Below are 114,505 nucleotides of genomic sequence, written 5' to 3'. Positions count from 1 at the left end.
GCGCCCGCAGCCGTGTCGGGCCTGGTCTTGATGCTGATCCGGCCGGCCAGCCCGTGGGCCAGGGCGCGCGCCTCGTCGGCCGAATCGCCCCGGACCATGAGCAGCCCCGACCGGTCGTACGACCAGGCGATGGGGGCCACCGTGTCGCCGGGCGCGACGGAGAGCTGCAGGGCCACCACCCGTGGATCGGCGCGCACTTCGTCGGCCCCGGTGACGGACTCGACGATGCCGGGCTCGGCGGTCAGGAAGCGGATGGCGCCGCCGCCCCTTGCCGGTCCCGGTGTGATGGGCCCGGTACGGCCCGCGTACCAGAGGAAGGCCAGCGCGTCGATGTCGGTGCCGTACACCTCGGTGGCCAGGTCGGCGATCCGGTCGCCGCCGCGCCGGTTGTGGGACTCCACCAGTCGGGGGCCGTCGGAAGTGACGATCACCTCGGAGTGCGAGGGGCCGTCCTCGACCCCCACGGCGTCCAGCATCCTGGCGACGAGCGACGCGATGCGGGCCGTGGTGTCCTCGTCGATGCCCGCCGGCTGTATGTGGCCGACCTCGACGAACGAGTCCAGCTTCTCCTTGGCCGTGTACGCGACGACCACATGCTCGCCCGCGAAGCTGAAGGCCTCCACGCTGAACTCGGGGCCCTGCAGGTACTGCTCCATGATGAACGTGTGCAGCCCGAACTCCGCTGCCCAGGCCGCGACTTCGGGGACCGCGTCGGGGCCGTGCACCAGGCGCACGCCCAGGCTGCCGGAGCCGTACCTGGGCTTGATCACCGCGGGCCCGAACGCGTCGACGAAGGCGCGGATGTCGGCCTCGTCGTGCCCCAGGCGCGCGGCGACCCCCTCGATGCCCCGGTCGGCGAGCAGTTCACGGAAGGCCAGCTTGTCCTGCAGCACGCGGACGGTGTCGAGCCCTGTGCCCGGCAGGCCGAGCGCCGTCGTCGCGGCCGCCGCCGACTCCAGGCCGTCCTCGATCATCGAGATGACCCGGGCGAGCGGCCGGTGCCGGTGCACGGCGGCGAGAAGGTCCGCGACGGCCTGCGGGTCGCGGTAGTCCGTGAGGTGGGCCTCGGCGACCAACTCCAAGCCCGCCGGGTCGAGTTCGTGCGGGCCGTACACCCAGACGATGTCGAATCCCGCCTGCCGCGCCTTCTTCAGGGTGGCGACCTGGCCGCCGATCACCGCGATCCGCGGCGCGTTCTCGTGCTCGTTCTCGTACTCGTACTCGTACTTATGCTCGTTCTCGTGCTTGTGCGTCATGCGCGCAGCTCCCGTCCCGATGCGTTCTCCGGCCAGCGCACGACCTCGACGTTGTCGACGCCTGCCGGCAGTTCGTCGTGTGCCTTCTCCCGGATGCTCACCGGCCGCCGCGGCGACGCCCGCGTCGGCGTCGTACGCGACGTCGTCGAACCCGCGCTCCGCGAGGCGACGGCACATCCCGCCGCCCATGGACCCCAGTCCCGCGAAACCCACCCGCGATGTTCCGCTCCTCTCTCGGTACTTGTTGCTCGCACTCACGCTCATCCCGCGAAGATCGCGACCAGCCCCCGGACGATCAGGACGAGCGCCGCGACGACCGCGAGCACCGCGCCGCGCATCCGGCCGCTGCCGTCCACCTGCCGCCGGACCGGGCCCGACAGCGCGAACCCGACCACCACGGCGGGCAACAGCAGGGTCCCGAAGGCCAGTTGCTCGCGCGGCAGCCGGCCGACGACGGTGAGGGAGGCGAGCGAGAGCAGCGTCCCCGCCGTGTAGAAGACATTGAGGGTGCCGCGCACCGTGGGCCCGGACTCCCGGTGGTAGACGAGCGCGATGAACGGCCCGCCGATGGACGACGTCGTCCCGGTCAGCCCCGCCACGGCGCCGGAGGCGATCAGGGTGCCCCGGTTCTTGGGCAGCCTGGCCGGGTCGAAGGCGAGGAGGGACACGACGCCCAGGGTGATGCCCGCCGAGAGCAGGTCGAGCGTCGGCACCGAGACCACCAGGACCACGGACGAGGCCGCCGCCGTGCCCACGACCCGCCCGGCCATCGCCCAGGAGACGCCGTACCAGTCGGTGTGCGAGATCTCCCTGACCGCCCCGAGCGCGGCCAGGACGGCGGCGACGAGGAGCAGCGACCCCGGCATGAGGTCCGGCGCGGCGATCTGCACCACCGGCGCCGACACCAGGGCGAGGCCCACGCCCAGGCTGCCCTGGACGAGTGCGCCGAAGAACACCGCGACGGACGCGAAGGCCCAGACGGACAGTTCAGGCATCGACGGGCACCCCCGTACGCATCCGCCGCCCGGCCGCGCGGGCCACCCGCTCGGCCGCGCCGCCCGCTACCACGAGCACCGCGGCGGCCACCACCCAGCCGAGCGCCCCGGAGCCGAGCAGCAGTCCGGTGACGATCACCGGCCCGAGGACCCGCTGTCCGGCCACGCTCAGGTTGAAGACGGACAGATAGTGCCCGCGCTGCTCCTCGGGGGCCAGGGCGATGGACAGGTCCCACACCGCGGAGTTGGCGATCACCTCGGCCAGGGACAGCGTCACCACGGCGGCGGCCAGCCACGCCACCGCCGGCCCGCCCCCGACGGAGCCGGACGCGGCGAAGCACAGGCTGCTCACCGCGAGCACGGCCCCCGTCCACGTCAGCATCCGTGTGGTGCGCCGCTGGCCCGTGGCCAGCCTGCTGACCGGGATCTGCAGCACCACGACGAGCACGGTGTTCAGGACGAACAGCACGGACACGGTGGCCCGCGGGGCGTCCGTGTGCTCCAGGATCCACACGGGCATCGCGACGAGCAGCATCGTGTCGAAGAAGAACAGCAGGAAGTTGAGCCCGGTCAGCGTCAGATAGCGCGCGTCGGGCACCACCCGGCTCCTGACCGGCTGCCGCCCGGCCGCCTGCGGGGTGGCTTCGGCCGCGGGCGCGGCCAGTTCGGGCACCCGGAGCACGAGCACGGCGCCGCCCAGGAAGGCGAGCCCGATGGCGAACAGCGTGACCCGGTAGGCGGCCTGGGTGTCGCCGACGAGCGCGACGCCCGCCGCCATCGCGCCGACCCCGAGGCCGCAGTTGCGGACGACGTTGACCACCGCGAGCAGCCGCGTGCGCTCCTGGCGCTCCGGCACGGCCACGGCGACCAGGGCCTGGAGCACCGGAGGCCCCGCCCTGTCGCACGCCACCGCGCACAGCGTCACGGCCATGAACTGCCAGAAGTCCGTGACGAAGACGTACGCCGCGCAGCACACCCCACGCCCCAGGTAGACGGCGGCGAGCACCCGTCGCGCCCCGTACCGGTCGGCGAGGACCCCGCCGAGCAGCGAGATCCCCAGGGCCACCACACCGGCGACGGCGAGCCCGGAGGCCACCTGGTTCGCCGAGAGGTCGACCTGCCGGGTGAAGTACGCCATGGAGCTCGCCATGAACAGGCCGATGCCGAGCGACTGGACGAGGGCTGCGGCGGCGAGTCTGCGACCGCCCGCGGTGAGCTTCACGTCACTCGGCCCCGAAGTCGAACGCGACCTGGTCCTCGAACTCCATCTCGCGGGCGGAGTTGACCTCGGCCACGTTCGCGAGATTCCGTCGGTCCTTCAACTTCCCCCCATAGATGGCCAGTACACGCGCAAGAACAAGATCTTGAGTTCCTTGCCCTTCCTACAGGGTCGGAATGAGCAGAACAATCTTTCCGAGGTAAAGCCGAGGTATGTCCGAGGACCGCCCTGACCTGGGCTCACGCCTCTCCCCTTGGTCCCGCACGCGCCCGGGTGCGTGCTTTCCGGGTGCGTGCTCTCCGAGCGCGTGCTTTTCAGGAGCCCTGGGAGGCGCTGGTGAAATCGGGAGCAGAACGGCGTGTTCCGGCTTTTGTGGACAGCGACTACGCGGACACTCCGTACGACAAGTGGGGGGCCGGTACGGGCGTACGACCGCACCTCCTCGACCTGCGCGTCCGGCTCGACGCGGTGATCGCCCGCATGGAGAGCGACCCGCTGCGCGCCGCAACGGCATCGAGGTACCGGAGTTCGCCCCGAGACGCGTGGTCCTCGGCCTCCTCGGCTTCGTCCGCGAGCACGGCTACCCCGTGGTGGTGAAACCGGCACTGGGCTCCGGCTCCACCGGCACCCAGGTCCTGCGCGGCCCCGAGGACCTGACCCGCTCGGCCCAGCCGAGCGGCGACCGTCCCCTGACGGACCGTCTGATCACCCACACGCGCGAGGTCCTCGACGCGTTGCCCACCCCCGGGTGCACCACCTTCCACCTGGAGGTCTGGCACACGCCCGACGACCGCCTCGTGCTGTGCGAGGCGGGATTCCACACGGCCGCGTGTTCGACTGAGGCGAAGGCGGCAGGGCCGAGCCGAGGCGACCGCACGCACCTGGCCTTCGCGACTCCGCGTTCCTGCGGCTCGCCCTCTCGGCAGGGGGCGAGCCGTTCGTTCAGCGTCGGCCCTTGAGCCGCTCCACACCGGCGACCCCGACGGCGGCCAGGCCGATCTGGACGGCGAGTTCGATCCAGTCGATGCCCTTGGTGTCGGCGACGTCGAACGCACCGGCGATTGCCGTACCGACGAGGGCGGCGGCGATGCCGACGAGGATCGTCCACAGAATGCCGATGTGCTGGCGGCCCGGGAGGACCAGACGGCCCAGGATTCCGATGACGACGCCGATCACGATCGCGGTGAGAATGCCCGAGATCTCCATTCCTGTCCGCCTCTCCTCGTTGCTGAAGCGTGTCGTGCTCCGAGTCCCCCGGCAGCACGGATCCACCCCTCTCCCGGATCCGGCGACCCCGTCGGCATGCCGGGCGAGCCACCCGGCATGCGGTTCCCTTCACACGCCGCCCGCTTCCCGTGGGTACCGGTCCCTCATGGGCGACATCCTCGTGGGCACGTGCTCGTGGACCGATCCGGCACTGGTGCGCAGCGGCTGGTATCCGGCCGGGCAGCGCGATGCCGAGGGACGACTGCGGTACTACGCCGGGCAGTTCCCGGTCGTCGAGGCCGACGCGTCGTACTACGCCCTGCCTCAGGAACGGGTCAGCCGGATGTGGGTGGAGCGCACGCCGGGCGGATTCACCTTTGACGTAAAGGCGTTCTCGTTGCTGACCGGGCACCCCACACGCGAGGCGATGATGCCGGGCGGGCTGCCGGCCGACGCGCGGGACGGCGGCGTACTCGACGAGGTGTGGTCGCGGTTCGCCGAGGGAGTGGGGCCGTTGCGGCGGGCCGGACGGCTCGGCAGCGTGCTGTTCCAGTTCCCTCCCTGGCTGCGGCCCGGAGCCCGGGCCGAGCGGATCCTGGCGCAGACCGCGCGACGTACGGCCGGCTGGCCGGTCGCTGTGGAATTCCGGCATCCCGGCTGGTGGCGTGAGGAGCAGGCCGAGTCGACGTGCGCTCTGCTCGCGGACCACGGCATGACCGCCGTCGCCGTCGACATGGCCCAGGGGCTCCCCTCCTCCCTGCCGCCCGTCGCGCCCGTGACCACGTCACGGCTGGCCGTCGTGCGGTTCCACGGACGCAGCGCCTCCTGGGGGCGGGGGAGCAAGGAGGACCGCTTCCGGTACGCGTACTCCGAGGACGAACTCGCTTCGTGGGCGCCCCGGTTGCGCGAACTGGCCGGACAGGCGGAGCTGGTCCACGTGCTGTTCAACAACTGTTGCGGAGACGCCTCGGTGCGGGCCGCCGAGCACATGAACCGCCTGCTGCGCGCGGGGCACTCGGGCGCGTGACCGGCGACGGTCCCGGAGAGGAACCGCTTCGGCGCCGGTCACCGAGGACGGAGCCCCCATGCCGGTCCACACCGCCAGGCGACGACTGCGCCTGGCCCAACTCGTCGAGTCCGACAGCACCGTCGGGCCCGACGCCGTGGCCCGGCTGGTGGACGCCGTGACCGCCGCGCGGGAAGAAGCCCTGCAACAGGGTTCGGGCGAGCCGCCGGCCTTCGCCACGTCGGTCGTGCGTGACGCCCCGAACGTTGCGGAGGTCCTCGACAAAGTGCGGCAGAAGTCTGGCGTACACCTGCGCCTGCGCCTGCGCCTGTTGCCGGGCGAGGTCGAGGCTGCCCCGCACCCACCTCCGCGGCCAGGACCCGCCCGGCCCCACAGCTCTCACGTCTCTGCGGCGCGGCCCCCGGACATCAAGGACCCTTCGTGCGGCGCGAGTTGCTCCGCACGGATCTCGGTCGGGCGGTGCGCCTCCTGGCGGAGGCACCCGCCGAGGAGCGCGCCCGGCTGCCGGGCATCACCGGACCCCGCGCCGAGCAGCCGCTCGCGGGGGCGCTCGCGGGGGCGCTCGCGGGAGCGCTCGCGGGGCACATCGCCCTGAAGCGGACGGGTGCCGGTCGGCTGACCATCTGCCCCTGGGCCGTGCGCGAGGGCATCCTCCTGCGTCGCATGGAAGAGGGCGACGACTGGTGGGACGCCCTGGCGCCCGCGACGAACCCTGCGTGCCCCCTCTCACCAGCCCGGCGCCCGCCCGCGAAGGCGACGACCCGGGCCGCCGCGATTCAGCGGTCGTCATCTGGGCACTCCTCCTCGTCGACGCACTCCCGCCGCCGTACGTGCACGGTGCGTCAGGCCGCGCTCCACGTGGCCGATGGTGGCGCCGCGACGCAAGGTGAGAGGACGGTCCGGTTCTGATCTCCGTGATCCCCGGTGTGGTGAGCACCGCATGACGACACAGCCCAGGGCGGGGGACGCAGCACAGTCGCCCCGCCGACGCCGTCTGCTGGCACCTCGGGGCGTGTACAAGCCCGACGACGACACCGCACTCCTGCTGCGGTCCCTCGGCCACGAACCCGTCGACCCGCACACCGCCGTGCTGGACCTGGGCACGGGATCGGGTGCGCTGGCCCTCGCCGCGGCCCGGTACGGGGCGCGGGTGACCGCGGTCGACATCTCCTGGCGTGCGGTGTGGACGACGCGCCTGAACGCCCTGCTCAACGGCGCCGCCGTCACTGTCCGGCACGGCGACCTCGGCGCGGCACCGGGTCTCGGCACGTTCGACCTGGTCCTGAGCAATCCGCCCTATGTTCCCTCCCCGGCGTCACTGCCGCCGCGCGGCGCCGCGGTGGCATGGGAGGGCGGGGGCGCGGGGCGCACCGTCGTGGACCGGGTCTGCACCGCCGCGGCACGGACCCTGCGCCTCGGTGGCACGCTGCTGATGGTCCACTCCGCGCTGTGCGGCGAAGGCGAGAGCCTGGAGCGCCTCGACGGACTCGGCATGAAGGCGGCGGTGCTCGACCGGGCCTTCGTGCCTTTCGGGCCGGTGATGCGCGCACGCCGGAACTGGCTCTGCGCCCAGGGTCTGCTCGACAGGGAAGCGACGACGGAAGAGCTGGTGGTCATCCGTGCCGAACTCCTCTGAGCGCCCGCGTCGCGTCAAGATCGACCGCGAGGGCCCCCTGCTCGTGGAGGGCCCGGTCGAGGTGACCGACGGCGACGGCGTGGTGCACGAGTCCAGCCGTTTCCAGGTCGCGATCTGCACGTGCCGACGCAGCCGGACCTTCCCCTGGTGCGACACGAGCCACCGCCGCAAAGCCCCGCAGGGACCCGCCGCGCCCCGGCGGCCGGATCGCGCCGAAGCCGAAGGAGAGGAGACATGACCCTCGTACGGAGGAAGCCCCCGACGCGTCCGCCGGAATCACGCGCTCAAGAGCCCGAACTCCCCGTTCCACGGGGGACGTTGTCCGGTCAGGTGATCGCCGCGCTGCGCGAGGGCGCCCCGGGCGGCCTCCCGGTGCGACAGCGCGGAACCATCGCGGCGGAGCCGTACGGCGAAGACCTCCAACTCGCCCTGTACGTGCTCTACGAGCTCCACTACCAGGGGTTTCAGGGCGTCGATCCCGAACTGGAGTGGGATCCGGTCCTGCTGGCGCTGCGACGCCGGCTCGAGGATCGCTTCCTCACCTCACTGCGCGCCGACGCGGCGCCGCGAACGGACGCCGCCCGGGCGCTGGCCGACCTGCAGATCGAACCCGTCGGCCACCAGGCCGCCAGCGTGAGCCACCATCTCCGACGCGACGGCACCACAGAGCAGTTCAGGGAGTACGCCGCCCTGCGCTCGCTCTACCACCTCAAGGAAGCCGACCCCCATGCCTGGGTCGTTCCTCGCCTGCACGGCCGGGCCAAGGCCGCGATGGTGGCCGTCGAGTACGACGAGTTCGGGGCCGGCCGGGCCGAGGACATTCATGCCGGGCTGTTCGCGGACCTGATGAGGGACCTCGGCCTGGAGACCGCCTACGGCCACTACCTCGACGTCGCCCCGGCAGCCGCCCTCGCCACGGTCAACGTCATGTCCCTGTTCGGTCTGCACCGCAGCCTGCGCGGCGCCCTGGTGGGCCATTTCGCGACGGTCGAGATCACATCGTCGCCCGGCTCGCGCCGACTGGCCGACGCCCTGCGGCGACTGGGCGCAGGCCCGGCGGCCCAGCGGTTCTACGACGAGCACGTGGAAGCCGACGCGGTGCACGAACAGGTGGTGCGCCACGAGGTCGTCGACGGCCTGCTGCACGCCGAGCCCTCCCTCGACGGTGACGTCGCCTTCGGCGTGAGCGCCACCGGTTTCCTCGAAGACCGCCTCGGAGAACACCTGTTGACCCGATGGCGCCAGGGCAGGAGCGCGCTGCCGCACCCCCTGCCGGGAACGAGCAGAACGCCGCAAGGAGATACACCGTGAGTCGGACGGTCCGGGCGGCGGCCACCGCAGAGGGGGCCGCCAGGGCTGCCCGCACCGGACTCCCGGTCGCGCCCCGGGCCCCGTCCGACGTGGCCGTTCACATCCCACGCCCGGCCCCTCGACGCCCGCTCACAGGAGGTCGCGCGGGACGGACTCGTTCCACGTCCGGGAGAAGACCCGGCGCCGTCCCTCGAACGCGTCCAGGGTCGCCGACACGTGGAAATCCCGCTCGTCGCAGGAGAGTTCGGTGTGGGTGACGATCTCCGTGTCCCAGTCGCGCCGGTGGAAACGCATGGTCCAGGTGGACTCGCCGGTCGCGGTGGCGAAGTCGTCGGCCACGACCCCGTACCGCTCGACGGCCCGGCGCCCCACCTCGAGGTCGATGTCGTCGAAGCGGACCGTCCCGGCGTCCTTGACGATCTCCAGGACGGAGCCGTACGTGACCAGTTCGCGGCGCACCTCCCACCGCTGCTCCGGCGGGGTGACCTGGGTGGTGCGCAGCGGAGGGGCCCCCTCGGGCGGGCCGAACGGGTCCGCGTCGGACGGCGCGGCGTCATCGTCCCGCGCCGGGCGAACCGGCAGGGCCAGCGTGCTGGTGCCTTCATGGACGCCGAGCAGGACCGGTCGTGGCGGCGGCCAGGCGAGCGGCCAGTAGGAGGTCGACAGGGACAGGCGGACCCGGTGGCCGGCGGGGAACGCCTGGGCGACGCTGTTGAGGTGCACACTGGCGCGGTACCGGCGGCCCGGCCGCAGCGCCTCGGGTTCGTCGCCGCCGTCACGTCGCGTCAGGTTGAGCAGGCCGTACGTGACGCGTGTCGCGCGCCCGTCAGGGGCCACGTCGGAGAGGCGGGCCGCGACCATGGCGACCGGTTCGCCGGCCGTCACCTCCAGGTCCACCCGGGGCGAGCCGAGGATCTCCAGCGTCTCGGGCAGTGGCTCCGTCTCGAAGACGAGGGATCCGCCGTCCTCCTCTCGCTGGTCGTAGGGCAGGTCGGGCGGTGCGTTGTAGGAGGCCCACTTGCCGGCGAACTGACCCACGGACAGCGGCGATTGCACCGTCAGCACGCCGCTGTTGGCACCGTCGTCGGACTCCGGCGCCCCGATGCGGTGCCGGGTGAGCGGGTGGACGCGCTCGTGCACGTGGGGCGAGGGCCACGTCGGTTCGGCGACCCAGCGTCCCGGCCGCTCGGCGTAGGAGGTGGAGGGGGGCACGCTCTCCTGCATCCAGGTGCGCAGCATGGGCCCGTCCATCACGCCGTTGTCGGCGCCCTTGAGCCAGTGGTCCCACCAGCGTACGAGCTCCTGGAGGTATCCGATGGCGGGCCCGGGTTCGCCCAGGTGCGGGAACTTGTGCGACCACGGGCCGATCAGCCCCTTGCGGGGGACGTCGAGGTGCGCGAGGAGACGGGTGACCGCGTTGGAGTAGCCGTCGGCCCATCCGCTGGAGGCCAGCACCGGGCACTGGACGGCCGCGTAGTCCTCGCAGACCGAGGCGTGCCGCCAGTAGTCGTCGCGGCGCTGGTGCCGCAGCCATTCCAGTACCCAGGGGCGGGTGTGTTCCAGGCGTTCGTGCCACATGTCGCGCCACCGGTCGCCGACCACCTCCGGGTCGGGCGGGCAGGTGCCGTAGGCGAACATGGTGCCGGCTTCGGCCAGGCTGTCGGAGAGGAGCGCCCCGCCCATGTAGTGCATGTCGTCGGCGTAGCGGTCGTCGGTGAAGGAGGCGATGGCGATCGCCTTGAGCGACGGCGGGCGGCGTGCGGCGACCTGGAGCGCGGCGAACGCTCCCCAGGAGATGCCCATCATGCCCGTGCCGCCGTCGCACCAGGGGCGCTGGGCGAGCCAGGCGAGGACCTCTTCGGCGTCCTGCTGTTCCCGTTCCAGGTACTCGTCGGTCAGGACGCCCTCGGAGTCGCCTGTGCCACGCAGGTCGACGCGGACGGACGCGTATCCGTGTCCGGCGAGATAGGGATGGTGGATCGAGTCGCGCACCGACGACAGGTCGCGCTTCCGGTAGGGGATGTACTCCAGGACCGCCGGTACAGGATTCCCGTCGCCGGAGGCGGGGCGCCAGATGTGGGCGGACAGGAGCACGCCGTCGGACATCGGGATACGGACGTGGGCTTCCTCGCGGACCGTGTGCGGGAGGTCGTTCATGGTGCGCATGGAGGGGGTCCGGCTCCTTCCTCGCTTCGAGGGCAGGGGGCGTGGGTGCTCAGGCCGGGTCGGGCTGCGGGTCGCCGGCCGGGGCGGTGTCCTCGAACGAGAGGCCGAGGGCGGCCACGCAGCGGTCGTACTTCTCGCGCAGCTCCTCCTCGCTGTCACCGGCGGTGAAGATGTGCGCCAACTCGTAGCTGTAGCTGTCCTGCTGCGGCAGGTCGGACAGGCGCTGGCGTTCCCTGGGCGCCACGTCGACGCGGACACCGGGCAGGTCGCGTTCGATCTGGTCCAGCCGCTCGCGGCTGGGCACGTCGCGCACCACACCGTCGGCGAACCAGCGGTGGTACCACTTGGCGGCCATCGCGTGGCGGCCTTCCCTGTGCGGCATGCGCGGGTCCTCGCCGCGGGCCAGGGCGAGCATGCAGTGATGGTTGGGCACGCCGTCCACGAAGTCGAACAGCTCGGCGTGCGACTGGGAGTGGCGCGGATTGATCTCCAGGATGCGCACGGCCTCCGTCCCCGGGTCGTAGAAGAACTCGATCGAGAAGGTCGCGCCGTCCATGCCGATCCGGCGCATCACCCGCTCGGACACGTCGTGCAGACGCGCGATCACCGGCTGCGGCAGCGCGGAGGGGTACTGGTGGCGCAGGAAGGAGGAACTGCCCGGGTAGTTGATGGAGTCGAGGACTCCGTAGACGGTCACCTCGCCCTGGTGCACGTAGCCCTCCACCGCGACCTGGATACCGGTGAGGCACTCCTCGGCGAGGCAGACCAGGCTTCCGACGTCCGCCATGTCGGGCGGCAGTTCCAGTCGCTCCATGACGGACTCGAAGGGGCGGCCGATGCGGCCGATGCCCGCACGGATCTCCCGCACGGCGGCGCGGAAGCCGTCCTCGTCCCGCACGCCGAAGGCCAACTCGGAGGAGTAGGAGAGGGCGGGCTTCAACCACAGGGGGTAGGAGACGCCCTCGGGCAGTCGCGGCTCGTCCGCGTCGAGGTCCACCCGGCCGAACGCGGGAACGGCCTCCGGGGCGCCCGCGCGCTGCTCCAGGCGGCTCCAGTACTTGTGCTCGCACTTGACGACCGAGGCCAGATCGGTGGCGCGGGTGCCGTACTCGCGGGCGAGGATCGGCACCATGGTGGAGACGGGGAAGTCCCAGTAACCCGTGATCGCGTCGATGGTGCCGTCGAAGGCATCGAGCACGCGGCGGGCCCGGTCGAGCACGTGTGGCACGGAGACCTCTCCGCCCTGCAGCTCCTCGATGCTCAGCAGGCCGTGGAACCGGCAGCCGCGCCCGGCGCCGGCCGCACGCAGCGTCGGCAGATTCGCTTCGTCCATACCGATGACGAAGATGTCCTCGCTCACAGGTGCTCCTTCAGGGCCGGTGGGAACCACGATCCGGTCCGGCGCCGGGTGCCCACGACGAGTTGTGCGTATGCGTGGCAGCCGCAGAGCCGCCCGAAGCAGCCGCAGCATGCGCGTGCGCAGAAGCTCATGCCCGAAGACCGACGCCCCGAGGACACCGTTCGTCGGGTGACCCTCGTGGCCGCTCAACGGCTGTCGGTCATCCCGCCGGTCACCGCGATGGTCTCGCCGATCGTGTAGCTGGAATCGGCTTCGGAGGCGAGGTAGACGTAGGCCGGGGCGAGTTCCTCCGGCTGGGCCGCGCGGCCCAACGGGTCCGCGGCAGCGAGGTTCTCCTTCAGGTAGTCGTCGGGGAAGCGCTGGCCGGCGAGGTTCAGGACGGTCCAGGTCGGGCCGGGAGCCACGACGTTCGCGCGGATCCCGCGTTTGGCCAGGTGAGAGGCGATCGACTTGGTGAAGATGATCTGCGCGGCCTTCGATGCCGCGTAGTCCATCATCATGTCGCTGCCCTTGAGGCCCTCCTCCGACGCCGTCGCGATGATCGCGTCCCCCCGCTCCAGGTGGGGCAGGGAAGCTTGTACGAGGTGGAAGTAGGCGTAAACGTTCGTCTTGAACGCGAGGTCGAAGTCCTCGAAGTTCAGGTCCTCGAGCGCGTTCTGGCTGTTGAGGCGAGCCGCGTTGCTCACCAGGACGTTCAGCGCGCCCAGGGTGTCCACCGTCGACTCGACGGCGTGCCGGCAGAAGTCCGGATCACACAGGTCACCCGGTATCAGCAGACACCGCCGCCCCTCGGCTTCGACCGCCTTGCGGGTCTCCTCGGCGTCTTCCTGCTCCTCGGGCAGATACACGATCGCCACGTCGGCGCCCTCACGGGCGTACAGCACCGCCACGGACCTGCCGATGCCCGAGTCGCCACCGGTGATCAGCGCGACCTTGTCCCGCAGTTTGTCCGACCCGCGACAGCGCGGCGCCATGTAGCGGGGCGGCGTCGACATCTTCGACTCCAGGCCGGGTCGCGGCTGGCGCTCGAACCGATACGGCGGCGCCGGCTCACCGGCCCCGTCCGGCCGGGCGGAAGGAACATCACGCGCGTCAGTCATCAGCCTGATCTCCAGATCACACGTATAAAGGCGCCCTCCGCGTAACCCAGGCGCGCCCACCGAAACACACCCGCCTTCGACGACGCGCCCGGGGCCTCCGTACCGAAGGCCCATACGAGCCAGGCGGACCAGCTCTTCGAAGAACCGGCCGTGAACGACGGCTGCTTCACCAGGCCCCTCGAACCCGTCCAGGGCCGGTTGTTGTTCCAGCCACCCGGCGGGGGTCGACCCGACGATCGCCGGATGGTCGGCGGGATGCCCACGATCCCAGGCTGGTGGCACACCACCGTGCGCGTCAGACCACGTAGGAAAGGAACCCTGTGAACACCGCATCCGGCCCGGAGGAGACGGGTGCCGAGTCCCCGCGCACGCGCGAGACGCTCAGGGTGCTGTACGGGCACATCCGTCCGCACCGGTGGCCTGTCGTGCTCGGGCTGCTGTTGGCGCTGGTCGGGTCCGCCGGTGGGCTGGTGCAGCCGCTGGCCACGAAGACACTGGTCGACCGCCTCTCGTCCGGTGGCACGATCGGCACCGTCCTGCTGGCCATGACGGTGCTGGTCCTGCTGAGCATGGTGGCCGAGGCGTTCGGCGCCTACGTGCTGGAGAGGACCGCCGAGTCGGTGGTGCTCGCCGCCCGCCGGAGCCTCATCGGGCGGATGCTGCGGCTGCGCCTCGCGGAGGTGGACCGGATGCAGCCGGGCGATCTGATGTCGCGGGTGACCTCCGACACCACGCTGTTGCGGGCGGTCAGCACCCAGGCGGTGGTCCATGCCGCGACCGGCACGGTCACCCTGGTGGCGGCGGTCGTGGTGATGGCGTTCCTCGATGCCGTGCTGCTCGCCGTCACGCTCGGCGTGGTCGCCCTCGTCGGTGTGGCTGCCGCCCTGGTGATGCCGAGGATCGGGCAGGCCGCCGAGCGTGCGCAGGCGGCGGTCGGCGAGATGTCCACCGGCCTGGAACGGGTCTTCGGCGCGTTCCGTACGGTGAAGGCGTCGGGCGCGCAGGAAAGGGAGACCGCGCGCGTCGACGCGGCGGCGCGCAGGGCGTGGCGTCATGGCGTGCGCGGCGCGAAGTGGGAGGCCCTGCTGGGCACGGCGGACAACCTCGCCGTCGAGCTGGCGTTCCTCGCGGTGCTCGCCGTGGGCGGTGCGCGGGTGGCGTCCGGCGATATGCCGGTGTCCACGCTGATCGCGTTCCTGCTGTACCTCTTCTTCCTGATGGAGCCGGTGTACAAGCTGGTCGACGCCGCCACCCACTACCAGGAGGGCGCAGCCGCGATTGCCCGGATCGCGCAGGTGGACGGCCTGGCGACGGAGCCGAGGGAGCGGCGCGTGGCGACCGAGGACGTACGGCCCGGTCCGGCGTCGGTCCGCTTCGAGGGGGTGTCCTTCCGTTACGGGTCCGGCCTTCCGGAGATCCACCGGCGGGTGGACTTCGAGGTGCCCGGCGGCGGGATGACGGCCTTCGTCGGCCCCTCGGGCGCGGGCAAGTCGACGCTCTTCGCGCTCGTCGAGCGGTTCTACGAGGCGACGGGCGGCCGGGTCCTTGTCGACGGCCGGGACGTGACCGAGTGGCCGCTGTCCGAGCTGCGGTCCGTCATCGGGTACGTCGAGCAGGACGCGCCGGTGCTGGCCGGCACGCTGCGCGAGAACCTGGTCTTCGCCGCGCCGGGCGCGCGCGACGACGAGATCCGCGAGGTGGTGGCCCGGACCCGGCTCGACGCCCTCGTCGAACGGCTGCCGCACGGCCTGGACACCCTGGTCGGGCACCGGGGCTCGAAGCTGTCCGGCGGTGAGCGTCAGCGCGTCGCCATCGCCCGCGCGCTGCTGCGCAGGCCCCGCCTGCTGCTCCTGGACGAGGCGACCTCGCAGCTCGACGCCGTCAACGAGTCGGCGTTGCGGGACGTCATCGCCGAGGCGGCACGGGAGACCACCGTCCTGGTGGTGGCCCACCGGCTGTCGACGGTGACGGACGCCGACCGGATCGTCGTCATGGAGGCGGGCCGGGTTCGCGCGGTCGGCACCCACGAGGAGCTGGTGGAGAGCGACGAGCTGTACGCGCGGCTCGCGGGGACCCGGCTCCTGACCTCGACAGGACGTCCCCGCGGGTGAACGGGTCCGGCCCCCGCCGTGCGGCGGGGGCGGACCCGCCGCACGGCGGGGTGGCCCCGGACAGCCGCCGGATACCGGGCAGTCGCGCACCTGGTGAGGCTGAGGACAGCGCTCCTGCCGCCAGGCGGCGCGCTCCCCTCACCCGGTCAGCCACCCCGCACTGGAGTTCCCGTGCCCGTACTCATGGCCAAGGGCCAGCAGGTCCCACTCAACGGGCCGGACGGCCGCCCGCTCAACCTGATCAGCATGGGCATCGGCTGGCAGCCGGCTCCCCGCCCCGGGCTGCTCGGCGCCCTCGGGCTGCGTCGCCGCGGCCGCCTCGGCACCTTCGCCGTCCTCCACAGCCGCGGCAGGTTCCTCGACGCGCTGTTCGCCGAGAACCCCGGCAACCCGGACGAGTCCATCGAGCACAGCACCTGTCTGACGGCGCAGGACGCTGCCGGTGAGGCGGACACGGAGGCGTTCTTCGTCCGTCTGTCCCGGCTGCCGCCCCACGCGGACCGCATCGTCTTCGCCGTCGGCTCCTTCGACGGCAGCACCTTCGACGGCAGCACCTTCGAGACGGTCCGCACCGCGCACTGCCGACTCGTCGACGAGAGCCGGGGGCTCGAACCGGCCCGGTACACCCTCCCCGCCCAGGGCCCCCACACGGCGCTGATCCTGGCGGACCTGGCCCGCACGGCAGGAGCCGAGTGGACCATGACGGCCCTCGGTGAACCGGCGACCTGCACCACCTTCGCGGACCTCCTCCAGGCCATCGAGCGCCGGCGCCACGGCTGAGCGCCTTGCCACCTCCCGACGGTTCGCGGCGCGGGAGGACTTTCAGGAGCACGCTCCACCGGACCCTGGAGACGCTCCGTCAGGAACTGACGACCGCACGGGCAGCGGCCTGGTCACGGACGGGACTGTCACCTCGGTCGGCCCGTCAGAAGACGGGCGATGGGCACCGATCCGATGCCGTGGAGCAGCACGCTGCCGAGCACGGTGATGGTCATGGCGTACAGGGCGGTGTCCGCGTCGACGCCCTCGGGCAGGGCGTTGAAGGCGAGCAGGCCGAACACGATCGAGGTGGTGCCGCGCGGTCCGAGGGCCCCGACCATGAGGCGTTCGCGCCAGGTGAAGTCCGAGCCGAGGAAGGCGAACAGGACCGGAACGATCCGCAGGACGGTCAGCGCGGCGAGACACAGCAGCAGGGTCGGGGCGTGGATGCCGTCGCTCAGAGCGAGTACCACGGCGTTGCCGAAGAAGAACCACATGCACATGGTCATGATCGAGGCGGTGTCCTCGACGAGGAGGAAGTCCGAGGCGTCGGGGGCGTGGGCACCTCGTCGGCGGGCCGGCGCCTGACGGACGTACCGGAAGGCGATGCCGCAGACGAACGAGGCGACGAAGCCGTTGCCGCCGGCCGCCACCGTCACGGTGTACGCGAGCAGGGGCGCGACCAGGACGAGGATGCGGCGGGACTGACCGGTCGTCCAGTGCCTGCGGTCGGCCGCGTTCATCAGCCACGCGAGCAGGGAGCCCAGGATCACGCCGACGACCAGTGCCTTCACGGCGAACGGGACGGCCGTGCCCAGCGCCTGCGCGGGCGTGCGGGCCTGCGAGTTCGCGCCCGCCAGGATGAGGGCGAACAGGAAGAGGGGCGAGACGATGCCGTCGTTGTAGCCGCTCTCCACGTTGAGGACGTCGCGGACACGTGCCGCGATGCGCGTGTCCCGTACCAGGGTCTCGGCCGGTGCGAAGTCGGTCGGCACGATGATGCAGGCGATGAGCAGCAGGATCACCGCGGGCGCCGCGGGCAGCAGCAGCGCGCCGAGGCCGACCGTCGCGGCCAGGCTCAGCGGCAGCGCCACCAGCAGGGTGCGGGCGGTCGCGCCGGGGTTGTTGCCGAACAGGCGGCCGCCCGGCAGTTCGGTGGCGTCGACGAACAACAGGACGGCCAGGATGACCTCGGCCACGTGCTGGGCGGTCTCGGAGTTGAGGGTGGCCGCGATCTGGCTGTGTGTGAACAGGCCGGTGACCACTCCCGCGAGGACCAGGACCAGCGGGGCCCTGACATGCCCGCGCTCCAGCCACCGGGCGACGAGCGACCACCCGGCGGCCACGGCAGTGATCACGATCAGGACGAAGGACATGTGCATTCCGGTTCAGGGGGTTTCAGGTTCCCTCATCAGGGGCCGGTCCGCACGGGCGGACCGGCCCCTGACGACCTCACCGGATGTACGCGGCGGGCTTGGTGGCGGCGTTGAGCAGATACTCCAGCGGGCCACGGCGGAAGAAGCGGGACCAGGCCGAGGCGAACACGATCGCCCCCAGGATGTACAGGAGCACGGGCACCCAGGACTTCGTGGTGCCGGCTCCGGAAGCGGGCCACGCGGACTGCGCGAGGAAGTGGCCGACGTAGGCCGTCAGGGACATAGCGCCCACGGCGATGACCGGCTTCGCCAGACGGCGCAACCGCGGCAGGCAGTCCATGAGCGCGGTCGCGCCCACGATCACGAGGATCGCGACACCCACGCTGCCGATGATGTCGAACGTCGTGCCGCTGTGCGGCCCGGCGGTCAGGAGGTGGTCCGAGGAGAACAGTTGGGACCCGAGTTCCTCGCCGCCCTTGGGCGGCGCCCCGGAGCCGCTGGACGAAGACCCGTCCTCCGCCGTGCTGCGCAGCGCGTTCTTGCCCGCAAGCAGCAGGGACAGTCCGTACGCGGTCACCGTGAGGGAGGCGCCGAGCGCGGCCACGCGCCACCGCACGACAGTGGCGGACAGGTCGAGGCGGGCCAGCGCCATACCGGCGACCACGAACGGCATCCACGTGAGCGCCGGGTAGAAGCCGGTGAGCAGCAGATCGAGCACGCCCACCTCGCTCAGCCGGTGCAGCGGGTCGTGGGCGTTGACGCTCTGCCGGAGAGAGTCGCTCAGCTGGGCGGTCAGGACGGACGCCAGCTGGGGCATCACGAGCGCGAGCCCCGCCGCGATCAGCGCCAGCGCCTTGGCCGACAGCCGCACCAGCGGCAAGGCGCAGAGGAAGTAGACACCGTAGAAGCCGAGAATGATCACGCCGCCGTACTCCATCGCCATCACCGTGCCCAGCACCAGCAGGACCACGGCACGGATCGCGATCCGGACCTTCGCCTGCCGCCCGGCCAGGCCGGTCTTCGGCTCACGACGCCCGGCGATCAGCGTCAACGAGAACCCGGCAAGGGTCGCGAACAGCACCGACGAATGCCCGTCGGCCAGGAAGCGGACCCAGGTGCCGAGGCCGGTCGTGTTCCCCGGCATCGGCCCGATGTGGACGACGTACATGCCGAACACCGCCAGGGCGCGGGCCAGGTCCACCCCGACCAGACGTCCCATGGAGGGACCGCCGGGAGCTCGCCCGGCGGACTCCTGCGAGGTCGCGGGGCGTGGCGACGCCTTGTCCGGGAGGGCGGGTGTCTCCTGCGGTGGGGGTATCCGTGTCATACGTCGAATCTCCCGGTGCGATACGCGGGCGGACCATCCGGCAGGCTTCGGTGAGGCCCCCGCCGACGGGCCGGAGCGCTCCCCCCGAACGGCTGGAACGGGTCTGCCGGGTGGCTGGTGTCCGCAGCGGTGGCGCCGCCTTGCGCGCCAGTGCACGTACGGTCGACAGCAAGCGATCACCGTACGGGCGTACGAGTCGCCGTACAGCGGGACAGGACGGACGAGGGTGAGGCGGAACGCCGGTGATCCGGGTAGTGGTGGTGGACGACGAGGCGCTGGTGCGCTCCGGATTCGAGCTGATCCTGAACGCCGCCGACGGCATCCAGGTCGTGGCGACGGCTGAGGGGGCGCAGGCCGCCGACGTGATTCGCCGCGAGCAGCCGGACGTCGTGCTCCTCGACATCCGCATGCCGGACGTCGACGGCCTGACCGTCCTGCGGCACGTCCAGGAACTTCCCGCACCACCCCAGGTGGCGATGCTGACCACCTTCGACACCGACGAGTACATCCTGACCGCGCTGCGCTCGGGAGCCTCCGGCTTCCTCCTCAAGGACACCGAACCCGAACAACTCGCCCAGCTGGTACGTACGTTGGCCGCGGGCGGCGTGGTGATGTCCCCGAAAGCCTCACGCGCCCTGCTGCGCAGCCACCCCGGCGCAGGCGGGCCCAAGGACGCGGACGTGGCGCGGGTGGACCTGCTCAGCGACCGCGAACGCGACGTCCTCGTCCTGATCGCCGAAGGGCTCTCCAACGCCGACATCGGCACCCGCATCCACCTCAGCGCGGGCACCGTCAAGGACCACGTCAGCTCGATCCTGACCAAGCTGCGGGTCTCCAGCCGCGTCCAGGCGGCGCTCCTCGCCGAGCGTGCCGGGCTGCTCGGCGGCAGCGACGACGGCGACCCCACGGCCCGGGACAGCGGGCGATGAGCACCGGCCCGGCACTGTGGCGGCGCGTGCCGCCCTGGGCCGTCGACACGGTCCTCGTCGCACTCGCCGCATTCGACGCATGGATCAACCTCTTCGCCGAGGACACCACCTCGTTCATGTGGGCCTGGGCCGCCCTGAGCTGCGCCGCACTGTTCCTGCGCAGGCGGCTGCCGCTGATCGCCTTCCTGCTGAGCCTGCCCCTGCTCGTGTTCATGGACGTGGCCGTTGCGCCGTTCGCCGCCCTGTACACACTGGCCACGGTCACCCGCAACCGCCCGCTCCTGGCCGGCTGCGCCCTGCTCAGCGCGGCAGTGAGCACCCTCGCTTGGCCGCTGTCCGACACGTTCTCCGGCGACCGGACCTGGACGCTCGTGCAGTTCGCCTACACGCTGGCCACCGCCGCCGCCCCGGTCCTGATCGGCCAGCTCGTCCAGGCCAGGCACGACGTGGCCCGCCAGCTCGCCGAGGTCGAGGAGGCCCGCGAACACGAACGCGCCCTGTACGCCCAGACCGTCCTCGCCCGCGAACGCGCCCAACTGGCCCGCGAGATGCACGACGTCGTCTCCCACCAGGTCAGCCTCATCGCCGTACAGGCCGGAGCCCTCCAGGTCGCCGCCGAGGACCCGCAGGCCCGCGACGGCGCCCGCGCCATCCGGACCCTGAGCGTGAACACCCTCGACGAACTGCGCCACATGGTCACCCTGCTGCGCGCCTCCGGCGGCAGGGAGACCGAACTCACCCCCCAGCCCACCCTCGCCGACCTCCAGCAGCTGATCGCCAACAGCGGCATCGAGACCACCTTGACGGGCGAACTCCCGCCCCACACCAGCACCACGGCCCAACGCACCATCTACCGCACGGTCCAAGAGGCCCTCACCAACGTGCGCAAACACGCCCCCGGAGCCCGCGCCGAGGTCCGCCTGTGGCACGACGCCCACCACTTCGGCGTCACGGTCACCAACACGGCCCCCACCCGCCCGTCGGTCCCCCTGCCCAGCGCCCGCCACGGCCTCATCGGCCTACGAGAACGCGCCGAACTCCTCGACGGCACCCTCACCGCCGCCCCCACCCCACAGGGCGGATTCAAAGTCGCCCTACGGGCCCCCTCGCGCCCCACCTGAGCACACCCCGTCAGAACGAGCGTCAGGCACCCTTGGCGACCGGCTCAAGGATCGCGACGCACTCCACATGATGCGTCATAGGAAACAGATCAAACGCCCGCAGCGTCCGCACCCGGTACCCGCCCTCCCGGAAGTACCCCAGGTCCCGCGCCAGCGCCGCCGGATCGCAGGCCACGTACGCGATGCGCCGCGCACCCAGCCCCGACAGATGACGCACCGTCTGCTTGCCCGCGCCCGCGCGGGGCGGGTCCAGGACGATGAGGTCGACCTCGGTGATGCCCGTGCGCGGCAGGACCGCTTCGACCTTGCCCTGCTCGATGCGGACGCGGTCGAACGCCGCGAGGTTGTGGCGGGCGTCCTCCACCGCGCGCTTGCCGGACTCGATGCCGAGCACCGCGCCCTTGTCCCCGACGCGGTCGGCAAGGGCGCCCGCGAAGAGGCCGACGCCGCAGTAGAGGTCGAGGGCCGTCTCGCCCTTGCGCGGGGTCAGGCCCTGCATGACGGCGAGCATCAGCGTCTCCGCCGCCTTCGGGTGGACCTGCCAGAAGCCGCCGCTGCCGACGCGGTACGTGCGGCCGTCGGCGCGCTCGCGGACGAAGGGCCGGCCGTGGACGCGGTGGACCCCGCCGTCCTTCTCGCCGACGCGCATCACCGAGACCGGCTTGTCCAGTTCCACGATGGGCAGGCGCGCGCCGGGCTTCGGGGCCAGGATCACCTGGCGGTCCTGGGAGCCGCTCGCCGCGATCGCCTCGATCGAGGCCATGCCCGACCAGTCCCGCTCCTCGATGCCGAGCTCGGAGACCCCGGGCGCCGCGATCATGCAGTGCTCGATCGGCTCGACCTCGTGCGAGCGGTGGCGGCGCAGACCGGCGTTGCCGTCGGCGTCCACCGCGTACTGCACGCGCGTACGCCAGGCGGGGACCTCGCCCGCCGGCACCTTGTCGCCCTCCGCCGGCATGACCGTGCCGTCCCAGCCCGCCTCCTCCGGGGTCAGGCCCGCCAGGCGCTTGAGCTGCTCGGCGACGACCTCGCCCTTGAGGCGGCGCTGCGCGCCCGGCTTGGCGTGCTGCCAGTCGCAGCCGCCGCAGCGGCCGGGGCCCGCGTACGGGCAGGGGGCCTCGACGCGGTCCTTGGACGCCTCCACCACCGTGACGGCGTCCGCGCGCAGGAAGCGCGCGCCCTCCTCGCCCTCGGTCACGCGTGCGACGACCTTCTCGCCGGGCAGCGCGTGCCGTACGAAGAGGACCTGGCCCTCGGCCGTACGGGCGATGCAGTGGCCGCCGTGCGCGACGGGGCCGACCTCGACCTCGTACTCCTGGCCGACCAGCGAGACGGCCGCCTCGGAGGCGCCCGCCCGCGCGTTCCCCGCCCGCGAAACCTGCGAATTCTTCGGTTCTGCCTGCATGGCGGGGTGACTCCACAACGTAAAAGGGGAACGGCCGGACAACAGCCCACCAGTCTACGTGGGTGTCGTCCGGCCGCTCACCACAGAGCCGTCCCCGGCACAGTCAGCCCTTCTTGCTCGGCTCCTTGGTCCGCCTCGGCTTCTCCACCGGCCCCCGCCGCACCGCGCCCGGCGCGTTCCACTCCGACCGCCTGCGGGCCCGCTTCTTCGCGGCCTCGGAGGAGTCCAGCTGGTAGGGGACGGACGTCACCATCACGCCCGGTGTGAAGAGCAGGCGGCCCTTGAGGCGCAGCGCGCTCTGGTTGTGGAGCAGGTGCTCGTACCAGTGGCCCACCACGTACTCGGGGATGATCACGCTGACCACGTCGCGCGGGCTCTCGCGGCGCAGGTTCTTCACGTACTCGATGATCGGGCGCGTGATCTCGCGGTAGGGAGAGTCGAGGACCTTCAGGGGGACCGTGATGCCGCGGCGCTCCCACTCCTCCTTCAGGGCCTTGGTCTCCGCCGGGTCGACGTTGATGCTGAGCGCCTCCAGGGTGTGGGAGCGCATCAGCTTCGCGTACGAGAGGGCGCGCAGCGTCGGGCGGTGGATCTTGGAGACCAGGACGATCGAGTGGACCCGGGAGGGGCGCACGCTCTCGTCGGAGGGGGTCTCGGGGGCGGCGATCTCCTCGGCCACGCGGTCGTAGTGGCGGCGGATCGCCGTCATCGTCGCGTAGAAGATCACCATGCCGAGCAGCGCGACCCAGGCGCCGTGCGTGAACTTGGTGACGAGTACGACGACGAGCACCAGGCCGGTGAAGAAGGCGCCGAAGGTGTTGATCGCGCGGGAGCGGACCATGCGGCGCCGCTTGTTCTGGTCCTTCTCGGTGGCCAGGTGGCGGTTCCAGTGCCGGACCATGCCGATCTGGCTGAGCGTGAAGGAGACGAAGACGCCGACGATGTAGAGCTGGATCAGGCGGGTCGAGTCGGCGCCGTAGATGAAGACCAGGAGCGCGGCCGCGCCCGCGAGCAGCACGATGCCGTTGGAGAACGCGAGGCGGTCGCCGCGGGTGTGCAGCTGGCGCGGCAGGTAGCGGTCCTGGGCCAGGATCGAGCCGAGCAGCGGGAAGCCGTTGTACGCCGTGTTGGCCGCGAGGAACAGGACGAGGGCCGTGGCCGCGGCGAGCACGATGAACAGGAAGCTGCCGTTGCCGAAGACCGCCTCGGCGACCTGGGAGATCACAGGGTTCTGGACGTAGTCCGAGCCGACCGGCGCGCCGTTGTGGACGAGGTCCTTGGCCGGGTTCTCGGCCATGCGGACGTTGGTCGCCATGGCGAGGCCGATGATGCCGCAGAACATCGTGACGGCGAGGCCGCCCATCAGCGCGAGCGTCGTCGCGGCGTTCTTGGACTTCGGCTTGCGGAAGGCCGGGACGCCGTTGCTGATCGCCTCGACGCCGGTGAGGGCGGCACAGCCGGAGGAGAACGCGCGCAGCAGCAGGAAGACGAGCGCGAAGCCCGCGAGTCCCTGGTGCTCGGGCTTGATCTCGTAGTCGGCGGTGGGCGCCTTCATGGTGTCGTCCAGGACGATGCCCCGGAAGGCACCCCACGCGATCATGATGAAGACGCCGGCGACGAAGACGTACGTCGGGATGGCGAAGAGCTTGCCCGACTCCTTCACGCCGCGCAGGTTCATCAGCGTGAGGAGCACGATCACGCCGACCGCGCAGAGCACCTTGTGCTCGACCACGAACGGGACGGCCGAGCCGAGGTTCTCGATGCCCGAGGAGATCGACACGGCCACGGTCAGGACGTAGTCGACGAGCAGGGCGCTCGCGACGGTCAGCCCGGCCTTGGGTCCGAGGTTGGTGGTGGCGACCTCGTAGTCGCCACCGCCGCTCGGGTACGCGTGCACGTTCTGTCTGTACGACGCCACCACCGTGAACATCAGTACGACGACCGCGACGGCGATCCACGGGCTGAAGTGGTACGCCGACACACCCGCGATGGAGAGGACGAGAAGGACCTCTCCCGGCGCGTACGCCACGGAGGAGAGCGGGTCGGATGCGAAGACGGGGAGTGCGATGCGCTTCGGCAGGAGCGTTTCTCCGAGCCGATCACTGCGCAGTGCGCGCCCGATGAGGATCCGTTTGGGCACGTCGGTCAGTTTGGACACGCAGAGGATCGTAAGCGTTCGAATGGGTGCCCGCCCACCCACCACCCCCAACTGCTCCGGTTATCCGCCCTGTGCGACCCTGCGCCCCTCCGGGTGACCGGAATCCGGACGTACGTCCACGCCTTCCGCGACCCTGGCCCCGGCCATGTCCCTGGCCTTGTCCCCGGCCTTGTCCCCGGTCCGGCGGATCGCCCCTGAGGGCCACCAGGTGGCGCGGCCGAGCAGGAGCAGCGCCGCGGGCAGGATCATGACGCGGATCACGAACGCGTCGAGCAGGACGGCCGCCGCGAGGACGAAGCCCATCTGCTTCATCTCCAGGATGTGCAGCATCACGAAGCTCGCGAAGACGGTGACCATGACGACCGCCGCGCTGGTGACGACCTTGGCGGAGGACGCGATGCCGTCGAGGACCGCCTGGCGCGTGGGCACGCCGTTCAGGGCGGCCTCACGGATCCGGCTGACCACGAAGACCTGGTAATCCATCGAGAGCCCGAAGAGGATCACGAGGAGGAAGAGCGGTACGCGCGAGGAGATCCCGCCGAGCGAGACGAAGGAGAGCAGGCCCTCGGCCCAGTCGCCCTGGAAGACGAGGACGAGCAGGCCGAGCGCGGAGGCGGCGGAGAGCAGGTTGAGGACGACGCCGAGCAGTCCGAGGACGACGGAGCGGAACGCGTAGACCGTCATGGCGAAGGTCATCAGGAGCAGGAAGCCGAGGACGAGCGGCAGCTTCTCGTTCTGGTGCTCGACGTAGTCGGTGCCGCGGGCCACCTCGCCGGTGACGGCCGTCTCGACGCCGGGCAGCCTGCCGACGGTCGCGGGGAGGAAGTCGTCGCGGAGGTGGTCGAGGGTGGCGACGGCCTCCTTCGAGTACGTCGCGTGCGCGGCGTTCAGCTCCAGGGTGGTGGTCCTCAGGTCCTCGGAGGAGCGCAGGACCGGACGTCCGTGCTGCGCGAAGAGCGGGTCGGCCGCCGCCCTGCGGTGCGCCTCGCGCAGCGCCTCCTTCACCTCGTCGGCCCGCGCGGCCTCGGCGCGCACCACGACCAGGTGGCGGACGCGCTGCTCCGGGAAGGCGTCGAGCAGCCTGTCGTACCCCTGCATCGCCGGTATCTCACGCGAGAAGCTGTCGCGCGCGGGGTCCTTGAGCTTCATGTCGAGCGCGGGCACGGCGAGGCCGAGCAGCGCGAGGACCGAGAGGCACAGGGTGAGCGCGGGGCGCTTGCGGGCCGGCGCGAGCAGCAGGTTCCAGACCCGGCCCGGCTTCCCGTCCTCGTCGCCGCGCACCGGCTTGCCCTGCGCCAGGCGCTTGGCCGCGCGGCGCTCGCTCCGCCGGCCGAGCCTGACCAGGAGCGCGGGCAGCACCGTCACCGAGCTGACCACGGCGACGGCGACGACCAGGATGGTGCCGGTGGCGAGCGAGTCGAAGATGACGTCACCGGCCAGGAAGAGCGTGGCGGTCGAGACGATCACGGCGAGCCCGGACACCACGATCGCCCGGCCCGCCGTCGCGGCGGCGGCCTCGACGAGCGCCTCCGAGGTGAGGCGGCCGCCCGCGCGGGCCCGCTCCTCGCGCTCGCGCTTGAGGTAGAAGAGCGTGTAATCGACGCCGACGGCCATGCCGATGAGCAGGATCATGTTCATCCCGACACCGGTGTCCGGCAGCAGGTGCGAGGCCAGCATCGCCAGGCCCATGGTCGCCATGATCGAGGTGACGGCGAGCAGCAGCGGTACGCCGACCATGACGACCGAGCCGAAGACCACCGCGAGCGTGATGAGGGTGATGGGCAGCGTGATCACCTCGGAGAAGGCGAGGTCCTTGCCGCGCTGGTCGTTGACGCCCTTGCTGACGGAGGCGCCGCCGGTCTCCTCGATCACGAGGTCCGGGTGGGCCTTCACGACCTTCTCGGTCTCGGCGCGGAGCGGGACGACGTTGTTCTTGGCGTCCTGGTCGGGGCCGGCCAGCTCCACCTGGACGCGCAGGACACGGCCGTCGGCCGAGCGCACCGGCGCGGCCACCGAGGCGACCTCGGGCAGGGCCTTCATCCGTGCGGTGACGTCCTCGACGGCGGCGTCGGCGGCCTTCCGGTCCAGCGGGCCTGACTCGGCGCGGATCAGCACCTGCTCCGTGGGCCTGAGCTGGACGCCGCCCTCGGTCGCCAGCGCCTCGGCCCGGCCCGCCTCGCCCACGCGGTAGTCCGCGGAGGCGGCGCTGTTCATGCCGGCGGCGATCCCGCCCCCGAGGCACAGCACCACGAAGACCAGCCACCCGACGACCGCCCGCCATGGGTGCAGCGCGCTCCAACGGGCCACGCGCACCGTGACCGATCGCTCTCTCATGTCCGTCCCACCCTCTGCGTCCGTGCGCCACCCCGCCATGGAGGGCATGTAAGTTGAGACTGACAGGTGACCGATCAAGCCGTCAACTGTCATTCGTGACGGGCGGGGATGCGAGGCGGGCGGAGAGCGGATTGACAGTGGAGCCCGTCATGCTGAAGCCTTGACCGACAACTTTCGGGACCAGCGCAAAGGCACTACATGGACAGCGAGGAGCTGCTGGCTTTTCTCGCCGCGGTCGGCCATGCGCAGCGCATCCGGATCATCACCGAGCTCTCGTCGGGCGAGCTGTACGTCAGCGAACTGGCCCGCAGGCTCGGGGTGTCCCGCCCTCTGCTCTACATGCACCTCGAACGCATGGAGAAGGCCGGCATCGTCTCCGGCCGCCTGGAGCTCTCCGACGACGGCAAGGCGCTCAAGTACTTCCAACTGGCGCCGTTCGACGTGCGGTTGAACGTGGATACGATCATCGCGGCCGCCCGCCAGGACCAGACGGGCGAAGACGGACAGCACTCACCGAAGGGGACGTCCTAGTGGACGACGTGATCATCCCAATCGCTTTTTTCGTGGTGCTCGCCGCCGCGATCGTCGCCGTCGCGTACTTCCAGTCGCAGCGCAACCGCGAGCGCGACCAGCAGTACGCGGAGGCCATGCACAGCTACCGCGAGGCCGTCGAGCGCGCCCGGTCCGAGCAGGAGGCGACCCGCCTGCAGCTCGTCGAGCTCGGTCACCGGCTGCAGAACGTGGAGGGTCTGCTGCGCAGCGTGGACTGACCACGGCCCCGCCCGGCCCGCGGACCCCCGCGACCGGCACCGGCCGGTGCACGGGGGTGCCCTCCGCCGACCGCGCGTGTGTAGCTTGGGCTCCGGTCTGAGACGCTTTTACCGTTCAGTCTGAGCACAAAGTATTGACACAGCCGGAAGGACGGTCGTGCACATCGTCATCATGGGCTGCGGGAGAGTCGGTTCAGCTCTCGCGCAGACCCTGGAACAACAGGGGCACACGGTCGCGGTCGTCGACCAGGACCCCACGGCCTTCCGCCGCCTCGGCTCCGGGTTCGGCGGCCGCCGCGTCACCGGCATCGGCTTCGACCAGGACACCCTGCGCGAGGCCGGCATCGAGGAGGCGGGCGCCTTCGCCGCCGTCAGCAGCGGCGACAACTCCAACATCATCGCCGCGCGCGTCGCCCGCGAGATGTTCGGCATCGAGAACGTCGCCGCCCGTATCTACGACCCGCGCCGTGCCGAGGTCTACCAGCGCCTGGGCATCCCGACGGTCGCCACCGTCCGCTGGACCGCGGACCAGATGCTGCGCCGTCTGCTCCCGTCGGGGGCCGAGCCGCTGTGGCGCGACCCCACCGGCGGCGTACAGCTCGCCGAGGTGCACGCGTCGTCGTCGTGGATCGGCCACAAGATCAGCCGCCTCCAGGAGGAGACCGGCGTCCGCGTGGCGTTCCTCACCCGGCTGGGCGAGGCGGTCCTGCCGACCTCGCAGACGGTGCTGCAGGAGGGCGACCTGGTGCACGTGATGATGCGCACCAACGAGGTCGAGAAGGTCGAAGCGGCGTTCGCCGAAGGCCCCGAGGAGGGCGGTCACTGATGAGGGTCGCCATTGCCGGAGCCGGCGCGGTGGGCCGCTCCATCGCCGGTGAGCTCCTGGAGAACGGCCACGAGGTCCTTCTCGTCGACAAGGCGCCGACGGCCATCTCCGTCGAGCGCGTGCCGCAGGCCGAGTGGCTGCTCGCCGACGCCTGCGAGATCACGTCCCTGGACGAGGCGGCGCTGCAGCGCTGCAACGTGGTCATCGCGGCCACCGGCGACGACAAGGTCAACCTCGTCGTCTCCCTCCTCGCCAAGACCGAGTACGGCGTCCCGCGGGTCGTCGCCCGCGTGAACAACCCCAAGAACGAGTGGCTCTTCAACGAGTCCTGGGGCGTCGACGTCGCGGTCTCCACGCCGCGCCTGATGTCCGCGCTCGTCGAGGAGGCGGTGAGCGTCGGCGACCTGGTGCGCCTGCTGCGCTTCAGCCACGGCGACGCGAACCTCGTCGAGCTGACGCTGCCGCCCGAGTCGGCCCTCGCGGGCACCCGGGTCGGCGACGTGGAGTGGCCCGAGGACACCTCGCTGGTCACGATCATCCGCGGTACGCGCGTCCTCGCGCCGACCCCGGACGACTCCCTGGAAGCGGGTGACGAGCTCCTCTTCGTGGCGGCTCAGGCCCGTGAGGAGCAGCTGGAGGACCTTCTCTCCGTACGCCGCGAGGACACGGTGGGCTGAGGCCCCGTAAGGGGCGCGAGGAGCTGCGCGAGCGACCACGAAGAAGCCGCAGTCGCGTCTGCCGGGATCTCGGCAGACGCGACTGCGGCTTTTCGTGGCTTTTCGTGCGCTGAGCGCGCAGCTCCTCGCGCCCCTTACGGGCGCTGCGCCGCCTTGCGCTCCTCCTCCGCCTTCTCCGCCGCTTCCATCTCCGCGAAGACGTCGATCGGCGGCGGGGCCTTCGCCAGGAAGACCCAGGTCAGGTAGACGGCGAGGAGGAAGGGCGGGATCTTCAGGGCGACCAGGACCCAGCCGAACTGCGTGGTGTCCGCCCACCAGTACAGCGGGAAGAGGATCGCGCACTTGGCCAGGAGGATCAGGCCCCAGGCCCAGCTCGCCTTGGCGTACGCCTTCTTGCGGCCGGGGTTGCGGGTGCGCCAGGAGAGGTTCTCCTTGAAGACCGGGCCGAGGATGAGGCCGATCAGCGGGACGCCCGCGAGGGTCGTGATGATGTAGGCGAGGGCGAGGCCGAGGGTGTAGAGCATGCCCGGCAGGTAGAAGTCCTTGGCGTTGCCGGTCATCATCGCGAAGACCACGCCGAAGGCGACACCGAAGACGCCGCTGAAGGCGTGCTTGACGGTGTCCTTCATGACCAGGCGGACCACGACGAGCACCAGGGACACCGCGAGGGCCGCGATGGCCGACATGTGCAGGTCCTTGTTGATCGTGAAGATGGTCACGAAGAGCAGGCCTGGGACGACCGTCTCCACCATGCCCCGCACGCCGCCGAAGGCTTCGAAGAGCGCTGCCTCGGTCACGGTCCTGGAATCGGCGTCCTGATCCGCGTTCCCTTGGTCCGTCGGCTTGTCGAGGGACGTCACCGGTTACTCCCGTCCGAGGGGTCTGAGTTCGTACTTGGGGTTGAAGAGCACCCGGCGGCCCCGGCTCATCGAGATCCGGCCCGACGCGATCAGCTTGCGCCCCGGCTCGATGCCCACGATGGAGCGCCTGCCGAGCCACACCACGTCGAGCGCCGCGGAGCCGTCGAACAGCTCGGCCTCCAGGGCGGGGACCCCGGCGCGTGGTCGCAGGGTGACCGTGCGCAAGGTACCAGTAACGGTGACTATCTGGCGGTCGCGGCAGTCGCCGATGCGAACACAGCCCGCTGTCTCGGCGTCCTCGCGCAGCTCCTCCGACTCCAGGTCCTCCTGGGAGGAGGACAGCCGGTCGAGCATGCGCCGGAAGCGGCCCGCCGGCCTTTCGGAACCAGGAACAGCACTCATACAAGAAGCGTACCGGGGGGCGCCGACACAGCGGAAAGGGGTGCGCTCATCTGTGCCTGTGCCTGCTCAGTACCCGCTCCGCCGCCGCTGAAGCGGGCCTGAAGCACGGAATCCGGTCACTTCTCGAAGCGGTAGCCCATCCCCGGCTCCGTAATGAAGTGCCGCGGGTGTGCCGGGTCCGCCTCCAGCTTGCGGCGCAGTTGTGCCATGTAGACGCGGAGGTAGTTCGTCTCCGTGCCGTAGGAGGGGCCCCAGACCTCCTGGAGCAGCTGCTTCTGGCTGACCAGGCGGCCGGTGTTGCGGACCAGGACCTCCAGGAGGTGCCACTCCGTGGGCGTCAGGCGCACGTCGCGGCCGCCGCGGTTGACCTTCTTGGCGGCCAGGTCGACGGAGAAGTCCCCGGTGTCGACCATCACGTCGTCCTCGCCCGCCCCGGTGGGCTCCGCCCTGCGCACGGCGGCGCGCAGCCGGGCGAGGAGTTCGTCCATGCCGAAGGGCTTGGTCACGTAGTCGTCGGCGCCGGCGTCCAGGGCCTCCACCTTCTCGTCCGAGCTGTGCCGGGCGGAGAGGACCAGGATCGGGACGCGCGTCCAGCCGCGCAGGCCCCTGATGACCTCCACACCGTCCATGTCGGGCAGACCGAGGTCGAGCACGATCACGTCGGGGTGGCGGGCGGCGGCGACCTGCAGCGCGGTGGCGCCGTCGGGGGCCGCGTCCACCTCGTACTTGCGCGCCTTCAGGTTGATCACGAGGGCGCGTACGATCTGCGGCTCGTCGTCGACCACGAGCACCCGGGTCATGCTTACCTGCCTTTCCGGCTTCTGGATCTGGGTCCGGGTCACGAGGTGACCTGGGCCGTGAGGTCGGGGCGGACCGGCGGCCGTCCGGCCGCCGCCCGCAGGGTGAGGACCATGGTGAGGCCGCCGCCGGGGGTGTCCTCGGCGGCGAGGGTGCCCCCCATGGCCTCGACGAAGCCGCGGGCGACGGCGAGGCCGAGGCCCACCCCGGCACCCCGCGGAGCGTCACCGTAACGCTGGAAGGGCGCGAAGATGCGGTCCTTGGCCGTATCGGGGACGCCGGGGCCGCGGTCCACCACGCGGACCTCGACGCGCTCGCCCAGCGCGCTGGCGGAGACTTTGACGGGCTCGCCCTCGGGGGCGTACTTCACGGCGTTCTCGACGATGTTGGCGACCGCCCGCTCCAGGAGCCCCTTGTCGACGGCGACCATCGGCAGCGTCTCGGGGATGTCCAGCTCCGCGCTGCCGTCGGGCACGCCGCCGAGGGCCATGGGGACGACCTCGTCGAGGTCGATCTCGCGGATCAGCGGGGTGACGGTGCCGGTCTGCAGGCGGGACATGTCCAGGAGGTTGCCGACCAGGTGCTCCAGACGGTCGGCGCCCGCCTCGATGCCTTCGAGGAGCTCGGCCTCGTCCTCGCGCGACCACTCCACGTCCTCGGACCGCAGCGAGGTGACCGACGCCTTGATGCCCGCGAGCGGCGTCCGCAGGTCGTGGCTGACGGCGGCGAGCAGGGCGGTGCGGATGCGGTTGCCCTCGGCGAGCGCCCGGGCCTGGTCGGCCTCGGACTGCAGGCGCTGGCGGTCCAGGACCACGGCGGCCTGCGCGGCGAACGCGGCCAGCACGCGGCGGTCCTCGGCGGGCAGGACGCGGCCGGACAGGGCCAGCGCCATGTGGTCGCCGACCGGCATGTCGACCTCGGCGTCCTCGGGGCGCAGGAGCGGCCTGCCGTCGCCGACGCTGCCCGCGCAGGTCCACGGATCGGTGTCGCTCTCCCGCTCGAGCAGCGCCACGGACTCCATGGCGAAGGTCTCGCGGACGCGTTCCAGCAGGGCGTCCAAGCTGGTCTCGCCGCGCAGGACGCTGCCCGCGAGGAAGGAGAGTATCTCCGACTCGGCGCGCAGCCTGGCGGCCTGGTGGGTGCGACGTGCCGCCAGGTCGACGACCGAGGCCACCGACACCGCGACGCCCACGAAGACGGCGATCGCGACGATGTTCTTGTTGTTGGAGATCGTCCACAGGTGCAGCGGCGGCGTGAAGTAGTAGTTGAGGAGCAGCGAGCCGACCGCCGCCGACGCGAGGGCCGGCAGCAGTCCGCCGAGCAGCGCGGCGGCCACCGTCAGCGTCAGGAAGAGCAGCATGTCGTTGGCGAGGCCGAGGTCGGCGTCGACATGGGTCAGCAGCAGTGTCAGGAGCGTGGGCCCCGCGACGCCGACCAGCCAGCCCCAGATGACCCGGGAGCGGCCCAGGCGCGCCCCGCGGGCGACGGGCAGGCCGCGCCCCTTGGCGACCTCGCCGTGCGTGACGATGTGCACGTCCAGGTCGGGCCCCGACTCACGGGCGACGGTCGCGCCGACGCCGGGCCCGAAGACGTACTGCCAGGTCTTGCGGCGCGAGGAGCCGAGGACGATCTGGGTGGCGTTCACGCCGCGCGCGAAGTCGAGCAGCGCGGCCGGTATGTCGTCGCCTATGACGTGGTGGAAGGTGCCGCCGAGGTCCTCGACGAGGGTGCGCTGGACGGCGAGTTCCTTGGGGGACGCGCCGGTCAGGCCGTCGCTGCGGGCTATGTAGACGGCGAGGATCTCGCTGCCGGAGCCCTTGGCCGCCATGCGGGCGGCGCGCCGGATCAGCGTGCGGCCCTCGGGGCCGCCGGTCAGGCCGACGACGATGCGTTCGCGGGCCTGCCAGGTGGAGCGGATGTTGTGCTCGCCGCGGTACTGCTGGAGGTACTCGTCGACCCGGTCGGCGACCCACAGCAGCGCGAGCTCGCGCAGGGCGGTGAGGTTGCCGGGTCTGAAGTAGTTCGAGAGGGAGGCGTCGATGCGGTCCGGCTTGTAGATGTTGCCGTGCGCCATGCGGCGGCGCAGCGCCTGGGGCGACATGTCGACCAGCTCGATCTGGTCGGCGCGGCGCACCACTTCGTCCGGCACGGTCTCGCGCTGCCGTACGCCGGTGATGGACTCGACGACGTCCCCGAGGGACTCCAGGTGCTGGATGTTGACCGTCGAGACGACGTCGATGCCGGCCGCGAGGAGCTCCTCGACGTCCTGCCAGCGCTTGGCGTTGCGCGAGCCGGGGACGTTCGTGTGGGCCAGCTCGTCGACCAGGGCGACGGCGGGGGCGCGCTCCAGGACCGCGTCGACGTCCATCTCGGTGAACGCGGAGCCGCGGTACTCCAGGTCCTTGCGGGTCACCTGTTCCAGGCCGTGCAGCATCACCTCGGTGCGCGGCCGGTCGTGGTGCTCCACGAAGGCGACCACGCAGTCGGTGCCGCGCTCGACGCGACGGTGTGCCTCGGAGAGCATGGCGTACGTCTTGCCGACGCCCGGTGCCGCACCGAGATAGATCCGAAGCTTGCCGCGTGCCATGGCCCCATTGTCTTCCTGAAACTGCTGTGTACGCAGCGTCGACCTTACGGCCAACAATTCCGGCATTGGGGACGAGGGGGTGCGGGGGTGCGGTCCTTGACACAACCCTGATGCGTACGCGACGAGGGGCTCGGTACCGGGATCAGTGCTCGACGATCTCGCCGTCGCGCAGCTCCAGGACCCGGTCGGCGAGGTCGAGCAGCGTCGCGTCGTGCGTGGCGACCAGGGCGGTGACGCCCTCGCTGCGGACGACGGCGCGCAGCAGCTCCATCACGGCGAGCCCGGTCTCCGCGTCGAGCTGTCCCGTGGGTTCGTCGGCGATCAGCAGGGACGGCCTGTTGGCGAGCGCACGGGCGATGGCCACCCGCTGCTGCTGTCCTCCGGAGAGCTCGCCGGGCCGCTGCCGGGCGTGGTCGGCGAGACCGACGAGGGCCAGGAGGAGGGCGACGCGTTCCTCCCGCGCGCGGGGGTCGGTCTTCCTGAGCCGCAGCGGGACGCCCACGTTCTCCGCGGCGGTGAGGATCGGGATGAGGCCGAAGGACTGGAAGATGAAGCCGAGGCGGTCGCGGCGCAGCTCCAGGAGGCCGCTCTCGCCGAGGCCCGCGAGCTCCACGCCGTCCACGGCGATCTTGCCGCTGTCGGGGGTGTCGAGGCCGCCGACGAGGTTGAGCAGGGTCGTCTTGCCGGATCCGGAGCGGCCCTTCAGGGCGACGAGCTCACCGCGCGGGACGCTGAAGGAGACGCCGCGCAGGGCGTGCACGGCGGCGGCGCCCGTGCCGTACGTCCGGTGGAGGTCCTCGACGACGACCATGGCCTCTGGCACCGGACACTCCCCCCGTACGCCCCTGGGTCCGCAGGGGCCGGGCGCCAGTATCGTCACCCGGCGCCCGGCCCGACAAGGCGTGGATCAGCCCGGGTTGCCCGCGCGCGTGCGGGTCTCCCGGGCGACGAGGAGGTTGTCGGAGCCCGCGGGACGGTTCCGCTCGGTCGGCTTCCGGGTGTGGGGCATGGACGTAAGCGGCCGTACGCGTGTGGCTCGTATGTGAACGTCAAGTGCCGCCCTGAACACGCGCGTTGGCCCGCGCCCCAAGGGTACGGGCCAGCCCTCCGTCAAGGCGGGACGTCAGAGATCCCGCTCGGGCGGCCCTGCCGCGGGCCCCGGCCCATCGGGCCACACCCCCACATGGTCCGCCTCCGCCGTCAGCCGCACGCGCCCCCGAAGCCCGTACCGTTCGACGTACTCCCCCGGCAGCTGCAGCCGCCCCGCCTTGTCCAGAACCGTGAACTCCTCTCCCGTGCCGCCCTGTTCGCGGAGCGTCTCCGTAGAGGTGCGCCCGTCACGGATGCGCACCGTGCGCCGGACCTGCTCCGAGACGAGCGGGTCGTGCGTGACGACCAGGACCGTCGCCCCGAGCTCCTCGTTGGCGCGGCGCAGGGCCCCGAAGACGTCCTCGCCGCTCGCCGTGTCCAGCTCCCCCGTGGGCTCGTCGGCGAGCAGCACCCGCGGGGAGTTGGCGGTGGCGACCGCGACCGCCACGCGCTGCTGCTCGCCGCCGGAGAGCTCGGCGGGCCGCCGGTCGCGGCAGTGCGCGACGCCGAGCACGCCGAGCAGTTCGGCGGCCTTCTCCCGGCGCGAACGGCGGGGCACGCGCGTGTACTTCATCGGCAGCGCCACGTTCTCCAGGGCGGTCAGATAGGGCAGCAGGTTGCGGCCGGTCTGCTGCCAGACGAAGCCGACGGTGCTCCTGCGGTAGCCGAGCCGCTCGCGGCGCCCCATGGAGAGCAGGTCGTGGCCCGCGACCTTCGCGCGCCCGGCGGTGGGCAGGTCCAGCCCGGAGAGGATCGACAGGAGCGTGGACTTGCCGGACCCCGACGCGCCGACCAGGGCCACGCACTCGCCGTCCGCGACGACCAGGTCGAGGCCCTGGAGCGCCTGCACCTCGACCTCCTCGGTGCGGTAGACGCGGACGAGGTTGTCGCAGACGACCAGGCCCTCGTCGGCCGCGGGGCGCCCCGCGGCGCGGGCCCGCGCCTCCAGTTCGGCCAGTTCAGTCATCGGCTCTCCCGAGTCGCAGGGCGGCGCCGAGCCCCCGGCGCCGCCCGAGCCAGGTCTCCACGCCCACCGCCGCGGCGACCAGGACACAGAGTCCCGCACCCAGGGCCGCGGTGAACAGCGCGTCGACGTGCCGGTCGGGCGCGGTGGGCCCGCCGGTGAACTCCCGCAGTTCCAGGGCGGGTCCGAGCAGCGAGGGCAGCGCGAGGCCGAGCGCGACGCCGCCCGCGACCGCCGCGAGCACCAGGGGCAGGAGCTGCAGCAGCTGCAGCGCGGAGGTGGCGCGCCCGCCGAGGCCGAGGGTGCGCAGATAGGCGGTGGTGCGCCCGCGCGCGGGCGCGGACAGGAGCAGTTCGAGGACCAGGGCGAGCAGCGCGAGGAGCACGGCGAGCGCGGTGCAGGCGGTGTGCGCGGTGGTCACGGCGGCGATCATGCCGTCGTCCTCGGCCTCGGCCTGCTCCTCGGCACGGATGCGGAGGTCTCCGGTGGCGGCTCCGGGGGCGGTGCGCGGCACGAGGGAGCGCAGGGCCTCTGCGTCCAGGTGGTCGCCGTACAGCATGAGGGCGGACGCCTCGAAGTCCGCGGCGGCCACGGCCCTGAGGTCCCGGTCGTCGGCGAGGAGCAGCTGCTCGCGGTCCTGGGTGGCGCCGCGCAGGGGGCCGAGCGCGGGATCGCGCTCCACGGCGTCGGGCAGCGGCCCCACCACCTTCAGCCGCGTCTTCTTGCCGTGCAGGGTGAAGGTGAGCAGGTCTCCGGCGTGCCCCTCGGATGCGAGCACCCGGATGTCCCCGCCTCCGCCGCCCCCGGTGAGCCCGGCGTCCTCCAGCGCACGCGCGGCGGCCGAACCGCCCGCCGCCTTCCGCAGCTTCGCCCCGTCCACCCCGATCAGGCTGGAGATCCCGTACCGTCCCCCGTCCGTCCCGCTCACGGGGTCGACCCGCATCTGCCGCACCGTCACCGTCTCCCGCACTCCACGCACGCGTGCGAGGCGCTCCGCCATGTCCGGGTCGCGCGCCGCCCCCAGGAAGGAGGCGTCGGCGCCCACCTGCCAGGCGGCCGCGGCACGCCGCCCCTCCACCAGCGTCCCGGAGACGAGGCCTCCGAAGACGGCGCCCGCGAGCGTCACGACGAGGACGAGCAGCGCGAGCCCGCGCGCGGGGGCCTCCTTGGCGGCGCGGGACAGCGCGACGAGGGCGACGGCACCGCGCCCGCGGGCCGACCACCGCGCCACGGCGCGCACCGGCCAGGGGTAGCACCGCACCAGCACCGCGACCGTCGCGAGGCCGAGCAGTACGGGCACGGCGGCGAGCAGCGGATCGGGCCCCGCAGTCCCCTCGGTCCCGCGCGCCCGCAGCGCGAACACACCGCCCGCGGCGAGCAGCAGCACCAGCGCCTCGGCGACGACGCGGCGCCCGGCACCGCGCGGCTCGCGGTCCCGCAGCACGGCCCGGTCCCGTACGGCGAACCAGGTCAGCACGGGCAGCAGCAGCCAGGCGAGCACCGCGACGGCGAGCCCTTTGCCGTACGCCGGTGAACTCCCCGGCACCGCCGCGGCGACCGCGCAGCCGCCGGCGAACCCGAGCACCAGGGCGGGCGCACTCCACAGGGCGCGCCCCAGGGCGATCCCGGAGGCCGAGGCACCGCGCGCCCGCAGCAGCCGGTCCGCGTCGAGCCCGCGGCGCACCACGAGGAGCGAGGCCACGACGACGGCCGCGAGCCCCACACCGAGCAGCGAGGCCAGGGCGAAGGAGATCACGACGCCCGCCTGCCGCCACTGTCGCAGGAACTCCTCGAAGGCGTCGGGCAGTTCGGTGGCGGTCTCCAGCTCCGTCGAGGGATGGGTGCCGATCATGCACCACTTCCCGCCGTACCCCCCGACGGTGCAGAAGGACTCCCCCGCGGAGGTCGGATAGCGGGCCATGGCGCGCCGGAACGCCCGCTCGCCCCGCTCGCCCACGAACCGCCCCGCCACGGCGTCCCCGGGAGCGAACCGCATGTTCCAGTCGATGGAGAGCTCGGCGTTCGCCTGGCTCTGCAGCACCTCGACACCGCGCGGCGCGATCAGGGCGCCCGCCTCCGGGGCCGCCCCGCGCACCCCGGGCAACGGCCGCGCCAGGAGCGGCTGTTCCCTCCACAGCCGCCGCCCGCCCTCGGCCCGGAAGACGCCGACGACACGCGCCTGTGCGTCGACGTACCCCAGGGCTCCCTTCCCGAGCCGTATCCGCTGCCCGACGCGCAGGCCGAGCGCGTCGCGCGTCCGCACCGAGACGGCAAGCTCGACGACCTGTCCCCGCGCGCGGGGCGCCCGCCCGGCGACGTACGCGTGCGACCTCGGCGCATCGGAGGCGTACACGAGCGACAGCGAGGCGCCCCGCCCCTCCACCGTGGGCAGCCGGATGCGCGTGGAGTCGTGTACGAGCCCGCCCCGCAGCGCCTTCGGAGCGGCGTCCACCATCAGGTCCGCGTACCGGTCGAGGTCGGCCCCGAGGTCGCTCTCCTCCCCGGCCCGCGGCTCCTCCGGGTCGATCCGCGCGCTGTGCACGAGCCCGGGAACGGCCCGCTGCACCCGCTCGAACCGATCGGCGAGCGCCGCCCCTTCCAGCCGCTCGAGCACCCCGGGCCCGGCCCCGGCAACGGCCACGAGCACGGCGATCAACAGCCCGAGCCCTCCGAGGAGAGGCACACGCCGCCACACGTCACGCCACACGACGCCCCCTCCGACGAGCCGACGCACACCCGCACCCGACGTCCGGCGCGCCCACGCCAGGACGGCGAGGAGGGACACACAGGGGCGGCCCCGCGCCGACCGACGGCAGCGGACGCGCCCACGCGGAGTCCCGCGCCGGGCGCACCGGAACACCCGCGCCAGCCCTCCTCACCGGTCCTCCCCCGCCCGCAGCACCCGCGCCAGGTCAACCCGCCCCAGAACCCGCGCGGCCACCGTCACGACCCCGCAGATCACCCCCGCGGTCACCCCGGCGGTCACCAGCACCCGCACCCAGGGCACCTGCGCGACGAGCCCGGGGAAGACCGGATCCCCCTCCGCGTCGACCGTCACCACCGGCATGATCAGCAGGGCGAGCGCGGTTCCGAGGACCGTGCCGAGCACCGCCGCCACCCCGGCCAGCGCCAACTGCTCCGTCCACAGGTACGCGGCCAGCTGCCCCTTCCGCACCCCGAGCGCCCGCAGCAGCGCGAACTCCCGTTCCCTGGCCCGCGCGGACAGCACCGTGTGCAGGGCGAACGCGATCACGGCGAAGGCGGGCGCGAGCACCAGACAGAGCACGAGGGCCCCTCGCGCCCCACGCCGCAGCGGATCGGCCGCCAACAGGGCCCGGACGTGCGGCACATCCACGGCCGTGCCCAGCCGGGGATCCTTGCGCACCGCGTCCAGCGCGGCCCCCGCGCCCTGCTCCCCGGCGCCCACCCACCACGCGCTCTCCGCACCCGGCAGCGCCCCGCTCAGCGCCCACTGGGCCGCCATGGCACGGGAGTCGGCGAGCAGCCGCGCCCGGTCGCGCGGCACCCCCGGCACCGCGGCGATCCGTCCGACGATCTCGATCCGCGCGCTCCCGCCCGTGCTGCCCCGCACCGTCACGGTGTCCCCGACCCGCACCGCGCCGGACGCGAGCAGCGCGTCGGAGGCGAGCGCGGGCGCGGCGGGACGCCCCTTGGCCCGGTCCGTGCCGAGCCGCACGCCCCACGTCGGGTACTTGAGCCCTCCGTCGGGACCGCGCAGCACCGCGTCGACGAGCGTGCCGCGCGCGGGCCGGTCGGAGCAGAGCACGGGCCCCGGCGCCTCTCCGGAGGGCGGCCGCCCCCGCGGCGGCTCCGGTTCCCGCTCGGCCCCGGGACACCCGGCCGCATGCCGGTCCGGCCGGTCCACCCGCAGATCGCGCCACCGCGCCTCCCGGGTGAGCCCCGGCACCTGATCGACGGTCAGGCGGTACGTGCGCCGCGTCCGCTCGCCGACCATGCTCAGGTCGATCTGCAGAATGCGCACGTCGCCACCGCGCACCCCCACGCGGAGCGGCACGGTCCTGGCGCCGCCCTCCTTGATCACCACCGAGCTGGAGTGGCTCAGTCCGTCGCCGTCCTCGAAGTAGACGGTGAGCCGCACCGGCACGACGGCCCCGCTCCCGCTCGCGGACAGCCGTACCCGCAACGGCAGTTCGTCCCCCCGGCCGCGCCCCTCCCGCGCCACCGGAAGCCCGTGCTCGGGAACCCCCTTGCCGAGCGGCGCCACGAGCTCGCGCAGGGGCCGCTCGGCGAGGTCGCCCCGCAGCCGGGGCACGGGCCCTCGCACCGTGTCGACCGCGGTGACCGCCACCGCGTCCTGCCCGACGTACCCCTCCGAAGTGATCACGGGCGTGACGGCCTCGACGCCCGGCAGCGCCTCGTAGGTGGCGCGGCGCTCCCCGGGCGGCACCCCGTCCCCCGGCTCGATCCGCAGGTCGGAGCCGACCTGGAAAGCGGCCTGGTCCCGGTCGCCCCGGTCGAGCACGGCCAGCGCCGTACTGCTGAGCGCGGCGACCGCGAGGGCGAGCGTCACGACCAGGGCGGGCCCCGCGTGCCGTGCCGCGCGCCGGCCGATCTGCCAGCCGCCGAGCGGCAGGACGAGGCCGCGGCCGCGCCGCGCCAGCGGGTCGACACCGCGGGCGAGCAGCGGCAGGAACCGCAGGACGAGCAGCGCGGCCGCCACGGTCATCGCGACGGGCGCGAGCACCAGGACGGGGTCGACGCCGCTGCCGCCGGTCACCGGCGAGCGGTACTGCCGCAGCTGCAGCCAGCCGAGGACGGCGACGGCGGCGAGCGCCAGGTCAGCCCCGACGCGCTGGGCGCCGGCGAACCTCGCGACGCGCAGCCGCAGCCGCGCCACCGCCCGCCGGTCCCGCACGGCCCGCACCGTCGGCAGGAGCACCGCAAAGCCGTGCGCGAGGAGGGCGAGCAGGGCGGCCGTCCACCCCACGGCGGTCGCCGCCGACGCGGGGACGTCGCCCTCGATGAGCCCGGCCCCTTCGAGCCCGCGCAGCAGCGGTCCCGCGAGGAAGGGCGCGGCAACCCCCGCGGGCACGGCGACGCAGGCCCACTGCGCGGCCGTCGACAGGGCGATCCGACGGGTGCCCGCCCCTCGCGCGGCCAGCAACGCCAGCTCCGGACGCCGGTGTTCGGCGAGCTGACGCGCGGTGAGCACGAGGGCGGCCACGGCGAGCGCGGCCAGGAGCGTCGCGGGGACGTAGAGCCCGGCGCGGGCCACGGCGATCGGCGTGGTGAGCCGGTCGAGCGCCCTGCGCAGCCCGGCCGAGAGGGCCAGGTCCTCCGCGTCGATCCCGCCGTACGTGCCGCGCAGCACGGAGAGCGAGGCGTCACTGCCCGCGAACCGCTCGGCCCGGTCCTGGAGCGCCTCGATGTCCCCGAGCCGCAGCCCTTCCGCGTCCGGCACCCCGAGCCACAGCGCCCTGGCGTCCCCGGCGAGCGCCCGGCTCCTCGCGAAGTCCCGGCGCGGCACCACCGCGATGGTCTCGGCCGTCCCGAACGTACTGCCCAGCGAGGCCCACACGGCCGGCGCGCGCTCCTTGGCCGCGTACAGCCCGACGACCTTCATGCGTACGAGTCGTTCGCCCGCGCCCCGCACCTCGATCCCGTCCCCGGGCCGCACGGCGAGCCGCGAGGCGACGGCCTCGGTCAGCGCGACCTCGACGGTCGGTCCGTCACCGGCGCGCGGCCACCGCCCGGACATCAGTGCGGCGTGCCGCTCCGCGCCCTCCAGGGCGACGACGGAGACGGTGGCGTCCTGGCGCGGGTGGCCCGCGGCCTCGGTGACGGCGAGTTCGCCGTTGCGGGCCGCGGGAGCGCGCAGCGCCGACCAGGTGTGATGGGGCACGTCGCCGTAGGTGCGGCCGAGCGCGGCCCGGACGTCACGGTCCAACTCCCCTGTGCCGTCGGCACGGTGGGGCCCCGCGACCTCGACGACGGCGTCGCGGTCCGCGGCGAGCCGCCGCTGTACCCCGCCCTCGACGGCCTTCTCGGACAGCGCCGCGAGCGCGGCGAGCACGGTCGCGGCAAGCAGCACGGCGAGAGCGGCGGCCCCCAGGACAAGCCCGTGATGCCGACTCCCCCGCACCGCAGCGGGCGCACGTCGTCCCCTCACCGCACCGGTCTCCCCCCGAGTGACCGGCACAGTATGGGCGTACGCAAATGTGGCCCGCAATGGTCCGGACGAACCGGAACCACCACGGGCCACAAGGCAGTTGAGAAACCGTCAGCCCTGGGGGCGAGGCCTCGTACGGGTCAGCGGACCTCGGTGATCTCGGGACCGCGCTGGAGCTGTCCCATGCCACCGGAGAAGCGCGAGCCCTCCTGCTGCTCCTCCTTGACGCCCTCGGCGACCATCTGCGCGTCGTCCGGCAGCTTCAGGACGATCGGGTCGCGCGGCGCCATCGGGCCCTCGCCGCGCACGACGACGGTGTCCCGGAAGATCTGCTCCAGCAGGCCCGCGGCCTGCGGCTGCACCGCGCCCTGCCCGGAGATCACGCCCCGCAGGAACCAGCGGGGTCCGTCGACGCCGATGAAGCGCACGACCTGCACACCGCTGGTGCCGTCCGGCAGCTGCACCGGAACCTGGGCGCGCAGCTCCCAGCCGAGGGGGCCCTCGACCTCGTCGATGACGCCGCCCTGCTGGGTGATGCCCGAGGCGATCTCCTCGCGGACCTCGCCCCAGATGCCCTCCTTCTTGGGGGCGGCGAAGCCCTGCAGCTGGATGGCGCTGTCCTGGAGCACGACGGTGGCCGCGACGATCGCGTCACCCGCGACCTCCACCCGCAGCTCCATGCCCTCGACCCCGGGTACGAAGAGTCCGCCGAGGTCCACGCGGCCCTCGCCGGGCTCACGGACCTCGGAGATGTCCCAGGGACCGTCGGGGCGGGGCTCGGGCTCGAGCCTCACGCGCGAGCGCGCGACGTCGTCAGCGGAGTCATCGCTGTCCACGCCGTCGACGACCTGCTCGTCCGCGCCCGCCGCGTCCTCGGCGGCACTGTCCTTCTTGCGACGTCCGAACACGTCACTGTCCTTCCCGGTCGGATACGACCGATGCGTATCGATTCCCACCCGTTTGTTCGCCCGAGCCGACGCCCACGGCGGCATGACCGCCGGTGGACCCGAAGCCCCCCTCGGCCCGCGCCGATGCGGGAAGCTCCGCCACCTCCTGGAAGCGGACCTTCTCGACCTGCTGGACGACCAGTTGGGCAATCCGGTCGAAGCGCTCGAACCGCACGGCCTCGCGCGGGTCGAGATTCACCACGATCACCTTGATCTCCCCACGGTACCCGGCATCCACCGTCCCCGGGGCATTCACCAGAGCGACACCGCACCGGGCCGCGAGCCCCGAACGGGGGTGCACGAAGGCCGCGTACCCCTCGGGGAGCGCGATGGACACCCCGGTCGGCAGCACCACCCGCTCGCCGGGGGCGAGTTCACAGGATTCGGTGGTCCGCAGATCGGCGCCCGCGTCACCGGGCCGCGCGTACTCCGGCAGCGGCACTTCGGGGTCGACGCGCCTGATCAGTACGTTCAGAGGGGTACGGGACGTCACGGGTTCACCTCGAAGGCTCGGGCACGCCGGATCTGGTCCGGGTCGTTCATGGCCGCCTGGATCTCCTCCTGGCGGCCGTTGTCGATGAAGTGGTCGACCTTGACCTCGATGAAGAGGGCGTCGGCGCGGACCGCGACGGGCCCGTCGGGGCCGCCGATCCGCCCGGTGGCGGTCGAGTAGATCTTCCGTCCGGCAACGGCGGTGACCTCGGCTTCCAGGAACAGCACGGTCCCCAGCGGCACGGGCCGCACGAAGTCGGTCTCCAGGCGGCCGGTCACGGCGATCACCCGCAGCAGCCAGTTCAGCGAGCCGAGCGTCTCGTCGAGCGCGGTCGCGAGCACCCCGCCGTGCGCGAGCCCCGGCGCGCCCTGGTGCGCCTCCCGCACGGTGAACTCGGCGGTGATGCAGACGCCGTCTCCGGCGCGCGCCGCGAGGTGCAGTCCGTGCGCCTGTCCCTCGCCGCAGCCGAAACAGTGCTCGTAGTGGGCTCCGATGAGCTCACCGGGGGCGGGCGCGTCGGGGTGGCGGACGGGCGCTATCGCGTCGGCCGGGGGCGTCAGAGCTGCAGATGTACCACTCACAGGCGCAGACCTTACCTCCGCGTCAGCGCGGCAACCGCACCGTGCCAAGCTTGGTTCCATGCAGCCTTACGAAGAACGCCTCACCGCGCCCCGTTCGTGGTGGCTCGCCTCGCTCCTGGTGGGTGCGGCGATGGCCCTGATCATGCTGCCGTTCGGCACGCTCCCGCTCCTCGGCGGCCTGGTCGGCGGCACGGCCGTGGCAGCGGTCGTCACCAGCGCGTACGGCTCCGTGCGGATCCGCGTGGTGGCCGGCTCCCTGGTCGCGGGCGACGCGAGGATCCCGGTGTCCGCCCTGGGCGAGGCGGAGGTCCTGACGGGCGAGGAGGCCCGCGCCTGGCGCTCGTACAAGGCCGACCCGCGCGCCTACATGCTGCTGCGCGCCTACGTCCCCTCGGCCCTGCGCATCCCGATCACGGACCCGACGGATCCCACGCCGTACGCGTACATCTCGACGAGGAACCCCGAGGCTCTGGCAGAGGCCCTGAAGTCAGTGCGACAGGACGCCGCGTAAGGAGCGGGGCGCGGGGGCGCCCCGTAAGGGGCGCGGGGAACTGCGCGCCAAGCCACGACGGACCCGCAGACGGCACCCGGGCTCAGCGCCCCAACTCCCGAGGAATCTCCCCCACCCGCAGAGGATCTGCGGGCGATTCCAGAGGCGGCAGCGCCACCAGCGCATCCCACGGCACCTGATGCGCCCGTAGGTCCGCCCGGACCTTCGCGGCGAGCTTCTTCGTGTCCCGGCGGTTCATGACCGCCCCGACCGCCGCCCCCACCATGAACGGCATCAGGTTCGGCAGGTTCCGGACCATCCGCTTCATGATCTGCTGGCGCAGCTCCCGCTTCATCTGGCCGCCCAGCGCCGCGTTGAGACTCGACGGCTTGGTGACCTCGACGCCGCGCTCCTCCGTCCAGGAGGTCAGATACGCCGTGCTGCGCTGCTTGAGATTGCCGTCGGGCCGCAGGCCGTAGACCTCGTGCAGCTCGGCGATGAGCTTCAGCTCGATGGCGGCGACGCCGGTGATCTCCGCCGCGAGTTCGGCGGGCATCGCGGGCGGCACCGGCAGCATCGCGGCGGCTCCCACGCCCGCGCCCACGGTGGACGTGGCGTTGGCGGCGCCCGCGATGAGTTTGTCCGCGAGCTGCTCGGGGCCAAGGCCCGGAAACTGCTCGCGGAGGGTCGCGAGATCGCGGACCGGAATCCGCGGGGCGTTCTCGATGAGCCGGTCGGCGAGGTAGCCGATGCCGGCCCTGGCGCCGCGCCCGCCCTTGCGCACGCCTTCCTTCAGACCGTCCGCGACGGCGGCAACGCGGCTTCCCCTGGACCCGGCCTTCCCGGCTGTCCGAGCGGTCCTGGGGGCCTTGTCGACCGCCGTCCCGTCCGGCGCCGCCTCAAGGGCGCGCGCCGGTTCGAGCGAGGCTGCTCCTTGACGGGAAGAGCCCCGCTCGTCGTCGCGTGCACCGGCGCCCGGGGCGCCGGCTTCGTCCGCTCCGCGCATGCGGAAGCGGCGCTTCCTGGACGGGGTCGAGCCAGTCACGGCCGACCCCGCCTCAGTCGCAGTCGCGGCAGATCGGCTGGCCGTTCTTCTCGCGGGCCAGCTGGCTGCGGTGGTGGACCAGGAAGCAGCTCATGCACGTGAACTCGTCCTGCTGCTTCGGGAGCACGCGCACGGCGAGCTCCTCGTTCGACAGGTCGGCGCCGGGCAGCTCCAGGCCCTCGGCGGCCTCGAACTCGTCGACGTCGACCGACGAGGTCGACTTGTCGTTCCGCCTGGCCTTGAGCTCCTCGATGCTGTCCTCGTTGACGTCATCGTCGGTCTTGCGTGGGGTGTCGTAGTCCGTTGCCATGTCGCTCTCCCCCTCTGGGTGTCTGCGGTGTCTCCAGCGCACGTAACGCGTGAGAGGCCGGACTTGTGCCCGACCCGAGGCGGAGATTTTGCCTCACATCAAGGTCTGTTACTCAATCGACACCCAACCGCACCCCTGAAGAGGTGATCGGGTTGGATGGCGATCGGGACCGTACACGGTCCGAATGTCGCACTTCACGGGCGCCACCCCGTGTACTTCCCGTGATCAAGACCCCCGAAAACCCGGATTTTCCCGGCTTTCCGACGACTTTCGCGATCACGGAGAGTAGATGGCCGAAAAATCGCGCCTGTGATCGATCGCACACGGCTTCTCCGGGGATGGGACCCGAAAATTCCGCGCAAAGCGAACACGTCGGCGCGTTCGCGGCAGCATCTCAGATGGGCAGGGTGACTCGCATCACGAGCCCACCCCCCTCGCGCGGCTCCGCGATGATACGGCCCCCGTGGGCCCGCGCCACCGACCGGGCGATCGACAGACCGAGCCCGACGCCCTTGTCGCTGCCGGTCCGCTCGGTCCGCAGCCGCCGGAAGGGCTCGAAGAGGTTGTCGATCTCGTACGCGGGCACCACCGGGCCCGTGTTCGACACCACCAGGACCGCCTGGCCGTGCTGGGCCTCCGTGGTGACCTCGACCCAGCCGCCCTCCCGTCGCCCACCGCCCTTGTCCTGAAGGGCTTCGCCCTGGCCCTCTTGATTCGGCACGTTGTACCTGACGGCGTTCTGGACGAGGTTCAGGGCGATGCGCTCCAGGAGGACGCCGTTGCCCTGCACGACGGCCAGACCGCGCTCCCCGCGGATCTCCACGCCCTTGGCCTCCGCCTCGGCGTGCACCTGGTCCACCGCGCGGTTGGCGACCTCGGCGAGGTCGACCGGTTTGCGCTCCACGATCTGGTTGTCGCTGCGGGCGAGCAGCAGCAGGCCCTCCACGAGCTGCTCGCTGCGCTCGTTGGTGGCGAGCAGCGTCTTGCCGAGCTGGTGGAGCTCGGGGGGCGCCCCGGGGTCGGAGAGCTGCACCTCCAGGAGCGTGCGGTTGATCGCCAGCGGCGTGCGCAGCTCGTGCGAGGCGTTGCCGACGAACCGCTGCTGGGCCGTGAAGGCCCGCTCCAGGCGGTCCAGCATCTCGTCGAAGGTGTCCGAGAGCTCCTTCAACTCGTCGTCCGGGCCGTCGAGTTCGATACGGCGGGTCAGGTCGGTGCCGGCCACCCTGCGGGCGGTGCGCGTGATCCTGCCGAGCGGCGAGAGCACACGGCCCGCCATCGCGTACCCGAAGGCGAAGGCGATCACGGCGAGGCCGAGCAGGGCGAGCAGCGAACGGCTGAGGAGGTTGTCGAGGGCGCTCTGGCGCACCTGGTTGACGCACTCGTTCAGCGCGGCGTTGAGCTGCGACTCCGTCGGGTGCTCGGGGAGCCCGCGGAAGTTGGTGCAGACGCTGCTGCTGACCGAGGAATTGCCCGTGACCCTGAACGGCAGGTCACTGCCGACGTTCAGGGCCTGCGCGGCGAGCAGGTAGATGATCGAGAGCAACAGGATGCCCGCGATCAGGAACATGCCGCCGTACAGCAGGGTGAGCCGTATGCGGATGGTCGGACGCAGCCACGGGAACGGCGGCTCGGCCTTCCTCGGGTCCCACGTCGGCTTCGGAGGCGCCGCGGGTGGCGCCGGGGTCGCGGCCACCGGGGATCAGATCCGGTAGCCGGAGCCCGGCACCGTCACGATGACGGCGGGCTCGCCGAGCTTGCGGCGCAGGGTCATGACGGTCACCCGGACGACGTTCGTGAACGGGTCCGTGTTCTCGTCCCAGGCCTTCTCCAGGAGCTGCTCCGCGGAGACGACCGCACCCTCGCTGCGCAGCAGCACCTCCAGGACGGCGAACTCCTTGGGGGCGAGCTGGATCTCCTTGCCGTCGCGGAAGACCTCGCGGCGGTTGGGGTCGAGCTTGATGCCCGCGCGCTCCAGGACGGGCGGCAGCGGCACGCTGGTGCGCCGCCCCAGGGCACGCACGCGTGCCGTGAGCTCGCTGAACGCGAAGGGCTTGGGGAGATAGTCGTCGGCGCCGATCTCCAGGCCCTCGACGCGGTCGCTGACGTCGCCCGATGCCGTGAGCATCAGGACGCGGGTCGGCATGCCGAGCTCGACGATCTTGCGGCAGACGTCGTCGCCGTGGACGAGCGGGAGGTCCCGGTCGAGCACCACCACGTCGTAGTCGTTGACGCCGATGCGCTCCAGGGCGGCCGCTCCGTCGTACACGACGTCGACGGCCATGGCCTCCCGGCGCAGTCCGGTGGCCACCGCATCGGCGAGCAGCTGCTCGTCCTCGACGACGAGTACGCGCACGTCGCTGTCCTTCCTCTGTGCCCTGAGGGCAGGTTTGTCTTGGGGTAGACCTCCATCCTGCCCCTTTCGGCCGTAAACCGGCTGTAAGGCGGCCTGCGACCGGCTCCGAGCCCCGGGAATGCGGGATTTTCTCCTGCGGTTGAGGTTTCTTCGGAAGGGAGCCAGGGGAGGACGGCCTTACACCCGCGATCACGCTTTGTATGTGGCACGCCACGAACCGCTTTCCGCAGAGCGGCTTGGACGTGATCGCCCCTTCTTGAGGGCACACCCCCGTGCCATCGACCCACGACCCAGCCGAGGGGGCGCAACCATGGACGCATTCACCGCAGGTCTCCTGCAGCGCATAAAGGCCACGGAGTCCGACCTCACGATGGCCCGTGAGACGGGAGACGACTTCCTTGCCGAGGTCGAGCAGGCGGAGCTGGAAGATCTCCACCGCCTGGCCGCCGAGCACGGAGTCGAGGTAGGCGCGCTGCACGCCTGAGCGGCGCCTGAGCCAGACGCGGAAGGGCCCCGGCACCTGTTGGACGAGGTGCCGGGGCCGTTCTGTGTGCGCGGGGACGCGAACGCGGGGCTCGCCCCGGGTAGGCGTGCCAGGCGGGTCAGTCGTGCCAGGCGCCGAGGTCCTCCAGGAGGCCCTGGAGCGTCTCGAAGAGGCCGGGCGGGGCGGCGATGGTCAGCTCCCCCGACAGGGCCTCTCCGGGGCGGCCACCGGTCAGCGCGCCCGCTTCCCGCGCGACGAGGTCGCCCGCCGCGAAGTCCCAGGGGTTGAGGCCGCGCTCGTAGTACGCGTCGAGCCGGCCCACCGCGACGTCGCACAGGTCGATCGCGGCCGACCCGCCGCGCCGGATGTCCCGCACCTCGGGGATCAGATGCCGGGCGACCTCGGCCTGCTGGGCGCGGCGCTCGGCCACGTACCCGAAGCCGGTGCCGATCAGGGCCTGGTCGAACGGCGGGGCCGGGCGGACACGCGCGGGCCTGTCGTTGACGTGGGCGCCCTCGCCGAGGACCGCGCGGTACGTCTCGCCGCGCATCGGGGCGTGCACGACACCGACGAGCGTCTCGCCGTCCTTGCGGGCGGCGATGGACACCGACCAGTCCGGGCGCCCGTACAGGTAGTTCACGGTGCCGTCGATCGGGTCGATCACCCACTGCACACCGCTGCTGCCCTCGGAACTCGCGCCCTCCTCGCCGAGCACGCCGTCGTCCGGCCTGCGTTCGGCGAGGAAGTCGGTGATCAGCTTCTCGGAGGCGATGTCCATCTCGGTGACCACGTCGACCGCGCTGGACTTGGTGGCGGCCACGCCCAGGTCGGCGGGGCGGCCTTCGCGCAGGAAGGTACCGGCGCGGTGGGCGGCCTCCAGGGCGACGTCGAGGAGTTCCGCCTTGAGGTCGGTCAGGTCAGTCGGGTCAGTGGGGTCGGTCACGTGGAGGTCCTTACGCGTACGGGCTGTCGGCGCCCGCGGCCGCGGGCTTGGGGGCGCGGGCGGGGCAACAGCCCACCGGGCACAGGTCGTGGCTCGCGCCGAGGGAGCCCAGGGCGCAGGGGGTGACGGCCGTGCCGCTCTCGACGGCCGCCCGCTCCATGACCAGTTCCCTGATCGCCGCGGCGAACCGCGGGTCGGCGCCGACGGTCGCCGAGCGGCGCACCGGAAGGCCCAGCTCCTTCGCCTTGGCCTCGGCCTCGGTGTCGAGGTCGTACAGGACCTCCATGTGGTCCGAGACGAAGCCGATGGGGACCATGACCACCGCGGGCGCGCCCGACGCGTGCCGCTCCTCCAGGTGGTCGCAGATGTCGGGCTCCAGCCACGGGATGTGCGGGGCGCCGCTGCGCGACTGGTAGACGAGCTGCCAGGGGTGCTCGACGCCGGTCTCCTCGCGCACCGCGTCGGCGATGAGCCGGGCCACGTCCAGGTGCTCCTTGACGTACGCACCGCCGTCACCGTGGTCCTCGGTGGGGCCCGAGGTGTCCGCCGCGGAGTTCGGGATGGAGTGCGTCGTGAACGCCAGGTGCGCGCCCGCGCGGACGTCCTCGGGGAGGTCGGCGAGGGACTCCAGGACGCCGTCGATCATGGGGCGCACGAAGCCGGGGTGGTTGAAGTAGTGCCGAAGCTTGTCGATCCTGGGCAGCTCCAGGCCCTCGGCCGCCAGGGCGGCGAGGGAGTCCGCGAGGTTCTCGCGGTACTGGCGGCAGCCCGAGTACGAGGCGTACGCGCTCGTGGCGAGGACCAGGATGCGGCGGTGGCCGTCGGCGACCATCTCGCGCAGGGTGTCGGTCAGGTACGGCGACCAGTTGCGGTTGCCCCAGTAGACCGGCAGGGCGAGGCCGTGCTCCGCGAAGTCCTTGCGCAGGGCGTCGAGCAGGGCGCGGTTCTGGTCGTTGATCGGGCTGACCCCGCCGAACAGGAAGTAATGCTGCCCCACCTCCTTGAGCCGCTCCTTGGGGATGCCGCGCCCGCGCGTCACGTTCTCCAGGAACGGGACGACGTCGTCCGGGCCTTCGGGGCCGCCGAAGGAGAGCAGCAGCAGGGCATCGTACGGAGTGGGATCGAGCGCATCGGACATGTCTCCGATCCTGCCACCCGCCACTGACAGCCGGAAAACGGCCTCCGCCGTCCGGAAAAACTCGGTGCGGCAGGGGCCTGTGGGGCCGTAAGCTGTATCGGCCACCTTTACGCCTTACCGGAGCCCCTCCTGCCCGGAGCCGCCCCGGCGCCTCAGCGGAGTCCCACGTGCCCAGCCCCTACCGCGCCATATTCGCCGCCCCCGGCACCAAGGCTTTCTCCACCGCCGGGTTCCTCGGCCGCATGCCGCTGTCGATGATGGGCATCGGCATCGTGACGATGGTGTCCCAGCTGACCGGACGGTACGGCCTCGCGGGCGCCCTGTCGGCGACCGTCGCGCTGTCCGCCGCCGCGATCGGCCCGCAGATCTCCCGCCTCGTGGACCGGCACGGCCAGCGCCGTGTCCTGCGGCCCGCGACGCTGGTGTCGCTCGTCGCGGTCGCCGGGCTGCTGCTCTGCGCGAAGTTCGAGGCGCCCGACTGGACGCTGTTCCTGTTCGCCGCGCTGGTCGGCTGCGTGCCGAGCGTGGGCTCGATGATCCGGGCGCGCTGGGCCGTCCTGTACCGCGACACCCCGCAGCTCCACACCGCGTACTCCTTCGAGTCCGTGGTGGACGAGGTCTGCTTCATCTTCGGGCCGATCATCTCGATCGGCCTCTCCACGGTGTGGTTCCCCGAGGCGGGGCCGCTGCTCGCCGGCGCCTTCCTCGCCGTGGGCGTCTTCTGGCTGACGGCCCAGCGGGCCACCGAGCCGGTGCCGCACCCGCGCGAACACCACACCGGGGGCTCGGCGTTGCGCTCCGGGGGCCTGCAGGTGCTCGTCGCCACCTTCGTCGCGACCGGCGCGATCTTCGGGTCGATCGACGTGGTGACGGTCGCGTACGCGGAGGACCAGGGCCACAAGTCGGCGGCGAGCCTGGTGCTCGCGGTCTACGCCCTTGGCTCATGCCTTGCGGGAGCGGTCTTCGGGCTGCTGCACTTCAAGGGAGCACCGGCACCCCGGTGGCTGCTGGGTGTCTGCGCGATGGCCGTGAGTATGATCCCGCTTCAACTGGTCGGGAACCTTCCGTTTCTGGCCGTGGCGTTGTTCGTCGCGGGCCTCTCCATCGCACCGACAATGATCACGACGATGGCCCTCGTCGAGCAGCACGTACCACGCGCGAAACTGACCGAGGGCATGACCTGGGTGAGCACCGGGCTCGCGGTCGGCGTCGCGCTCGGCTCCTCCGCGGCCGGCTGGGTCATCGACGCCGCGGGTTCCGACGCCGGGTACGGGGTTCCCGGGATCTCCGGAGCCGTCGCGGTCGCGGTCGGGTTCCTTGGGTATCGCCGGCTGAAGCGGCCGGTTCCGCAACGGGGAGGGACCCATGAGCACGGGAACGGGCACGGGCAGCGGGAAGAGCACAGCGGCGTGGCGTAACTGGGCGGGCAACGTCACGGCGCGGCCGGTCAGGGAGGCCACTCCCGCGTCCGTCGAGGAGCTGTCCGCCGCCCTGCGCCGCGCCAGGGAGGACGGCCTCAGGGCGAAGCCCGTCGGCACGGGCCACTCCTTCACGGCGGCCGCCGCGACCGACGGCGTCCTCATACGCCCCGATCTCCTCACCGGCATCCGCAGGGTCGACCGGGCCGCGGGCACGGTCACCGTGGAGGCCGGCACTCCGCTCAAGCGCCTGAACGCGGCGCTCGCCCGTGAGGGCCTGTCGCTCACGAACATGGGCGACATCATGGAGCAGACCGTCTCCGGAGCCGTCAGCACCGGCACGCACGGCACGGGCCGCGACTCGGCCTCGATCGCCGCCCAGATCAAGGGACTTGAGCTGGTCACCGCGGACGGCACGGTCCTGACCTGCTCCGCCGACGAGAACCCCGAGGTCTTCGCCGCCGCCCGCATCGGGCTCGGCGCGCTCGGCGTCATCACCGCGATCACCTTCGCCGTGGAGCCGGTCTTCTACCTCACGGCCCGCGAGGAACCGATGACCTTCGACCGGGTCACCGACGAGTTCGACGCGCTCTTCACCGAGAACGAGCACTTCGAGTTCTACTGGTTCCCGCACACCGGCAACTGCAACACCAAGCGCAACAACCGCAGCGCCGGTCCCGCGGCCCCGCCCGGCAGGATCTCCGCCTTCGTCGAGGACGAGCTGCTCTCCAACGGCCTCTTCCAGGTGGTCAATTCCCTGGGCCGCGCCGTTCCCGCGGCCATCCCCGGCATCGCCAAGATCTCCAGCAAGGCGCTCTCGGCCCGCACGTACACGGACATCCCTTACAAGGTCTTCACCAGCCCGCGCCGCGTGCGGTTCATGGAGATGGAGTACGCCGTTCCGCGCGAGGCCCTCGTGGAGACCCTGCGCGAACTCAAGGCGATGGTGGAGCGCTCGGGGCTGCGGATCAGCTTCCCCGTGGAGGTCCGCACGGCGCCCGCGGACGACATCGCGCTCTCCACGGCATCGGGCCGGGAGAGCGCGTACATCGCCGTCCACATGTACCGGGGCACGCCCTACCAGGCGTACTTCACGGCCGCCGAGCGGATCTTCACCGCGCACGAGGGGCGGCCGCACTGGGGCAAGGTGCACACGCGCGACGCGGAGTACTTCTCCAAGGCGTACCCCCGCTTCGGCGAGTTCACGGCCCTGCGCGACCGCCTCGACCCGGACCGCCTGTTCGGCAACGACTACCTGCGGCGCGTCCTCGGCGACTGACCGCGCACCGGCGTGGCCCCGCTCTACGGAGCGGGCGTCTCGCCCTGCTGGTCGTCGCCGCCCGTGCCGGTCCCCGTCCCGCTCCCGCTGCCGCTGCCGCTCGACGGGGTGGGCGTCGGGGTCGGCGTGGGCGTCGGGGTCGGCGTGGAACCGTCGTCTCCGGAGCCGGTGCCCTTGTCCTTGTCGGGGTCCGTGCCGGTGCCGTTGTCGGGGTCCTCCTTGGAACCGGAGTCGGTGCCGGTGCCCTTGTCGGGGGTCTGGCCGCCGGTGCCGTTCGGGTCCTGAGTGGCCCCGCCGCCCGTCCCCGAACCGTCGCCGGTCCCGGAAGTGCCGTTGTCCGACGGCTGGTCGGAGTGCTCTTCGGAGGGAGTGGACTGCTTCTCCGGAGAGGTGTTCTTCCCCGTCAGGCCGTTGCCGATCGTCGTGCCCTTGCCGCCGCTGAAGCTCTTGTCGGTGACGAGTTCGTACGTGGTGATCCCCGCCATGGTGACGCCGAACACCACGGCCGCGGCGATCAACGGCCGCTTCCAGCTGCGCATCTGCGTACGGTGCGTGGTGCCCTCGGTGAAATCCTCCGACGGGAACGGGGGGTCGGCCGGCGGCACCGCGCCGGGCCCCGTGGCGCGCAGCACGCGCGTGGCGTCGTCGCGCGGCACCAGCTGCGTGGCGTCCACCGACCCGAGGAGCTGGGTCCTCTCGGCGTCGGGGTCCGCGACGGGCAGCACGGCCGTGGGATCCGCCGCTCCCGCGGTGGGCAGCACCGTGGTCTCGTCGGCGTCGGCGGCCTGCGGCCTCCCCCATGTCGTGGTCACGGGACCGGTGGTGGGCACCGCTCCTGTGTAGGCGGCGGTTCTGAACGTCTCGGGCACCGGTGTCGCGGCGGTCACCGGGACTTGCCGCGCCTTCGGCTTGGCCTGGACCGTCACGTCACGTATCTGCTCGCCCGTGCGCTTGAAGAAGTGCTGGAAGATCGTGCCGCCGCAGGTCGCGATCGCGCTGACGACGCCGGCGCCGAGGATCGTCCCGTAGACACCGAGGTTCGACGCGAGCTTCGCCGCGATGACCGCGGCGATGGCGCTCCCCGCCACCTGCGGCACGCTGAGATCGAGGCGCCGCTTCTCCTCCGGCTCCCCCTGGTCCTTCGACTCCTTGCCGGAATCCGGCTTTTCACGCATCTCCGACCCTTGCCTGCCTTTCTCGACCGACTACACGAGAAAGGGACGTACGGGCGAAGTGATTAGTTCCGTTTCTGGTGTTTCCGTGAAGTGCGCCACCCGCGCGCGGGGCGAACGGCGCGAGGAGGGGTGCCAACTCCCTTCCCCCGTGAGAAGTTCGGCGGCGCGGCGGTCCACCCGCATGGCCCGAATGGAGTACTGTTGCGAGCCCTGGGTCCGGTCTCCCGCCAGGGTGCCCGGGGCCTTCCAGGACCGCCGGGTGGGAGGCTCGCTGCACAGGGTGACGAACGTCGTCACTTAGAGTTGCGAAAAGGTAACCGTGCCATAACGGCGCTCCAGGGCCCATGCCCGACACGCCGGGCAACTCGGCAAGGTTGTGGCAGGCTGCACCCGGGCAGGCCACACTCGACTAGCGGAAGCAGCGACGCACGTGACGTCGGCAGGCACCACCCGGGAGGTCCCCATGCCCGAACTGCGTGTCGTGGCCGTCAGCAACGACGGCACACGGCTGGTGCTGAAGGCTGCGGACAGCACGGAGTACACGCTTCCGATCGACGAACGGCTGCGTGCGGCCGTCCGCGGCGACCGGCCCCGACTCGGACAGATCGAGATCGAGGTGGAGAGCCACCTCCGCCCACGCGACATCCAGGCACGGATACGTGCCGGTGCCAGCGCGGAAGAAGTGGCCCAGCTCGCCGGCATCCCCGTCGATCGCGTCCGCCGCTTCGAAGGACCCGTGCTCGCCGAGCGCGCCTTCATGGCGGAGCGGGCCAGGAAGACCCCCGTGCGCCGTCCCGGCGAGAACACCGGACCCCAGCTCGGCGAGGCCGTCCAGGAGCGCCTGCTGCTGCGCGGCGCCGACAAGGACACCGTCCAGTGGGACTCCTGGCGCCGTGACGACGGCACCTGGGAAGTCCTGCTCGTCTACCGCGTCGCAACCGAGCCGCACTCCGCGAGCTGGACGTACGACCCGCCCCGGCGGCTCGTCCAGGCCGTGGACGACGAGGCGCGTTCGCTGATCGGCGAGACGGACGACATCGCCGCGCCCGAACCCAGCTTCCCGTTCGTGCCGCGCATCGCCCGGCTGCCCCGTGACCGCCCGCTGGACCGGCCGCTCGACCGCGCCCTGGACCGTCAGCTGGACCGCCCGAGCATCCCCGCGCCGCCCGCCGACGCTCCGGAGGAGGGCACCGGCGCCGCCGCCGCGGTCGCCGAACAGGAGCGCGACTCGCTGACCAGCCTCCTGGAGGCGGTGCCCAGCTTCCGCGGCGACATGGTCGTGCCCGAGCGCCCCTCGGCCGCCCCGACCACCGAGCTGCCGCAGCCCGTGGTCGAGGAGCCCGAGCAGGAGCCGGAGGCCGAGGAGCCCCCGGCGGCATCGGCAGGCGCCGGCGCGGCCTACGCGGACGTGCTCATGCCGCGCTCGGTGGCCAGCCACCGCGACCGCCTCGTCGGCTCCACGGACCGCCAAGCCGAGGCCGACGGCGTGCGCCCCGGGCGCCGCGCCGCGGTGCCCAGCTGGGACGAGATCGTCTTCGGCACGCGCCGCAAGAAGCAGGAGTGACCGGATAACCGGTCGTACGTGAACGGGCCCCGCACCTCCTGGGTGCGGGGCCCGTTCACGTACTGCCGCGGGGGGGCTACCGCCCCCTTCACGTGCTGCCGCGGGGGCTACTGCGGGTCGGGGCCCGTGGCCACCGGTCGCGACGGATCCGCCGACCACTCCGACCACGAGCCGACGTACAGCGCGGCCGGGATCCCCGCCACCGCCAGGGCGAGCACCTCATGGGCGCCCGAGACGCCCGACCCGCAGTACACGCCGACCTCCGAAGTGCTCGACGTGCCCAGCGCCTTGAAGCGGTCAGCCAGCTCGGCCGCGGGCTTGAAGCGGCCGTCCGCCGCGACGTTCTCCGTGGTCGGCGCCGAGACCGCGCCCGGGATGTGCCCGGCCACGCTGTCGATCGGCTCGACCTCGCCGCGGTAGCGCTCGGCGGCGCGGGCGTCCAGGAGCAGGCCGGAGCGGGCCAGGGCCGCCGCGGAGTCCGCGTCCAGGAGGTCCGTGCTGTTCGGGGTCGGCTCGAAGGAGCCCTCGGCCGGCGCCGTGCCCGCGCCCCGCTCCAGCGGCCCCGCCCACAGGGCGATGCCGCCGTCGAGGACGCGTACGGAGGTGTGCCCCGTCCAGCGCAGCATCCACCACAGGCGAGCCGCCGCCCAGTTCTGGCCACCGTCGTACACGACGACGTCCCGGTCCCCCGAGACCCCCGCCGCCCGCATCACGGCACCGAAACGGTCGAGATCGGGCAGCGGATGCCGACCGCCCGCGCCCGCGGGACCTGCCAGGTCGGCGTCCAGATCGACGAAGACAGCCGACGGAATGTGCCCTTCCTCGTACGCGGAGCGCATCGAGCCCTGGTGCTCCCAGCGGACGTCGAGCACTACCGGCGGGTTCGCGCCCGCCAGGTCGCTCGCGAGATCGGATGCGGAGATGATGGCATTCATGGAGCCCATCCTTGCGTACGGGGTGGCCGCGTCGCCAAGGTCCGGCTAGCCTGCTCCGCCGGACGACGCCCGAACACAGGGTGTACGGAATCGTGCACGCCCCGTACGTCAGACGGACACCGCCCCGCAATGGCGCGTTCACGGGTGAGAAGCCGGAAATCGGGCATCTTCCGCGGGAAGCCGGACAGTGCGGCGCGGCCGGGACGCGCGGCACCACAGGTGGTGCGAGCATCTGCACGGGCGCGCGTTCGCGCGGCGAGGGTACGCGCGTGCGAAGCGGAAGCTGAGCGGCCGGCACACAGGCCGAGGAGAGGGTGACGATGACCGAGGCGCGGGCGGATGGGGTCTCCCCTGGACGGAGCTCGTCGGAGTCCTTGGGCGAGGGTCTGCGAGACGGCAGGCACACGCCGGGCACGCCCTGCTGGGTGAGCCTGATGGCACATGACCTGACCGCGACGCAGGAGTTCTACGGCGCGCTCTTCGGCTGGGAGTTCCGGCCGGGACCCGAGCAGCTCGGCCCCTATGTGCGGGCGCTGCTGGAGGGCCACGAGGTGGCGGGCATCGGGCAGCTGCCGCCCGACCGGCACCTGCCCATCGCGTGGACGCCCTATCTGGCGACGGACGACGCGGACGCGACGGCCGAGGCGGTGCGGCACTGCGGCGGCACGGTCGGCGTCGGCCCGATCGACGCGGGCCAGGCGGGGCGGATGGCCATCGCGTCGGACCCGGCGGGCGCCGTGTTCGGCATCTGGCAGGCCGCGGCCCACCTGGGCGCCGCGGTGGTCGGCAGGCCCGGAACGCCGACCTGGAACGAGCTGGTGACGCGGGAGACCGCGAGCGTCGTCAAGTTCTACCAAGCCGTGTTCGGCTACACCGAAGAGGCCGTCGTCTCGGCCGACTTCGACTATCTGACGCTGCACGTCGACGGCCGCCCCGTGGCGTCCGTGCACGGCGTGGGCCAGGCGCTGCCGCGCGACAGGGGCGCGCACTGGATGACGTACTTCGAAGTCGCCGACGTGGACGAGATGGTGGACCGGGTCGTCGATCTCGGCGGCCATGTCGTCAAGCCGGCCAGGGCCGGGACGCACGGCAGGCTGGCGACGGTCGCCGACCCCGAGGGCGCGGTCTTCACCGTCGTACGCTCACACGCCGACGCCTGAGTCAGCGGCGGGCGGCCGCCGTGTCGACCGGCAGGACGTCGGGCGACAGGGCGCCCGCCCGCGCACGCGCCGCCGTCGCCCTGCGCCGGTGATGGCGGCGGCACAGCACCTCGTAACCCACCTCGTCCGGCGACTGGTTGACGTCGCCGACGACGACCTGGGCGCCCTCGACGACCATCTCGCCCCCTATGGTGCGGGCGTTGTGCGTGGCGCGGGCCCCGCACCAGCACAGGGCCTCGACCTGGAGCACCTCGACGCGGTCGGCGAGCTCGACCAGGCGCTGCGAGCCGGGGAAGAGCTTGGAGCGGAAGTCCGTGGTGATGCCGAAGGCGAAGACGTCGAGGCCGAGGTCGTCGACGACCCGGGCGAGCTGGTCGATCTGGTCCGGGGCCAGGAACTGCGCCTCGTCCGCGATGACGTAGTCCGCGCGGCCGCCCTGGGAGAGGTGGTCGACGAGGTGGGCGTAGAAGTCGAAGTCGTCCGCGGCCTCGATCGCGTCGGTGACCAGGCCGAGCCGCGAGGAGAGCTTGCCCTCGCCCGCGCGGTCGTCCCGCGTGAAGATCATCCCCTGGAGTCCGCGGGCCGAGCGGTTGTGCTCGATCTGCAGAGCCAGCGTGCTCTTTCCGCAGTCCATCGTTCCGGAGAAGAACACCAGCTCGGGCATGGGGAGTTGAGGACCTTTCGAGGCGTACGGGACGGGTGGGGCTCGGCCGGAAGACCGTCGTGACGACGGTCGAGGGCTCGGTCGAGGGCTCGGTCAGGAGCGTACTTCGAGGAGGGGGACGAGCTGTTCGACGGGGGTCATGGAGCCGTGCATGCCGACCAGGGCGGACTCCTTGGGCTCGCGCTCCGTGGCGATGATCGCCACGTCGTCGTGGGCCGCCGCGACGACGTCGCCGATGCGCTCGTACACACGTTGATCAATGTGTGGACCGAACCAGCCCGCGGCTATGGCCTCGTCACGGCCCGCAACCCAGAACTGCTCGCCGAGCACCTCGCGCCACACCGTCAGGACGTCGTTCGCGGCGCCCGGCACCGCGTAGACGTGGCGGGCACGGCCCTCGCCGCCGAGGAGGGCGACGCCGGCGCGCAGCTCCCAGTCCTCGTCGAAGTCGATGCGGGCGGTGTCGTCGAAGGGGATGTCGAGCATGCCGTGGTCGGCGGTGACGTACAGGGCGCTGCGCGGGGGCAGCTGCTCGGCGAGGCGCTGGACGAGCCGGTCGACGTACATGAGCTGGCCGCGCCAGGCGTCGGAGTCGACACCGAAACGGTGACCCTTGCCGTCCACTTCCGCGTAGTACGTATAGACCAACGAACGGTCCCCCGCGGCCAGTTGCTCGGCGGCGAGGTCCATGCGGTCCTCTCCGGAGAGCCTGCCCCGGAAGGAACCGCCGCTGAGGGCGATCTTGGTGAGCGGGGTGTGCTCGAAGGTCGGCGACGACACCTGCGCGGTGTGCACGCCCGCGGCGTGCGCCTGCTGGAAGACCGTGGGGTACGGCTGCCAGGCGTGCGGGTCGGTCCACGGGTTCCAGCGGAGCTGGTTCATCAGCTCGTCGGTGGCCGGATTGCGGACGGTGTAGCCGGGCAGGCCGTGCGTGCCGGGCGGCAGGCCGGTGCCGACCGAGGCGAGGGAGGTCGCGGTGGTCGCGGGGAAGCCCGCGGTGATGGGCCTGCCGGTGCCGCCCCGCGAACTGTGCAGCAGCGAGGTCAGGAAGGGCGCCTCGCCCGGGTGGGCCTTGAGCTGCTCCCAGCCCAGGCCGTCGATCAGGAACACGCAGTTGCGGTCGGCGGGGGCGAGTTCGGGGATGCCCGGCGTCTCGTAGCCGGGCACGCCCTGGTGGGAGACGAGTGTGGGGAGCAGGTCGGCGAGCGATCCCGCGCCGTACTCGGGCACGGGTGCGGTGTCGAGGGCGAGCGGTTGCACGTCGTCCCAGGAAGGCAGGGCCATATCAGCGAGCGGTGTCCGCGGTCGCCTCGGACAGCGCCTGGGCGAAGGCGAGGGTCTGCCGCACGGCGTCGGGGCCGTCGCCCGCCTCGCTGACGCGCAGGCTCAGGTCGTCGGCGGTCGAGCTGCCGGTGTAGCCGTGGTCGGCCTCGCAGTTGGGGTCGCCGCAGGCCGCGGGCTCCAGGTCGATGCGGGAGACGGCTCCCCAGCCGATGGTCAGGACGACCTCGCGGGGCAGCGTCCCGGGAACGTACTTCTCGGGGTTGGCGACGACGCGGCTGACCACGACCGAGGAGATGCGGCCGATCTCGACCGACTCGGTGGAGGTCGTCGCGTACGGCGTCGGGGAGGTGCTGTCCGCCGCCTGCTCGTCGGTGTGGCTGACGATGAAGCGCGTGCCGGTCAGGACGAGGACCGTGACGTGCCGGCGCACTTCGTTCGCGTCGAAGGTGGTCTCCTGGTGGACCAGGTACGACCCGATGGCCTCGCCGCCGATCGCGGCCTCCACCGCCTCGGCCACGAGGGCCGGGTAGTAGCCGCTGCGCTCGATCGCCGCGCGCAGCCCCTGGGTCGTCGTACCGGTCTTTGCCATGCCGTCCATCCTACGGCCCGGTGCGGGGCGCACGGTGCCCTGTGGCCGCCTCGGCCCCTGTCAGTACCCGGGAAGCGTGCGCGGGCCGAGGTCGTCGCGGGCCGGCGGGGGCGCGAGCCGCAGGGAGGCGCCGAGCACGGACAGGCCCCGCTGGGCGACGACCACCGGCTCCAGGGAGACCGCGACCACCTCGGGGTGGTCGTCCACGAGCCGGGAGACCCGCTGGAGCAGCTCTTCGAGCGCGGGGGTGTCCACGGGGGCCGAGCCGCGCCAGCCGAACAGGAGCGGTGCGGTCCGGATGGATCTGACCAGGGAGGACGCCTCGCGGTCCGTGACCGGGATGAGGCGGTGCGCGGTGTCGCCGAGCAGCTCGGACGCGGCGCCGGCGAGCCCGAAGGAGAGCACCGCTCCGGCCGCGGGGTCGATGACCGCGCGCACGACGGTGTCGACGCCGCGGGGCACCATGCCCTGCACGACGGGACGCAGCTCGGCGGGGCTGCCGAAGACGTCCGTCAACTCCTGGTAGGCCCGGCGCAGTTGGTCCTCGTCGGCGAGGTCGAGGCGCACCCCGCCGAGGTCGGCCCGGTGCCGCAGGTGCGGGGCGGTGGTCTTCAGGGCCACGGGGTAGCCGAGCGTGCGGGCGGCTTCCACCGCCGCGTCGGGATCGGGCGCGGGCAGGGCCTGTCGTACGTGGATGCCGTACCGCCCGAGGAGCTCGTGGGCGTCGTCCGGGGCGAGGGTGGCGCCGCGCGGGTCCCCGTCGTCCTTGGCGAGCAGCTCCGTGATGCGCTCCGCGGCGCCGTTCTCGTCGATGTCGTCGTACTCGTGCACTCTCCCCGGCTCGGCGGCCTCGCGCCGCCACTGGGCGTACTTGACGGCCTCGGCGAGGGCCCGGACGGCGCGCTCGGCGGCGGGGTAGGCGGGGATGCGGTACTGCTCGGCAGGGGGCGCGGCCGTCTCTGCCGTGGGCGCCGCCGTCTCGTCCGCAGCCGTGGTGGGCGGGCGTTCCGCGCGGCGGAGCGAGACAGTGGCGTCAGGCCGTGTGCTGGCGGCCGCCGACAAGGCCTCGGCGAGGCCGCCGAGCTCGACATGGACCACGGCGACGGGCTTCGCGGGGCATCCCGCGGCCGCCAGGCGCAGCTCCGTGGCCAGCGTCTCCGGATCCGCGGTGGTCCCGTCCTCGCCCACCCAGGGGATCGCGTTGACGATCACCGCGTCGCACGACTCGTCCGACAGCGCCTCGGCGAGCGCGACCCGGAAGTCGGCCGGGGTCGCCCCGGTCGTCAGGTCGCGCGGCGGCAGCGGGCGCAGCCCGTCGGCCACGCACGCGTCGTACGTGAGGAGACCGAGGGACTCGGAGTTGCCGAGGATGCCGACGCGGGGCCCGGACGGCAGCGGCTGCCCCGCGAGCAGCAGTCCCGCGTCGACCATCTCGGTGACGGTGTCGACGCGGATGACTCCCGCCTGGCGCAGCAGCGCGGACACCGTGGCGTGCGGGAGGCGGGTCGCCTGTACCGCGTGCCCGGTGGGCGCGATGCCGCTGTGCCGGGCGCCCTGCACCACGACGAGCGGCTTGGCGGTCGCCGAACGCCTGGCGAGGCGGGTGAACTTGCGTGGGTTGCCGATGGTCTCCAGGTACATCAGCGTGACGTCGGTGTCCGGGTCCTCGTACCAGTACTGGAGTACGTCGTTGCCGGACACGTCCGCGCGGTTGCCCGAGCCGACGAACGTGGAAAGCCCCGCGCCCCTGCGGTGCAGGCCGGACAGGAGCGCGATGCCGATCGCGCCGGACTGGGTGAACAGACCGATGCGCCCGCGCGCGGGCGACTGCGGCGCGAGCGAGGCGTTGAGCCGTGTCTGCGGAGAGGTGTTGATGACGCCGAAGGCGTTCGGGCCGATCAGGCGCATGCCGTACGACCGTGCCTGGCGGACCAGTTCGCGCTGCCGCTCGCGCCCCTCGGCGCCGCTCTCCGCGTACCCGGCGGAGAGCACGACGAGGCCTTGCACGCCCCGCTCGCCGCACTCGGCGACGACCTGCGGCACCCGGTCGGCGGGCACGGCGACCACGGCGAGGTCGACAGGCTCGTCGATGGCCGCGACGGAGCGGTGCGCGGGCACTCCGTCGATCTCGGCCCCCTCGTCGAACGCGCCGTTGACCGCGTACAGGCTTCCGGTGAAGCCGGAGTCCCGGAGGTTGCGCAGCACGCTGCGGCCCACGCCGCCGGCGATCCGGCCGACGCCGATCACGGCCACCGACCCGGGGGTGAGCAGCCGCTGCACCGACCTGGCCTCGGCTCGGTGTTCGCGGGCGCGCTGCACGGCGAGCGAGCGGTCGGTCGGCTCCAGGTCGAACTCCAGGCGGACGACGCCGTCCTCGAAGCTGCGCTTCTGCTGATAGCCGGCGTCCGTGAAGACCTTGATCATCTTGGTGTTGGCGGGCAGCACCTCGGCCGCGAAACGGCGGATGCCGCGCTCCCTGGCGACGGCCGCGATGTGTTCGAGGAGCGTGGAGGCCACTCCCCTGCCCTGGTGGGCGTCCTGCACGAGGAAGGCGACCTCCGCCTCGTCGGCGGGCGCACTCGCCGCCATGCCGCGTTCGTCGATGCGGTCGTAGCGCACGGTGGCGATGAACTCGCCGCCCACGGTGGCCGCGAGCCCCACCCGGTCCACCTGGTCGTGGTGGGTGAAACGGTGCACGTCCTTGGCGGACAGACGCGGATAGGGCGCAAAGAAGCGGTAGTACTTCGACTCGTCCGAGACCTGCTCGTAGAAGCTCACGAGGCGGTCCGCGTCCTCGGCCGTGATGGGCCTGATCCGGGCGGTCCCCCCGTCGCGCAGCACCACGTCGGCTTCCCAGTGGGAGGGGTAGTCGTGCCGATCCTGCTGATCCGACGGGAGCTGCATGGGGCCCAGGGTACGGGTCGCGCGGCCGCCGGGCCCGGGGCAGGCTAGGACAGGTCGAAAGGCGACCGGGAGCGGGACGTACGTCCGGCAGAGCACCCGCGACGGCATGAGACACTGGTCTAGACAAGTGTGAGACACCTGGAAGGGCAGCAACACATGGCTGAGCGCCGCGTCAACGTCGGCTGGGCCGAGGGCCTTCACGCCCGACCCGCCTCCATCTTCGTCCGTGCGGCCACGGCCGCCGGCGTCCCCGTGACGATCGCCAAGGCCGACGGCAACCCGGTCAACGCGGCCTCGATGCTCGCGGTGCTCGGCCTGGGTGCCCAGGGCGGCGAGGAGATCGTGCTCGCCTCCGACGCCGAGGGTGCGGACGCCGCCCTCGACCGTCTGGCGAAGCTGGTCGCCGAGGGGCTCGAGGAGCTTCCGGAGACGGTCTAGGACACGTTCCTTCTGGGACACGTTCTTCAGCAATACGTCGATGGGGTCACCCGGAATTCCGGGTGACCCCATCGACGTATGTGCGCAAAGAGAAATGCGCGCGCACCAAAGAGACGCGCACCGAAAAGGCGCGCTCCGCAGAAGCGCGTACGGAATTACCTCTCTTTGTATACGGCGCCTCCGTTAATTCCGGAGGCCCGCCGTGTTTACGGGGTGTTGCGAATCCCTCACACGCGCCAGGCCGTCCGGCCGCGCATACGCCTGCGCCCGTGCCTGCACCTGCGTATGGCGCCACCGGTGCGCGGCCGTCGTCCGCTCGGTGTGCGCGGCGGTGAGCGCCCTGGCCCGGTCCGCGTCCCCGCGGGCCACCGCGTCGACGATCGCGGCGTACTCGGACCACGACTCGGCCGGCGCCGTCGGCTGCCGCACGGCGTACAGCCAGGCGATCTTGTGCCGGAGCTGGGTGAGCAGCGCGCTGAGCCCGGGGCTGCCGGACGCCTGGGCGAGCGTGTCGTGGAACCAGCCGCCCAGTGCGCGCAGGTCCTCGCCGTGGCCGCTCCTGCAGCGCTCCCGGCCCAGCCTGACGAGGCCGCGCAGGACCTTGAGGTGCGCGTCGGTGCGGCGCTGCGCGGCGCGGGCCGCGGCGAGCGGTTCGAGCAGCGCCCGTATCTCCAGGAGGTCGGCGGCCTCCTGCTCCGTGGGCTCGGCGACGCACGCGCCCGCGTGCCTGCGCGTGACGACGAACCCCTCGGCTTCCAGGGTGCGCAGGGCCTCGCGCACGGGGACGCGGGAGACGCCGTAGCGGCGCGCGAGGAGCTCCTCGGTGAGCCGGCTGCCCCTTTCATGGACGCCGGAGACAATGTCGTCCCGGATGGCCGTGCATACCGAGTGCGCGGGAATGCGCATGACCGGACCTCCGCCTTAATCCCCGCGAAACGCGGTCGACCGACGCTCTTTCTCGCTTGTTCCGTGACTCTATTGCAGGGCGCCGGAATTTCCGACGGCGGGCCGGAATCCATGGATATCTTTTGGCCAAGGACGGCCGGTCGGGAACAGTGCTCGGGGACACGAAAGCCCCGGCTCTGGGGAGAGCCGGGGCTTTCGGAGGCGTACGGGAGCCGTACGGGAGTCGTCAGACGTTGACGCCGTGCGAGCGCAGGTACGAGACCGGGTCGATGTCCGAGCCGTAGTCCTCGCCGGTGCGGGCCTCGAAGTGGAGGTGGGGGCCACTGGAGTTGCCGGTGGAGCCCGAGAGGCCTATCTGCTGGCCCGGGGTGACCGTCTGGCCGACGGTGACGCTGAGGGACGACATGTGGCCGTACTGGGTGTACGTGCCGTCGTTCATCTTGATGACCACGTTGTTGCCGTAGGCACCGCCCCAGCCGGCCTCGACGACGGTGCCGGAGCCGACCGCGTGGACCGTGGTGCCGGACGCGGCGTGGAAGTCGACGCCGGTGTGGCTGCCGGAGGACCACATGGCGCCGCCGGTCTTGTAGCCCGTGGAGACGTACGAGCCGCTGATCGGCGCGACGTAGGTGTTCAGGCGCTTGCGCTCGGCCTCGCGGGCGGCGCGCTCCTTGGCCTCGCGCTCCTTCTTGGCCTTCGCCTTCGCCTCGGCCTCGGCCTTGCGCTTCTCCTCGGCCGCCTTCTTCTTGGCGGCCTCTTCGGCCTTCTTGGCGGCAGCGGCGTCGTCGGCGGCCTGCTGCTGCGCGGCGGCCTGCGCGTCGATGCTCGCGGCGAGCGAGTCGCCCACGGAGATCGCCTGAGTGAGGCCGGTGTGCTCGATGGCCGCGTCGTCGGCCGCGGCGAACGCCGGACCCGCGAGGCCTCCGATGACGCCGGTGGTGGTGAGCGCGGCGACGCCCGCGGCGTTCGCGGTCGTGCGCGTCAGGCGGCTCGGACGACGGTGCTTCCCGGTGGCACGGGTGAACGCCATGAAGCGGCTGATCCTTTCCTTCCCTCTCGCCTACCGGGTTAGCTGACGGGTTCGGAGCAGGAAGGTCTCCTACGGGTCCCTCGCCTCTCGGCAAGGTGCCCGATTCACCCCAGGGGACATGTGGGTCCCCGGCTCCCCTGGCTCGCGCCGTACGGGGACTCGGCGATGACTGTCCGGTGCCGCGGATGCGGCGTACTGCGTGACGGACAGCCGGACCGACGCTAAGCGGGACATCTGTCAATCGACAAACAGAACTCGGCTTTTGTAGCGCACGCCACACGCCAGACAGGCAACCTCCATATGAATTCGGACATATGGGGACCCCGGCGGCCGAAACGGTCGCCGGGGTCCCTATATGTCCTGACTGTCACTCAGCCCGTGACCACACTCACGTCGCCGATTCCGAGGGCCCTGACGGGCTCCTCGATCTGCGCGGCGTCCCCGACGAGGATCGTCACCAGGTGGTCCTCCGGGAAGGCGCTCACGACTGCCGCGGTGGCCTCCACGGTGCCGGTGGCGGCCAACTGCCGGTACAGCTGCGCCTGGAAGTCGTCCGGGAGGTTCTGCTCGACCTGATCGGCGAGGGTGGCCGCCACGGAGGCCGCCATCTCGTACTTGAGCGGGGCGACGCCCACCAGGTTCTGCACGGCCACGTCGCGCTCGGCGTCCGTGAGGCCCTCGGCGGCGAGGGTGCGCAGGACCTTCCAGAGGTCGTCGAGCGCGGGCCCCGTGGACGCGGTGTCGACCGAGCCGCTGATGGCGAGCATCGCGGCGCCCGTGCCCTCCGGAGTGGAGCGCAGGACCTGGCTGAACGCCCGTACGCCGTAGGTGTATCCCTTCTCCTCGCGCAGGACACGGTCCAGGCGCGAGGTGAGGGTGCCGCCCAGGCAGTACGTGCCGAGGACCTGGGCGGGCCAGACGCGGTCGTGCCGGTCCGCGCCGACGCGGCCGATCAGGAGCTGCGTCTGGACGGCGCCGGGGCGGTCCACGATGACGACGCGGCCGGTGTCGTCGGCGGTCACCGTCGGCACCGGGAGCGGCTCGGCCGTGCCGCCCGTCCAGGTGCCGACGGTGTCCGCGAGGACGGCGTCCAGGTCGGTGCCCGCCAGGTCGCCGACCACGACGAGGGTGGCCGTGGCGGGACGCACGTGCTTCTCGTAGAAGGCCCGCACCGCCGCCGAGTCGATGGCGGCGACCGTCTCCTCGGTGCCCTGGCGCGGGCGCGACATGCGCGAGGTGGCCGGGAACAGCTGCCTGGAGAGCTCCTTGGCCGCGCGGCGCGCCGGGTTGGCGGCCTCGTGCGGGATCTCGTCCAGGCGGTTGCGTACGAGACGCTCGATCTCGCTGTCCGCGAAGGCGGGGGCGCGCAGGGCGTCGGCGAGCAGGCCGAGCGCCTTCGGGAGGCGGGAGACCGGCACTTCGAGGGAGACGCGGACGCCGGGGTGGTCGGCGTGCGCGTCGAGCGTCGCGCCGCAGCGGTCGAGCTCGGCGGCGAACTCCTCGGCGGAGTGCTTGTCCGTGCCCTCGTTGAAGGCCCTCGCCATGATCGTGGCGACGCCGTCGAGGCCCTCGGGTTCGGCGTCCAGGGGCGCTTCGAGGTGGATCTCCACGGCGACGACCTGCTGGCCGGGGCGGTGGCAGCGCAGCACGGTGAGGCCGTTGGGGAGCGCGCCCCGCTCGGGCGCGGGGAAGGCCCACGGCTTGGCCGTGCCCGCCTGTGGCTGGGGATGGAACTGCATCGTCGCGGCCTCGGTCACTTCGCCGCCTCCTCTTCCTCGGCGTCACCGGTGTTCTCGTCGGCGGTCTCGTCGGCGGCGGACACGGGCTCGTACACGAGCACCGCGCGGTTGTCCGGGCGCAGCCGGGCCTTGGCGACCTCCTGGACCTCTTCCGCGGTGACGGCGAGGACGCGCTGGACGGCGGTGAGGGCGAGCTGCGGGTCACCGAACAGGACGGCGTACCGGCACAGTTCGTCGGCGCGGCCCGCGACCGTGCCGAGCCGGTCGAGCCACTCGCGCTCCAACTGTGCCTGGGCGCGCTCCATCTCCTCCGGAGTGGGGCCCTCCGCGGCGAAGCGGGCGAGTTCCTCGTCGACGGCGGCCTCGATGACGGGCACCTCGACGTCGCCGGAGGTCTTCACGTCCAGCCAGCCGAGCGAGGGCGCTCCGGCGAGGCGCAGCAGGCCGAACCCGGCGGCGACGGCGGTGCGGTCGCGGCGCACGAGCCGGTTGTAGAGCCGCGACGACTCGCCGCTGCCGAGGACGGTGAGGGCGAGGTCGGCCGCGTCGCACGCGCGCGTGCCGTCCTCCGGGAGGCGGTAGGCGGCCATCAGGGCGCGGGCCGGGACCTCCTCCTCGACGACCTCGCGCAGCTCCTGCCCGATGCGCTCGGGCAGGGAGCCGTCGCGCGGCGGCTGCTTGCCGTCGTGCGAGGGGATCGAGCCGAAGTACTTCTCGACCCAGGCGAGCGTCTGCTCCGGGTCGATGTCGCCGACCACGGAGAGGACGGCGTTGTTGGGCGCGTAGTACGTACGGAAGAAGTTGCGCGCGTCTTCCAGGGTGGCCGCGTCCAGGTCGGCCATGGAGCCGATCGGCGTGTGGTGGTAGGGGTGGCCCTCGGGGTACGAGAGGGCGGTCAGCTTCTCGAAGGCCGTGCCGTACGGGACGTTGTCGTAGCGCTGGCGGCGCTCGTTCTTGACGACGTCGCGCTGGTTTTCCATCGACTCCTCGTCGAGCGCGGAGAGCAGCGAGCCCATCCGGTCGGCCTCGAGCCACAGGGCCAGCTCCAACTGGTGGGCGGGCATGGTCTCGAAGTAGTTGGTGCGCTCGAAGCTCGTCGTGCCGTTGAGCGAACCGCCCGCTCCCTGGACCAGCTCGAAGTGGCCGTTGCCGTGCACCTGCTTCGAGCCCTGGAACATCAGGTGCTCGAAGAGGTGCGCGAGGCCGGTTCGCCCCTTGACCTCGTGGCGCGAGCCGACGTCGTACCAGAGGCAGACCGCGGCGACCGGGGTCAGGTGGTCCTCGGAGAGCACCACGCGCAGGCCGTTGGCCAGCCGGTGCTCGGTCGCTGTCAGGCCGCCGGAGCCGGCCTCGGCTGTGGCCGTGTGACCCATGGGCATGTACGTCCCTTCGATCGCTGAATCATCGCTGGATCATCGCTGGAATAAGAACACTGGATCAGAACAGTCGCTGTCAGTCCTGCCACTGTATGCAAGCGTGCTGACACCTGACGAAGTTCCCGGTCCGCCCTCGGCGTAGTCGCGGCCGACACCACCACGGCACGGGTCGTGGTCGGCGTTGTCAGTGGGACAGTCCACAATGGTCGGCGTCAGATCCCGCACTTGCTTGGTGAAGGAGCCGCAGCAGCGATGGCCCGCCGCAGCACGAAGACCCCGCCGCCCGACGATTCGTTCGAGGAGAAGATCCTCGACATCGACGTCGTCGACGAGATGCAGGGCTCCTTCCTCGAGTACGCGTATTCGGTCATCTACTCCCGCGCGCTGCCGGACGCCCGCGACGGCATGAAGCCCGTCCAGCGCCGCATCGTGTACCAGATGAACGAGATGGGCCTGCGCCCCGACCGCGGCTATGTGAAGTGTGCCCGCGTCGTCGGCGAGGTCATGGGTAAGTTGCACCCCCACGGCGACGCGTCGATCTACGACGCCCTGGTGCGCATGGCCCAGCCCTTCTCGATGCGCCTGCCGATGGTCGACGGCCACGGCAACTTCGGCTCCCTGGGCAACGACGACCCGCCGGCCGCCATGCGGTACACCGAGTGCCGCATGGCCGACGCCACCTCCCTGATGACGGAGTCGATCGACGAGGACACAGTCGACTTCACGCCGAACTACGACGGCCAGGAGATGGAACCCTCCGCCCTCCCGGCGGCCTACCCGAACCTCCTGGTCAACGGCTCGTCGGGCATCGCGGTCGGCATGGCGACGAACATGCCGCCGCACAACCTCAGCGAGGTCATCGCCGCCGCCCGGCACCTGATCAAGCACCCGGGGGCCGACCTCGAGACGCTGATGAAGTTCGTGCCGGGCCCCGACCTGCCCACGGGCGGCCGGATCGTCGGCCTGAACGGCATCAAGGACGCGTACGAAACGGGCCGCGGCACCTTCAAGACCCGCGCCACGGTCTCCGTGGAGAACGTGACGGCGCGCCGCAAGGGCCTCGTCGTCACCGAACTGCCCTTCACCGTCGGCCCCGAGAAGGTCATCTCCAAGATCAAGGACCTGGTCGGCTCGAAGAAGCTGCAGGGCATCGCCGACGTCAAGGACCTCACCGACCGCGCGCACGGCCTGCGCCTGGTCATCGAGATCAAGAACGGCTTCGTCCCCGAGGCCGTCCTGGAGCAGCTCTACAAACTGACGCCGATGGAGGAGTCCTTCGGCATCAACAACGTGGCGCTGGTGGACGGTCAGCCCCTCACGCTCGGCCTCAAGGAACTGCTGGAGGTCTACCTCGACCACCGGTTCGACGTGGTGCGCCGCCGCAGCGAGTTCCGCCGCGGCAAGAAGCGTGACCGTCTGCACCTGGTCGAGGGCCTGCTCGTCGCCCTCCTGGACATCGACGAAGTCATCCGCCTCATCCGGTCCAGCGAGAACTCCGCGCAGGCCAAGGAGCGCCTGATGGAGCGCTTCTCGCTGAGCGACATCCAGACGCAGTACATCCTGGACACCCCGCTGCGCCGACTGACCAAGTACGACCGCATCGAGCTGGAGTCGGAGCGCGACAAGCTCAACGGCGAGATCGACGAGCTGACCGGCATCCTGGATTCGGACGCGGAGCTTCGCAAGCTGGTCTCCTCCGAACTGGCCGCGGTGTCCAAGAAGTTCGGCACCGACCGGCGCACAGTGCTCCTGGAGTCCTCCGGCACCCCCGCCCCCGCGGTCTCGCTGCAGGTGGCCGACGACCCGTGCCGGGTGCTCCTGTCCTCGACGGGTCTCCTGGCGCGTACGGCGAACGGCGAACCCTTCGGCGAGGGCGACACCAAGCGCGTCAAGCACGACGTGATCGTCTCCGCGGTGCCGGCGACGGCGCGCGGCGAGGTGGGCGCGGTCACCTCCGAGGGACGGTTGTTGCGCCTCTCCGTAGTGGACCTCCCCCAGCTTCCGGAGACGGCGGGCTCACCCAACCTCTCCGGAGGGGCACCCGTCTCGGAGCTGCTCTCCCTGGAGAAGGACGAGAAGCTGATCTGCCTGATGACGCTCGACGAGTCCTCGCCGGGCCTCGCGCTCGGCACCGAGCAGGGCGTCGTCAAGCGCGTGGTCCCCGACTATCCGTCCAACAAGGACGAGTTGGAGGTCATCACGCTCAAGGACGGCGACCGGATCGTCGGCGCGGCCGAGCTGCGCACGGGCGAGGAGGACCTCGTCTTCATCACGGACGACGCCCAGCTCCTGCGCTACCAGGCCTCGCAGGTGCGCCCCCAGGGCCGCCCGGCGGGCGGCATGGCGGGCGTCAAGCTCACCGACGGCGCGAAGGTCATCTCCTTCACGGCGGTGGACCCGGCGGCGGACGGCGTCGTCTTCACGGTGGCGGGCTCGCGCGGCACGCTCGACGACTCGGTGCAGACGACGGCCAAGCTCACGCCGTTCGACCAGTACCCGCGCAAGGGGCGCGCCACGGGCGGTGTGCGTGTCCAGCGGTTCCTGAAGGGCGAGGACTGCCTGAGCTTCGCCTGGGCGGGCGCGACACCGCCGCGCGCGGCCCAGCGCAACGGCACGCCGGCCGAGCTGCCGGAGATCGACCCGCGCCGTGACGGGTCGGGCGTCTCCCTGGCCAAGCCGGTGGCGGCGGTGGCGGGCCCGGTGTAGCGACCCTCAGTCGACGGACTCGGGGTCGTCCGGTTCCTGGACGTACCGCAGTACGCCCCACATGCCGTGCTCATCGGCCTGTGGGGCGTCCTCGCGACAGGCCTCGAGCTCCTTCTCCAGGGCGGGTACGTCGACACCCGACCCGATGAGCACGAGCTGGGTCAGACGCGGCTCGGCCGGAGCCCACGGCTCCGGGTAGAAGCGCAGGAACCGCCCCACGGCATGCACCTCGTAGCGGTTGCGCGGGTCGGCGGCGCCGAAGTCGACGTACCCCTTGATGCGGTAGAGCCCTTCGGGCCTGCTGTCGAGCAGGGCCATCAAGGGCCGCGGCCCCATGGGCACTTCGGAGGTGAAGGAGAGGCTCTCGTAGGCGGAGTGCAGGTGGTCGTGGTGACCGCAGCGGCCGTCCGCGCAAGGCCCGTCGCCCTCCGCGTCGGCGGCATCGTCCCGCAGGTCGTCGAAAGAGAGCTGGCCGACCCGCTCCCCCACGGGCGCGCGGTCGAAGAACAGCTCCACGTCGACCCGCCCGTACGAGGACGCGACGACGGCGGCGCGCCCCGCGAGCCCGCGCACGACATCGAGGACGCGCTCGCGCTCCGCTTCGGGCACCCGGTCGGTCTTGTTGACCACGACGAGATCGGCGATGCCCAGATGCCGGTCCACCTCGGGGTGCCGCTCCCTGGTGGCGTCGAACTCGGCGGCGTCGACGACCTCGACGAGCCCTCCGTAGACGATGTGCGGGTTCTCGCTGGCGAGCAGCATCTTCACGAGTTCCTGCGGCTCGGCGAGCCCGCTCGCCTCGATGACGATGACGTCGATCCGCGCGGAGGGCCGGGCGAGGCGCTCCAGGTACTCGTCGAGTTCACTCGCGTCCACGGCACAGCACAGACACCCGTTGCCGAGCGAGACGGTCGAGTCGCCGAGCTGTCCCGCGACCGACATGGCGTCGATCTCGATCGACCCGAAGTCGTTGACGATCGCACCGATCCGGCTGCCGCCGCTGCGGTGCAGCAGATGGTTGAGCAGGGTCGTCTTGCCGGAGCCCAGGAATCCGGCGAGGACGACGACCGGGATCTGCTGCTTGTTCACGTGGACCTCTCGTGTCGACGCTCGTACGGACCCCGGCGGATCCCGTACGACGAATGAAGACGGCCCCAGGATATGTGCGCGTAGTCGAGCCGCGAAGTGAACGATTGTTAGCGGCGCTCGCGGGGCACACATTGGGCACGGCGCCGGGATGTGCGACCACTGCTTCCTTCCGTGCGCCTCCTCTCCGCCTCCCCGCCGATCAGAGCCGCTCGGCACCCTGGGAGACGGCAAGCGCACCGCCCACCGCTCGCCGGTCCGCTCCCTGTCGACCCGCATCCGACGACCGGCGGATGGTCGCCGATTCGGGGGTTGACATGGCCACACAGAACTGTTGGATACGGGGGGTGGGTCCTGCCGCCGCAGCGGGCCTGGCCTTGACCGTCGGCACCTTCGGTGCCCTCATCAACCAGCAACACCAGCTCAAGAAGTTGCGGCTGCGGCTCGAACGATGCGAGCAGACGGACCGGAGCGAACAGCAGCGGCACGTCGACCTCGCCAACCAGCAGCGGCTCCAGTGGGAACTGCTGAGCAAGGCGCTGGAAGATCCCGCGCTGGCCGCCGTGCTCGACACCTACGACGGCGCGGTTCCGCCCGCGAAACACCGCCAGTTCCTCTTCGCCAACGCCCTGTACACCAACGCCCTGCTCGCCTATCGCATCGGCAACGTCAACCGGGTGGAGCTCTTCGGTCATCTGCGAGGCACCCTGCAGAACCCCATTTTCCGCGAGTACTGGGAGGCGACCCGGGCCGCCAGGGCAAGCCTCGAAGAAGACTCCGTGGAGGCCCAGATCGGCCGCATGGTGGACGAGTTGGTCCACGACCTCGACGAGGCGGACACCGAGGAGTGGTGGGTCGTGGGCAGGCCGCCGGAATGAACGGCAAGGTCATCGCCGCCCTGACGGGGCAGCCACCCGGCCCGGCAGGCGGATCCCCTACGTCACAAGTGGATCTCGCTCTCCTGTGAATCTCACCTTTGTCGCCGTATCAGCGGAATAGCCCATCACATCGCCGTACTCTTCCGCCGACTCATCCGCTGCATCCACAGGACCGGGATCCCTTTGAAGATTGTGCGCCGCATTGGTGCGTCTCCTCGTCAACGAGGCAGCCTCACCGGCCAGAACTGCCCCGACATGTTCGAGCTCACCGACGGCAACTTCGCTGTCATCGGCACGGATCAGACCGAGGCGCTGGATCCGGAACTGCCGCCCGACGCCGGACGAGCCGACTACGAACGCATCGTCGTCATCAGCCGGGAAACGTTGATCCGGGCCAAGGCGGACATCCCTGACAAATAGTGACGCAGTGACCGTTCCGCGGTACGGGCGACGCCTGCGCCGCGGGGCGGCCTCCCGCGACGAACACGGTGGCCACGCCCATCGGGCATGGCCGGAGGAGGCGCCATCGTGACACCACCCAGCGGCAGGTCCCACGGCGCGGCGATATGGGGCGGTGCGGCTCTGGCCTCACTCGCCGCCATCTCCGCGACCCCCTTCGTCCTCCGCGGCCTCGCGCCGCACGGGATGGACTGGAACCACCTCAGCGACATCAGCCAGACGTACGGCGCGCTGTCCGCGCTCTTCTCGGCCGCCGCCCTGGTGGGCGTCGCCCTCTCCATCGCACACCAGGCGCGACAGACCCGCATCCAGCACGAGGAGGCCCATCGCTCCGCACACCGTGAGCTCACTCAGCTCACCTTGGGCGATCCGGACTACCTGGTGTGCTGGGAGCCGCCCAACACACCCGTCACACAACAGCGTTGGCGTCAGCTCCTCGTGAGCAACCTGATCGTCAGCATGTGGAGCAGCGACTTCAAGCTGAACCTGTACGACGAGGCCACGATTCGGGCCACGCTGGAGGACTACTTCCGCGGCGAGGTCGGCCGCGCCTACTGGGCGAACAGCGGGCCGTCGTGGCAGCGCCTCACCGAGTCGAGCCCCGATCGCCGGCTGCGCCGTTTCGTGCGTATCGCCGACGAGGCTTACGCCGCCGCCGTGGCCGCGGGGCCGCCCGTGCTGTCCGCCGCGTACTTCGTGCCGCCTCCCCCGCCCCCACCGTCCGCCCCGCACGGCTCCTCCTGAAGAGCGGCGGTCGCCGACGACAGGCGCCCCCACCCCTGATGGGCGGCACGCGCTCTCACACCTGACAGGCGGCACGCGCCCTCACCTCTGACAAGAGGGAGCATCAGAGCGCAGGTTGGCTCATTCTCGCCTGTCCTGGTTGGGTGAAAGTGGCGCAATCACGCCCCTGGCGAATGGGAACCTACCGCTCGTGACCACACCAGACATCACCCGCCGCATCGGCGCCTCCCCTCGTCAGCGCGGCAGCCTCGACGGCAACACGTGCCCCGACATCTTTGAGCTGAGCGACGGCTCCTTCGCCGTCATCGGCACCGACAGGACTGCGGCACTCGACAGCAAACTCCCGTCCGACGCGGGGCGTTCGAATGACGAACGGATCGTGGTCATCACCCGCGAGACACTAATTCGCGCCAAGATCGACATCCCTGATGTCTGACCTCTGAGCCACGCTCCGGCGCACGTCGCCGCACGGGCCGTCCGGAGCCACCTGTCCACAACCACCTGGGCCTGGCCACGTCAAGAGCGGCCAGGCCCCCTCACCGTTCAGACCTCCCGCGACGCCGGCCCCGGAGGAACCGGAACCGGCGGGGCCTCCCCCACATACCGCGCCGCCGGCCGAATGATCTTCGAATCGCGCGCCTGTTCAAGGATGTTGGCGCTCCAGCCCACCACCCGCGCGGACGCGAAGGTCGGCGTGAACATCTCGCGCGGGAGGCCGCAGAGTTCCATGACCACTCCGGCGTAGAACTCCACGTTCGTGTGCAGCTCCCGCCCCGGCTTCAGCTCCGCGAGGATCGCCTCGACGCGCCGCTCGACCTCGACCGCGAACTCCACCATCTCGCCGCCGAACTGCTCGGCGATGCCCCGCAGCATCCGCGAGCGCGGGTCCTCGGTGCGGTAGACGGGGTGCCCGAAGCCCATGATGCGGTCCCCCGCGAGAACGCGCTCGCGGATCCAGCCGTCGATACGCTCGGGTGTGCCGATCGCGTCAAGGGTGTCCAGGGCCCGGCTCGGCGCCCCACCGTGCAGAGGCCCCGACAGCGCACCGACGGCGCCCACCAGACAGGCCGCCACATCAGCGCCGGTCGAGGTGATGACCCGCGCGGTGAACGTTGACGCGTTGAACCCGTGATCAATGGTCGAGATCAAGTACTGCTCGATCGCCCGCGCACGCGCGGCGTCCGGCTCCGAACCAGTCAGCATGTACAGGTAGTTGGCGGCGTACGACAGGTCGTCGCGCGGCTCGACGGGGTCGAGACCCTGGCCGAGCCGGTACAGCGCGGTGAGCAGCGTCGGCACCACGGCGGACGCGGCCAGGGCGTCCGCGCGGCGCCGGTCGTCGTCGATGTCGTACACCGGACGGAAGCCCTTCGAGGCCCCGAGGAGCGACAGGGCCGTGCGCAGCCCGGAGAGCGGTCCCGACAGCACGCTGGCGCGGGCGATGGCGGGCAGCGCGTCACGCACCTCGTCGGGCAGGTGGCGCAGGAGCGCGGTCTGCGCGGCGAAGGCGGCGCTCTGCCCGGCGTCCGGCAGCTCGCCGTGGAACATCAGGTGCCAGACGTCCTCGAAGCCGCGGCTCTGCGCGAGCTCGACGGCCGAGTACTGGCGGTAGTGGTAGAAGCCCTCATATCCCCTGACGTCGCCGAGTTCGGTCTCGGTGACGACGACACCCGCGAGTCCTCGTGGGACCTCGACGGGCTCGGCGGGGGTGGCGGCGGAGCCATTGATCGGCATGTTCTTCCTCGACTTCCTCCCTGGACTTGATTTGACTGTCCATGCTTGACTGAAGCTCTGTCAATATTGATTCAATCAATATCAAGATGCAGGCATCGGGATGCGGATACGGTGACGCCCATGACGGATCAAGGAGCCGCGCACGACGGTCGGCGGCGGCTGAGCACCAAGGAAGCCGCCGAGTTGCTCGGCGTGAAGCCCGAGACCGTGTACGCGTACGTGAGTCGCGGCCAGCTGAGCAGCCGGCGCGGACCGGGGGCACGGGGCAGCACGTTCGACCCCAAGGAGGTCGAGGCGCTGGCCCGCAAGAACAGGCGCGAACCCGCGGCGCAGACCACGGCCAACGAACTCTCCGTACGCACCCGCATCACGCTCATCGACAAGGACCGCTACTACTTCCGCGGTGTCGACGCCGCGGAACTCGCCCTGGCGTACTCCTACGAAGAGGTCGCCGAGTGGCTGTGGACCGGCGTCCTGCGCCCCGGCATCGGCTTCACCGCCCCGAAGGAGACCGTCGCCGCGGCCCGTCGCGCCGTCGGCGCCCTGCCCGAGCACAGCGGACCGACCGACCGGCTGCGCGTCGCCGCCATCTCCGCCGCGGCGGCCGACCCGCTCCGCTTCGACCTCTCCGAAGAGGCCGTCATCGGCACCGCGCGCACGCTGATCCCCACGCTCGTCGCCGCGCTCCCGCCCGTCAGGCGCGACTACCGGGACGAAGGCCCGCTGGCCCGCCGCCTGTGGGCCCGGCTCACCGGCGCCAAACCCGACGAGGCCTCGCTGCACGCGCTGGACACGGCCCTCGCGCTGTTGGTCGACCACGACCTCGCCGCGTCGACGCTCGCCGTGCGGGTCGCCGCGTCGGCGCGCGCCCACCCCTACGCGGCGGTGTCCGCCGGCCTCGGCGTCCTGGAGGGCCCGCTGCACGGAGCGGCCAGCGGTCTCGCCCACCGCATGCTCCTCGACGTGCTCGACCGCGGCAGCGCCACCCCCGTAGTGGCCGACGAACTGCGCGCGGGCCGCCGTGTCCCCGGACTCGGCCACCGCCTCTACCCCGGTGAAGACCCGCGCGCACAGGCCCTGTTCGGCCTCCTGGAAGTGATGCCGAAGGCCGGCCCCGCCCTCGCCGCGGCCCGCGACGTGGTCGCCACCACCGCCCGCCACACGGACCTGCGGGCCAATGTCGACCTCGCCCTGGCCGTCCTCACCACCTCATCCGGAATGCCGGCGGAAGCGGGCGAGACCATCTTCGCGGTGGCCCGCACGGCGGGGTGGATCGCGCACGCCCTGGAGGAGTACGAGGAACGGCCGCTGCGCATGCGCCCCAGCGGCCAGTACGTCGGCGTGCGCCCGCCCCAGCCGCTGCCCTCTCCGGAGACCTCGCCCCGTGAGGCGTGAACGACCCGCGTGGGAACGCGGGTTAGGCTCACCTGCGTGAGTACGTGCGCGACCGCCTCGCGGGACATGAACGAGCCTCTCGCGGGGACCGCGGCCACCGCCAGGACATGGCTCCTGCTGGAACAGCCGGGCCCTTGGGGCGCCAAGGCGCTGACGTCCAGCCACCTCGATCCGGAGGTCGGCAGGGCCCTGGAGGCGGCCGCCGAGGGCACCGGCGTCCGCGTCGCGCTCATCCGCCGCCCCGGACGCCACGCTGACTGCCACACCCCGACCCGGCACCAGGTGTACGTGGGGCACACCTCGCCCGGCCGCACCTGGCTGCGCGGCGCGGTGACCGCCGACCCGGGCGAGCTGCTGAACCTCGACTTCGCGGCCCTCGGCGCGGGCGACCACGGCGGCTTCGGCACTCCGCACACGGGCGCCCCGCTCGCGCTCGTCTGCACCAACGGCAAGCGCGACCGCTGCTGTGCCCTGCTCGGCAGGCCCCTTGCCGCCGAGCTCGCCGACGCGGGTGAGGAGGGCGTCTGGGAAATCACACATCTGGGTGGTCATCGCTTCTCGCCCACGCTGCTCGTGCTGCCGTACGGATACGCGTACGGCCGGACGGACGCCCACGCGGTCAAGGGGATCCTCGGCGCCGTACGCACGGGTCGTGTCGTCACCGAGGGCTGCCGGGGCAACTCCGCCTGGGAGCGCCCCGGACAGGCCGCCGAGCTCGCGGTGCGCAGGTCGACGGGCGAGGGCGCCGCGGGGGCCCTGAGCGTGGTGCGCACGGACGGCACGGCCCCGCGCTGGGAGGTGACCGTCGCGCACCGCGACGGCCGCCGGTGGCGGGTGACCGTCGCGCAGGGAGCTTCGCTGCCACCCCGCCCGGAGAGCTGCGGCGCGGCGCTCGGCTCCCCCGCGCGGATGGACGTGGTGGCGGTGCGCGCGCTTGCGGGCGAGGTCGAGGGGCCCGCCCACCGGCCGGCCCGCGAGAGCTCCGCGTACGAGATCCCCGCCACACTGACTTCGGAGTAGCCCGCTCGCGCCCGTACCGTTCGTACACATGAGCCCGACCTCCCCTGCGCGACGCCTCCGCCTCGGTCTGCCCAGGCGCGTGTTCTCGCAGGTGCTGCTGATGCAGCTGGCCATCGCCGCCGGAGTCGCGGTGCTCGCCACGGGACTCTTCCTCGCACCGCTGAGTGATCAGCTCGACGACCAGGCCATGCGCCGCGCGCTCGCCATCGCGCAGACGACGGCCGCCCAGCCGCAGGTCGCCGAGGACCTGGAGTCCTCGCGGCCCACGCCCGGCGGGCCCGTGCAGGCCGCGGCCGAGCGGATCCGACGGGCCAGCGGCGCCGAGTACGTCGTGATCATGAACAAGGAAGGCGTGCGCTGGTCCCACACCGACCGCGACCAGATCGGCAGGGTCGTCTCGACGGACCCCAGCGACGCCCTCGCGGGCCGCGAGGTCATGGAGATCGACAACGGCACGCTGGGCCGCTCGGCGCGCGGCAAGGTGGCGCTGAGGAACGCGCAGGGCGACATCGTGGGCGCCGTCTCCGTAGGCATCGAGTACGACAGCGTGCGGGCCCGCCTGGTGCATGCGATCCCGGGGCTGCTCGCCTACGCGGGCGGCGCGCTCGCGGTCGGTGCGCTCGCCGCGTATCTGATCTCGCGCAGGGTGCAGCGACAGACCCGCGACCTGGCCTTCTCCGACATCTCCGCCCTGCTCGCGGAGCGCGAGGCGATGCTGCACGGCATCCGTGAAGGAGTCGTCGCCCTGGACCGCGGCGGTCGGATCCGGCTGCTCAACGACGAGGCGCAGCGCCTTCTCGGCCTCGGCACGGAGGTCATCGGACAGCCGCTCGACGACGCGCTCGGCCCGGGACGTACGACCGATGTGCTCGCGGGCCGGGTCACCGGCACCGACCTGCTGACCGTCCGCGGGCAGCGCGTCCTGGTCGCCAACCGCATGCCCACCGACGACGGAGGTGCCGTCGCCACCCTGCGCGACCGCACCGAGCTGGAGCAGCTCGGCCGCGAACTCGACTCCACGCGCGGCCTCATCGACGCCCTGCGCGCCCAGGACCACGAACACGCCAACCGCATGCACACGCTCCTGGGCCTGCTGGAGCTGGAGATGTACGAGGAGGCGGCGGAGTTCGTCGGCGAGGTGGCGGGCGCGCACCGGGTGACCGCCGAGCAGATCACCGAGAAGATCCGCGATCCGCTGCTCGCGGCCCTGCTGGTCGGCAAGGCCACGGTGGCCGCGGAGCGTGGTGTCGCCCTCTCCGTGCCGCGCGAGACGGCGCTGCCCGACCGGCTCGTCGACCCGGGCGGCCTGGTCACGATCGTCGGCAACCTCGTCGACAACGCGCTCGACGCCGCCGCGGGCACCCGCCACGCGCGCGTGGAGGTCGCCGTGCGCGCCGAGGGGCGGGCCGTGGTCCTCCGAGTGCGCGACACCGGCCCCGGAGTGCCCGCCGAACAGCGCGAGACGATCTTCACCGAGGGGTGGACCACCAAGGAGCCGCCGGCCCACGGCAAGCGCGGCATCGGCCTCGCCCTGGTCCGCAGGCTCGCCGAGCGGCAGGGCGGAAGCGCCGCGGTCGACGAAGCGCCCGACGGGGGCGCGGAGTTCACGGTCGTCCTGCCCGAGGCGCTCAGGGAGCCGGAGCTCGCCACTACGGAGGACGCGCGATGACCGCCGCCCTGGAGGAGGACACGTTGATCGACGTCCTGGTCGTGGACGACGACGTCCGGGTCGCGGACGTCAACGCCGCCTACGTGGCGAAGATCCCCGGCTTCCGGGTGGCGGCCAAGGCGCACAACGCCGCCGAAGCGCTGCGTCTCGTCGCCGACGTCCCCGTCGACCTGGTGCTGCTGGATCACTACCTGCCGGACGAGACCGGGCTTTCGGTCGTCCGTACGTTGCGTGAGCGCGGCCATCAGACCGACGTGATCATGGTGACCGCGGCACGCGATGTCGCCACCGTGCAGGCGGCGATGCGCCATGGCGCGCTCCAGTACCTGGTCAAGCCGTTCTCGTACGCGGGCCTTCGCGCCAAGCTCGATGCGTACGCGACGCTGCGCCGCACGCTGGACGGCGGGGGCGAGGCCGAGCAGGCCGAGGTCGACCGGATCTTCGGCGCGCTCTCCTCGACCCCGGCGCCCGAGCTGCCCAAGGGGCACTCCCCCACGACGGCGGAACTGGTGCGCCGGGCCCTGATGGCCGCTGACGGGCCGCTCTCCGCCCAGGAGTTGGCGGACCGCACACGGCTGAGCCGACAGACGGCACAGCGCTATCTGAAGCTCCTGGAGCGCACGGGGCGGGTCCGGCTGAGCCTCAAGTACGGCGACACGGGCCGCCCCGAGCACCGCTACGAGTGGGCGGCGAGCGTCTAGCGTTCCCGCGCGGCTCCCTTGCAGGGCGGCCGCCAGGAATCCGCTCAGGGCAGCCGCGGGGAATCGTTACGCCGCACCGGCGCCGGTGAGCGAACGCACCTCCGTCTCCGCGTGCTTGGCCTCGTCCGCCTCCTCGCGCGAGGTCACCGTGCCGAGCCATCCCGCGAGGAAGCCCAGCGGGATGGAGACGAGGCCAGGGTTCTCCAGGGGGAAGTACTGGAAGTCCACCCCGGGGAAAAGGGAGTTGGGCCCTCCGGAGACCACGGGCGACAGGATCACCAGCGCGAGCGCGGGCAGCAGTCCGCCGTACACCGACCACACCGCCCCCCGCGTGGTGAAGCTCCGCCAGAACAGGGAGTACAGCAGCACCGGCAGATTGGCGGACGCGGCGACCGCGAAGGCGAGGCCCACCAGGAACGCCACATTGAGATCGCGGGCCAGCAGACCGAGGCCGATCGCGACCACCCCGATCCCGGCCGCGGCCACGCGCGCCACGGCCACTTCACTGCGCGGCTTCGCCGTCCGGCGCTTCAAGGACGCGTACAGGTCGTGGGCCACGGATGCGGAGGAGGCGAGCGTGATACCGGCGACCACGGCGAGGATCGTGGCGAAGGCGACGGCGGCGACGATCGCGAAGAGAACCGTTCCGCCTGTGGAGTCCGCGCCGCCTCCCAGATCGAGCGCCAGGAGCGGAACTGCCGTGTTCCCCGCGGCATTCGAACCGCGCACCGCTTCGGAGCCCACGATCGCGGCCGCGCCGAAGCCGAGCACGATCGTCATCAGATAGAAGCTGCCGATCAGACCGATGGACCAGACGACCGAGCGACGAGCGGCTCGCGCGGTCGGCACGGTGTAGAAGCGGGAGAGGATGTGCGGCAGCCCCGCGGTGCCGAGCACGAGCGCGAGTCCGAGGCTGATGAAGTCGAGCCGCGCGGTCCAGTCGCCGCCGTACTTCAGGCCGGGCGCCAGGAACCCGGCGCCGTGCCCGCTGCGGTCGGCGGCGGTCCGCAGCAGATGGTCGAAGTCCCCGTGGAAGCGCACCAGGACGAGCACGGTCAGCGCGATCGCGCCGCCCATCAGCAGGACCGCCTTGACGATCTGGATCCAGGTGGTGGCCCGCATCCCTCCCAACGACACATAGATCACCATGAGCGCGCCGACGCCGATCACCGTCCAGGTCTGCGCCGCGCCGCTCGTCCCGCCCAGCAGCAGCGCCACCAGTGAGCCCGCCCCCACCATCTGCGCCACCAGATAGAGAACGGACACGGTCACCGACGACGTTCCCGCGGCGATCCGCACGGGCCGCTCCCGCATCCGCGCGGCGACGACGTCGGCGAGCGTGAACCGGCCGCAGTTGCGCACGAGTTCGGCCACGAGGAACAACACGACGAGCCAGGCCACGAGAAAGCCCACGGAGTAGAGCAGCCCGTCGTACCCGAAGAGTGCGATCAGCCCGGAGATGCCGAGGAAGGAGGCCGCCGACATGTAGTCACCGGCGATGGCAAAACCATTCTCCATGGGCGAGAAGAGCCGTCCGCCCGCGTAGAACTCCTCGGCGGAACCGTGCCGGTTGCGGCTCGCCCATGAAGTGATCGCGAGCGTGACGGCCACGAACACGCCGAACAGCACGAGGGCGAGGGTCTGGTGGTCTCCCGTCATCGCCCCGCCCCCGTCCCCCGTGCCACGCCCTGCCCATGCCGCTGGGCCTGTTCCCGCTTCTGCTCGAACACGGCCCAGCGCAGATCGAGCGCCGCCCTGTCCCGCCGCAGCCGCGCATGCCGCGCGTACGCCCAGGTCAGCAGGAACGTCGAGAGGAACTGCCCGAGCCCCGCCAGCATCGCCACGTTCACGGCGCCCGCCACGGGGCGTGCCATGAGCCCCGGCGCCGCCGTCGCGGTCACGACGTACGCCACGTACCAGGTGAAGAAGAGGGCGACGGCCGGAATCACGAACCGCCGGTACCTGCTGCGCACTTCCTGGAAGGCGTCGCTCCGCTGCACCTCCAGGTAGATGTCCGCCGGGCTCGGGGTCCGCGGCCGGGCGTCGGCCCGGGACGGCGCCACGGAGGCCGGCGCGCCCGTGCCGTCCAGCTCTCCCCAGCCGGAGGCGAGCGCGTCGTACCAGGGGTCCCTCAGGTCACCGGACCGGCTCCGACCGGCCTCGGCCCGGCCCGGCGCCCCATGGGAGCCGTCGTGCTTCTCCACCGAACTCTCCTTAGTCCGCAGCCCTGTTCGGCCGCGTGCCCAAGGATGGACAGAACGGAAAGATCCCCAACTCTTCTCCCCACGCTCTTCACCCCATCAGGTGAAGTCACGTCAGGTACGAGCACCCCCTTCAGGCTTGGCGAGACCGTGCCGGTACGCGTAACGGACCGCCTGCGCGCGGTCCTTGAGGCCCGCCTTCGCGAAGAGATTGTTGATATGGGTCTTCACCGTCGCGGTGGAGACGTGCAGCGCGCGGGCGATCTCGTGGTTGCTCATCCCCTCGGCGATCAGGACGACCACCTCGGTCTCGCGCGCGGTGAGCCCGTCGGGCGGCTCCACCACGGGAACGGAATCCGGCTCCGACAGCCTTTCGAGAAGCCGTCGTTGGATGCCCGGAGAGAGTCCCGCGTCGCCCGAGAGCACGTCCTCGACGGCCCGCACGATCTCGTCCCCGCCCGCGTCCTTGGTCAGATAGCCGCGCGCCCCCGCCTTGAGCGCCGGGAACAGCGAATCGTCGTCCGCGTAGGTGGTGAGCACGACGACCTGTGTCCGCGGATACTCGGCACGGATGCGCCGCGTGGCCTCCGCGCCGTCGCAGCGGGGCATGCGCAAGTCCATCAGGACCACGTCCGGCGAGAGTTCGGCGACGAGGCGCACGGCCTCCTCGCCGTCGCCGCCGGAGCCCACGACCTCGATCCCGGGCAACAGCCCCAGCAGCATCACGATGCCCTCGCGCACCACGGTCTGATCGTCGACCACAATCACCCGCGCGGGTGGCCTGCCGCCTCTCCCGACGGGCTTGTTCCGCTTGTCCCCCACAGCGCCACCGGTGTGGTCCGGCCGGTCACCGGCAGCTCCATCCGGCCTGCCGCCCACTGCCCTGGCGGTGCCGTCGTCCGTCGTCATCCCGGCACCCTCAGCGTCACCACGAAGCCCTCCTCGCCCGGTCCTGCCTCCAGGGACCCGCCCAGGAGCTCGGCCCGCTCACGCATCCCGAGCAGACCGTACCCGGCCCCGGAGGAGGCGAGCTCCCCCGGCGATCTCGCTCCCGAATCCCTTACGTCCAGCCTCACTTCACCCTCCCCGTAGGCCAGGCACACCTGGACCTTCGCGCCCGGCGCGTGCTTGCGCACGTTCGTCAGGGCCTCCTGCGCCACTCTGCGCACCGCCTGGGAGGCCTCGGCGGGCAGGGCCCGCCGCTCCCCCGTCACGGTGACCGACGCCCGGTCCGCGGTGACCAGCTCCCGCAGGAAGTCCTCCACCGGCGTCATCTCGCCGCGCAGGGCCGACAGCGCCTGCCTGGTCTCGGCGAGCCCCTCCCTCGCCATGGACCGCGCCGCCACGACCCGGTCCAGGATCTGCTCCCTGGTCGCGTCCCCCTCGATCAGCAGGCGGGCCGCCTCCAGGTGGACGAGCTGCGCGGAGAGGCTGTGCGCGAGCACGTCGTGGATCTCGCGGGCGATGCGGGCCCGCTCGGCGAGCGCGGCCGACTCGGCCTCCGCGGCCCGCGCTGCCCGCTCCTGGGCGAGCAGCCGGATGGAGCTGCCCCGCGCCTCGGCGTCCAGTCTCAGGGTGTACCCGGCGAGCACGAGACCGACGACGGTGAGCGCCGTGACGAGCCAGCTGTCGTCGGTGTACGCGGCGTACCCGGCCATGGCGACGACGACGCACGGCACGCACGCGATGAGCGGCAGCCTCTCCAGGGCCGAGACGGCCGAGCCGCACCACAGCACCAGCGCGAGCATCCGCCAGTCGCCGAACTGCGCGGCGAGAGCGGCTCCCATCAGCAGGGCCACCAGCGCCAGGGACGGCCGCAACCGATGGGCGAACGAGACGCGGAAGAACGCCCACCCCGCCCAGGTGACGGCGGCGACCATCGCCAATCCGGCCACCAGGCGCCAACCGCGGTCCTCATGGAACGCGTTCCACAGCAGCGCGCCGAGGACCACCGCACGCACAACGCCGACGAACCACAGCCGGGCCAGACTGAGCCCAGCCCACGCGAGCGCCTCCTGGGAGGGCCATCTCGTCCACCGGTCCCACCTCACACGGGGTCCTTCCGCATCGGCTCGTACGCCGCGTCGCCCACACCGTACGTCGGGCGTCCGGGGCCGGGCGCGGCACCGGTGCGCAGGACGAGCAGGCCGCTGCGGACCAGCAGGGTGGCCGCGAGAGCCAGCATCAGCGCGGCGCTGCCCTGACGCACGTGCAGCAGCGTGCCGATCCCGAACAGGCCGGCCCGCAGGCCTATCCCGGCGGCCCAGACCACCGCGGTGGCCTTGGTGCCCTTGCTCCACACGGTGCCGTCCTGCTCGGCCCACACATGCGAGGTCCGCGCCCAGCCGGCCCCCATGGCCAGGCCGACGAGCAGCTCGGCGGCGAGCAGTGTCACGGACGCCGCCTGGTGCCGGGAGTCGATCAGATCGGGCTCGCGCACGGCCATGACGACCAGCACCGCCGGTATCACCCACCAACGCCGGTCCGCGTCGATCCGCTGCGCCTTGAACTGGCGGACGACCACCAGCGCCACGACGGCGCAGATCACCAGTGCGTTGGTGAGCCCGGACATGTCAGCCTCCGTACGACGCGCGAGGGCGAGGCCGATCCGAGGAGGATCGACGCCTTCGACGCTACGGAAATCGCCTGGTCACGGGATCGGAGCAGGGGTTGAAAACGGGTGGAGCCGGGTCCTCCACCCGTGGGTGGAGGACCCGGCTCCCGCAGCGCGTCACGAACTCCCGCGGCCGGTCACGCGTCGATGCGCGAGCGGTCCAGCGTCGCCGCGGAGCTCGTGATGAACTCCTTGCGCGGCGCGACGTCATTGCCCATCAGCAGATCGAAGACCTGCTCGGCCGAGTCCAGGTCGGAGATGTTGATCCGGCGAAGGGTCCGGTAGCGCGGGTCCATCGTCGTCTCGGCCAGCTGGTCGGCGTCCATCTCGCCCAGACCCTTGTACCGCTGGATCGAGTCCTTGTAGCGCACGTTCTTGCGCTGCAGTTCGAGGAGCGTCTCGCGCAGCTCACGGTCCGAGTACGTGTAGACGTACTTGTCCTGGCCCTTCTTCGGCTGGCTGAGTTCGATGCGGTGCAGCGGCGGCACCGCCGCGAACACCCGCCCGGCCTCGACCATGGGCCGCATGTAGCGCTGGAACAGCGTCAGCAGCAAGATCCGGATGTGGGCGCCGTCGACGTCGGCGTCGACGAGCAGGATGATCTTTCCGTAGCGCGCCGCGTCGATGTCGAAGGTCCGGCCCGACCCGGCTCCTATGACCTGGATGATCGCGCCGCACTCGGCGTTCTTCAGCATGTCCGACACGGACGCCTTCTGAACGTTGAGGATCTTGCCGCGGATCGGCAGGAGCGCCTGGAACTCGGAGTTCCGGGCCAGCTTGGCGGTGCCGAGCGCGGAGTCTCCCTCGACGATGAACAGCTCGCTGCGCTCCACGTCGTCGCTGCGGCAGTCGGCCAGCTTGGCCGGCAGCGACGAGGACTCCAGTGCCGTCTTCCGACGCTGGGCGTCCTTGTGCTGACGCGCCGCGATCCGTGTGCGGGCGGCGGCCACGGCCTTCTCCATGACCGCGCGCGCCTGTGCCTTCGCGTCCCGCTTCGTGGACGTCAGGAACGCCTTGAGCTCCTTGGCGATCACGTTGGCGACGATGCGGTTGGCGGCGGAGGTGCCGAGCACCTCCTTGGTCTGCCCCTCGAACTGGGGCTCCGCGAGGCGCACGGTGACGACCGCGGTGAGGCCTTCCAGGGCGTCGTCCTTGACGATGTCGTCCTCGGCCACGCGCAGCACCTTCTGGGTGCGCAGCGCCTCGTTCATCGTCTTGGTGAGGGAGCGCTCGAAGCCGGTGACGTGGGTACCGCCCTTGGGGGTGGCGATGATGTTGACGAAGGACTTGATCGTCGTGTCGTACCCGGTGCCCCACCGCAGCGCGACGTCCACGCCGAGCTCCCGGGTGACCTCGGTCGGCGTCATCTGGCCGTGGTCGTCGAGTACCGGCACCGTCTCCTTGAAGGTGCCCTGCCCGGAGAATCGGAGGACGTCGCAGACCGCCTTGTCCTGGGCCAGGTACTCGCAGAACTCGCTGATGCCGCCGTCGAAGCGGAAGGATTCCTCACCCTTCGTGCCACCCTCGCCGAGGCCGAACTCGTCGCGCACGACGATGGTGAGGCCCGGCACCAGGAACGCGGTCTGGCGGGCGCGCTGGTGGAGGTTCTCCAGCGAGAGCTTGGCGTCCTTGAGGAAGATCTGGCGGTCGGCCCAGTAGCGCACGCGCGTGCCGCTGCGGGTCTTGGGGATCTTCTTGACCTTGCTCAGCCTGGCCGACGGGTCGAAGGCCGCGTCGGGTCCCTGCTTGGCGAAGGCACCGGGGACGCCACGCCGGAAGCTGATCGCGTGGGTGTGCCCGGCGCGGTCCACCTCGACGTCGAGGCGCGCGGAGAGGGCGTTCACCACGGAGGCGCCCACTCCGTGCAGACCGCCGGAGGCGGCGTACGAACCGCCACCGAACTTGCCGCCCGCGTGCAGCTTCGTCATGACGACCTCGACTCCGGAGAGGCCGGTCTTGGGCTCGACGTCGACCGGAATGCCTCGGCCGTTGTCCCGGACCTCTACGGAGGCGTCGTCGTGGAGGATGACCTCGATGTGGTCGCAGTAACCGCCCAGGGCCTCGTCGACGGAGTTGTCGATGATCTCCCAGAGGCAGTGCATCAGGCCGCGACTGTCTGTCGACCCGATGTACATGCCCGGACGCTTGCGGACGGCCTCGAGCCCCTCCAGGACGAGCAGGTGCCGCGCGGTGTAGTTGGAACCGTCCCGGTCTGCTCCGGTCAGCAACGCTGTGGACGGCACGGACGTCTCGGCGGTCACGCGGTTCGCTCCTCGCTGAATTTCAAGGGGAGTCCTTTGGGGTAAGGACGCGGCTTGGGTTGCCGGTCAGAGGGTACCGAGGCCTGGTAGAGCGGTTGTAACGCCACCCTCGTCTCAACTCAGACTAGTCCAGACTCGCATACGTGTTCGATCCCTCGTTGGAGTGAAGCGCACGTCACGTTCCCTTCCAGGCATGAACCATTTAGGCTCCGGGCACGTCCTCATGAACAACCGGCAAGCCAGCCGGGGACGACCTGACCTGACAGACAGCGCGAAACCGTAAGACACGTAAGAGACGCAATACGGCACATTCGCCGCCAACCGGCAACGGACAACCTCCTCGAAAAGAAACTTCGAGGAAAAGCCACGAGCGGGAACGTTTTCGGCCTGGTTGGATGTTGACCCTGGTACGACAGCTCGTCGAGCTAGAGAAGAGGCGACGTGACTACTGTTCTGACCCCCGCGAGCCCCCTGACGGCCGCTGATCGCTGCGACCGCTGCGGCGCCCAGGCATACCTGCGCGTCGTCCTGTTGAGCGGCGGTGAACTGCTCTTCTGCGCCCATCACGGCCGCAAGTTCGAGCCGGAACTCAAGAAGATCGCCGCTGAGATACAGGACGAGACGGAGCGGCTGACGGCCGTCCCCGAGAGCGCCACCGATGAGGAACGCTGACACCTCGCATCCACGACGAGCCAGCTCCGGCGCACCAGGCCGGTGAACGGGCGGCGGCCCCTGCCAACAGCAGGGGCCGCCGCCCGCTCTCGTCACAGGGGCCTCTGAGGCCCTTCTGAGGCGTCCTGGGCCTGACGCCCGGCCGCCCCCGGGCGAGCGCCCACCTCAGCTGTGGACACGCATCACTCTGGAGACATCCGAGATCCGCGTGTAGACGCCGGGGCTCCCTGCGCGTCCGCAGCCGCTCCCCCAGGACACGAGCCCGATGAGCCGCCCGTGCGCGACCAGCGGTCCACCGCTGTCCCCCTGGCAGGCGTCCCGCCGGCCGTCCATCTCCCCGGCACAGACCATGGTCTCGGCCGTGTACCTCCCGTCGGCACTGCCCGGATACGCCTCCTCACAGATGGCGTCGGACAGCACCCGCACGCGCGCCGAGCGCAGTGTGCGCGCGTAGTCGCCCGCTCCCGTGGTGTCCCCCCAGCCGTACACGGCAGCGCCCGTCCCCGCCTCGTACGCGGGATCGCCCGGCCCCGCCATGGGGATCGCGTACCCCTCGGGGAGCGGCTCGGCCAGCGTCAGGGCCGCCACGTCGCCGGAGTTCGTGTAGCTGTCGTACTCCGGGTTGATCCAGACCCCGCTGACCGGGATCTCGCCGCCGTCCGCCGTCCGCAGGTCTCCGCGGCCCGCGATGACCTTCAGGTCCGTCACCTCGCTCAACGGCACCCCGAGCACGTCCTCGCTCATGCAGTGGGCCGCCGTCAGGACCGTCGAGGGCCCGACCACCACGCCGCCGCAGAACTGCCCCGCGCGGGTACCTCCGAACCGGTCACGGCTCGAGAGGGCCACCGCCCATGGGCTGTCCGACGCCTGCGCCGGGCTGCCCCCGATGACGACGCTGTCGGCCGCCGCGGGTGCCGGGGAAGCCAGCGGCAGGGCGGCGGCCGCGGCCGCCAGAGCCAGTGCCCCCGTCCACGCTCGGGCGAAGGGACGACGCATGCGATCTCCTCACTCTGGGTTGCCAAGGCATACCCAGAGTCATTCAGTGCCGCACACCGCGCACCCGCGCACGCGAAAGGCCCGAAGCCGCGTACTGCGGACTTCGGGCCTTCCGAGATGTGCTCCGCGGAGCGTCGACGCCTAGTCGAGGTAGTCGCGCAGGACCTGCGAGCGCGACGGGTGACGCAGCTTCGACATCGTCTTCGACTCGATCTGGCGGATGCGCTCACGCGTCACCCCGTAGACCTTGCCGATCTCGTCGAGGGTCTTGGGCTGGCCGTCCGTGAGACCGAAGCGCATGGAGACCACGCCCGCCTCGCGCTCGGACAGGGTGTCCAGGACCGAGTGCAGCTGCTCCTGCAGGAGCGTGAAGCTGACCGCGTCGGCCGGCACGACCGCCTCGGAGTCCTCGATGAGGTCACCGAACTCGCTGTCGCCGTCCTCACCCAGGGGGGTGTGGAGGGAGATCGGCTCACGGCCGTACTTCTGGACCTCGATGACCTTCTCCGGGGTCATGTCGAGTTCCTTGGCCAGCTCCTCCGGAGTGGGCTCGCGGCCCAGGTCCTGGAGCATCTGGCGCTGGACACGGGCCAGCTTGTTGATGACCTCGACCATGTGCACCGGGATACGGATGGTGCGGGCCTGGTCGGCCATGGCGCGGGTGATCGCCTGACGGATCCACCAGGTGGCGTACGTGGAGAACTTGTAGCCCTTGGTGTAGTCGAACTTCTCGACCGCGCGGATCAGACCGAGGTTGCCCTCCTGGATGAGGTCCAGGAAGAGCATGCCGCGGCCGGTGTAGCGCTTGGCCAGGGAGACCACCAGACGGAGGTTGGCCTCCAGGAGGTGGTTCTTGGCGCGGCGGCCGTCCTCGGCGATGATCTCCAGCTCGCGCTTGAGCTTCGGCGCGAGCTTGTCGGCGTTGGCCAGCTTGTCCTCGGCGAACAGACCGGCCTCGATGCGCTTGGCGAGCTCGACCTCCTGCTCGGCGTTGAGCAGGGGGACCTTGCCGATCTGCTTGAGGTAGTCCTTGACCGGGTCGGCGGTGGCACCGGCGGCGGCGACCTGCTGGGCCGGCGCGTCGTCCTCGTCCTCGTCGGAGAGCACGAAGCCCTGGGCGCCCTCCTCGGCCGGCTCGCCCTCGCCGGGCTTGCCGGTGGCGGGTGCCTCGTCGGTGGCCTCGTCGTCGAGGAGCTCGTCGGCGTCCTTCTTGGAGGTGGCCTTCTTGGCCGCCGTCTTCTTGGCGGCGGTCTTCTTCGCGACGGCCTTCTTGGCCGTCGCCTTCTTGGCAGCGACCTTCTTCGCGGGCGCGTCCTCGGCGGAGCCGTCCGCGGTCGGCGCCTCAGTGGCGGCGGTGGCGGTGGGCTTCGCCGTGACGGTCTTGGCCGCGACCGTCCTGGTCGCGGTGCGCTTGGCCGGGCTCTTCGCTGCGACGCTCTTGCGGGGGCGCTTTGGCTCCGCGGCACTGACCATCAGCGTCACACCCTCTTCCTCGAGGATCTGGTTGAGGCTGCGCAGAACGTTCTTCCACTGAGTGGCCGGAATCTGGTCAGCTTCGAAGGCACGACGCACGTCATCGCCGGCGATCTGCCCATCAGCCTTTCCCCGCTCGATGAGCGCCATGACAGAGACGGATTCGGCGATCTCCGGCGGGAGCGTACGGGATGTGCTGGCCGACACGAACAACCTCTCGGAACGTTGGAAAACGGCTTCCGGCCCCGTCCACTGTGGACCGGAGCCGACGACCGGCGGCTGGGGATTGGGCCGACGGCGCGGGCGGGGCCGGGGAGCTGTACAGCGCCGCGAACGACGGCTGTATTCCTTCCTCGGCTATCACCTCTTAGGTCATCGCGCTGTTCCTTGGAGCGTTACGCCCAATCTACGTGGCCCGAGTCACACCCCGTAAGTGCTCAAAAGCAACCAGATACGGTCACAAGCGACCTATACACATGCACGAATGATCCCCAGATGCCTGGCGAAGCAACCCTCACCCTGCGTCGCCGGCCCCCGCCGGACTCCCGAGGAGCCCGCGGCGACCGGCGACACAGGGTGACGAGGTGCGATGGCCGAGCGCACACCGACGACGTCGGCGCGGCCGCGGTCAGTGCTCGCGCGGGGCAGGCACGACGCGCTCCACCTCCGGGTGGACGGTGAGCAGCTGCCGCATGGCGGCCTCCGCGCCGGCGCCGTCGCCCGCCGCGAGGGCGTCGACGATGCGGGAGTGGTGGACGAGGGAGGCCTCGCTGGGGCGGTCGCAGCCGGTGATCGGCCCGCCCGAGACCTGCAGGGCGGCCGAGACGATGCCGGACAGGTGCTCGAGCATGCGGTTGCCCGCGACCTGGATGAGCAGCGAGTGGAACTCCGCGTCGGCACGGGAGAAGGTGATCGAGTCACCCTGCCCCAGCGCGTGGCCCATGATCTCGACCATGTCGGCGAGGCGCTGCTGCACCTCCTCGCGGCCGTGTCCCGCGGCGAGCCGGGCGGCGAGCGGCTCGATCATCCAGCGCAGCTCGCCGAGTTCGCGCCGCTGGTCGTCGCGCTGCGGCCCGAAGGCCCGCCACTCGATGATGTCCGGGTCGAGCAGGTTCCAGTCGCTGACGGGGCGCACGCGCGTGCCGACGTTCGGCCGGGCGCTGACGAGGCCCTTGGCCTCGAGCACGCGCAGGGACTCACGGACGACGGTGCGGGAGACCTCGAAGCGCTGCCCGATCTCCTCGGGGACCAGCGGGCGGTCGGCACCCAGGTCGCCGGAGACGATCATCTGGCCCAGCTGCTGGACGAGTTGGCCGTGCAGCCCGCGGCCGCGACTTCCGGCGGCGCGCCGGCCCACACGCCCCAGGTCCTGGTCGGCGCCGTCCCACACGGGCGCGACGACGCGCTCGCCGCCGGAGGGCTCGGCGTAGGGGTATCGGTCGAGGTCGCCCGGGCCTGCGAGACCGGAGTCGGTGGAGCGGGCGGTGGTCATCATGGTGTGCGCAAGGGTACTCACGGATCAGTTGTCGGCGTTGCCTCCAACTCCCTTGAGGTCTTTGGTGAAAAGCACACGAAAGGGTGATCGCTCACCCCGCCGCAATTGACGCCTTATCGGAAAGAAATGGGCGTTGTCCGGGGAGTTGCGCACAGCCCCGCGCCGGAAGGCGCCGGACGGTCATCAACGGACTCTGCTACGCACGGCTGTGAGCAAATATGCGCAGAGCAGAGCGGTCAGCGACAACATCATTGCACCGCCCACGGGTTGAGCGATCATGCGCACTCCCGCGGCCAGATACCGCTCGGCCCCGAACGGCCACTGCACCATCGCCAGGTCCCTCAGCCGCGCCGGGAGTCCGGCCGCGGATCGCACAGACGGTCCCTCGACGGCCTTCTGTACGAGGGGTACGACGACGATCGGCACCGCGAGAACCGCGGCGAGCCCCGCGGTCGTGGACCGGAAGACGCCCGCGGCCAGCACCCCCGCCCAGGCGCATCCCACCCCCAGGGCCACCCAACTCGCGCTCAGCGAAAGCCAGTCGGCGGGAACTCTCGTGAGCTCTTCTCCGTATACGAGGTGGAGCAGCGCGGCGTCGGAGGCCACCGCGAGGACGCTCAGGAGCAGCGCCGTGGCGGCGGCGACGAGCAGCTTGGCGCCCAGCAGTCCCAGGCGCCGAGGCACGGTGCCCCGGTCCGCGGCGAGGGCGGGGTGGCGGAACTCGTCCCCGAACGCGAGGGCGCCGAGCAGCCCGGCGCCCAGAGCGGCGGGCGGCAGAGGCAGTTCGTGGGGCCAGGCAGCGAGGACGCGGGGCTGTGGCGTGTGCCCGGCCCTGGCAAGGAAGAGGCAGATCAGGGCGGAGGTGGCGAGGACGGCGGCCAGGGTGAGGTAGCCGGTGCCGACACCCAGCAGTCGGCGCAGCTCGTAGCGCAGCGGGCGAAGAGGGCTGCGGCCGGGGCGGACGGTGATGGGGGGCGGCAGCGAGGACGCCGAGTCCTGCGCAGCGGAGGGCACCGAAGCGGCCGCAGCGGGGCGCGAGGTCTCGTGCGGGGCCCCGTCTTCAAGCGGAACGGTGTCATCGGCCTCCAGCGGTACCAGTGGTACCAGGGGAATCAGCGAGGACGGAGCGGCCTCGGCCCGGACTTCCGCTTCGCCGTCCGCCCCAGGTTGAGCTTCGGCCCGGTCCTCGGCCGGACGCGCCTGGACGGGGGCTTCGGAGGTGGTCGACTCCGTCGTCGCCTCTGCCGCACTCGCCCTCCGCGACGGCCCCGCATCGCCGATCTCATCGGCGAGTTGGTGCACGAGGATGCCGTGCCGGTACGCGGTCTCCCCCACGTCGGCGCAGTTGCTGCCGTACACGGAGAGCCTGTTGCCGTCCTCCTTGACCACCTCGATGGAGCGCTGCCCCGCGCGCGCCTCCTTGGTGAGGAACGCGCCGAGGCGGGCGGCGTGCGGGCTCCGGACGGCGACGCGGGGGCGGAGCCTGGTCCGCGCGAAGTCCGCCACTTCCTGGTCGGCGACGAGCCGTCCGGCCGCCAGGGTGACGACGCGATCAGCGGTTCGGGCGGCTTCCTTGGGATCGTCGGTGGTGAACAGGACCGTGCCCCCCTGGCTCGCGTGGGCGCGCAGGATCCCGTGCAGCCACGCGCCCTCACGGGCCGAGAGTCCGTCGGCCGGTCCGTCCAGGACGAGCGTGTGCGGGTCGGCGAGCAACGCGCAGGCAAGGCCCAGACGGCGGTCCATGCCGCGCGAGAGGGTGCCGAGACGCTGGTCACGGAGGCTGACGAGGCCGACGACCTCAAGGACGTCGTCGGCGCGCCGACCGGGCACTCCGGCGGCCGCGCACAGCATGCGCATATGGCCGCGGACCGAGCGCGCGGGGTGTCCCGGGACATCTCCCAGGAGGACGCCCACCTCACGCGACGGGTGGGCGATGCGGTGCAGTGGGCGGCCTCTGAAGTACGTGATTCCACGGCCCTGTTGGAGTTCGAGCATCAGCCGCAGCGCCGTGGTCTTGCCGGCTGCCTCGGCGCCGAGCAGCGCCGTGACACGGCCGGTGCGCGCCTCGAAGGACACGTCGTCGACGGCGGGCGGGAGCTCCTGACGGGGATTGCTGGTCAGTCCGATGGCCTGGATCATCGCTTCTCTCGCAGGATGTGCGACCGCTCGGCGGCCGGGATCCGTCCGCCGGATCGGGGACGGACGAACCCCGTGGGTACTGCAGCAAGATAACGCGACATTTCTGCCTTTTCGGGCAGGGTGTGGGCTGCTGGTGTCCGCCGGGCGGCACAGACCGGCCGGAGAGGCAGGTGACAGCGACCGCGGGCGTCAGACCTCGGGACGCAGCATCGGCGGGTTGAGGAGGGTCGCCCCACCCGCGCGGAAGAGCTGGGCCGGGCGTCCGCCCTGGCGGGTGGTCGTCCCTCCGGTGGGCACGAGGAAGCCGGGCGTGCCCGTCACCTTGCGGTGGAAGTTGCGCGGGTCGAGGACGACGCCCCAGACCGCCTCGTACACCCGTCGCAGCTCGCCGACGGTGAACTCCGGCGGGCAGAAGGCCGTGGCCAGGGAGGAGTATTCGATCTTGGAGCGGGCACGTTCCACGCCGTCCGCGAGGATCTGCGCGTGGTCGAAGGCGAGCGGCGCCGCCTGCTCGCCCTCGCGGCCGTACCCCCCTTGCTTGAGCAGGGCCTCGACCGGGGCCCAGCGCGCGCTGTGCGCGTCGCCGCCGGCCCGCGGCGCGGGCAGGTCGGGAGCCAGCGCGAGGTGGGCGACGCTGACCACGCGCATGCGCGGATCGCGCTTGGGGTCGCCGTACGTGGCGAGCTGTTCGAGGTGCGCCCCGTTGGCCTGGGCCGGAGCGTCCGGGTCATGGGCGCACAGACCCGTCTCCTCGATCAGTTCGCGCGCCGCCGCTGCCGACAGGTCCTCGTCAGGCCGTACGAATCCTCCGGGGAGCGCCCAACGCCCCTGGAACGGCTGCTCACCCCGCCGCACGGCCAGCGCGCAGAGCGCGTGGCGGCGTACGGTCAGCACGACCAGGTCGACAGTGACAGCGAAGGGCGGGAAGGCCGACGGGTCGTAGGGCGACATGCCGCGATCATAGTCGTCTGCCTGACGATAAACACCTCCTTCGCCCATTGCCGCCCGGTCCGGTTCACCGGGCACACGCAGCCGCTCCACGGCGCGCCTGCGATCCAGGTCCAGCGGAATCACACTCCCAACTGCAGCCCGTCGGCCGCCTCCTCGACCATGGCGAGGCCGAGGCGGCTCACGCGCACGGAGAACGGGGCGCCCGCGACGCTGAGCGCGGTCAGGCCCAGCTCCCCGAGCGGAGCGCTGCGGACCGGCCTCAGCGTCACCGTGCCGGCCGGTGCGTCCGGCCTGATCCCGGCGAGCGCCGCGAGGACGTGCACCCCCGCGGCAGCGGCGGTGGCCGCCGGGCGGCAGGCCGCCGGGTGCGGCAGGGGTGCCCCGCCCTCCGTGCGCTGCTCCCCCGCGTACATCTCGGGGAGCCGGTGGCCGAAGGACTCGGCCGCCGAGAGGACGCCTCGCAGCAGTGAGCTCGCCTCCTTCTCGTACCCGGCCGCGGCCAGCCCGGCGACGGCGACCGCCGTCTCGTGCACCCGGACCGCACCGCCCCGGTGCCCGAACGGGTTGTACGCCGCCTCCTTCGCGCCCAGGCTGCGCAGCCCCCAGCCGGAGTCCATGGCGGGCCCGCCGAGCAGCCGGGCGAGCTGTTCGGTCCTGACCTTGTCGAGCAGGCCGGGGGCGAGCGCGCCCGCCCCGAGCAGGCCGGTGTCCAGCAGGTGGGCCGCGCCGCCCGTCAGGTGCGGAACGGGCCGGCCGTCGGCCAGCAGGGCAGCGGCCGGTCTGCCACCCGCCCGGTCCTCCACCCAGAACGCCTCCTGGAACGCGGACCGCATCCGCTGCGCCCACTGCCGCAGGCCGACGGAGCCCGAGCGGCCATGGGCGTCGAGCAGATCGGCGCCGAGCAGCGCGGCCCGGTGCGCATACGCCTGGATCTCGGAGCGCGCAGGTCCGCCCGGGTGGGCGTCCGTCAGGAACACGCCCTCGTCGACCGCGGTGCGCAGCCACCGCAGGCACCGCTCCGCCGCGGGCAGCAGTTCCTCCACCTCCTGTGCGGAGAGCCCCCAACGCCATGCCTCCGCAAGGAGCACGGGGAAGAGCAGGGTCGCCTCGGTGCCCGTGCAGCCGGGCGGCAGGTGCGGCCCCGCGTCCCGCAGCGGGCCCGGGATCATGCCCGACCTCGGCCCCGGACCCGCCAGCTGGCCGCGGGCGAGGGTGCGCAACGTCCCTGCGGCGAGGCGCGTGCCGAGAGGCAGGGCCATGCGGGCGGCGGCCAGCGCCTCCGCCGGCGCGAGTCCGCAGCGCCACGGGGCCCCGGCGGCCGGGTACATGTCGGTCGGCTGCTCGGCGTCACGGAGCAGCAGCGCCTGCAGATCCTCGACGGACCGGTCCAGGAGCGGCTGGACCCTGGGGTCGTCGCCGACGGCCCGCGCCTGGGCGACGGAGCGCAGCGCGCCGTGCCCCGCCGCGCGGACGGGCCCACCGCCTTCGGGACGCACCCGCAGCTCCACGCTGCGCGAGGCCCCCGGCGGCAGGTCCACCTCCCAGCGCAGCAAGCCCGCGGAGGCCAGGGCGTCCTCGGGTGCGGGGTCGGCGGTGACCACGCAGTGCGCCGTGGCGGAGGACCAGCGCATGCCCGAGTCGTGCACGCTGGCGGGCAGTTCGGGCCCGGCCCTGCCGGACGCGACCACGCCCACCTCGGCCAGGTCCGTGCCGAGCGAGACCTCGACGGGCAGCCGCAGGGGGCGCCCGGCCGCGCTGTGCAGGGTGATCCGCTCCGTACCGTCCGCGTACCGGATCCGCTCGACGACGACCTCCGGGTCGGGCCCGCCGTCCGTGGACAACCGGAGCGTCGCCACGAACCGGGCGCTGTCCGCGGACAGCATGCGGGCCTGCACGGCGACCGGCTCGCGCCCCGCCACCCGCACCTGGCAGCGGGACAGGATCCGGCGCCCCGCGCGGTAGAAGCCCTCCAGGCCCCGGCCGGTCAACTGCCCCTGGTCCGTGGAGATCGCGAGGGCGGGCAGCGCGACGCACATCAGCACGGTGTGCGCGGGCGGGAGCTCCACCGGGCGGCGTGACACCGGACTCGGCGCCGGTACCGGGCCACCGGGCCGGCTCGCGGGGGCCGGCACGGTCCGCCGGGGCCCCTCTTTGTCGGAGACGGGAGACGGAGCAGGAAGGGTCATGAGGCGGCTTCTTCTGCGTTGTCTGCGCTACGGAAGGTCGGAGGCGGTGCAACGGCGCGACCCGGCTGCGGGTACCGCCACTCAGGTGAACGGAACGGCCCGGCTCCAAGTCACGCCCCCACGGCAGGAAGACGACCATGCGGAGCCGACTCCCCGGGTGCGCCACGCCGGACCACAGCCGTGCCGCCCGTCCGGCCCAGCGCCGGAGCAACGCGCTCATCGGCCGTTCCTCGCGCCGCGCCGAAGGGTGCGGGGGCGGTTCCGCGGCCCCGTAACCCGACCGCCGGAGGGGTGGGCGCTGCCGGAAGACCGCGTGCTGCCCAAGGTCCGAGAGCCTCCGGGACCGCGGGACCCTCCTCCCGCCGAGCGCGACAGGCGGCGACGCAGCCGCCGGGCAGTACCTTCCGGAACCTCTCCCGGGGCCACCCTCAACTGCTCGTCGGAATCGTGGTGTTCGTCGCGCCTGGTGCGCAGGCAGTGGCGAATCGACTCCGGGTCCACGCCTTCGTTGCACGCGTGGTTCAGGAGGCGGGCGAAGGTGTAGCCGGGGTCGGCGTGGAGCGCCATGTCCAGGGCTTCCTGGCCTTCCGTGATGTCGCCGAGAGACCAGGCGACCCAGCCGGCGAGGGACAGGGGCGCCGCCGCGTGTTCGGTGTAGGCGCCGACGCAGCGGCGGGCCAGGGCCCTCCAGAGGCGCAGCGCGGCAGGGGCGTCGGCGCCCTCCATCCACTCCGCCGCGCGGTCACGCGTCGTCCGGACCTGGAGGCCGAGGATCAGTGCGGCCGCCTCGTCGTGCGCGATCAGTTCGTCGTCCCTGTTGTCCGCCTCGAGGGTGCCGGAGACGGGAGGTGCGGCTTCGAGGCGCGCCATGAGCCGACGGGCCAGGTCGAGCGTCTCCGCGGCGACGCCCCGGCCTTCGTCGTCCAGCATTCTGGGCACGAGCGCGAGACCTGCCGCGTCGAGCGCCCGCTCCTGCTCCGTCGCCGCGGCGGTCTCCCACGGCGTGAGTCGCGCCCTGATCTCGCTCTGTGTGGCGCCCGCGTGGACGCCCATGTAGGTCGCGGCCGCCGCCAGGACCGAGGTGCCCGGCCTGAGCAGGGGGATGCCTTCCGGTGGGCAGCATCGGGTGTCCGGACAGCAGTAGGTCCAAAAGCGCCCGTCCGAGATGCACACGACTTCGAACACCGGGACGTCGAGACGGCCGCATGCCGTGCGCAGCACCTGCGCCAGCGGCCGCAGGCGCTCCACGACCTGCCGTCCGGACTCCGCGCCGACGGGCTCCTGGCAGAGGAAGGCGACGACGCCCTCGGGCCGGGCTCCCCGCCTCTCGCAACCGCCCACCAGACACTGGGCCAGCTGTTCCGCGACGCACGGCCAGTCCTCGGCGCGGTCGGGGATGCCGAGGCGCACCCGGCCGCCGAATCGGCCTCGCTCGCCGTGCATGGCGATGAGCACGACGCTCTCCTCGGGCTTGAATCCGAGCAAGTACGGCAAGGCGTCCGCCAGTTCGGCCGGGGTGCGCAGAGTGACCACGGGCTCGTCGGTCGGCATACCGGAACCGGGCCCGCGGGCCGCGCCGTCCCTGCCGCTCGCGCCGCCCCGGCCGCCCGCTCCGGCTGAGGTGCCGGGGCAGGCGGCGCCATCGGCGCGGGTCGGGTCGTCGGGGTCGATCGGGCCTGCTGCTTCGCTGTGATTCGTCATGCGCCGACTCTGCCGCGGATCGCACGGTTCCGGTTGCCCCTGTGGATAACCCTGATCAGGGGCACGCCAAGAGTTGTCCACAGCCTCGCGGACTCGTTCGCCTAATGTCCGACCCATCGGGTTGCATGGGGGCATGAGCAACGAAGACCTGCGCACGGCGGCCGATGCCGTACTCGCCCGCCTCGTCGGCGGCCCCTCCCCCGCGTCCGGCGAGACGCCCTCGTCGGGCGGCGTCCGGCTCCGCGAGGACCAGTGGCGTGCGATCGAGGCGCTGGTCGCCGACAAGCGCCGGGCCCTCGTCGTGCAGAGAACCGGCTGGGGCAAGTCCGCCGTGTACTTCGTCGCGACCGCGCTCCTGCGCGAGCGGGGCAGCGGACCGACCGTGATCGTCTCCCCGCTGCTCGCGCTCATGCGCAACCAGGTCGAGTCGGCCGCGCGGGCCGGCATCCGCGCCCGCACGATCAACTCCTCCAACACCGAGGAGTGGGAGACGGTCCAGGCCGAGGTGGCCGCGGGTGACGTGGACGTGCTGCTGGTCAGCCCGGACGGGCTGAAGTTCCTGAGAGGCTTTCAGACTCCAGCAGCGCCTGAGGCTCGATTAGGCATCGCAGCCTGATCTTTGGCGGCGGCGGAGCCGGGAGGGGAGTGCTGCTCTGATCGACCAAGGCCCTCATCGCCTTCTCCCAGAAGCCTGACTTCCTCCACCGAGTCCAGTAGGTCTGAAGCGTCGCCGGACCGCCGAAGACCGAAGGCACACTCTTCCACGGCGTGTCGGTCCGCACCTTGTAGAGGACACCAGCCAGCACCGTGCGAGGAGCAAGGCTGCGCGCTTTCCAGTCGACGAGCGGGGCAACCCTCTCCCATCCCTCGTCTGTGAGAAGGGGAACTTCAAGCCCCCGCTCGGAGAACCAAGCAGCGAGAGCGCAGGGTTGCCCTATTCGACCTTGCGGAGCGTCTCCAATAACCGTCACTTCCGCTTCAATGAGGTCCATGAACTCTTGCTGCTTTCCCAGGGGCATCTTATGGAGCCTCCGGTTCGCCATCTCGGCGAGTTTAATGAGCTGAGTTACACGCTCTTCGGCAGCGTCTGCCTCCCGTTGCCACGAGGCAACATCAGAGCGATCCTTCTGGAGTTTGAGCAGCTCTTGCTGAAGTGGGGTGACCACTTCAGCAACGCGCCTTTCAATTTCCTCCTCCGAGAGCTCTGCATCCTCCGCCACGACTTGCTTAGCAGTCACACTAATGGCGATATTGACGACCTTCTTCTGGCTGGCGATCCGCTTGTCCAGTTCCGCAATCCTCTCGGAAAAGTTTATGCGCCCCCCCGAACGAATTCCTATCCAGTCATCAGCCATCGCCTTTAGCTCGTCGAGATCTCCAATAAGGCGCTCGACCTTCTCCCACGTCTCGTCCTCAATGGGCTCGGCACGCAGGTAGGCGCATTCACAAGTTGGGGCACCGGCGTATAGAGCGGTGCGCCCTTGACAGCGGTACTGTTTCTCCCGGCCCCCCTTCCCTCCTCCGATGTAGCGTTTTCCACAGGGGCTTACGATTCGGCCGCTGAGGGTATATGTACGCGAAGTCGACGGCTTGCGAGGCGGCTTCTCGTTGGCCTGCATCAATTCGGCGACTTCTTCTGGCGTAAAGATTGGGTCGAGCTTAATGACGACGGCATCTCCGTAGATGGGGTTACCGTCGGCATCCCGCTGCACGTTGAGTGAGCCACGGAAGACCTGGCGGGCTTCAAGGACGATGGGGCTCAGAATCTGTTGACGGGCGGAGTGATAACCCCACGGTTCGCCATTCCGTCTCCGATAGCCGTCAGCGTTACATTTTACTGCTACCATATCCCAGTCGCGCAATTCGACGAAATACCTCCGCCCAGCACGGAGGAAATCCGCCTCGTGCTTGACGGCGCAGCCCGAGTGGCAGTCCGCACAGTCATCGATGACGAGGCGTGACTCTCCCTTGACCCCCTTGTTGATCACGCGATAGCCGAAGGGGACCTTGCCACCGATATAGCCGCCGTCCTCGGCCTTTTCCTGCAGGCCACCCTGAGTCCGATCACGTATCGTCTCGCGTTCGTCCTCAGCACGGTCGGCAGCCTTGCGCATCCGCGAGCGACCTTCGCCTGTTGTGTTGTCGTAGTCGCCCTTGACGATGGCGACGAAGACGCCAAGGTCTTCGAGCTCCCAGACCCACGGCCAAAAGGCGCGCCCAGCTCGGCCGATGGCGCGCTCCTCAGCAACTGTGACGACATCGAAGGGGCGGGGCCTTTGCCGAGCGTCCTCCATGAGACGCTTTAGGTCGGGTCGCTGGTGAGCCTCAAGACTTCCGCTGAACCCTTCGTCGGCGTACGTACCGACGTGCTCCCACCCTTTGTTGGCGATGTGTTTCTTGGTGCGTTTGCCGGTATAGGTGATGCCGTAGCCCTTGACCTGCTCCTCCGTACTGACACGCAGGTAGTCAACAGCCCGCAGAGTGGCCGTGGTTGCCCGACGTGCGGTCGCGATGGCGCTTATGAGACTCTGCGACATGTCAGTCCTCCAAGACTGGCCAGGCCCCGGGGTGTTAGGACACCGCCGGGGCCATCCATGTAGTGGCCATATTAAGCCGCTTGATCGTCAGAGTGAGGTTCGAAGAGAATCTCCAGTACGCGACGATAGGCACCTGGGGGAAGTTGACGCCTGAGCAGAGGCTCGGGCAGATCTGAGCACTCTGCACCTTCCCCTTGAGGTGCTTCGCAATAGGACGTTCCCGACCGCTTCGCTACAGCCAAGACGCCACCTCGCAACGCCGGGAGGGTACGGAGTCAGCAAGCAGGCCAGGAGAGGCACCCCCCACCTCAAAGGCAATGGGGGCAAGGGATATTGCGGATCGGTACATGAGATGGCTGGTCCTTGCGAATGCGTGGGCGACAGGGCGGAGTCAGCAACGCAAGCCCCGCTGTCTCGGCGAGGCATCGCCATCTTTCGGCGAACCAGCGCTGCATTTCAGAGCAGCAGTCGCCGGGAGCCGCGCATTGCCTCCTTGTTTCGTTGCGGCACGGTCGACTGCGTCCGCCACGGCTCCACCACCAAGCACAGCCGGGTGCGAACGGCATCAATGGTCCGCACGAGCCCCGGTTTCGCTAACCGGGGATCGTCTGCTACGTATCGCCCAGCACACAAAGGCAGGACTATCACTTCCCTACCCGGTGCCGGTCAGGAAGCCAGTCGGTAGGACCGCAGTGCCGGCGTCGCGCCGTCGGTGACGAGCACCAGCAGCCCGTCTTCGGTGAGGCGATCGAGGTTTCGGGAGACGACGCGCTCGGGCGCTCCGACGGCTCGGGCTACGTGACGGGTCGCGGCCCCGGGGTGCGCCGCCACGTGCGCGAGGACCGCGCGGTCACGGCGGTAACCGCGTTGCAGCAGATCTTCGCCAAAGAGCCCGGCCGCGCAGGCGCACAGGCACAGCGCCGTAGACATAGATCCGTAGTCCTCGGCTTGTTGGGCTGTCCACGCGTTCATGACGCCGAGCGCCAGGAGGATCGGCGCGGTGTAGCGGGCAGATCGGAAAGCGGGGTTCGACAGGTGGACATCCTTGGGGTCGGTTGCTCGATCGGGAGACCGAGCGGCACGAGCTGCAGGATCTTGTGTGGATGGGCGGTACGTCCACCACTACAAGCCCGCATCTGGTCGCTGACCTGGTGTTTTCCGGGACGTTGTACGTTGACATGGTCTCGGAGGGGATTCCAGTCCTTCGGGGGTCCTTCCCGTCTGCCGTGGGCGAATGCCCTGCCGGCTGCCACTGGGCGAGGCCCTCCTGGAGCTACCCAGGTGGAAGCAGTGCGGCAGCACCGCCGCCACGGAGCCTCTGCGCAACCTCCTCGCGCAAGGCGAGTTCCAGCACTAGCTGCGGGACGGTGACCAGGTCGACTTCGCCGCAGACGCGGATCAGGACCGTATCGAGAACGTCAACTACCTCACGGAGAACGGCATGCGTGGAGCCATGCGCGAACGCCCCTTGAATCTTTCAGCTGTGACCAGTTCCGGAACGAACCAGGGGCGCGCCGCGCCCACAGAGGCTCTGACGCACCTGGAACGGCGCCGGCAGTTTCTGCTTCACCCTGAGCTCGGCCGGGACCAGCAACCGGCGAGGAAGACCGCGGGCTCGCACCACGTCGGCCAGACCCCCTTGGCGGATGGCCCCGGCAGACGGTCCACCACAGTCGAGTTCGGGCGGCTGTGGCTGGCGGTGTACGGCGTCGCCGACCGGCTGCGGGCCGGGCGGCTGGGTGAAGGCAGCCCGCTCGGAACGCCACGGGGCTGGACTCGGCCTACTCGGCGGAGAGGGGGCGGCTCTTCCACTCGCGTTCGAGGATCGCGTGGACGATGGAGTCGCGCCACTTGCCTCCCTTTTGGATGTGCTCTCGAATGCGCCCCTCTTCGACCATGCCTGCCTTGAGCATCGTTCGGGCCGATGCCTCGTTGCCCGGCGCGCGAGCACCCCAGACACGGTGGAGATTCAGTTCCTCGAAGCTGAGGCCAAGCAGCAGGTCAACGGTCTCAATGCCGTAGCCCACGCCCCAGGTATCGGGGCGAAGGGCAAAGCCGAAGGTGGCTGCGCGTTGTTGGTGAGGGTCCATGGCCAGTCGGCCGAACCCGATCAGTTCGTCGTTGTCCCGCATGGCGACCGCAACGGCGTACTCGGTTCGCGGGGTGGCGGTGGCCGAGGCGATCGATCGCGCGACGATCTGCTCCACGTCGGCGTGGGAGCGTGGTTCGAAGCTGAGGTGCTCCGTTGCCCGGGGGCTTCCGTAGATCGCGAAGACGGCGTTGACATCGTCGGCGGCGAGCTCGCGGAGCTCTAGGCGCTGGCTGCGACGGCTGACCGGGTACATGCCGCCGGACTCTACCCGCAGCGGCTAGCGGGGCAGGGCCGGCCTGGGAGGTTGGTACATCTCGATCTCCGTTCGGAGGTCGCGGGCCACGAGCGCATCGCGCACGGGGCCACGGACGAGAGCGGCACGAACACGCTCGGCCGAGACGACGATGCCGTTGTTGCGAAGGCCGGGTGCGAGGTCGAGCACGGGGCGGACAGCAGCGGCGGCGCCGTCCAGGTCGCCGGAGTAGAGGCGGACGAGCGCGAGGTTGCACTGTGCCCCTGCTTGGTCGCCAAATGCCCAGGCGGGATCGTTGGTGTTGCTGAACGCGCGCACTGCTTCCTCGGCTTGCTCGGTGATCCGCGCGTTCCCATGACCGAGGAGCACCTGCGACTCGACCGTGTAGTAGAGCTGCTTGATCTCCGGGTAGGTCAGCAGGCCGCCGAGTGCGTCCAGGTCGTCAGGGACGACCTGCTCACGCAGGCCCTCGGCCCTTTGGTTGGCGAGGCGAGCGGCTTCTTCGTCTCCGAGCAGGGCCGCGGCGCGCGCCTCAAGGCTGGGAAGCCAAACGCTCACCGTGCCACGGACGTTGATACTCTCGGCGGCTCCGTGCCGTGCATAGTGGAGCGCGTCTTCGGGGCGGTTGGCCCAGTAAGCGATAAGGGACTTGAGCCCGTCGACCAAGGCGATGAGCCCTTTGTGTTCGGATTGGCTGGCGCAGAATCCAGCGGCTCGGGCCTGTGCCATGGCGACCTTGGAATCGCCCATGTCCGCCAAGGGGGCCCTACCCAAGGTCGATTACGCGATATTCGCTGATACCGGATGGGAACCTCAGGCCGTTTACCGGCATCTCGACCGGCTGGAGCGCGAGATAGCCCAACCAGCAGGAATCCCTATCCTGCGGGTCTCCTCCGGGAACATCCGCGAGGACGCGCTTGACCCCCACCACCGATTCGCCTCCATGCCGCTGTACATCCTGAACAAGGACGGCAAGCCCGGCATGACCAGGCGCCAGTGCACCGGCGAATACAAGATCAAGCCGATCAAGAAGAAGGTGCGTGAACTCCTCGGATACCCCTATCCGGCACGCATCCCGAAGGGCCTCTTCGTGGAGCAGTGGGTCGGCATTTCGACCGACGAATTCCACCGCGCCAAGGACTCCGACGTCAAATACATGCGCAATCGGCATCCCCTCATCGATATGGGCTGGTCCCGTGCCGACTGCGTCAGGTATTTGACGTCACTCGGGCTGGCGGACACGCCCAAATCATCCTGTCTGGGACGCCCGTTCCACGGGAACGCGCAGTGGAGATCCATCCGGGACTCCTCACCGCAGGAGTGGGCCGATGTGGTCGCCTTCGATGCGGCCATCCGGCAGGGCAATGCGCGTGCCAACGCCACCGGCAACCGGCTGCTGGGCCAGGCGTTCCTCCACCGCTCGCGGGTGCCGCTCGATCAGGCGCCGATCGACCATGTCACCGCCGCCGAATGGGCCGCCCTGCAGCAGGAGTTCGGCGATGGCGAAGCAGACGCCCAGGAACTGGAGGACGGCGTCATCGACGGCTGCTCCCCGTGGGCCTGCCGCGGCGAAGTCGAGCCGGCCCAGGACGACTTCGGGCTCGCCGTTTGATACTCGACCTGTTTGCCGGTCCAGGAGGATGGAGCCAGGCCCTGACCGTCCTCGGGGTACGGGATGTGGGGCTGGAATGGGATCAGTGGGCGTGCAAGACCCGCGCGGCGGCGGGGCAGTTGACCATCCGTGCCGATGTCGCCGCCTATCCCCTGTGGCCATTTGTCGGCCGGATCACCGGGCTGATCGCAAGTCCGCCGTGCCAGGCATGGTCGAAGGCCGGCAAGCGCCTGGGGCTCGTTGACCAGCCTCTGGTCCACCAGGCCGTCGCCGACCTCGCCCGGGGCCTGGACACCCGCGAACAGCTGCTCGCGGCCTGCCGTGACGAGCGCTCCCTGCTGGCCGCCGAACCCATGCGCTACCTGCACGCCCTGCACCAGCATGGCCAGCCGGAGTGGGTCGCGATGGAAGAGGTCCCCGACGTCCTGCCACTGTGGCGCCAGTACGCCGCGATCCTGCGGGCCTGGGGCTTCTCGACCTGGGCCGGAATCTTGAACGCGGCCGACTACGGCGTGCCGCAGACCAGGCGGCGGGCCATCCTGCTCGCCTCGCGCACCCGCACCGCCAAGCCGCCCCTGCCCACCCACGCCCAACTCGCCGAACCGGAGAGCCTGTTCGGGCCGGGCCGCGCACGGTGGGTGTCCATGGCCGAGGCCCTCGGCTGGGGCGCCACCGACCGCCCCGTACCGACCGTCTGTGCCGGCGGCGGGCCCGGCGGCGGCCCCGAGCCCTTCCCGTCCGGCTCCCGCAAGACCCTCAGCGACGCCCGCGACCGCGGCACCTGGAAGCCACACCCGCCCGCCAACTCGGCTGTCGCTGCCGCGGACGGCCGGGCGGAGAAGGCTCTCCACGCCGAACGCCCCGTCGCACAGGCGACGCCCACGGTGTGGCGCTGGACCCTGCGCAGCAACAACCAGACCAACGCCACCGTCCGCACGATCGATGAGCCGGCCGGGACCCTGTTCTTCGGTCACCGGGCCAACGAGTGCGTGTGGCAGGCCGAGCCGGTCGCCCCCGCGCCGCTGGGCGCCCTCCCGGCCCCGGACCCGATCCGGATCACCGCCGCCGAAGCCGGCATCCTGCAGACCTTCCCCGCCGACTACCCCTGGCAGGGCAACAAGGGCCAGATCTTCAGCCAGGTCGGCAACGCAGTCCCACCTCGCTTCGCAGCCCACCTGCTCGCCCGGCACCTCGGAAAGACCCTCACCGCCGACGACTTCACCCTGGCCGCCTGATGCCCTACCCCACCCCCGACGAGCCCGACGACATGGCCGGCCTCCCACAACCGCCGCCCGTGCACTACGCCGAACAGGCCCTCCTCGGTGCGCTCCTGCTGGCCCCCCACCGCCTCGGCGAGATCGGCCCGCTGGAGCCGTGGCACTTCTCCAACCACGCCCACGGCCGACTGTTCCACGCCATGCGCACGGTGCCGGCACCCGCAACCGAGCAGCACCGCGCAAGCACGGCCTGGCTGAACACCGTGTTGGACGCGGCCCGCTCCGAGGCACCCGGGCTAACCGCCTCCTATCTGCACACCCTCATCCAGGTCTGCCCCTGGCCGAGCCACTCGGCCACGTACGCGTGGATGATCCGCGCCGACCACGCCCGGCGCAGCCTGCGCCTCCACGCCGGGCGCCTGGCCCAGACCGCGGTGGACACCGCGCTGCTCCACCGTGCAAAGGCCACCCTCCAGCAGGCCGACGCATTCGCCCGGTTCCTGGAGGACCTCTCCGGCCGGTTCGCCCCGCACCCCGGCTCCTTGCCGCGCACCCCGCTGCCGCCCACGCCCGCACGGGACATCAGCGAGGACGTCCTTGACGAGGAACGCCTCCTGCTCGCCACCGCGACCGCATACCCCACCGAGATCAGCCAGATGCGCTGGCTGGCCTCCGAGGACTTCACGCTCCCCCTGCATGCAGCACTGTGGCAGTGCCTGACCGCCCTCACGCACCGCGGCGAGGCTGTCGACCCGGTCACCGTGCTGTGGGAGGCCCAGCACCGCGGCCTGCTCGCACACGACGTCGCCCCGGCCGACCTGCTGTCCCTGCTCTCCACGCCGGTCGGCTCCCCCGAACACTGGGGCGAGAAGGTCCTTGAGCGGGCCCTGCTCGCGCGCGCCCAGAGTGTCGCCGCCCGCATCACCGCCTTCACTGACGACCCGGCCAACAGCCCCCACCAGCTGATCACTGGCAGCCGCAGGGCACTCGCCGAACTGACCGCCGTCCGGTCCCGCTGGCACCAGGCCACCGGCCCCTCCGCTCCGCGCACCGCCCGCCCGGGCCGCACCCCGGCCGCTCCCCGGGCCGGTCCGCCGCCGCGAACCGCCCCGTCTCCCGTCCGAGCCCCCCGCTAGAACCCCCGGTCCGGGCCGACCCCGTCGGCCCGGACCGGCGAACCGAGCCCTAATGCCTGACACCGCACCCGACGCGCACGTCCGCCTCGCGCTGCACCCCGAGCATCCCAGCGCCATCGTCGCCACCCTCACCGGCCCCACACTGCACACCGCCCGCGCCACCCTGGCCTCGGAAGGCTTCTATCCCGTCACCGACGACACGATGCTGCTGGTCCGGATCGACCACGAGGAGCCGTACTACGCAGCGCTCGCCGCCAACCTCCTGCGCAACGCCGACATCCAGGTGGACATCACCGACCCGCTGCAAAAGGAGATCGACACCGAGTGGTCCTGGGCCGACCACCCCATGACCTGGCTGGACCGCACCGGGATCCGCCTCGTATCCGCCGACGCCCAGAAGATCCACGACGACATCCGCTCCGGATTCCTCACGATCCACCAGCACGCCCACGACGGGCACACCACCGTCGCTGTCGGTACCTACCAGCACGCCGAGAGCGTCCACCTCCACGGCGAGGACCACCTGCGCGTCGTCAGCAGCACCTACGAGACGCCCCAGGAAGCCCTCACCGACTTCCAGCGCTTGTACGGCGATGCCGTGCGCACCGGCCCCGCGCCGCTGACCATCACCGAACAGCAAGCCGTCCAAGCCCTCGCCGCCTTGTCGACCGGTGAAGCGGCCGACGCCGCTGACGCGCCCGTGGAACAGACGCCAGCGAAGACGGAGTTGGTGCCGGTGTACGCGGCCGGCCCCGGTGACCACGAAGCACTGCTCGATAGCTTCCTCCAGGAACAGGGCGAGTGGGATAGATACCGAACGTGGAACGACAGCACCACCATCGCCAACCACGAATCTCTCGCCATGCGCGTCCTGTTCGACCACGACGCCGAAGACCACGACACCAAGTGGACCTTCGCCGCCTACGAAACCCCAGTCAGTGACCTCCTGTGGCACGCAACGGCCACCGCCTCCACCCCGACCGCGGTCGTCAGCGCTCTGCTGGACGCGGTAGCCACCGAGCACGCCTGGGGCCACGCACTCTCCACCAACGTCACCGAGACCGCCATCTCTGAGGCGACCCGTCCGCTCGCCGATGCGAACTGGAAGCACACCATCGACGGGCGCTACATCACCTGGGAGGCCCCCGGCCCCCAGGAAGGTGGCGTCCAGTTCGATGCCTTCGCCGCCCAAAGGCCCGACAGCCCACTGCCCACCTGGACCGTCTGGGGTGGCCACGCCGTCCACCAGCCGGACTGGGCACTGCAGTTGTCCCCGAGGGCCCCGGCCGCCCTGGTGCAGTACCTCGCCTTCGAGATGACCGAGGGCCAAGGCACCCGCCTCGTACGACCGGCAGCTGACGGCCCGGCGCTCCGCACCGCTCAAACCCCGGTTCCGGTGGCAGGGCAGCATCGCCACCGGCCGCGCATCTCTGCTGGCCATGGATTTCGTTGAACAGGGGGGCCGGGCACTGCCGCGGGCCCACGGGCCCGTCCAGCGGGTGTTGATCGGGAGCTCACGCAGCCAGGCATTGGCGACCACTGTGGCCCGCGGCCCGGACTCGCCCTCGAAGCGAAGCTCGTCGTCGATCAGAACCGGCATGCGCTCAGGGATCGGCGGCTCGTAGTCCAGCCCCCTCTGTTCCCGCCCCTCACGGGAGAAGGAAATCAGCAACATGGATCAGGACCGCACATGCCAACTCAGCCGAGAGCAGGAGATACAGAGGTATCCGCGTACGGCTCCAGCGGCCACGCGTCAACGAATGAGACGCGACAGGTGTGCCGGGATAGCAAGTTCGCCCTGGGTGTGTGCAGTCGCAGTGCCGGGCTCATGCTCGGCGACGGCGGTGTACCACCGGAGGCCCCATGAGCAACAGTAGAGCGCACGGAGAGCCTACCGGGACCAGGCCGAGTTCGATGCCCGCCCCGCCCACAGAGCTCGGCCTGAGAGGTGGCTGGTACCACAGGATGGCGAAGCTCTTGGTGTCCGGTCCCCCTTTCGATTCCATTAGCCCTGACGTCGGTCAAGATCCCTCCCTGATAGCGAGGAAACCAACCTAGGCGCACGACTTATGTGGTGGCGGATATGCCAGATCGCAATTCCGAGCGCACTTCGTAGATCGAAGATGCCTCACCGTGCATCGAGTGCGCCCTGCATGGGGCGAACTGGCTGATGGATAGTAGAGACTGCAGCTCAAGGGTTCACTGACGTCGAGAAGGAAGAAGCCTCTGTGGCGACGATGAAGGGAATTGCGACTACGGCAGGACTGCCACTGGATGACGACGATCGACTGGCCGCCCGACTGGTGGGTGTCCTCAAGGCCGTACGGGCCGCTGGCGCGTCCGCTTCACTTTCTGAAGTGGTTCAGTTGACCGGCTTGCCCAAGAGCACCGTCCACCGCCTGCTGGCCGAACTGCAGGCGGTGGAAATAGTGCGTCGAGACGGTGTGCGCTACGAGTTGGGTGCGGCGATGTGGCAGCTGGTCACATCTCGCGAAGAGAGTCGGGCCAGGATTACCCGACAAAAGCTCAAGCCACTGTTGCTTCGACTGCACGAGAGGACACGCTATCTGGTCGGCCTCGCTGTACCCAGCAGCGGGACGGTGCAATTCGTCGATTTGCTGTACGGCGAAGAATACAGTGGCGTGGTCCAGCGTGTCGAAGAAGAATCATTTCTGTTCGCCAGTGCTGCGGGCAAGGCTCTCCTGGCGCATTGCCCGCAGTTGGCAGCAGAGTTCGCGCAGCGCACGCACCCGCACGGTGCCGCCGGGGCGGCGGTTCTGCCGGCGGCTCTCAGCGCTGAAATCGCCGATATCCAGCGGCGCGGATTCTCTCTGGACCAACACTCGCCCAGGCAGGGAATCACCGCGGCCGCCGTGCCGATCCTGGGAGCGAGCGAGCGGCCGGTGGCGGCGCTGAGTATCGGGGCTTATCCGCATCGGTTCGATCTGTCTGCGGCGTGCCGACTGCTGCGTCATGCCGGTGCCCACGCCCACGAGGTCCTGCGGCGCACTCCAGGCTGGTTGAGTGCTGAGATGTAGCTCGGTGGCCGCCCCCTCCTGGGAGTGGCCACCGGTGGCACAACGGATGCGATTACTGGGCGGCCGCCCTCCAGAACGCGGCGAGGCGGTCTTCCATCAGCCGGGCCGTGTCGGCCGCGCGCTTCAGGTCCGCGCCGCTCTCAGGGCGAGATAGTCCTGACTCAGGAGGTTGATGCCGACGCCCTCACAGGCGAACTCATCGCGCACCCGCACCTGCGGCACCAAGGGTGACGTGAGCATCTGCTGGTGGTAGCCCCAGACACCGTTCTCGGCGTGCGGACGTCGCCATTGCTCGAAAGGGCCGACACGGTCAAGGAGATGACGGCCCCTCAAGGAATTGAAGGTGCCCAGGGAACGTCGGTCGTCATGATGGCGACTCATGCCGGTGTTCTCCTCCTGCGGGAGTTGTCTGGGCGCTGACCGACGGGCGTCAGGTAGCGGTGATGACCAGAGAGGCGTTGTAGCCGCCGAAGCCGAACGAGTTGCTCAGCACCGTCTCCAGAGGTTTGCGGCGGGCGGCGCCGGCGACCAGATCCACTGTGATGTCGGGGTCCGGGTCGGTCAGGTTGGCGGTGGGTGGGATGGTCGCCTCGCGCAGTGCGAGTACGGCGTAGGCGGCCTCGAGCGCGCCGGCGGCGCCGAACGGGTGGCCGGTGACGCCCTTGGTGGAGCTGACGGCCACTCCGTCGCCGAAGATCTCGCCGATGCCACGCTACCCAGGACGACACCGAACCGGGTCGGGTCGGCGTCCCCGGCTCGTAACCGGGCGGAGGAGAGTGCTTCTTCCGCGGCCACCAGTGCCAGTTGTGCGTAGCGGTCCAGTAGGTCGGCTTGTCGGCGGCCCAAGTGCGCGGCGGGATCGAAGTCCGGGACACGGCAGGTGAAGTCCACCGGGCAACCGCCGAGTGCGGGATCGCGAGCAGCCGTGGGTTCGCCCGCGACGACCCGCTTCCAGTTCTCATCCACCCCCAGCCCGGCCGCGCTGACCAGGCCCATACCGGTCACCATCACCGATGGTGCGGTCACGGTGCCGTCTCCCGCTGGCGCCCGATGGCTTGTGCGAGTCCGCTCGGCGTCGTCCTGGCGGTCACCGCCTCTTCCGGAATGTCGATGCCGAACGCTTCCGCGAGCCGCTCGGCCAGTTCCACTTGCGCCAGGGAGTCCAGGCCGAGTTGCTCCAGGCTGGCGTCCTCCCTGAGGCTCTCAGGTGCGACTTCGAAGGCCGAGACCAATAGATCGGCGACCACCTTGTAAATCATGTGCAGCACACTCCCTGATGCTGTCGAATTCCTGACCTCTTGGAGCTTTATGAGCTCTGCAAAGTCAGTCTCCGCGTCAATAGCGGACTACCCCCGTGCTCATCAGAAATCAGTGAAAGAATCCGGCCGGATTCCTCGACCTCGTGAGTCGAGATGCTCTGCAGCGTAAGAGCTGATTCGCCGATCGGTCCAGGACGGGTTCCATCCCACGGAACAGCCCTCCGCCGGGGGGCGGTACGTCGCCGTTCCATGTCATGGAACCAGCCCTTACCTAGTCCCGATTGAGCGCCGTACGGTCGGAATCCAGACCAAGGAGAGGAGTAGCATCAGTGTTCTTGGATGCCGAACCGAGGGAAGCTGCACGAATCAAAGAGTGGAATGCAACACGCACTTCATACCCCCGGGACATGCCATTGCACCACCTTTTCGAGGCACAGGTGCGGAGGACCCCGAATGCTCCGGCTGTCAAGGACGGGGGCACGACGGTGACGTACCGCCAACTGGACCGCCAAGCCAACGCGGTGGCATGGCAGTTGACGAAGACCGGAGTGACCACCGGAGACCATGTCGGCGTCGCCGCCCATCTGTCGGCGGGCGCTGTCGCAGCCTTGCTCGGCGTGCTGAAGGCGGGCGGTGTCTATGTCCCGCTCGATCCCAGCTACCCAGTGGGCCGGCTAGCCAACATGTGCCGGCAGGTGGGCGTGCGGACTGTCGTGGCCGACCCCGCTGCCCCCGAAATGCCGGTCGATTGCCGCCTTCCGATCCCCCATGCTGTGGAGCGCGAGCGGGAGCGGCCTCCCACCCTAGACGGGCTTTCGGCAGCTGCCACCGCTTACATCATGTTCACCTCCGGCACCACAGGCCGCCCCAAGGCAGTCAGCGTTCCGCACCGCGCACCGGCACGGCTGGTGGTCGAAGCCGAAGGGCTTGACGTAGGCGAGAAGGACACCTGGCTGGCCACCACCAGCATGTCCTTCGATGTCTCTTGCTTCGAGATCTTCGGCGCCTTGCTGAACGGCACCTGCCTGGTGGTGCTGGACCGGCCCACTCTGCTCTCACCCGATGCGCTCGCCCACCGGATTCAGGTCGACGCGGCCACCGTCATGGTGCTCAGC

97 protein-coding genes, 3 pseudogenes and 1 riboswitch (1 of these 101 cut by a window edge) are annotated in these 114,505 nt (G+C 71.3%); of the genes and pseudogenes, 39 read left to right on the top strand and 61 right to left on the bottom strand.

All coding sequences use genetic code 11. The annotated features are described in order from the left end of the window. From ACZ4D5_RS39750 to ACZ4D5_RS39740, 3 genes are all read right to left on the bottom strand, one after another. Positions 1 to 1,256, bottom strand: partial view of an ATP-grasp domain-containing protein gene (locus tag ACZ4D5_RS39750; protein WP_467777364.1) — the 5' portion only. Its footprint begins 76 nt before the window's first position; 1,256 of the gene's 1,332 nt are visible here — the first part of the coding sequence; its start codon is at positions 1,254 to 1,256; its stop codon lies beyond the left edge, outside the window. A 260-nt stretch (positions 1,257 to 1,516) separates the two neighbouring features. Further along, complete coding sequence (locus ACZ4D5_RS39745; RefSeq protein WP_467777363.1) at positions 1,517 to 2,251, bottom strand: TSUP family transporter; 735 nt, start codon at positions 2,249 to 2,251, stop codon at positions 1,517 to 1,519. Next, on the bottom strand, positions 2,244 to 3,473 hold the full coding sequence (locus ACZ4D5_RS39740) for an MFS transporter (protein ID WP_467777362.1): 1,230 nt from the start codon (positions 3,471 to 3,473) through the stop codon (positions 2,244 to 2,246). Before ACZ4D5_RS39740 ends, ACZ4D5_RS39745 begins: the two co-directional genes overlap by 8 nt. Positions 3,474 to 4,012: 539 nt before the next feature. Here ACZ4D5_RS39740 and ACZ4D5_RS39735 point away from each other — a divergent pair. Beyond that, entirely contained in the window at positions 4,013 to 4,429 is a 417-nt protein-coding gene (locus tag ACZ4D5_RS39735; protein WP_467777361.1) for an ATP-binding protein, read from the top strand. Here the strand turns inward: ACZ4D5_RS39735 and ACZ4D5_RS39730 are convergent. Continuing rightward, positions 4,413 to 4,676 (bottom strand): GlsB/YeaQ/YmgE family stress response membrane protein, encoded by a 264-nt coding sequence (locus ACZ4D5_RS39730; RefSeq protein WP_467777360.1) that lies wholly within the window; start codon positions 4,674 to 4,676, stop codon positions 4,413 to 4,415. The genes ACZ4D5_RS39735 and ACZ4D5_RS39730 overlap by 17 nt on opposite strands. Before the next feature lie 166 nt (positions 4,677 to 4,842). Here ACZ4D5_RS39730 and ACZ4D5_RS39725 point away from each other — a divergent pair, with 166 nt between their 5' ends. The 6 genes and pseudogenes from ACZ4D5_RS39725 (at position 4,843) to ACZ4D5_RS39700 (ending at position 8,650) form a co-directional block, all read left to right on the top strand. Further along, positions 4,843 to 5,703, top strand: coding sequence for a DUF72 domain-containing protein (locus ACZ4D5_RS39725; protein WP_467777359.1), 861 nt, complete (start codon positions 4,843 to 4,845; stop codon positions 5,701 to 5,703). A gap of 58 nt (positions 5,704 to 5,761) precedes the next feature. Further along, positions 5,762 to 5,974, top strand: a pseudogene (locus ACZ4D5_RS39720) (Ppx/GppA phosphatase family protein); the annotation flags it as partial. 149 nt (positions 5,975 to 6,123) lie between these two features. Next, positions 6,124 to 6,612, top strand: coding sequence for a hypothetical protein (locus ACZ4D5_RS39715; RefSeq protein ID WP_467777413.1), 489 nt, complete (start codon positions 6,124 to 6,126; stop codon positions 6,610 to 6,612). 31 nt (positions 6,613 to 6,643) lie between these two features. Beyond that, positions 6,644 to 7,339, top strand: a complete 696-nt coding sequence (locus ACZ4D5_RS39710) for a HemK2/MTQ2 family protein methyltransferase (RefSeq protein ID WP_467777358.1) — start codon at positions 6,644 to 6,646, stop codon at positions 7,337 to 7,339. Further along, positions 7,323 to 7,577, top strand: a complete 255-nt coding sequence (locus ACZ4D5_RS39705) for a CDGSH iron-sulfur domain-containing protein (protein ID WP_467777357.1) — start codon at positions 7,323 to 7,325, stop codon at positions 7,575 to 7,577. The genes ACZ4D5_RS39710 and ACZ4D5_RS39705 overlap by 17 nt, the downstream gene beginning before the upstream one ends. Continuing rightward, positions 7,574 to 8,650, top strand: a complete 1,077-nt coding sequence (locus ACZ4D5_RS39700) for an iron-containing redox enzyme family protein (protein ID WP_467777356.1) — start codon at positions 7,574 to 7,576, stop codon at positions 8,648 to 8,650. The genes ACZ4D5_RS39705 and ACZ4D5_RS39700 overlap by 4 nt, the downstream gene beginning before the upstream one ends. A 129-nt stretch (positions 8,651 to 8,779) precedes the next feature. Here ACZ4D5_RS39700 and ACZ4D5_RS39695 read toward each other — a convergent pair whose 3' ends face one another. The 3 genes from ACZ4D5_RS39695 to ACZ4D5_RS39685 all read right to left on the bottom strand — a co-directional run bounded on the left by ACZ4D5_RS39695 (position 8,780) and on the right by ACZ4D5_RS39685 (position 13,171). Further along, positions 8,780 to 10,816 (bottom strand): CocE/NonD family hydrolase, encoded by a 2,037-nt coding sequence (locus ACZ4D5_RS39695; protein WP_467777355.1) that lies wholly within the window; start codon positions 10,814 to 10,816, stop codon positions 8,780 to 8,782. A gap of 49 nt (positions 10,817 to 10,865) precedes the next feature. Continuing rightward, entirely contained in the window at positions 10,866 to 12,149 is a 1,284-nt protein-coding gene (locus tag ACZ4D5_RS39690; protein ID WP_467777409.1) for an ATP-grasp domain-containing protein, read from the bottom strand. Between the two features lie 212 nt (positions 12,150 to 12,361). Beyond that, the gene (locus ACZ4D5_RS39685; protein WP_467777354.1) at positions 12,362 to 13,171 is read right to left on the bottom strand and encodes an SDR family oxidoreductase; all 810 of its coding nucleotides are present in this window, start codon (positions 13,169 to 13,171) and stop codon (positions 12,362 to 12,364) included. A gap of 425 nt (positions 13,172 to 13,596) precedes the next feature. On the opposite strand from ACZ4D5_RS39685, the gene ACZ4D5_RS39680 reads away from it, so the two are divergent. Both ACZ4D5_RS39680 and ACZ4D5_RS39675 read left to right on the top strand, forming a co-directional pair. Beyond that, on the top strand, positions 13,597 to 15,387 hold the full coding sequence (locus ACZ4D5_RS39680; RefSeq protein ID WP_467777353.1) for an ABC transporter ATP-binding protein: 1,791 nt from the start codon (positions 13,597 to 13,599) through the stop codon (positions 15,385 to 15,387). A gap of 171 nt (positions 15,388 to 15,558) precedes the next feature. After that, the gene (locus tag ACZ4D5_RS39675; RefSeq protein ID WP_467777352.1) at positions 15,559 to 16,167 is read left to right on the top strand and encodes a TerD family protein; all 609 of its coding nucleotides are present in this window, start codon (positions 15,559 to 15,561) and stop codon (positions 16,165 to 16,167) included. A gap of 128 nt (positions 16,168 to 16,295) precedes the next feature. Here the strand turns inward: ACZ4D5_RS39675 and ACZ4D5_RS39670 are convergent, their stop codons facing one another. Both ACZ4D5_RS39670 and ACZ4D5_RS39665 read right to left on the bottom strand, forming a co-directional pair. Beyond that, positions 16,296 to 17,522 carry a cation:proton antiporter domain-containing protein gene (locus tag ACZ4D5_RS39670; protein WP_467777351.1) on the bottom strand — a complete coding sequence of 409 codons (1,227 nt, stop codon included), beginning with the start codon at positions 17,520 to 17,522 and terminating at the stop codon, positions 16,296 to 16,298. A gap of 76 nt (positions 17,523 to 17,598) precedes the next feature. Then, positions 17,599 to 18,741 (bottom strand): DUF418 domain-containing protein, encoded by a 1,143-nt coding sequence (locus ACZ4D5_RS39665; RefSeq protein WP_467777350.1) that lies wholly within the window; start codon positions 18,739 to 18,741, stop codon positions 17,599 to 17,601. 362 nt (positions 18,742 to 19,103) lie between these two features. Here ACZ4D5_RS39665 and ACZ4D5_RS39660 point away from each other — a divergent pair, with 362 nt between their 5' ends. Both ACZ4D5_RS39660 and ACZ4D5_RS39655 read left to right on the top strand, forming a co-directional pair. Next, positions 19,104 to 19,778 carry a response regulator gene (locus tag ACZ4D5_RS39660; RefSeq protein WP_467777408.1) on the top strand — a complete coding sequence of 225 codons (675 nt, stop codon included), beginning with the start codon at positions 19,104 to 19,106 and terminating at the stop codon, positions 19,776 to 19,778. Further along, positions 19,775 to 20,899: a sensor histidine kinase gene (locus ACZ4D5_RS39655; RefSeq protein ID WP_467777349.1), complete on the top strand. Its 1,125-nt coding sequence runs from the start codon at positions 19,775 to 19,777 to the stop codon at positions 20,897 to 20,899. Before ACZ4D5_RS39660 ends, ACZ4D5_RS39655 begins: the two co-directional genes overlap by 4 nt. Before the next feature lie 22 nt (positions 20,900 to 20,921). On the opposite strand, the gene ACZ4D5_RS39650 is transcribed toward ACZ4D5_RS39655, so the two are convergent. From ACZ4D5_RS39650 to ACZ4D5_RS39640, 3 genes are all read right to left on the bottom strand, one after another. Beyond that, positions 20,922 to 22,304, bottom strand: a complete 1,383-nt coding sequence (locus tag ACZ4D5_RS39650) for a class I SAM-dependent RNA methyltransferase (protein ID WP_467777348.1) — start codon at positions 22,302 to 22,304, stop codon at positions 20,922 to 20,924. Between the two features lie 103 nt (positions 22,305 to 22,407). Next, complete coding sequence (locus tag ACZ4D5_RS39645; RefSeq protein ID WP_467777347.1) at positions 22,408 to 24,462, bottom strand: APC family permease; 2,055 nt, start codon at positions 24,460 to 24,462, stop codon at positions 22,408 to 22,410. Positions 24,463 to 24,522: 60 nt separating this feature from the next. After that, positions 24,523 to 26,796: an MMPL family transporter gene (locus tag ACZ4D5_RS39640; RefSeq protein ID WP_467777346.1), complete on the bottom strand. Its 2,274-nt coding sequence runs from the start codon at positions 26,794 to 26,796 to the stop codon at positions 24,523 to 24,525. Between the two features lie 198 nt (positions 26,797 to 26,994). Between ACZ4D5_RS39640 and ACZ4D5_RS39635 the strand changes: the two genes are divergently transcribed. The 4 genes from ACZ4D5_RS39635 to ACZ4D5_RS39620 all read left to right on the top strand — a co-directional run bounded on the left by ACZ4D5_RS39635 (position 26,995) and on the right by ACZ4D5_RS39620 (position 29,069). After that, positions 26,995 to 27,327: an ArsR/SmtB family transcription factor gene (locus ACZ4D5_RS39635; RefSeq protein ID WP_467777345.1), complete on the top strand. Its 333-nt coding sequence runs from the start codon at positions 26,995 to 26,997 to the stop codon at positions 27,325 to 27,327. Between the two features lie 32 nt (positions 27,328 to 27,359). Continuing rightward, a complete protein-coding gene (locus ACZ4D5_RS39630) occupies positions 27,360 to 27,566 on the top strand; it encodes a hypothetical protein (RefSeq protein WP_467777344.1) in 207 nt (68 codons plus the stop codon). Positions 27,567 to 27,723: 157 nt separating this feature from the next. Beyond that, positions 27,724 to 28,392, top strand: a complete 669-nt coding sequence (locus ACZ4D5_RS39625) for a potassium channel family protein (RefSeq protein ID WP_055701217.1) — start codon at positions 27,724 to 27,726, stop codon at positions 28,390 to 28,392. Beyond that, the gene (locus ACZ4D5_RS39620) at positions 28,392 to 29,069 is read left to right on the top strand and encodes a potassium channel family protein (protein WP_467777343.1); all 678 of its coding nucleotides are present in this window, start codon (positions 28,392 to 28,394) and stop codon (positions 29,067 to 29,069) included. Before ACZ4D5_RS39625 ends, ACZ4D5_RS39620 begins: the two co-directional genes overlap by 1 nt. A gap of 134 nt (positions 29,070 to 29,203) precedes the next feature. On the opposite strand, the gene ACZ4D5_RS39615 is transcribed toward ACZ4D5_RS39620, so the two are convergent. From ACZ4D5_RS39615 to ACZ4D5_RS39565, 11 genes are all read right to left on the bottom strand, one after another. After that, positions 29,204 to 29,929 (bottom strand): DUF3159 domain-containing protein, encoded by a 726-nt coding sequence (locus ACZ4D5_RS39615; protein ID WP_467777342.1) that lies wholly within the window; start codon positions 29,927 to 29,929, stop codon positions 29,204 to 29,206. Between the two features lie 3 nt (positions 29,930 to 29,932). Continuing rightward, a complete protein-coding gene (locus ACZ4D5_RS39610; protein ID WP_467777341.1) occupies positions 29,933 to 30,331 on the bottom strand; it encodes an OB-fold nucleic acid binding domain-containing protein in 399 nt (132 codons plus the stop codon). Positions 30,332 to 30,447: 116 nt separating this feature from the next. Then, positions 30,448 to 31,131, bottom strand: coding sequence for a response regulator (locus ACZ4D5_RS39605; protein WP_467777340.1), 684 nt, complete (start codon positions 31,129 to 31,131; stop codon positions 30,448 to 30,450). A gap of 38 nt (positions 31,132 to 31,169) precedes the next feature. After that, positions 31,170 to 33,716, bottom strand: coding sequence for an ATP-binding protein (locus tag ACZ4D5_RS39600; RefSeq protein ID WP_467777339.1), 2,547 nt, complete (start codon positions 33,714 to 33,716; stop codon positions 31,170 to 31,172). A gap of 142 nt (positions 33,717 to 33,858) precedes the next feature. Continuing rightward, positions 33,859 to 34,527, bottom strand: a complete 669-nt coding sequence (locus tag ACZ4D5_RS39595; protein ID WP_467777407.1) for an ABC transporter ATP-binding protein — start codon at positions 34,525 to 34,527, stop codon at positions 33,859 to 33,861. Between the two features lie 312 nt (positions 34,528 to 34,839). After that, a complete protein-coding gene (locus ACZ4D5_RS39590; protein WP_467777338.1) occupies positions 34,840 to 35,772 on the bottom strand; it encodes an ABC transporter ATP-binding protein in 933 nt (310 codons plus the stop codon). Next, positions 35,765 to 38,452, bottom strand: a complete 2,688-nt coding sequence (locus tag ACZ4D5_RS39585; protein ID WP_467777337.1) for a hypothetical protein — start codon at positions 38,450 to 38,452, stop codon at positions 35,765 to 35,767. The genes ACZ4D5_RS39590 and ACZ4D5_RS39585 overlap by 8 nt, the downstream gene beginning before the upstream one ends. A 192-nt stretch (positions 38,453 to 38,644) precedes the next feature. Then, entirely contained in the window at positions 38,645 to 41,842 is a 3,198-nt protein-coding gene (locus ACZ4D5_RS39580; protein WP_467777336.1) for an FtsX-like permease family protein, read from the bottom strand. A 218-nt stretch (positions 41,843 to 42,060) separates the two neighbouring features. Next, positions 42,061 to 42,828 (bottom strand): DUF3710 domain-containing protein, encoded by a 768-nt coding sequence (locus ACZ4D5_RS39575; protein ID WP_467777335.1) that lies wholly within the window; start codon positions 42,826 to 42,828, stop codon positions 42,061 to 42,063. 1 nt (position 42,829) lies between these two features. Then, on the bottom strand, positions 42,830 to 43,360 hold the full coding sequence (dut, locus tag ACZ4D5_RS39570; protein ID WP_467777334.1) for a dUTP diphosphatase: 531 nt from the start codon (positions 43,358 to 43,360) through the stop codon (positions 42,830 to 42,832). Then, a complete protein-coding gene (locus tag ACZ4D5_RS39565) occupies positions 43,357 to 43,941 on the bottom strand; it encodes a PaaI family thioesterase (protein WP_362340204.1) in 585 nt (194 codons plus the stop codon). Before ACZ4D5_RS39565 ends, dut begins: the two co-directional genes overlap by 4 nt. Positions 43,942 to 43,999: 58 nt before the next feature. On the opposite strand from ACZ4D5_RS39565, the gene ACZ4D5_RS39560 reads away from it, so the two are divergent. Continuing rightward, complete coding sequence (locus tag ACZ4D5_RS39560) at positions 44,000 to 44,452, top strand: DUF3093 domain-containing protein (RefSeq protein ID WP_467777333.1); 453 nt, start codon at positions 44,000 to 44,002, stop codon at positions 44,450 to 44,452. Between the two features lie 82 nt (positions 44,453 to 44,534). Here ACZ4D5_RS39560 and ACZ4D5_RS39555 read toward each other — a convergent pair whose 3' ends face one another. From ACZ4D5_RS39555 to ACZ4D5_RS39540, 4 genes are all read right to left on the bottom strand, one after another. Next, positions 44,535 to 45,476, bottom strand: coding sequence for a hypothetical protein (locus tag ACZ4D5_RS39555; RefSeq protein ID WP_467777332.1), 942 nt, complete (start codon positions 45,474 to 45,476; stop codon positions 44,535 to 44,537). A 13-nt stretch (positions 45,477 to 45,489) separates the two neighbouring features. Continuing rightward, positions 45,490 to 45,786, bottom strand: coding sequence for a DUF4193 domain-containing protein (locus tag ACZ4D5_RS39550; protein WP_030357326.1), 297 nt, complete (start codon positions 45,784 to 45,786; stop codon positions 45,490 to 45,492). A 394-nt stretch (positions 45,787 to 46,180) separates the two neighbouring features. Further along, positions 46,181 to 47,479, bottom strand: a complete 1,299-nt coding sequence (locus tag ACZ4D5_RS39545; RefSeq protein WP_467777331.1) for a sensor histidine kinase — start codon at positions 47,477 to 47,479, stop codon at positions 46,181 to 46,183. A 6-nt stretch (positions 47,480 to 47,485) separates the two neighbouring features. Then, on the bottom strand, positions 47,486 to 48,139 hold the full coding sequence (locus tag ACZ4D5_RS39540; protein WP_055544891.1) for a response regulator transcription factor: 654 nt from the start codon (positions 48,137 to 48,139) through the stop codon (positions 47,486 to 47,488). Between the two features lie 310 nt (positions 48,140 to 48,449). Here ACZ4D5_RS39540 and ACZ4D5_RS39535 point away from each other — a divergent pair, with 310 nt between their 5' ends. Continuing rightward, positions 48,450 to 48,623, top strand: coding sequence for a hypothetical protein (locus ACZ4D5_RS39535; RefSeq protein ID WP_202121369.1), 174 nt, complete (start codon positions 48,450 to 48,452; stop codon positions 48,621 to 48,623). Positions 48,624 to 48,741: 118 nt separating this feature from the next. On the opposite strand, the gene ACZ4D5_RS39530 is transcribed toward ACZ4D5_RS39535, so the two are convergent. Then, positions 48,742 to 49,566 (bottom strand): inositol monophosphatase family protein, encoded by an 825-nt coding sequence (locus tag ACZ4D5_RS39530; RefSeq protein WP_467777330.1) that lies wholly within the window; start codon positions 49,564 to 49,566, stop codon positions 48,742 to 48,744. Positions 49,567 to 49,576: 10 nt separating this feature from the next. Next, positions 49,577 to 50,704 (bottom strand): ferrochelatase, encoded by a 1,128-nt coding sequence (locus tag ACZ4D5_RS39525; RefSeq protein ID WP_467777329.1) that lies wholly within the window; start codon positions 50,702 to 50,704, stop codon positions 49,577 to 49,579. 167 nt (positions 50,705 to 50,871) lie between these two features. Here ACZ4D5_RS39525 and ACZ4D5_RS39520 point away from each other — a divergent pair, with 167 nt between their 5' ends. After that, positions 50,872 to 52,122: an MFS transporter gene (locus tag ACZ4D5_RS39520; protein WP_467777328.1), complete on the top strand. Its 1,251-nt coding sequence runs from the start codon at positions 50,872 to 50,874 to the stop codon at positions 52,120 to 52,122. After that, positions 52,070 to 53,401, top strand: coding sequence for a D-arabinono-1,4-lactone oxidase (locus ACZ4D5_RS39515; protein ID WP_467777327.1), 1,332 nt, complete (start codon positions 52,070 to 52,072; stop codon positions 53,399 to 53,401). The genes ACZ4D5_RS39520 and ACZ4D5_RS39515 overlap by 53 nt, the downstream gene beginning before the upstream one ends. A 23-nt stretch (positions 53,402 to 53,424) precedes the next feature. On the opposite strand, the gene ACZ4D5_RS39510 is transcribed toward ACZ4D5_RS39515, so the two are convergent. Next, positions 53,425 to 54,576, bottom strand: coding sequence for a hypothetical protein (locus ACZ4D5_RS39510; RefSeq protein ID WP_467777326.1), 1,152 nt, complete (start codon positions 54,574 to 54,576; stop codon positions 53,425 to 53,427). Between the two features lie 463 nt (positions 54,577 to 55,039). Between ACZ4D5_RS39510 and sepH the strand changes: the two genes are divergently transcribed. Continuing rightward, the gene (sepH, locus tag ACZ4D5_RS39505; RefSeq protein ID WP_467777325.1) at positions 55,040 to 56,140 is read left to right on the top strand and encodes a septation protein SepH; all 1,101 of its coding nucleotides are present in this window, start codon (positions 55,040 to 55,042) and stop codon (positions 56,138 to 56,140) included. A gap of 107 nt (positions 56,141 to 56,247) precedes the next feature. Here sepH and ACZ4D5_RS39500 read toward each other — a convergent pair whose 3' ends face one another. Then, positions 56,248 to 57,075, bottom strand: a complete 828-nt coding sequence (locus tag ACZ4D5_RS39500; RefSeq protein ID WP_467777324.1) for a sulfurtransferase — start codon at positions 57,073 to 57,075, stop codon at positions 56,248 to 56,250. A gap of 434 nt (positions 57,076 to 57,509) precedes the next feature. Between ACZ4D5_RS39500 and ACZ4D5_RS39495 the strand changes: the two genes are divergently transcribed. Beyond that, positions 57,510 to 58,235, top strand: coding sequence for a VOC family protein (locus ACZ4D5_RS39495; RefSeq protein ID WP_467777323.1), 726 nt, complete (start codon positions 57,510 to 57,512; stop codon positions 58,233 to 58,235). A 1-nt stretch (position 58,236) separates the two neighbouring features. On the opposite strand, the gene ACZ4D5_RS39490 is transcribed toward ACZ4D5_RS39495, so the two are convergent. The 4 genes from ACZ4D5_RS39490 to ACZ4D5_RS39475 all read right to left on the bottom strand — a co-directional run bounded on the left by ACZ4D5_RS39490 (position 58,237) and on the right by ACZ4D5_RS39475 (position 63,676). Then, complete coding sequence (locus ACZ4D5_RS39490; protein WP_467777322.1) at positions 58,237 to 58,899, bottom strand: thymidine kinase; 663 nt, start codon at positions 58,897 to 58,899, stop codon at positions 58,237 to 58,239. Between the two features lie 93 nt (positions 58,900 to 58,992). Next, positions 58,993 to 60,183 carry an alkaline phosphatase family protein gene (locus ACZ4D5_RS39485; protein WP_467777321.1) on the bottom strand — a complete coding sequence of 397 codons (1,191 nt, stop codon included), beginning with the start codon at positions 60,181 to 60,183 and terminating at the stop codon, positions 58,993 to 58,995. 1 nt (position 60,184) lies between these two features. Next, positions 60,185 to 60,772 carry a DUF5998 family protein gene (locus tag ACZ4D5_RS39480; protein ID WP_055697117.1) on the bottom strand — a complete coding sequence of 196 codons (588 nt, stop codon included), beginning with the start codon at positions 60,770 to 60,772 and terminating at the stop codon, positions 60,185 to 60,187. Between the two features lie 60 nt (positions 60,773 to 60,832). Next, complete coding sequence (locus ACZ4D5_RS39475) at positions 60,833 to 63,676, bottom strand: bifunctional acetate--CoA ligase family protein/GNAT family N-acetyltransferase (RefSeq protein WP_467777320.1); 2,844 nt, start codon at positions 63,674 to 63,676, stop codon at positions 60,833 to 60,835. A gap of 156 nt (positions 63,677 to 63,832) precedes the next feature. Here ACZ4D5_RS39475 and ACZ4D5_RS39470 point away from each other — a divergent pair, with 156 nt between their 5' ends. Continuing rightward, a complete protein-coding gene (locus ACZ4D5_RS39470; RefSeq protein ID WP_030021209.1) occupies positions 63,833 to 64,114 on the top strand; it encodes an HPr family phosphocarrier protein in 282 nt (93 codons plus the stop codon). A 183-nt stretch (positions 64,115 to 64,297) separates the two neighbouring features. Here the strand turns inward: ACZ4D5_RS39470 and ACZ4D5_RS39465 are convergent, their stop codons facing one another. From ACZ4D5_RS39465 to ACZ4D5_RS39450, 4 genes are all read right to left on the bottom strand, one after another. Then, the gene (locus ACZ4D5_RS39465) at positions 64,298 to 65,020 is read right to left on the bottom strand and encodes a GntR family transcriptional regulator (protein ID WP_467777319.1); all 723 of its coding nucleotides are present in this window, start codon (positions 65,018 to 65,020) and stop codon (positions 64,298 to 64,300) included. 226 nt (positions 65,021 to 65,246) lie between these two features. Further along, positions 65,247 to 66,050: a M23 family metallopeptidase gene (locus ACZ4D5_RS39460; RefSeq protein WP_467777318.1), complete on the bottom strand. Its 804-nt coding sequence runs from the start codon at positions 66,048 to 66,050 to the stop codon at positions 65,247 to 65,249. A 12-nt stretch (positions 66,051 to 66,062) separates the two neighbouring features. After that, positions 66,063 to 66,225, bottom strand: a riboswitch (cyclic di-AMP (ydaO/yuaA leader). A 196-nt stretch (positions 66,226 to 66,421) separates the two neighbouring features. Continuing rightward, a complete protein-coding gene (locus tag ACZ4D5_RS39455) occupies positions 66,422 to 67,807 on the bottom strand; it encodes a M16 family metallopeptidase (RefSeq protein WP_467777317.1) in 1,386 nt (461 codons plus the stop codon). Then, positions 67,804 to 69,168, bottom strand: coding sequence for a M16 family metallopeptidase (locus ACZ4D5_RS39450; RefSeq protein ID WP_467777316.1), 1,365 nt, complete (start codon positions 69,166 to 69,168; stop codon positions 67,804 to 67,806). Before ACZ4D5_RS39450 ends, ACZ4D5_RS39455 begins: the two co-directional genes overlap by 4 nt. Positions 69,169 to 69,417: 249 nt before the next feature. Here ACZ4D5_RS39450 and ACZ4D5_RS39445 point away from each other — a divergent pair, with 249 nt between their 5' ends. Continuing rightward, the gene (locus tag ACZ4D5_RS39445) at positions 69,418 to 71,871 is read left to right on the top strand and encodes a DNA gyrase/topoisomerase IV subunit A (protein WP_467777315.1); all 2,454 of its coding nucleotides are present in this window, start codon (positions 69,418 to 69,420) and stop codon (positions 71,869 to 71,871) included. Positions 71,872 to 71,877: 6 nt separating this feature from the next. On the opposite strand, the gene ACZ4D5_RS39440 is transcribed toward ACZ4D5_RS39445, so the two are convergent. Continuing rightward, positions 71,878 to 72,960: a CobW family GTP-binding protein gene (locus ACZ4D5_RS39440; RefSeq protein ID WP_467777314.1), complete on the bottom strand. Its 1,083-nt coding sequence runs from the start codon at positions 72,958 to 72,960 to the stop codon at positions 71,878 to 71,880. A gap of 374 nt (positions 72,961 to 73,334) precedes the next feature. On the opposite strand from ACZ4D5_RS39440, the gene ACZ4D5_RS39435 reads away from it, so the two are divergent. The 4 genes from ACZ4D5_RS39435 to ACZ4D5_RS39420 all read left to right on the top strand — a co-directional run bounded on the left by ACZ4D5_RS39435 (position 73,335) and on the right by ACZ4D5_RS39420 (position 75,474). Further along, positions 73,335 to 73,835 carry a DUF6082 family protein gene (locus ACZ4D5_RS39435; RefSeq protein ID WP_467777313.1) on the top strand — a complete coding sequence of 167 codons (501 nt, stop codon included), beginning with the start codon at positions 73,335 to 73,337 and terminating at the stop codon, positions 73,833 to 73,835. A gap of 183 nt (positions 73,836 to 74,018) precedes the next feature. Then, positions 74,019 to 74,255 carry a hypothetical protein gene (locus ACZ4D5_RS39430; protein WP_467777312.1) on the top strand — a complete coding sequence of 79 codons (237 nt, stop codon included), beginning with the start codon at positions 74,019 to 74,021 and terminating at the stop codon, positions 74,253 to 74,255. 108 nt (positions 74,256 to 74,363) lie between these two features. Beyond that, positions 74,364 to 75,038 (top strand): DUF6082 family protein, encoded by a 675-nt coding sequence (locus ACZ4D5_RS39425; protein WP_467777311.1) that lies wholly within the window; start codon positions 74,364 to 74,366, stop codon positions 75,036 to 75,038. 190 nt (positions 75,039 to 75,228) lie between these two features. Then, the gene (locus ACZ4D5_RS39420) at positions 75,229 to 75,474 is read left to right on the top strand and encodes a hypothetical protein (protein ID WP_467777310.1); all 246 of its coding nucleotides are present in this window, start codon (positions 75,229 to 75,231) and stop codon (positions 75,472 to 75,474) included. Positions 75,475 to 75,581: 107 nt separating this feature from the next. On the opposite strand, the gene ACZ4D5_RS39415 is transcribed toward ACZ4D5_RS39420, so the two are convergent. Further along, positions 75,582 to 76,772, bottom strand: a complete 1,191-nt coding sequence (locus tag ACZ4D5_RS39415; RefSeq protein ID WP_467777309.1) for a citrate synthase/methylcitrate synthase — start codon at positions 76,770 to 76,772, stop codon at positions 75,582 to 75,584. 120 nt (positions 76,773 to 76,892) lie between these two features. Between ACZ4D5_RS39415 and ACZ4D5_RS39410 the strand changes: the two genes are divergently transcribed. Genes ACZ4D5_RS39410 through ACZ4D5_RS39395 form a run of 4 tightly spaced genes read left to right on the top strand, consistent with a single transcriptional unit; the run spans position 76,893 to position 81,557 of the window. Then, entirely contained in the window at positions 76,893 to 78,167 is a 1,275-nt protein-coding gene (locus tag ACZ4D5_RS39410) for a citrate synthase family protein (RefSeq protein WP_467777308.1), read from the top strand. Positions 78,168 to 78,203: 36 nt separating this feature from the next. Continuing rightward, the gene (locus ACZ4D5_RS39405; RefSeq protein ID WP_467777307.1) at positions 78,204 to 79,187 is read left to right on the top strand and encodes a sucrase ferredoxin; all 984 of its coding nucleotides are present in this window, start codon (positions 78,204 to 78,206) and stop codon (positions 79,185 to 79,187) included. A 28-nt stretch (positions 79,188 to 79,215) separates the two neighbouring features. Beyond that, a complete protein-coding gene (locus ACZ4D5_RS39400) occupies positions 79,216 to 80,856 on the top strand; it encodes a sensor histidine kinase (RefSeq protein WP_467777306.1) in 1,641 nt (546 codons plus the stop codon). A gap of 23 nt (positions 80,857 to 80,879) precedes the next feature. Further along, a complete protein-coding gene (locus ACZ4D5_RS39395; protein WP_467777406.1) occupies positions 80,880 to 81,557 on the top strand; it encodes a response regulator in 678 nt (225 codons plus the stop codon). A gap of 66 nt (positions 81,558 to 81,623) precedes the next feature. On the opposite strand, the gene ACZ4D5_RS39390 is transcribed toward ACZ4D5_RS39395, so the two are convergent. The 6 genes from ACZ4D5_RS39390 to ACZ4D5_RS39365 all read right to left on the bottom strand — a co-directional run bounded on the left by ACZ4D5_RS39390 (position 81,624) and on the right by ACZ4D5_RS39365 (position 88,633). Next, complete coding sequence (locus tag ACZ4D5_RS39390) at positions 81,624 to 83,216, bottom strand: solute symporter family protein (protein WP_467777305.1); 1,593 nt, start codon at positions 83,214 to 83,216, stop codon at positions 81,624 to 81,626. Further along, entirely contained in the window at positions 83,213 to 83,761 is a 549-nt protein-coding gene (locus ACZ4D5_RS39385) for a DUF485 domain-containing protein (protein ID WP_467777304.1), read from the bottom strand. Before ACZ4D5_RS39385 ends, ACZ4D5_RS39390 begins: the two co-directional genes overlap by 4 nt. 111 nt (positions 83,762 to 83,872) lie before the next feature. Then, on the bottom strand, positions 83,873 to 84,667 hold the full coding sequence (locus ACZ4D5_RS39380; RefSeq protein WP_467777303.1) for a response regulator transcription factor: 795 nt from the start codon (positions 84,665 to 84,667) through the stop codon (positions 83,873 to 83,875). Then, the gene (locus tag ACZ4D5_RS39375; protein ID WP_467777302.1) at positions 84,664 to 85,809 is read right to left on the bottom strand and encodes a sensor histidine kinase; all 1,146 of its coding nucleotides are present in this window, start codon (positions 85,807 to 85,809) and stop codon (positions 84,664 to 84,666) included. The genes ACZ4D5_RS39380 and ACZ4D5_RS39375 overlap by 4 nt, the downstream gene beginning before the upstream one ends. Then, entirely contained in the window at positions 85,806 to 86,330 is a 525-nt protein-coding gene (locus ACZ4D5_RS39370) for a DUF1453 domain-containing protein (protein WP_467777301.1), read from the bottom strand. The genes ACZ4D5_RS39375 and ACZ4D5_RS39370 overlap by 4 nt, the downstream gene beginning before the upstream one ends. Before the next feature lie 179 nt (positions 86,331 to 86,509). Continuing rightward, complete coding sequence (locus ACZ4D5_RS39365) at positions 86,510 to 88,633, bottom strand: DNA gyrase/topoisomerase IV subunit B (protein WP_467777300.1); 2,124 nt, start codon at positions 88,631 to 88,633, stop codon at positions 86,510 to 86,512. Between the two features lie 441 nt (positions 88,634 to 89,074). On the opposite strand from ACZ4D5_RS39365, the gene ACZ4D5_RS39360 reads away from it, so the two are divergent. Beyond that, positions 89,075 to 89,305, top strand: a complete 231-nt coding sequence (locus ACZ4D5_RS39360) for a DUF7455 domain-containing protein (protein WP_362340157.1) — start codon at positions 89,075 to 89,077, stop codon at positions 89,303 to 89,305. 165 nt (positions 89,306 to 89,470) lie between these two features. Here the strand turns inward: ACZ4D5_RS39360 and ACZ4D5_RS39355 are convergent, their stop codons facing one another. From ACZ4D5_RS39355 to ACZ4D5_RS39325, 7 genes are all read right to left on the bottom strand, one after another. Beyond that, positions 89,471 to 90,301, bottom strand: a complete 831-nt coding sequence (locus ACZ4D5_RS39355; protein WP_467777299.1) for a S1 family serine peptidase — start codon at positions 90,299 to 90,301, stop codon at positions 89,471 to 89,473. 141 nt (positions 90,302 to 90,442) lie between these two features. Then, positions 90,443 to 91,987 carry an RNA polymerase sigma factor gene (locus ACZ4D5_RS39350; RefSeq protein WP_467777298.1) on the bottom strand — a complete coding sequence of 515 codons (1,545 nt, stop codon included), beginning with the start codon at positions 91,985 to 91,987 and terminating at the stop codon, positions 90,443 to 90,445. A 415-nt stretch (positions 91,988 to 92,402) separates the two neighbouring features. Continuing rightward, positions 92,403 to 93,290, bottom strand: a complete 888-nt coding sequence (locus tag ACZ4D5_RS39345) for a FadR/GntR family transcriptional regulator (protein ID WP_467777297.1) — start codon at positions 93,288 to 93,290, stop codon at positions 92,403 to 92,405. A 162-nt stretch (positions 93,291 to 93,452) separates the two neighbouring features. Further along, positions 93,453 to 95,408, bottom strand: a complete 1,956-nt coding sequence (locus ACZ4D5_RS39340) for an ABC transporter ATP-binding protein (protein WP_467777296.1) — start codon at positions 95,406 to 95,408, stop codon at positions 93,453 to 93,455. A 189-nt stretch (positions 95,409 to 95,597) separates the two neighbouring features. Continuing rightward, positions 95,598 to 96,359 (bottom strand): NUDIX hydrolase, encoded by a 762-nt coding sequence (locus ACZ4D5_RS39335; protein WP_362340152.1) that lies wholly within the window; start codon positions 96,357 to 96,359, stop codon positions 95,598 to 95,600. A gap of 119 nt (positions 96,360 to 96,478) precedes the next feature. Continuing rightward, positions 96,479 to 98,395 (bottom strand): glycogen debranching N-terminal domain-containing protein, encoded by a 1,917-nt coding sequence (locus ACZ4D5_RS39330; RefSeq protein WP_467777405.1) that lies wholly within the window; start codon positions 98,393 to 98,395, stop codon positions 96,479 to 96,481. Between the two features lie 366 nt (positions 98,396 to 98,761). Beyond that, the gene (locus tag ACZ4D5_RS39325; protein ID WP_467777295.1) at positions 98,762 to 100,246 is read right to left on the bottom strand and encodes a DUF4192 domain-containing protein; all 1,485 of its coding nucleotides are present in this window, start codon (positions 100,244 to 100,246) and stop codon (positions 98,762 to 98,764) included. Positions 100,247 to 100,379: 133 nt separating this feature from the next. Between ACZ4D5_RS39325 and ACZ4D5_RS39320 the strand changes: the two are divergent. After that, positions 100,380 to 100,799 (top strand): annotated as a pseudogene (locus tag ACZ4D5_RS39320) (DEAD/DEAH box helicase); the annotation flags it as partial. On the opposite strand, the gene ACZ4D5_RS39315 reads toward ACZ4D5_RS39320, so the two are convergent. The 4 genes from ACZ4D5_RS39315 to ACZ4D5_RS39300 form a co-directional block, all read right to left on the bottom strand. Next, complete coding sequence (locus tag ACZ4D5_RS39315) at positions 100,783 to 102,783, bottom strand: recombinase family protein (protein WP_467777294.1); 2,001 nt, start codon at positions 102,781 to 102,783, stop codon at positions 100,783 to 100,785. The pseudogene ACZ4D5_RS39320 and the gene ACZ4D5_RS39315 sit on opposite strands and share 17 nt — an antisense overlap. Before the next feature lie 666 nt (positions 102,784 to 103,449). Further along, positions 103,450 to 103,713 (bottom strand): winged helix-turn-helix transcriptional regulator, encoded by a 264-nt coding sequence (locus tag ACZ4D5_RS39310; protein ID WP_467777293.1) that lies wholly within the window; start codon positions 103,711 to 103,713, stop codon positions 103,450 to 103,452. A gap of 851 nt (positions 103,714 to 104,564) precedes the next feature. Beyond that, on the bottom strand, positions 104,565 to 105,128 hold the full coding sequence (locus tag ACZ4D5_RS39305) for a GNAT family N-acetyltransferase (protein ID WP_467777292.1): 564 nt from the start codon (positions 105,126 to 105,128) through the stop codon (positions 104,565 to 104,567). A 24-nt stretch (positions 105,129 to 105,152) separates the two neighbouring features. Further along, the gene (locus ACZ4D5_RS39300) at positions 105,153 to 105,878 is read right to left on the bottom strand and encodes a hypothetical protein (RefSeq protein WP_467777291.1); all 726 of its coding nucleotides are present in this window, start codon (positions 105,876 to 105,878) and stop codon (positions 105,153 to 105,155) included. Between ACZ4D5_RS39300 and ACZ4D5_RS39295 the strand changes: the two genes are divergently transcribed. From ACZ4D5_RS39295 to ACZ4D5_RS39275, 5 genes are all read left to right on the top strand, one after another. Next, positions 105,877 to 106,740 carry an adenine nucleotide alpha hydrolase family protein gene (locus tag ACZ4D5_RS39295; protein ID WP_467777290.1) on the top strand — a complete coding sequence of 288 codons (864 nt, stop codon included), beginning with the start codon at positions 105,877 to 105,879 and terminating at the stop codon, positions 106,738 to 106,740. The genes ACZ4D5_RS39300 and ACZ4D5_RS39295 overlap by 2 nt on opposite strands. Beyond that, positions 106,737 to 107,975 carry a DNA cytosine methyltransferase gene (locus tag ACZ4D5_RS39290; RefSeq protein WP_467777289.1) on the top strand — a complete coding sequence of 413 codons (1,239 nt, stop codon included), beginning with the start codon at positions 106,737 to 106,739 and terminating at the stop codon, positions 107,973 to 107,975. Before ACZ4D5_RS39295 ends, ACZ4D5_RS39290 begins: the two co-directional genes overlap by 4 nt. After that, positions 107,975 to 109,093: a DnaB-like helicase N-terminal domain-containing protein gene (locus tag ACZ4D5_RS39285; RefSeq protein WP_467777288.1), complete on the top strand. Its 1,119-nt coding sequence runs from the start codon at positions 107,975 to 107,977 to the stop codon at positions 109,091 to 109,093. Before ACZ4D5_RS39290 ends, ACZ4D5_RS39285 begins: the two co-directional genes overlap by 1 nt. A 52-nt stretch (positions 109,094 to 109,145) precedes the next feature. Then, entirely contained in the window at positions 109,146 to 110,546 is a 1,401-nt protein-coding gene (locus ACZ4D5_RS39280; RefSeq protein WP_467777287.1) for a DUF317 domain-containing protein, read from the top strand. 784 nt (positions 110,547 to 111,330) lie between these two features. After that, entirely contained in the window at positions 111,331 to 112,131 is an 801-nt protein-coding gene (locus ACZ4D5_RS39275; protein WP_467777404.1) for an IclR family transcriptional regulator, read from the top strand. 430 nt (positions 112,132 to 112,561) lie between these two features. Here the strand turns inward: ACZ4D5_RS39275 and ACZ4D5_RS39270 are convergent, their stop codons facing one another. From ACZ4D5_RS39270 to ACZ4D5_RS39260, 3 genes and pseudogenes are all read right to left on the bottom strand, one after another. Beyond that, a complete protein-coding gene (locus ACZ4D5_RS39270; RefSeq protein ID WP_467777286.1) occupies positions 112,562 to 112,813 on the bottom strand; it encodes a hypothetical protein in 252 nt (83 codons plus the stop codon). Positions 112,814 to 112,836: 23 nt separating this feature from the next. Further along, a pseudogene (locus ACZ4D5_RS39265) lies at positions 112,837 to 113,127 on the bottom strand (beta-ketoacyl synthase N-terminal-like domain-containing protein); the annotation flags it as partial. A gap of 26 nt (positions 113,128 to 113,153) precedes the next feature. Further along, positions 113,154 to 113,390, bottom strand: a complete 237-nt coding sequence (locus ACZ4D5_RS39260) for an acyl carrier protein (RefSeq protein WP_467777285.1) — start codon at positions 113,388 to 113,390, stop codon at positions 113,154 to 113,156. A 485-nt stretch (positions 113,391 to 113,875) separates the two neighbouring features. On the opposite strand from ACZ4D5_RS39260, the gene ACZ4D5_RS39255 reads away from it, so the two are divergent. After that, on the top strand, positions 113,876 to 114,505 hold a 630-nt coding region (locus ACZ4D5_RS39255), incomplete at its 3' end, for an AMP-binding protein (protein WP_467777284.1).

This window comes from Streptomyces sp. NPDC025651 (genome assembly GCF_055558735.1).
The sequence above is the reverse complement of the archived record's forward strand: the minus strand, read 5'-3'. Positions and strand labels throughout refer to the sequence as shown.

Bases quoted from the DNA above. Each gene is read 5' to 3' on its own strand.
- ACZ4D5_RS39745 (WP_467777363.1), bottom strand. From the start codon at position 2,251: ATGCCTGAACTGTCCGTCTGGGCCTTCGCGTCCGTCGCGGTGTTCTTC.
- ACZ4D5_RS39730 (WP_467777360.1), bottom strand. From the start codon at position 4,676: ATGGAGATCTCGGGCATTCTCACCGCGATCGTGATCGGCGTCGTCATC.
- ACZ4D5_RS39725 (WP_467777359.1), top strand. From the start codon at position 4,843: ATGGGCGACATCCTCGTGGGCACGTGCTCGTGGACCGATCCGGCACTG.
- ACZ4D5_RS39710 (WP_467777358.1), top strand. From the start codon at position 6,644: ATGACGACACAGCCCAGGGCGGGGGACGCAGCACAGTCGCCCCGCCGA.
- ACZ4D5_RS39700 (WP_467777356.1), top strand. From the start codon at position 7,574: ATGACCCTCGTACGGAGGAAGCCCCCGACGCGTCCGCCGGAATCACGC.
- ACZ4D5_RS39695 (WP_467777355.1), bottom strand. From the start codon at position 10,816: ATGCGCACCATGAACGACCTCCCGCACACGGTCCGCGAGGAAGCCCAC.
- ACZ4D5_RS39690 (WP_467777409.1), bottom strand. From the start codon at position 12,149: ATGGACGAAGCGAATCTGCCGACGCTGCGTGCGGCCGGCGCCGGGCGC.
- ACZ4D5_RS39685 (WP_467777354.1), bottom strand. From the start codon at position 13,171: ATGTCGACGCCGCCCCGCTACATGGCGCCGCGCTGTCGCGGGTCGGAC.
- ACZ4D5_RS39670 (WP_467777351.1), bottom strand. From the start codon at position 17,522: ATGTCCTTCGTCCTGATCGTGATCACTGCCGTGGCCGCCGGGTGGTCG.
- ACZ4D5_RS39665 (WP_467777350.1), bottom strand. From the start codon at position 18,741: ATGGGACGTCTGGTCGGGGTGGACCTGGCCCGCGCCCTGGCGGTGTTC.
- ACZ4D5_RS39655 (WP_467777349.1), top strand. From the start codon at position 19,775: ATGAGCACCGGCCCGGCACTGTGGCGGCGCGTGCCGCCCTGGGCCGTC.
- ACZ4D5_RS39650 (WP_467777348.1), bottom strand. From the start codon at position 22,304: ATGCAGGCAGAACCGAAGAATTCGCAGGTTTCGCGGGCGGGGAACGCG.
- ACZ4D5_RS39640 (WP_467777346.1), bottom strand. From the start codon at position 26,796: ATGAGAGAGCGATCGGTCACGGTGCGCGTGGCCCGTTGGAGCGCGCTG.
- ACZ4D5_RS39635 (WP_467777345.1), top strand. From the start codon at position 26,995: ATGGACAGCGAGGAGCTGCTGGCTTTTCTCGCCGCGGTCGGCCATGCG.
- ACZ4D5_RS39620 (WP_467777343.1), top strand. From the start codon at position 28,392: ATGAGGGTCGCCATTGCCGGAGCCGGCGCGGTGGGCCGCTCCATCGCC.
- ACZ4D5_RS39610 (WP_467777341.1), bottom strand. From the start codon at position 30,331: ATGAGTGCTGTTCCTGGTTCCGAAAGGCCGGCGGGCCGCTTCCGGCGC.
- ACZ4D5_RS39605 (WP_467777340.1), bottom strand. From the start codon at position 31,131: ATGACCCGGGTGCTCGTGGTCGACGACGAGCCGCAGATCGTACGCGCC.
- ACZ4D5_RS39600 (WP_467777339.1), bottom strand. From the start codon at position 33,716: ATGGCACGCGGCAAGCTTCGGATCTATCTCGGTGCGGCACCGGGCGTC.
- ACZ4D5_RS39595 (WP_467777407.1), bottom strand. From the start codon at position 34,527: ATGGTCGTCGTCGAGGACCTCCACCGGACGTACGGCACGGGCGCCGCC.
- ACZ4D5_RS39590 (WP_467777338.1), bottom strand. From the start codon at position 35,772: ATGACTGAACTGGCCGAACTGGAGGCGCGGGCCCGCGCCGCGGGGCGC.
- ACZ4D5_RS39560 (WP_467777333.1), top strand. From the start codon at position 44,000: ATGCAGCCTTACGAAGAACGCCTCACCGCGCCCCGTTCGTGGTGGCTC.
- ACZ4D5_RS39550 (WP_030357326.1), bottom strand. From the start codon at position 45,786: ATGGCAACGGACTACGACACCCCACGCAAGACCGACGATGACGTCAAC.
- ACZ4D5_RS39535 (WP_202121369.1), top strand. From the start codon at position 48,450: ATGGACGCATTCACCGCAGGTCTCCTGCAGCGCATAAAGGCCACGGAG.
- ACZ4D5_RS39525 (WP_467777329.1), bottom strand. From the start codon at position 50,704: ATGTCCGATGCGCTCGATCCCACTCCGTACGATGCCCTGCTGCTGCTC.
- ACZ4D5_RS39515 (WP_467777327.1), top strand. From the start codon at position 52,070: ATGAGCACGGGAACGGGCACGGGCAGCGGGAAGAGCACAGCGGCGTGG.
- ACZ4D5_RS39510 (WP_467777326.1), bottom strand. From the start codon at position 54,576: ATGCGTGAAAAGCCGGATTCCGGCAAGGAGTCGAAGGACCAGGGGGAG.
- sepH (WP_467777325.1), top strand. From the start codon at position 55,040: ATGCCCGAACTGCGTGTCGTGGCCGTCAGCAACGACGGCACACGGCTG.
- ACZ4D5_RS39500 (WP_467777324.1), bottom strand. From the start codon at position 57,075: ATGAATGCCATCATCTCCGCATCCGATCTCGCGAGCGACCTGGCGGGC.
- ACZ4D5_RS39495 (WP_467777323.1), top strand. From the start codon at position 57,510: ATGGCACATGACCTGACCGCGACGCAGGAGTTCTACGGCGCGCTCTTC.
- ACZ4D5_RS39490 (WP_467777322.1), bottom strand. From the start codon at position 58,899: ATGCCCGAGCTGGTGTTCTTCTCCGGAACGATGGACTGCGGAAAGAGC.
- ACZ4D5_RS39485 (WP_467777321.1), bottom strand. From the start codon at position 60,183: ATGGCCCTGCCTTCCTGGGACGACGTGCAACCGCTCGCCCTCGACACC.
- ACZ4D5_RS39480 (WP_055697117.1), bottom strand. From the start codon at position 60,772: ATGGCAAAGACCGGTACGACGACCCAGGGGCTGCGCGCGGCGATCGAG.
- ACZ4D5_RS39475 (WP_467777320.1), bottom strand. From the start codon at position 63,676: ATGCAGCTCCCGTCGGATCAGCAGGATCGGCACGACTACCCCTCCCAC.
- ACZ4D5_RS39470 (WP_030021209.1), top strand. From the start codon at position 63,833: ATGGCTGAGCGCCGCGTCAACGTCGGCTGGGCCGAGGGCCTTCACGCC.
- ACZ4D5_RS39465 (WP_467777319.1), bottom strand. From the start codon at position 65,020: ATGCGCATTCCCGCGCACTCGGTATGCACGGCCATCCGGGACGACATT.
- ACZ4D5_RS39460 (WP_467777318.1), bottom strand. From the start codon at position 66,050: ATGGCGTTCACCCGTGCCACCGGGAAGCACCGTCGTCCGAGCCGCCTG.
- ACZ4D5_RS39450 (WP_467777316.1), bottom strand. From the start codon at position 69,168: ATGCCCATGGGTCACACGGCCACAGCCGAGGCCGGCTCCGGCGGCCTG.
- ACZ4D5_RS39445 (WP_467777315.1), top strand. From the start codon at position 69,418: ATGGCCCGCCGCAGCACGAAGACCCCGCCGCCCGACGATTCGTTCGAG.
- ACZ4D5_RS39415 (WP_467777309.1), bottom strand. From the start codon at position 76,772: ATGCCGATCAATGGCTCCGCCGCCACCCCCGCCGAGCCCGTCGAGGTC.
- ACZ4D5_RS39410 (WP_467777308.1), top strand. From the start codon at position 76,893: ATGACGGATCAAGGAGCCGCGCACGACGGTCGGCGGCGGCTGAGCACC.
- ACZ4D5_RS39400 (WP_467777306.1), top strand. From the start codon at position 79,216: ATGAGCCCGACCTCCCCTGCGCGACGCCTCCGCCTCGGTCTGCCCAGG.
- ACZ4D5_RS39390 (WP_467777305.1), bottom strand. From the start codon at position 83,216: ATGACGGGAGACCACCAGACCCTCGCCCTCGTGCTGTTCGGCGTGTTC.
- ACZ4D5_RS39380 (WP_467777303.1), bottom strand. From the start codon at position 84,667: ATGACGACGGACGACGGCACCGCCAGGGCAGTGGGCGGCAGGCCGGAT.
- ACZ4D5_RS39370 (WP_467777301.1), bottom strand. From the start codon at position 86,330: ATGTCCGGGCTCACCAACGCACTGGTGATCTGCGCCGTCGTGGCGCTG.
- ACZ4D5_RS39355 (WP_467777299.1), bottom strand. From the start codon at position 90,301: ATGCGTCGTCCCTTCGCCCGAGCGTGGACGGGGGCACTGGCTCTGGCG.
- ACZ4D5_RS39340 (WP_467777296.1), bottom strand. From the start codon at position 95,408: ATGATCCAGGCCATCGGACTGACCAGCAATCCCCGTCAGGAGCTCCCG.
- ACZ4D5_RS39335 (WP_362340152.1), bottom strand. From the start codon at position 96,359: ATGTCGCCCTACGACCCGTCGGCCTTCCCGCCCTTCGCTGTCACTGTC.
- ACZ4D5_RS39330 (WP_467777405.1), bottom strand. From the start codon at position 98,395: ATGTGCGTCGCGCTGCCCGCCCTCGCGATCTCCACGGACCAGGGGCAG.
- ACZ4D5_RS39325 (WP_467777295.1), bottom strand. From the start codon at position 100,246: ATGACGAATCACAGCGAAGCAGCAGGCCCGATCGACCCCGACGACCCG.
- ACZ4D5_RS39315 (WP_467777294.1), bottom strand. From the start codon at position 102,783: ATGTCGCAGAGTCTCATAAGCGCCATCGCGACCGCACGTCGGGCAACC.
- ACZ4D5_RS39310 (WP_467777293.1), bottom strand. From the start codon at position 103,713: ATGTCTACGGCGCTGTGCCTGTGCGCCTGCGCGGCCGGGCTCTTTGGC.
- ACZ4D5_RS39305 (WP_467777292.1), bottom strand. From the start codon at position 105,128: ATGTACCCGGTCAGCCGTCGCAGCCAGCGCCTAGAGCTCCGCGAGCTC.
- ACZ4D5_RS39295 (WP_467777290.1), top strand. From the start codon at position 105,877: ATGTCCGCCAAGGGGGCCCTACCCAAGGTCGATTACGCGATATTCGCT.
- ACZ4D5_RS39300 (WP_467777291.1), bottom strand. From the start codon at position 105,878: ATGGGCGATTCCAAGGTCGCCATGGCACAGGCCCGAGCCGCTGGATTC.
- ACZ4D5_RS39285 (WP_467777288.1), top strand. From the start codon at position 107,975: ATGCCCTACCCCACCCCCGACGAGCCCGACGACATGGCCGGCCTCCCA.
- ACZ4D5_RS39280 (WP_467777287.1), top strand. From the start codon at position 109,146: ATGCCTGACACCGCACCCGACGCGCACGTCCGCCTCGCGCTGCACCCC.
- ACZ4D5_RS39275 (WP_467777404.1), top strand. From the start codon at position 111,331: ATGAAGGGAATTGCGACTACGGCAGGACTGCCACTGGATGACGACGAT.
- ACZ4D5_RS39260 (WP_467777285.1), bottom strand. From the start codon at position 113,390: ATGATTTACAAGGTGGTCGCCGATCTATTGGTCTCGGCCTTCGAAGTC.